The organism is Pseudomonas sp. WS 5410 (genome assembly GCF_012985645.1).
Lineage (GTDB): Bacteria > Pseudomonadota > Gammaproteobacteria > Pseudomonadales > Pseudomonadaceae > Aquipseudomonas > Aquipseudomonas shahriarae.
In genome coordinates this window covers 114,200-225,342 of the sequence record NZ_JAAQWS010000005.1, presented here as the reverse complement: position 1 = coordinate 225,342, position 111,143 = coordinate 114,200, and the positions used below count along the sequence as shown (strand labels likewise).

119 protein-coding genes, 1 tRNA gene and 1 pseudogene (1 of these 121 cut by a window edge) are annotated in these 111,143 nt (G+C 59.6%); 79 read left to right on the top strand and 42 right to left on the bottom strand.

Annotated elements, in window-relative coordinates:
• Positions 1–68: 68 nt before the first annotated feature.
• The 12 genes from acpP (at position 69) to HBO24_RS10150 (ending at position 10,243) form a co-directional block, all read left to right on the top strand.
• Positions 69–308: an acyl carrier protein gene (acpP, locus tag HBO24_RS10205; RefSeq protein WP_057439601.1), complete on the top strand. Its 240-nt coding sequence runs from the start codon at positions 69–71 to the stop codon at positions 306–308.
• 107 nt (positions 309–415) lie between these two features.
• Positions 416–1,660, top strand: a complete 1,245-nt coding sequence (gene fabF / locus HBO24_RS10200) for a beta-ketoacyl-ACP synthase II (protein WP_057960393.1) — start codon at positions 416–418, stop codon at positions 1,658–1,660.
• Positions 1,660–2,475, top strand: coding sequence for an aminodeoxychorismate lyase (gene pabC / locus HBO24_RS10195; protein WP_170059648.1), 816 nt, complete (start codon positions 1,660–1,662; stop codon positions 2,473–2,475). The genes fabF and pabC overlap by 1 nt, the downstream gene beginning before the upstream one ends.
• Position 2,476: 1 nt before the next feature.
• Positions 2,477–3,568, top strand: a complete 1,092-nt coding sequence (gene mltG / locus HBO24_RS10190) for an endolytic transglycosylase MltG (protein WP_057960418.1) — start codon at positions 2,477–2,479, stop codon at positions 3,566–3,568.
• Positions 3,569–3,587: 19 nt separating this feature from the next.
• A complete protein-coding gene (gene tmk, locus HBO24_RS10185; protein ID WP_057960391.1) occupies positions 3,588–4,220 on the top strand; it encodes a dTMP kinase in 633 nt (210 codons plus the stop codon).
• Positions 4,213–5,199 carry a DNA polymerase III subunit delta' gene (locus HBO24_RS10180; RefSeq protein ID WP_170059647.1) on the top strand — a complete coding sequence of 329 codons (987 nt, stop codon included), beginning with the start codon at positions 4,213–4,215 and terminating at the stop codon, positions 5,197–5,199. The genes tmk and HBO24_RS10180 overlap by 8 nt, the downstream gene beginning before the upstream one ends.
• A 65-nt stretch (positions 5,200–5,264) precedes the next feature.
• Positions 5,265–6,047 carry a TatD family hydrolase gene (locus HBO24_RS10175; RefSeq protein ID WP_057960390.1) on the top strand — a complete coding sequence of 261 codons (783 nt, stop codon included), beginning with the start codon at positions 5,265–5,267 and terminating at the stop codon, positions 6,045–6,047.
• Positions 6,048–6,473: 426 nt separating this feature from the next.
• Positions 6,474–7,127: a TetR/AcrR family transcriptional regulator gene (locus tag HBO24_RS10170; RefSeq protein ID WP_057439597.1), complete on the top strand. Its 654-nt coding sequence runs from the start codon at positions 6,474–6,476 to the stop codon at positions 7,125–7,127.
• 139 nt (positions 7,128–7,266) lie between these two features.
• Positions 7,267–8,235, top strand: a complete 969-nt coding sequence (locus tag HBO24_RS10165; RefSeq protein ID WP_057439596.1) for a radical SAM protein — start codon at positions 7,267–7,269, stop codon at positions 8,233–8,235.
• 74 nt (positions 8,236–8,309) lie between these two features.
• Complete coding sequence (locus HBO24_RS10160) at positions 8,310–8,915, top strand: DUF4823 domain-containing protein (protein ID WP_057439595.1); 606 nt, start codon at positions 8,310–8,312, stop codon at positions 8,913–8,915.
• A 16-nt stretch (positions 8,916–8,931) separates the two neighbouring features.
• Positions 8,932–9,498: a DUF1285 domain-containing protein gene (locus tag HBO24_RS10155; protein WP_057439594.1), complete on the top strand. Its 567-nt coding sequence runs from the start codon at positions 8,932–8,934 to the stop codon at positions 9,496–9,498.
• Between the two features lie 7 nt (positions 9,499–9,505).
• The gene (locus HBO24_RS10150) at positions 9,506–10,243 is read left to right on the top strand and encodes a class I SAM-dependent methyltransferase (RefSeq protein ID WP_169960813.1); all 738 of its coding nucleotides are present in this window, start codon (positions 9,506–9,508) and stop codon (positions 10,241–10,243) included.
• A 65-nt stretch (positions 10,244–10,308) separates the two neighbouring features.
• Here the strand turns inward: HBO24_RS10150 and HBO24_RS10145 are convergent, their stop codons facing one another.
• The 3 genes from HBO24_RS10145 to HBO24_RS10135 all read right to left on the bottom strand — a co-directional run bounded on the left by HBO24_RS10145 (position 10,309) and on the right by HBO24_RS10135 (position 12,255).
• The gene (locus tag HBO24_RS10145; RefSeq protein WP_057960387.1) at positions 10,309–10,569 is read right to left on the bottom strand and encodes a hypothetical protein; all 261 of its coding nucleotides are present in this window, start codon (positions 10,567–10,569) and stop codon (positions 10,309–10,311) included.
• Between the two features lie 53 nt (positions 10,570–10,622).
• Positions 10,623–10,961 (bottom strand): hypothetical protein, encoded by a 339-nt coding sequence (locus HBO24_RS10140; RefSeq protein WP_057439593.1) that lies wholly within the window; start codon positions 10,959–10,961, stop codon positions 10,623–10,625.
• An 85-nt stretch (positions 10,962–11,046) separates the two neighbouring features.
• A complete protein-coding gene (locus HBO24_RS10135; RefSeq protein ID WP_115128746.1) occupies positions 11,047–12,255 on the bottom strand; it encodes an MFS transporter in 1,209 nt (402 codons plus the stop codon).
• A 184-nt stretch (positions 12,256–12,439) separates the two neighbouring features.
• Between HBO24_RS10135 and HBO24_RS10130 the strand changes: the two genes are divergently transcribed.
• Complete coding sequence (locus tag HBO24_RS10130) at positions 12,440–12,919, top strand: GNAT family N-acetyltransferase (protein ID WP_057439591.1); 480 nt, start codon at positions 12,440–12,442, stop codon at positions 12,917–12,919.
• Between the two features lie 71 nt (positions 12,920–12,990).
• Positions 12,991–13,794: an IclR family transcriptional regulator gene (locus tag HBO24_RS10125; RefSeq protein ID WP_057960385.1), complete on the top strand. Its 804-nt coding sequence runs from the start codon at positions 12,991–12,993 to the stop codon at positions 13,792–13,794.
• On the opposite strand, the gene HBO24_RS10120 is transcribed toward HBO24_RS10125, so the two are convergent.
• Complete coding sequence (locus tag HBO24_RS10120; RefSeq protein WP_170059646.1) at positions 13,795–14,847, bottom strand: NAD(P)-dependent alcohol dehydrogenase; 1,053 nt, start codon at positions 14,845–14,847, stop codon at positions 13,795–13,797.
• Positions 14,848–15,029: 182 nt separating this feature from the next.
• On the opposite strand from HBO24_RS10120, the gene HBO24_RS10115 reads away from it, so the two are divergent.
• Positions 15,030–15,923, top strand: coding sequence for an AraC family transcriptional regulator (locus tag HBO24_RS10115; protein ID WP_057439589.1), 894 nt, complete (start codon positions 15,030–15,032; stop codon positions 15,921–15,923).
• Positions 15,924–16,021: 98 nt separating this feature from the next.
• Here HBO24_RS10115 and HBO24_RS10110 read toward each other — a convergent pair whose 3' ends face one another.
• Positions 16,022–17,686 (bottom strand): electron transfer flavoprotein-ubiquinone oxidoreductase, encoded by a 1,665-nt coding sequence (locus tag HBO24_RS10110; protein ID WP_115128743.1) that lies wholly within the window; start codon positions 17,684–17,686, stop codon positions 16,022–16,024.
• 556 nt (positions 17,687–18,242) lie between these two features.
• Between HBO24_RS10110 and HBO24_RS10105 the strand changes: the two genes are divergently transcribed.
• From HBO24_RS10105 to HBO24_RS10035, 15 genes are all read left to right on the top strand, one after another.
• Positions 18,243–18,992: an electron transfer flavoprotein subunit beta/FixA family protein gene (locus HBO24_RS10105; RefSeq protein ID WP_057960382.1), complete on the top strand. Its 750-nt coding sequence runs from the start codon at positions 18,243–18,245 to the stop codon at positions 18,990–18,992.
• Positions 18,993–18,994: 2 nt separating this feature from the next.
• Positions 18,995–19,924, top strand: coding sequence for an FAD-binding protein (locus HBO24_RS10100; RefSeq protein ID WP_057960381.1), 930 nt, complete (start codon positions 18,995–18,997; stop codon positions 19,922–19,924).
• A gap of 80 nt (positions 19,925–20,004) precedes the next feature.
• Positions 20,005–20,820, top strand: a complete 816-nt coding sequence (locus HBO24_RS10095; protein ID WP_057960380.1) for a transporter substrate-binding domain-containing protein — start codon at positions 20,005–20,007, stop codon at positions 20,818–20,820.
• Positions 20,821–20,829: 9 nt separating this feature from the next.
• Positions 20,830–21,186 carry a DUF4398 domain-containing protein gene (locus HBO24_RS10090; protein WP_057439585.1) on the top strand — a complete coding sequence of 119 codons (357 nt, stop codon included), beginning with the start codon at positions 20,830–20,832 and terminating at the stop codon, positions 21,184–21,186.
• Entirely contained in the window at positions 21,183–21,986 is an 804-nt protein-coding gene (locus HBO24_RS10085) for an OmpA family protein (RefSeq protein ID WP_057960379.1), read from the top strand. The genes HBO24_RS10090 and HBO24_RS10085 overlap by 4 nt, the downstream gene beginning before the upstream one ends.
• A gap of 299 nt (positions 21,987–22,285) precedes the next feature.
• Positions 22,286–23,725 (top strand): PLP-dependent aminotransferase family protein, encoded by a 1,440-nt coding sequence (locus HBO24_RS10080; protein WP_170059645.1) that lies wholly within the window; start codon positions 22,286–22,288, stop codon positions 23,723–23,725.
• Positions 23,726–23,829: 104 nt separating this feature from the next.
• Positions 23,830–24,318 (top strand): hypothetical protein, encoded by a 489-nt coding sequence (locus tag HBO24_RS10075; protein WP_057439583.1) that lies wholly within the window; start codon positions 23,830–23,832, stop codon positions 24,316–24,318.
• Between the two features lie 160 nt (positions 24,319–24,478).
• Positions 24,479–24,733, top strand: a complete 255-nt coding sequence (locus tag HBO24_RS10070; protein ID WP_076961156.1) for a YkgJ family cysteine cluster protein — start codon at positions 24,479–24,481, stop codon at positions 24,731–24,733.
• 41 nt (positions 24,734–24,774) lie between these two features.
• Positions 24,775–25,383, top strand: a complete 609-nt coding sequence (locus HBO24_RS10065; protein ID WP_057439582.1) for an START domain-containing protein — start codon at positions 24,775–24,777, stop codon at positions 25,381–25,383.
• 103 nt (positions 25,384–25,486) lie between these two features.
• A complete protein-coding gene (locus HBO24_RS10060; RefSeq protein ID WP_225923814.1) occupies positions 25,487–25,723 on the top strand; it encodes a hypothetical protein in 237 nt (78 codons plus the stop codon).
• A 211-nt stretch (positions 25,724–25,934) separates the two neighbouring features.
• Positions 25,935–26,276: a ribonuclease E inhibitor RraB gene (locus tag HBO24_RS10055; protein WP_170059644.1), complete on the top strand. Its 342-nt coding sequence runs from the start codon at positions 25,935–25,937 to the stop codon at positions 26,274–26,276.
• 4 nt (positions 26,277–26,280) lie between these two features.
• The gene (locus HBO24_RS10050) at positions 26,281–26,667 is read left to right on the top strand and encodes a hypothetical protein (protein ID WP_170059643.1); all 387 of its coding nucleotides are present in this window, start codon (positions 26,281–26,283) and stop codon (positions 26,665–26,667) included.
• A 71-nt stretch (positions 26,668–26,738) separates the two neighbouring features.
• Positions 26,739–28,148, top strand: a complete 1,410-nt coding sequence (locus tag HBO24_RS10045; protein WP_057960374.1) for a circularly permuted type 2 ATP-grasp protein — start codon at positions 26,739–26,741, stop codon at positions 28,146–28,148.
• 4 nt (positions 28,149–28,152) lie between these two features.
• On the top strand, positions 28,153–29,103 hold the full coding sequence (locus HBO24_RS10040) for an alpha-E domain-containing protein (RefSeq protein ID WP_057439581.1): 951 nt from the start codon (positions 28,153–28,155) through the stop codon (positions 29,101–29,103).
• Positions 29,100–29,903, top strand: coding sequence for a transglutaminase family protein (locus HBO24_RS10035; protein WP_170059642.1), 804 nt, complete (start codon positions 29,100–29,102; stop codon positions 29,901–29,903). Before HBO24_RS10040 ends, HBO24_RS10035 begins: the two co-directional genes overlap by 4 nt.
• A gap of 39 nt (positions 29,904–29,942) precedes the next feature.
• Here HBO24_RS10035 and HBO24_RS10030 read toward each other — a convergent pair whose 3' ends face one another.
• Positions 29,943–30,752 carry a cytochrome c gene (locus HBO24_RS10030; protein ID WP_233092127.1) on the bottom strand — a complete coding sequence of 270 codons (810 nt, stop codon included), beginning with the start codon at positions 30,750–30,752 and terminating at the stop codon, positions 29,943–29,945.
• Between the two features lie 157 nt (positions 30,753–30,909).
• Positions 30,910–31,119 carry a hypothetical protein gene (locus HBO24_RS10025; RefSeq protein ID WP_169960798.1) on the bottom strand — a complete coding sequence of 70 codons (210 nt, stop codon included), beginning with the start codon at positions 31,117–31,119 and terminating at the stop codon, positions 30,910–30,912.
• 303 nt (positions 31,120–31,422) lie between these two features.
• Here HBO24_RS10025 and HBO24_RS10020 point away from each other — a divergent pair, with 303 nt between their 5' ends.
• The 3 genes from HBO24_RS10020 to HBO24_RS10010 all read left to right on the top strand — a co-directional run bounded on the left by HBO24_RS10020 (position 31,423) and on the right by HBO24_RS10010 (position 35,609).
• Positions 31,423–32,628, top strand: coding sequence for an acetyl-CoA C-acetyltransferase (locus HBO24_RS10020; protein WP_170059640.1), 1,206 nt, complete (start codon positions 31,423–31,425; stop codon positions 32,626–32,628).
• Positions 32,629–32,644: 16 nt separating this feature from the next.
• Entirely contained in the window at positions 32,645–34,789 is a 2,145-nt protein-coding gene (locus tag HBO24_RS10015) for a 3-hydroxyacyl-CoA dehydrogenase NAD-binding domain-containing protein (RefSeq protein WP_170059639.1), read from the top strand.
• Positions 34,790–34,886: 97 nt separating this feature from the next.
• A complete protein-coding gene (locus HBO24_RS10010) occupies positions 34,887–35,609 on the top strand; it encodes an amidotransferase (protein ID WP_057439578.1) in 723 nt (240 codons plus the stop codon).
• Positions 35,610–35,633: 24 nt separating this feature from the next.
• Here HBO24_RS10010 and HBO24_RS10005 read toward each other — a convergent pair whose 3' ends face one another.
• The 3 genes from HBO24_RS10005 to HBO24_RS09995 form a co-directional block, all read right to left on the bottom strand.
• Positions 35,634–36,605, bottom strand: coding sequence for a magnesium and cobalt transport protein CorA (locus tag HBO24_RS10005; protein ID WP_115128735.1), 972 nt, complete (start codon positions 36,603–36,605; stop codon positions 35,634–35,636).
• A gap of 80 nt (positions 36,606–36,685) precedes the next feature.
• Positions 36,686–37,408, bottom strand: a complete 723-nt coding sequence (locus HBO24_RS10000) for a 1-acylglycerol-3-phosphate O-acyltransferase (RefSeq protein WP_057439577.1) — start codon at positions 37,406–37,408, stop codon at positions 36,686–36,688.
• Positions 37,409–37,724: 316 nt separating this feature from the next.
• Positions 37,725–38,414 (bottom strand): crotonase/enoyl-CoA hydratase family protein, encoded by a 690-nt coding sequence (locus HBO24_RS09995; protein WP_057960362.1) that lies wholly within the window; start codon positions 38,412–38,414, stop codon positions 37,725–37,727.
• Between the two features lie 333 nt (positions 38,415–38,747).
• Between HBO24_RS09995 and HBO24_RS09990 the strand changes: the two genes are divergently transcribed.
• Positions 38,748–38,837 (top strand) — tRNA-Ser (locus HBO24_RS09990).
• Positions 38,838–38,968: 131 nt separating this feature from the next.
• On the opposite strand, the gene HBO24_RS09985 is transcribed toward HBO24_RS09990, so the two are convergent.
• The gene (locus HBO24_RS09985) at positions 38,969–39,151 is read right to left on the bottom strand and encodes a hypothetical protein (RefSeq protein WP_170059638.1); all 183 of its coding nucleotides are present in this window, start codon (positions 39,149–39,151) and stop codon (positions 38,969–38,971) included.
• A 242-nt stretch (positions 39,152–39,393) separates the two neighbouring features.
• Here HBO24_RS09985 and HBO24_RS09980 point away from each other — a divergent pair, with 242 nt between their 5' ends.
• Entirely contained in the window at positions 39,394–39,693 is a 300-nt protein-coding gene (locus tag HBO24_RS09980) for a hypothetical protein (RefSeq protein WP_170059637.1), read from the top strand.
• Positions 39,694–39,793: 100 nt separating this feature from the next.
• On the opposite strand, the gene HBO24_RS09975 is transcribed toward HBO24_RS09980, so the two are convergent.
• From HBO24_RS09975 to HBO24_RS09940, 8 genes are all read right to left on the bottom strand, one after another.
• Complete coding sequence (locus tag HBO24_RS09975; RefSeq protein ID WP_170059636.1) at positions 39,794–40,978, bottom strand: DUF3596 domain-containing protein; 1,185 nt, start codon at positions 40,976–40,978, stop codon at positions 39,794–39,796.
• Between the two features lie 269 nt (positions 40,979–41,247).
• Complete coding sequence (locus tag HBO24_RS09970) at positions 41,248–41,496, bottom strand: hypothetical protein (RefSeq protein ID WP_170059635.1); 249 nt, start codon at positions 41,494–41,496, stop codon at positions 41,248–41,250.
• A 66-nt stretch (positions 41,497–41,562) separates the two neighbouring features.
• On the bottom strand, positions 41,563–41,856 hold the full coding sequence (locus HBO24_RS09965; protein ID WP_169867016.1) for a hypothetical protein: 294 nt from the start codon (positions 41,854–41,856) through the stop codon (positions 41,563–41,565).
• Between the two features lie 15 nt (positions 41,857–41,871).
• A complete protein-coding gene (locus tag HBO24_RS09960) occupies positions 41,872–44,670 on the bottom strand; it encodes a toprim domain-containing protein (RefSeq protein ID WP_170059634.1) in 2,799 nt (932 codons plus the stop codon).
• A gap of 3 nt (positions 44,671–44,673) precedes the next feature.
• Positions 44,674–44,907 (bottom strand): hypothetical protein, encoded by a 234-nt coding sequence (locus HBO24_RS09955; RefSeq protein ID WP_170059633.1) that lies wholly within the window; start codon positions 44,905–44,907, stop codon positions 44,674–44,676.
• A gap of 75 nt (positions 44,908–44,982) precedes the next feature.
• Complete coding sequence (locus tag HBO24_RS09950; protein ID WP_170059632.1) at positions 44,983–45,348, bottom strand: hypothetical protein; 366 nt, start codon at positions 45,346–45,348, stop codon at positions 44,983–44,985.
• Positions 45,345–45,824: a YmfL family putative regulatory protein gene (locus HBO24_RS09945; protein WP_262152985.1), complete on the bottom strand. Its 480-nt coding sequence runs from the start codon at positions 45,822–45,824 to the stop codon at positions 45,345–45,347. The genes HBO24_RS09950 and HBO24_RS09945 overlap by 4 nt, the downstream gene beginning before the upstream one ends.
• A 29-nt stretch (positions 45,825–45,853) precedes the next feature.
• Positions 45,854–46,054: a DNA-binding protein gene (locus HBO24_RS09940; RefSeq protein ID WP_038448017.1), complete on the bottom strand. Its 201-nt coding sequence runs from the start codon at positions 46,052–46,054 to the stop codon at positions 45,854–45,856.
• A 92-nt stretch (positions 46,055–46,146) separates the two neighbouring features.
• Between HBO24_RS09940 and HBO24_RS29510 the strand changes: the two genes are divergently transcribed.
• Together HBO24_RS29510 and HBO24_RS09935 are read left to right on the top strand one after the other, a co-directional pair.
• On the top strand, positions 46,147–46,494 hold the full coding sequence (locus HBO24_RS29510; protein WP_262153000.1) for a helix-turn-helix transcriptional regulator: 348 nt from the start codon (positions 46,147–46,149) through the stop codon (positions 46,492–46,494).
• Between the two features lie 101 nt (positions 46,495–46,595).
• On the top strand, positions 46,596–46,772 hold the full coding sequence (locus HBO24_RS09935) for a hypothetical protein (protein WP_170059630.1): 177 nt from the start codon (positions 46,596–46,598) through the stop codon (positions 46,770–46,772).
• Between the two features lie 61 nt (positions 46,773–46,833).
• Here HBO24_RS09935 and HBO24_RS09930 read toward each other — a convergent pair whose 3' ends face one another.
• From HBO24_RS09930 to HBO24_RS09920, 3 genes are all read right to left on the bottom strand, one after another.
• The gene (locus HBO24_RS09930) at positions 46,834–47,082 is read right to left on the bottom strand and encodes an ogr/Delta-like zinc finger family protein (protein WP_080727692.1); all 249 of its coding nucleotides are present in this window, start codon (positions 47,080–47,082) and stop codon (positions 46,834–46,836) included.
• A gap of 65 nt (positions 47,083–47,147) precedes the next feature.
• Entirely contained in the window at positions 47,148–47,999 is an 852-nt protein-coding gene (locus HBO24_RS09925; protein WP_262152986.1) for a phage portal protein, read from the bottom strand.
• On the bottom strand, positions 47,938–49,989 hold the full coding sequence (locus HBO24_RS09920) for a terminase family protein (protein WP_170059629.1): 2,052 nt from the start codon (positions 49,987–49,989) through the stop codon (positions 47,938–47,940). Before HBO24_RS09920 ends, HBO24_RS09925 begins: the two co-directional genes overlap by 62 nt.
• Before the next feature lie 162 nt (positions 49,990–50,151).
• Between HBO24_RS09920 and HBO24_RS09915 the strand changes: the two genes are divergently transcribed.
• From HBO24_RS09915 to HBO24_RS09805, 23 genes are all read left to right on the top strand, one after another.
• Positions 50,152–51,069 (top strand): GPO family capsid scaffolding protein, encoded by a 918-nt coding sequence (locus tag HBO24_RS09915; protein WP_170059628.1) that lies wholly within the window; start codon positions 50,152–50,154, stop codon positions 51,067–51,069.
• Position 51,070: 1 nt separating this feature from the next.
• Positions 51,071–52,093: a phage major capsid protein, P2 family gene (locus HBO24_RS09910; protein ID WP_169871837.1), complete on the top strand. Its 1,023-nt coding sequence runs from the start codon at positions 51,071–51,073 to the stop codon at positions 52,091–52,093.
• A complete protein-coding gene (gpM, locus tag HBO24_RS09905; RefSeq protein WP_170059627.1) occupies positions 52,090–52,818 on the top strand; it encodes a phage terminase small subunit in 729 nt (242 codons plus the stop codon). Before HBO24_RS09910 ends, gpM begins: the two co-directional genes overlap by 4 nt.
• A 98-nt stretch (positions 52,819–52,916) precedes the next feature.
• Positions 52,917–53,378 carry a head completion/stabilization protein gene (locus HBO24_RS09900; RefSeq protein ID WP_170059672.1) on the top strand — a complete coding sequence of 154 codons (462 nt, stop codon included), beginning with the start codon at positions 52,917–52,919 and terminating at the stop codon, positions 53,376–53,378.
• Positions 53,375–53,821, top strand: coding sequence for a phage tail protein (locus tag HBO24_RS09895; RefSeq protein WP_170059626.1), 447 nt, complete (start codon positions 53,375–53,377; stop codon positions 53,819–53,821). The genes HBO24_RS09900 and HBO24_RS09895 overlap by 4 nt, the downstream gene beginning before the upstream one ends.
• Positions 53,811–54,491, top strand: coding sequence for a phage virion morphogenesis protein (locus HBO24_RS09890; RefSeq protein ID WP_128593225.1), 681 nt, complete (start codon positions 53,811–53,813; stop codon positions 54,489–54,491). Before HBO24_RS09895 ends, HBO24_RS09890 begins: the two co-directional genes overlap by 11 nt.
• 11 nt (positions 54,492–54,502) lie before the next feature.
• Positions 54,503–55,618, top strand: a complete 1,116-nt coding sequence (locus HBO24_RS09885; protein ID WP_170059625.1) for a DUF2586 domain-containing protein — start codon at positions 54,503–54,505, stop codon at positions 55,616–55,618.
• A gap of 6 nt (positions 55,619–55,624) precedes the next feature.
• Positions 55,625–56,074 carry a phage protein gene (locus HBO24_RS09880; RefSeq protein ID WP_169871832.1) on the top strand — a complete coding sequence of 150 codons (450 nt, stop codon included), beginning with the start codon at positions 55,625–55,627 and terminating at the stop codon, positions 56,072–56,074.
• A complete protein-coding gene (locus tag HBO24_RS09875; RefSeq protein ID WP_170059624.1) occupies positions 56,074–56,286 on the top strand; it encodes a TraR/DksA C4-type zinc finger protein in 213 nt (70 codons plus the stop codon). The genes HBO24_RS09880 and HBO24_RS09875 overlap by 1 nt, the downstream gene beginning before the upstream one ends.
• Entirely contained in the window at positions 56,283–56,489 is a 207-nt protein-coding gene (locus HBO24_RS09870) for a hypothetical protein (RefSeq protein WP_128593228.1), read from the top strand. Before HBO24_RS09875 ends, HBO24_RS09870 begins: the two co-directional genes overlap by 4 nt.
• A complete protein-coding gene (locus HBO24_RS09865) occupies positions 56,486–57,019 on the top strand; it encodes a lysozyme (protein ID WP_170059623.1) in 534 nt (177 codons plus the stop codon). The genes HBO24_RS09870 and HBO24_RS09865 overlap by 4 nt, the downstream gene beginning before the upstream one ends.
• Positions 57,019–57,474, top strand: a complete 456-nt coding sequence (locus tag HBO24_RS09860; RefSeq protein WP_170059622.1) for a lysis system i-spanin subunit Rz — start codon at positions 57,019–57,021, stop codon at positions 57,472–57,474. Before HBO24_RS09865 ends, HBO24_RS09860 begins: the two co-directional genes overlap by 1 nt.
• A gap of 33 nt (positions 57,475–57,507) precedes the next feature.
• Positions 57,508–57,795, top strand: a complete 288-nt coding sequence (locus HBO24_RS09855) for a putative phage tail assembly chaperone (protein WP_170059621.1) — start codon at positions 57,508–57,510, stop codon at positions 57,793–57,795.
• Between the two features lie 170 nt (positions 57,796–57,965).
• Positions 57,966–60,197, top strand: coding sequence for a phage tail tape measure protein (locus HBO24_RS09850; protein ID WP_170059620.1), 2,232 nt, complete (start codon positions 57,966–57,968; stop codon positions 60,195–60,197).
• Positions 60,194–60,511, top strand: coding sequence for a DUF2590 family protein (locus HBO24_RS09845; RefSeq protein WP_169870746.1), 318 nt, complete (start codon positions 60,194–60,196; stop codon positions 60,509–60,511). Before HBO24_RS09850 ends, HBO24_RS09845 begins: the two co-directional genes overlap by 4 nt.
• The gene (locus HBO24_RS09840; RefSeq protein WP_170059619.1) at positions 60,508–61,680 is read left to right on the top strand and encodes a baseplate J/gp47 family protein; all 1,173 of its coding nucleotides are present in this window, start codon (positions 60,508–60,510) and stop codon (positions 61,678–61,680) included. Before HBO24_RS09845 ends, HBO24_RS09840 begins: the two co-directional genes overlap by 4 nt.
• The gene (locus HBO24_RS09835) at positions 61,677–62,201 is read left to right on the top strand and encodes a phage tail protein (RefSeq protein WP_038442366.1); all 525 of its coding nucleotides are present in this window, start codon (positions 61,677–61,679) and stop codon (positions 62,199–62,201) included. The genes HBO24_RS09840 and HBO24_RS09835 overlap by 4 nt, the downstream gene beginning before the upstream one ends.
• Before the next feature lie 10 nt (positions 62,202–62,211).
• A complete protein-coding gene (locus tag HBO24_RS29505) occupies positions 62,212–64,563 on the top strand; it encodes a phage tail protein (RefSeq protein WP_178124537.1) in 2,352 nt (783 codons plus the stop codon).
• Positions 64,564–64,574: 11 nt separating this feature from the next.
• Positions 64,575–65,153: a hypothetical protein gene (locus HBO24_RS09825; RefSeq protein WP_170059618.1), complete on the top strand. Its 579-nt coding sequence runs from the start codon at positions 64,575–64,577 to the stop codon at positions 65,151–65,153.
• On the top strand, positions 65,150–66,073 hold the full coding sequence (locus HBO24_RS09820) for a hypothetical protein (protein ID WP_170059617.1): 924 nt from the start codon (positions 65,150–65,152) through the stop codon (positions 66,071–66,073). Before HBO24_RS09825 ends, HBO24_RS09820 begins: the two co-directional genes overlap by 4 nt.
• Positions 66,070–66,621, top strand: a complete 552-nt coding sequence (locus HBO24_RS09815; protein ID WP_170059616.1) for a DNA-binding protein — start codon at positions 66,070–66,072, stop codon at positions 66,619–66,621. Before HBO24_RS09820 ends, HBO24_RS09815 begins: the two co-directional genes overlap by 4 nt.
• The gene (locus HBO24_RS09810; protein ID WP_170059615.1) at positions 66,618–67,322 is read left to right on the top strand and encodes a hypothetical protein; all 705 of its coding nucleotides are present in this window, start codon (positions 66,618–66,620) and stop codon (positions 67,320–67,322) included. The genes HBO24_RS09815 and HBO24_RS09810 overlap by 4 nt, the downstream gene beginning before the upstream one ends.
• Complete coding sequence (locus HBO24_RS09805; RefSeq protein WP_170059614.1) at positions 67,295–68,266, top strand: hypothetical protein; 972 nt, start codon at positions 67,295–67,297, stop codon at positions 68,264–68,266. Before HBO24_RS09810 ends, HBO24_RS09805 begins: the two co-directional genes overlap by 28 nt.
• 134 nt (positions 68,267–68,400) lie before the next feature.
• Here the strand turns inward: HBO24_RS09805 and HBO24_RS09800 are convergent, their stop codons facing one another.
• The 3 genes from HBO24_RS09800 to HBO24_RS09790 all read right to left on the bottom strand — a co-directional run bounded on the left by HBO24_RS09800 (position 68,401) and on the right by HBO24_RS09790 (position 71,697).
• A complete protein-coding gene (locus HBO24_RS09800; protein ID WP_170059613.1) occupies positions 68,401–69,810 on the bottom strand; it encodes a hypothetical protein in 1,410 nt (469 codons plus the stop codon).
• 161 nt (positions 69,811–69,971) lie between these two features.
• A complete protein-coding gene (locus HBO24_RS09795; protein ID WP_170059612.1) occupies positions 69,972–70,721 on the bottom strand; it encodes a hypothetical protein in 750 nt (249 codons plus the stop codon).
• The gene (locus HBO24_RS09790; RefSeq protein WP_170059611.1) at positions 70,714–71,697 is read right to left on the bottom strand and encodes a HipA domain-containing protein; all 984 of its coding nucleotides are present in this window, start codon (positions 71,695–71,697) and stop codon (positions 70,714–70,716) included. The genes HBO24_RS09795 and HBO24_RS09790 overlap by 8 nt, the downstream gene beginning before the upstream one ends.
• A 1,217-nt stretch (positions 71,698–72,914) precedes the next feature.
• Here HBO24_RS09790 and HBO24_RS09785 point away from each other — a divergent pair.
• Entirely contained in the window at positions 72,915–73,937 is a 1,023-nt protein-coding gene (locus tag HBO24_RS09785; protein ID WP_170059610.1) for an alpha/beta fold hydrolase, read from the top strand.
• Positions 73,938–73,947: 10 nt separating this feature from the next.
• Here HBO24_RS09785 and HBO24_RS09780 read toward each other — a convergent pair whose 3' ends face one another.
• Positions 73,948–74,319, bottom strand: a complete 372-nt coding sequence (locus HBO24_RS09780; RefSeq protein ID WP_057439546.1) for a DUF2784 domain-containing protein — start codon at positions 74,317–74,319, stop codon at positions 73,948–73,950.
• A 143-nt stretch (positions 74,320–74,462) separates the two neighbouring features.
• On the opposite strand from HBO24_RS09780, the gene HBO24_RS09775 reads away from it, so the two are divergent.
• Positions 74,463–75,152 carry an HAD-IA family hydrolase gene (locus HBO24_RS09775; RefSeq protein WP_057439545.1) on the top strand — a complete coding sequence of 230 codons (690 nt, stop codon included), beginning with the start codon at positions 74,463–74,465 and terminating at the stop codon, positions 75,150–75,152.
• A gap of 38 nt (positions 75,153–75,190) precedes the next feature.
• On the opposite strand, the gene HBO24_RS09770 is transcribed toward HBO24_RS09775, so the two are convergent.
• Complete coding sequence (locus HBO24_RS09770) at positions 75,191–75,937, bottom strand: 3-oxoacyl-ACP reductase family protein (protein WP_169960548.1); 747 nt, start codon at positions 75,935–75,937, stop codon at positions 75,191–75,193.
• A 127-nt stretch (positions 75,938–76,064) separates the two neighbouring features.
• On the opposite strand from HBO24_RS09770, the gene HBO24_RS09765 reads away from it, so the two are divergent.
• Together HBO24_RS09765 and HBO24_RS09760 are read left to right on the top strand one after the other, a co-directional pair.
• Entirely contained in the window at positions 76,065–76,988 is a 924-nt protein-coding gene (locus tag HBO24_RS09765) for a LysR family transcriptional regulator (RefSeq protein WP_057960359.1), read from the top strand.
• Positions 76,989–77,067: 79 nt separating this feature from the next.
• Positions 77,068–77,526 carry an anti-virulence regulator CigR family protein gene (locus HBO24_RS09760; RefSeq protein WP_170059609.1) on the top strand — a complete coding sequence of 153 codons (459 nt, stop codon included), beginning with the start codon at positions 77,068–77,070 and terminating at the stop codon, positions 77,524–77,526.
• 14 nt (positions 77,527–77,540) lie between these two features.
• On the opposite strand, the gene HBO24_RS09755 is transcribed toward HBO24_RS09760, so the two are convergent.
• The 3 genes from HBO24_RS09755 to HBO24_RS09745 form a co-directional block, all read right to left on the bottom strand.
• Entirely contained in the window at positions 77,541–78,269 is a 729-nt protein-coding gene (locus tag HBO24_RS09755) for an aspartate/glutamate racemase family protein (RefSeq protein WP_057960357.1), read from the bottom strand.
• 15 nt (positions 78,270–78,284) lie between these two features.
• Positions 78,285–79,814: an NCS1 family nucleobase:cation symporter-1 gene (locus tag HBO24_RS09750; protein ID WP_120733879.1), complete on the bottom strand. Its 1,530-nt coding sequence runs from the start codon at positions 79,812–79,814 to the stop codon at positions 78,285–78,287.
• A gap of 500 nt (positions 79,815–80,314) precedes the next feature.
• Positions 80,315–81,049 (bottom strand): phosphoadenylyl-sulfate reductase, encoded by a 735-nt coding sequence (locus HBO24_RS09745; protein WP_057960355.1) that lies wholly within the window; start codon positions 81,047–81,049, stop codon positions 80,315–80,317.
• A 153-nt stretch (positions 81,050–81,202) separates the two neighbouring features.
• Between HBO24_RS09745 and thrH the strand changes: the two genes are divergently transcribed.
• The gene (gene thrH, locus HBO24_RS09740) at positions 81,203–81,820 is read left to right on the top strand and encodes a bifunctional phosphoserine phosphatase/homoserine phosphotransferase ThrH (RefSeq protein WP_057439541.1); all 618 of its coding nucleotides are present in this window, start codon (positions 81,203–81,205) and stop codon (positions 81,818–81,820) included.
• Between the two features lie 131 nt (positions 81,821–81,951).
• Here thrH and HBO24_RS09735 read toward each other — a convergent pair whose 3' ends face one another.
• The 6 genes and pseudogenes from HBO24_RS09735 to HBO24_RS09710 all read right to left on the bottom strand — a co-directional run bounded on the left by HBO24_RS09735 (position 81,952) and on the right by HBO24_RS09710 (position 87,236).
• The gene (locus HBO24_RS09735; protein WP_115128727.1) at positions 81,952–82,170 is read right to left on the bottom strand and encodes a hypothetical protein; all 219 of its coding nucleotides are present in this window, start codon (positions 82,168–82,170) and stop codon (positions 81,952–81,954) included.
• Positions 82,170–82,470, bottom strand: a pseudogene (locus HBO24_RS09730) (type II toxin-antitoxin system HigB family toxin). The gene HBO24_RS09735 and the pseudogene HBO24_RS09730 overlap by 1 nt, the downstream one beginning before the upstream one ends.
• Before the next feature lie 251 nt (positions 82,471–82,721).
• A complete protein-coding gene (gene pabB / locus HBO24_RS09725) occupies positions 82,722–84,065 on the bottom strand; it encodes an aminodeoxychorismate synthase component I (RefSeq protein ID WP_170059608.1) in 1,344 nt (447 codons plus the stop codon).
• A 110-nt stretch (positions 84,066–84,175) separates the two neighbouring features.
• Positions 84,176–85,162 (bottom strand): alpha-L-glutamate ligase-like protein, encoded by a 987-nt coding sequence (locus HBO24_RS09720; protein ID WP_057960353.1) that lies wholly within the window; start codon positions 85,160–85,162, stop codon positions 84,176–84,178.
• The gene (locus HBO24_RS09715) at positions 85,162–86,694 is read right to left on the bottom strand and encodes an inactive transglutaminase family protein (protein WP_038442341.1); all 1,533 of its coding nucleotides are present in this window, start codon (positions 86,692–86,694) and stop codon (positions 85,162–85,164) included. The genes HBO24_RS09720 and HBO24_RS09715 overlap by 1 nt, the downstream gene beginning before the upstream one ends.
• Before the next feature lie 5 nt (positions 86,695–86,699).
• Entirely contained in the window at positions 86,700–87,236 is a 537-nt protein-coding gene (locus HBO24_RS09710) for an ATP-dependent zinc protease (protein ID WP_057960351.1), read from the bottom strand.
• 273 nt (positions 87,237–87,509) lie between these two features.
• Here HBO24_RS09710 and HBO24_RS09705 point away from each other — a divergent pair, with 273 nt between their 5' ends.
• The 7 genes from HBO24_RS09705 (at position 87,510) to HBO24_RS09675 (ending at position 97,087) form a co-directional block, all read left to right on the top strand.
• Positions 87,510–88,220: a GntR family transcriptional regulator gene (locus HBO24_RS09705; protein WP_057439536.1), complete on the top strand. Its 711-nt coding sequence runs from the start codon at positions 87,510–87,512 to the stop codon at positions 88,218–88,220.
• Positions 88,217–89,110, top strand: a complete 894-nt coding sequence (prpB, locus tag HBO24_RS09700; RefSeq protein WP_029298299.1) for a methylisocitrate lyase — start codon at positions 88,217–88,219, stop codon at positions 89,108–89,110. The genes HBO24_RS09705 and prpB overlap by 4 nt, the downstream gene beginning before the upstream one ends.
• 41 nt (positions 89,111–89,151) lie before the next feature.
• Positions 89,152–90,279 (top strand): 2-methylcitrate synthase, encoded by a 1,128-nt coding sequence (prpC, locus tag HBO24_RS09695; protein ID WP_170059607.1) that lies wholly within the window; start codon positions 89,152–89,154, stop codon positions 90,277–90,279.
• A 202-nt stretch (positions 90,280–90,481) separates the two neighbouring features.
• Positions 90,482–93,076 (top strand): Fe/S-dependent 2-methylisocitrate dehydratase AcnD, encoded by a 2,595-nt coding sequence (gene acnD, locus HBO24_RS09690; RefSeq protein ID WP_057960350.1) that lies wholly within the window; start codon positions 90,482–90,484, stop codon positions 93,074–93,076.
• Positions 93,077–93,087: 11 nt separating this feature from the next.
• On the top strand, positions 93,088–94,278 hold the full coding sequence (gene prpF, locus HBO24_RS09685) for a 2-methylaconitate cis-trans isomerase PrpF (RefSeq protein ID WP_115128720.1): 1,191 nt from the start codon (positions 93,088–93,090) through the stop codon (positions 94,276–94,278).
• Between the two features lie 236 nt (positions 94,279–94,514).
• Complete coding sequence (prpD, locus tag HBO24_RS09680) at positions 94,515–95,999, top strand: 2-methylcitrate dehydratase (protein WP_170044418.1); 1,485 nt, start codon at positions 94,515–94,517, stop codon at positions 95,997–95,999.
• Positions 96,000–96,238: 239 nt separating this feature from the next.
• Entirely contained in the window at positions 96,239–97,087 is an 849-nt protein-coding gene (locus HBO24_RS09675) for a hypothetical protein (protein ID WP_170059606.1), read from the top strand.
• 53 nt (positions 97,088–97,140) lie between these two features.
• Here HBO24_RS09675 and HBO24_RS09670 read toward each other — a convergent pair whose 3' ends face one another.
• The 5 genes from HBO24_RS09670 to HBO24_RS09650 are packed head-to-tail and all read right to left on the bottom strand — an operon-like array spanning position 97,141 to position 102,610.
• Positions 97,141–97,869, bottom strand: coding sequence for an alanyl-tRNA editing protein (locus HBO24_RS09670; RefSeq protein ID WP_170044416.1), 729 nt, complete (start codon positions 97,867–97,869; stop codon positions 97,141–97,143).
• Between the two features lie 2 nt (positions 97,870–97,871).
• Positions 97,872–98,864: a serine O-acetyltransferase gene (locus HBO24_RS09665; RefSeq protein ID WP_057960345.1), complete on the bottom strand. Its 993-nt coding sequence runs from the start codon at positions 98,862–98,864 to the stop codon at positions 97,872–97,874.
• A 23-nt stretch (positions 98,865–98,887) separates the two neighbouring features.
• Positions 98,888–99,802, bottom strand: a complete 915-nt coding sequence (locus tag HBO24_RS09660) for a PLP-dependent cysteine synthase family protein (RefSeq protein ID WP_057439531.1) — start codon at positions 99,800–99,802, stop codon at positions 98,888–98,890.
• Positions 99,803–99,827: 25 nt separating this feature from the next.
• Positions 99,828–101,690: a molybdopterin-synthase adenylyltransferase MoeB gene (moeB, locus tag HBO24_RS09655; protein WP_057439530.1), complete on the bottom strand. Its 1,863-nt coding sequence runs from the start codon at positions 101,688–101,690 to the stop codon at positions 99,828–99,830.
• A 26-nt stretch (positions 101,691–101,716) separates the two neighbouring features.
• A complete protein-coding gene (locus HBO24_RS09650) occupies positions 101,717–102,610 on the bottom strand; it encodes an EamA family transporter (protein ID WP_162947804.1) in 894 nt (297 codons plus the stop codon).
• Between the two features lie 196 nt (positions 102,611–102,806).
• Between HBO24_RS09650 and HBO24_RS09645 the strand changes: the two genes are divergently transcribed.
• Positions 102,807–104,195: a PLP-dependent aminotransferase family protein gene (locus HBO24_RS09645; RefSeq protein ID WP_269835577.1), complete on the top strand. Its 1,389-nt coding sequence runs from the start codon at positions 102,807–102,809 to the stop codon at positions 104,193–104,195.
• Between the two features lie 140 nt (positions 104,196–104,335).
• On the opposite strand, the gene HBO24_RS09640 is transcribed toward HBO24_RS09645, so the two are convergent.
• On the bottom strand, positions 104,336–105,154 hold the full coding sequence (locus tag HBO24_RS09640; RefSeq protein WP_032863389.1) for a pyruvate, water dikinase regulatory protein: 819 nt from the start codon (positions 105,152–105,154) through the stop codon (positions 104,336–104,338).
• A 178-nt stretch (positions 105,155–105,332) separates the two neighbouring features.
• On the opposite strand from HBO24_RS09640, the gene ppsA reads away from it, so the two are divergent.
• The 6 genes from ppsA to HBO24_RS09610 all read left to right on the top strand — a co-directional run.
• Positions 105,333–107,708, top strand: coding sequence for a phosphoenolpyruvate synthase (gene ppsA, locus HBO24_RS09635; protein ID WP_029298284.1), 2,376 nt, complete (start codon positions 105,333–105,335; stop codon positions 107,706–107,708).
• A 99-nt stretch (positions 107,709–107,807) separates the two neighbouring features.
• The gene (locus tag HBO24_RS09630) at positions 107,808–108,797 is read left to right on the top strand and encodes an alpha/beta fold hydrolase (protein ID WP_057960344.1); all 990 of its coding nucleotides are present in this window, start codon (positions 107,808–107,810) and stop codon (positions 108,795–108,797) included.
• Positions 108,798–109,026: 229 nt separating this feature from the next.
• Complete coding sequence (gene rraA / locus HBO24_RS09625; protein ID WP_170059605.1) at positions 109,027–109,518, top strand: ribonuclease E activity regulator RraA; 492 nt, start codon at positions 109,027–109,029, stop codon at positions 109,516–109,518.
• 23 nt (positions 109,519–109,541) lie between these two features.
• Positions 109,542–110,537 carry a zinc transporter ZntB gene (locus tag HBO24_RS09620; RefSeq protein WP_170044415.1) on the top strand — a complete coding sequence of 332 codons (996 nt, stop codon included), beginning with the start codon at positions 109,542–109,544 and terminating at the stop codon, positions 110,535–110,537.
• Between the two features lie 85 nt (positions 110,538–110,622).
• Positions 110,623–110,868, top strand: coding sequence for a hypothetical protein (locus tag HBO24_RS09615; protein WP_038442312.1), 246 nt, complete (start codon positions 110,623–110,625; stop codon positions 110,866–110,868).
• A 2-nt stretch (positions 110,869–110,870) separates the two neighbouring features.
• On the top strand, positions 110,871–111,143 hold the 5' end (the start) of the coding sequence (locus HBO24_RS09610) for a mechanosensitive ion channel domain-containing protein (RefSeq protein WP_057439525.1). 552 nt of this gene lie beyond the right edge of the window; the window shows 273 of its 825 coding nt (coding positions 1–273); its start codon is at positions 110,871–110,873; its stop codon lies beyond the right edge, outside the window.

Genomic DNA, 111,143 nt, shown 5'->3' with positions numbered 1-111,143 from the left:
AAAGCCTTTCTATACACTTACCCACTGGCCAGCTGCCTGAATTTGTCCATTAGGAGTGAAAACAAGGTATGAGCACCATCGAAGAGCGCGTCAAGAAAATCGTTGCCGAGCAACTGGGCGTTAAAGAAGATGAAGTGAAAAACACTTCTTCCTTCGTTGAAGACCTGGGTGCCGACTCCCTTGACACCGTTGAGCTGGTGATGGCTCTGGAAGAGGAATTCGAGACCGAAATCCCGGACGAAGAAGCTGAAAAAATCACTACTGTTCAAGCTGCTATCGACTACGTTACTGCTCACAACGACAAGTAATTTGTAGTCGTCGCTTGCTGTTGGGAAAAACCGCACTGCTATAACGGCGTGCGGTTTTTTCTTTAGGTTTGATGCAAAGTGTCGTCATCAAGAAAAAGGAGAGTGCTGTGTCGCGTAGACGCGTCGTAGTCACCGGTATGGGTATGTTGTCGCCACTGGGCACGGATGTGCCGAGCAGTTGGCAGGGCATTCTGGCTGGCCACAGTGGTATTGGTCTGATTGAGCATACGGACCTTTCTGCCTATTCCACCCGTTTTGGCGGCTCGGTAAAGGGCTTCAATGTCGAGGAATATCTCTCGATCAAGGAATCCCGCAAACTCGACCTGTTCATTCAATACGGCCTGGCAGCCGGTTTTCAGGCAGTGCGTAATGCTGGCCTGGAAGTCACCGATGCCAACCGTGAGCGCATCGGCGTGGCCATGGGTTCGGGTATTGGTGGTTTGACCAATATCGAAGAAACCAGCCGCACGCTGCACGAATCCGGCCCTCGTCGAATTTCACCGTTCTTCGTTCCGGGCTCGATCATCAATATGATTTCCGGTTTCCTGTCCATCCATCTGGGTGCCCAGGGGCCTAACTACGCCATTTCCACGGCGTGCACCACGGGCACTCACTGCATCGGCATGGCGGCGCGCAATATCGCCTATGACGAGGCGGACGTGATGATTGCCGGTGGCGCCGAAATGGCCGCCTGTGGCCTGGGCATGGGCGGCTTCGGCGCGTCCCGTGCGCTGTCGACGCGCAATGACGAGCCAACCCGCGCCAGTCGTCCGTGGGACAAGGGCCGTGATGGCTTTGTACTGTCCGACGGTGCCGGTGCCCTGGTCCTCGAAGAGCTGGAGCACGCCAAAGCGCGCGGCGCAACGATCTATGCCGAGTTGATCGGTTTTGGCATGAGTGGTGACGCGTATCACATGACGTCGCCACCCGCCGACGGCGCAGGTGCTGCGCGCTGCATCAGCAATGCGTTGCGCGATGCGAAGATCAATGGCGATCAAGTGCAGTACATCAATGCCCACGGCACCTCGACACCCACTGGCGATCTGGCGGAAGCGCAGGCCATCAAGTCGGTGTTCGGCGAGCACGCCTACAAGCTGGCGGTCAGTTCCACCAAGTCCATGACCGGTCACCTGCTGGGTGCGGCAGGTGCGGTTGAGGCGATCTTCAGCGTGCTGGCGATCAAGGACCAGGTCGCACCGCCGACCATCAACCTGGATGAGCCGGATGAAGGCTGCGACCTGAACTTCGTACCTCACGAGGCGCAGAAAATGCCGATCGACGTGGTGCTGTCCAACTCGTTCGGCTTTGGCGGTACCAACGGTTCCCTGGTGTTCCGCCGGTTCGCCGAGTAATGCGCAGCTGGGTCGACGGTCAGCCAGCGGACGCAGTGCCGCTCAAAGATCGCGGCCTGGCCTACGGCGATGGTTTGTTTGAAACCCTCGCGGTCAAGGCCGGGCAGCTCGTGCTGCTCGACCGCCACCTGCAACGCCTCGACGAGGGTTGCAGGCGCCTGGCGCTCGTTGCGGATCAGGCACTGATCCGCGACGAGTTACTGGCCTATGCGGCGGCCCTCGGTGACGGCGTGCTCAAGTTGATCCTGACCCGGGGCGATAGCCTGCGGGGGTATGGCATCAACGCAGGCGCACCCGTGCGCCGTATCCTGCAAGGCAGCCCGCCGGCTACCTATCCCCCGGCCCACGGTTCATCAGGTGTACGCCTGTTCCCATGCGCCACGCGTTTGTCCGAGCAACCCTTGCTCGCCGGCCTCAAACACCTCAATCGCCTTGAACAGGTGCTGGCTCGCGCCGAGTGGCAGGATGCCGATCACGCGGAAGGATTGATGCTGGATATGTCCGGGCGCGTCATCGAAGGCGTGTTCAGCAACCTGTTCCTGGTGGATAACGGCCAGTTGCTGACTGCCGACCTGAGCCGCTGTGGTGTGGCTGGCGTCATGCGGGCCGAGCTGTTGGCCCGTGCCGAGGCGTTGGGGGTCGTCACGACCGTGACCGATATCAGTCTTGCGCAGCTGCAGCGGGCTGACGAAGTGTTTGTCTGCAATAGCGTATATGGCATTTGGCCGGTGCTTGGATGTGGGCCAATGAGCTGGTCGGCCGGGCCGCTCACCCGTAAACTGCAAGGCATTGTTCGCGCGCTATTGGGTGTTTGATTTGAGACGTAAAATTGTATTGCTGCTGGAGATCGGTCTGGTCCTGGCGGGTTTGCTATTGGGTTTTTCCGCCTGGAAGCTGAACTCGGCCTTGAAGCAACCGCTGAATCTGCCCCAGGAGCAATTGCTGGATGTAGCTGCTGGCGCGACCCCTACGGGTACTTTCAATCGTCTGGAAAGTGACGGTGTGCTGGAGGATGCCTTTTGGCTGCGTCTCTACTGGCGCTTCAACCTTGACGGCCAACCGCTGCACAGTGGCGAATACCGCATGACGCCAGGCCTGACGGCCCAGGGCCTGATTGGCCTGTGGCAGCGTGGCGAAGTGGTGCAGTACAGCCTGACCCTGGTGGAGGGCTGGAACTTCCGCCAGGTACGCAGTGCCTTGGCCAAGCATGAAAAGATCGAGCAGACCCTGTCGGGCTTGAGTGACACTGAGGTGATGGAAAAAATCGGCCATCCCGACGTGTTCCCCGAAGGGCGGTTCTTCCCCGATACCTACCGTTTCGTGCGCGGCATGACCGATGTCGAATTCCTGAAGAAAGCCTATAACCGCCTGGACGACGTACTGGCCCAGGAATGGCAGCGACGTGCCCCGGATGCGCCCTATACCGACCCCTACCAGGCGCTGATCATGGCGTCTCTGGTCGAGAAGGAAACCGGCGTGCCTGAAGAGCGTGGGCAGATTGCCGGGGTGTTTGTGCGGCGCCTGAAGATTGGCATGCTGCTGCAAACCGATCCCACGGTGATCTACGGCATGGGCGAGCGCTACAACGGCAAGTTGACGCGCGCGCACCTGAAAGAAGCCACACCCTATAACACCTACATGATCAGCGGCCTGCCGCCGACGCCGATTGCCATGGTTGGCCGCGAGGCGATTCATGCCGCGTTGAATCCGGTACCGGGCAGCAGCCTGTATTTCGTGGCCCGGGGCGATGGCAGCCATATTTTTTCCGATAGCCTGGACGCCCATAACGCGGCGGTGCGCGAGTACCAACTCAAGCGCCGCGCCGATTACCGCTCCAGCCCGGCACCCGCGCCGACCACCGTTGAGCCTGCCGCGCCTGACGCTGCGCCCGCGCAAAGCCCGCAATGACTCTGACTAAGGACTGCCTGTGACTGGCTTGTTTATTACCCTGGAAGGCCCGGAAGGCGCTGGCAAGAGTACCAACCGTGAATACCTGGCCGAGCGCTTGCGGGCTGAAGGTATCGAGGTGCTGCTGACCCGCGAGCCTGGCGGCACGCCCCTGGCCGAGAAGATCCGTGAGGTGTTGCTGGCCACTGGCGACGAGGTCATGCACCCGGACACCGAGCTGTTGCTGGTGTTTGCCGCCCGTGCCCAGCACTTGGCCGAAGTGATTCGCCCGGCGCTGGCCCGGGGCGCGGTGGTGATCTGCGACCGCTTCACCGATTCCACCTACGCCTATCAGGGCGCTGGCCGCGGCCTGTCCCTGGAGCGCATTGCGACCCTGGAGACCTTCGTCCAAGGCGACCTGCGCCCGCACTTGACCCTGGTCTTCGACCTGCCGGTAGACATCGGCCTGGCCCGGGCCAGCGCCCGTGGTCGCCTGGATCGTTTCGAGCTGGAAGGCCGAGCCTTTTTCGAGGCGGTGCGTGCGGCCTATCTCAAGCGTGCCGAAGCCGCGCCGTCGCGCTACTGCCTGCTGGATGCCGCTCAGCCCCTGGAACAGGTGCAGCGGGCCATCGATGAGCTGCTCCCCAAACTGTTGGAGCTGTACCGTGGCTGAAGCCTATCCGTGGCAGGACAGCCTCTGGCAGCAATTGGCCGGGCGTGCCCAGCACGCCCATGCCTATCTGCTCCATGGGCCGGTAGGCATCGGCAAGCGTGCCCTGGCCGAGCGCTTGATGGCCCGCCTGCTCTGCCAGCAGCCGGCAGGGCTGGAGGCGTGCGGGCACTGTAAGTCGTGCCTGCTACTCAAGGCCGGCAGCCATCCGGACAACTACGTGCTGGAACCGGAGGAGGCGGACAAGGCGATCAAGGTCGACCAGGTGCGCGACCTGGTGAGCTTCGTGGTGCAGACCGCGCAGATGGGCGGGCGCAAGGTGGTATTGATCGAGCCGGTGGAGTCGATGAATATCAACGCCGCCAACGCCTTGCTCAAGAGCCTTGAGGAGCCTTCTGGCGATACGGTGTTGTTGCTGGTGAGTCACCAGTCCAGTCGTCTGCTGCCGACCATTCGCAGTCGCTGCGTGCAACAGGCCTGCCCACTGCCAAGCGAGGCCATGAGCTTGCAGTGGCTGGGCCAGGCCTTGCCCGAATGCACTGAGCAGGAGCGGGTCGAATTGCTGACCCTGGCAGCCGGCTCGCCCTTGGCAGCGGTCAGCCTGCAGGCCCAGGGCGTACGCGAGCAGCGTGCGCTGGTGGTCGACGGGGTGAAGAAGCTGCTCAAGCAGGAGCAGTCTGCCACGCAGTTGGCCGAAGGCTGGAAAGACGTGCCGCTGTTGCTGCTATTTGACTGGTTCTGCGACTGGTCCAGCCTGATCCTGCGCTACCAATTGACCCAGGACGAAAACGGCCTGGGCTTGATGGACATGCGCAAGGTGGTGCAATACCTGGCGCAGAAAAGTGCCCAGGACAAGGTATTGAACATCCAGGACTGGATCCTCGCCCAACGCCAGAAGGTGCTGGGCAAGGCCAACCTGAACCGGGTGCTGCTGCTTGAGGCCCTGCTGGTGCAGTGGGGCGGGCTGCTCGGTCGACGTTGATATTTTCGGGGCCGAAGGATGTTTTGTCGGCCAGACACTTCCTGTGACGCAAGTTGTAACTTCTTATGCTCGTAGATTCCCATTGCCACCTTGATCGCCTCGACCTCGCCGCCCACAACGGCTCCCTGGACGCTGCCCTCGACGCTGCGCGTCAGCGTGGCGTCGGGCACTTCCTGTGCATTGGCGTCAGCGCCGAGAACGCCGCCGACGTCAAGGCCCTGGCCGAACGCTATGCCGATGTGGATTGCTCTGTGGGCATCCACCCCCTGGACCTCAAGCCCGGTGAAGCCCCGGCACTTGAGTGGCTGCTGGACGAACTCAATCACTCGCGGGTGGTGGCTATTGGCGAGACCGGCCTGGACTACCACTACGAGCCGGAAGCCGCCGAGTTGCAGCAAGCCTCGTTCCGCCTGCACCTGCAAGCGGCGCAGCAGACCGGCAAGCCGGTGATCGTGCATACCCGTGGCGCCCGCGCCGACACCCTGGCCTTGCTGCGTGAAGCGGCGCTGCCCCAGGCGGGTGTGTTGCACTGTTTTACCGAGGACTGGGAGATGGCCAAGGCGGCCCTCGACCTGGGGTTCTATATTTCCTTGTCGGGCATCGTCACCTTCCGCAACGCCGAGGCCCTGCGGGACGTGGCGCGCCAGGTGCCGGCCGATCGCTTGCTGGTCGAGACCGATTCACCCTATCTGGCGCCGATCCCCCATCGCGGCAAACCCAACCTGCCGGAATATGTGCGGGATGTGGCGGATTACCTGGCAATGCTGCGCGGCGAGTCGGTGGAGCGTTTTGCCGAGCAGACCACCGCCAACTTCAAGCGTCTGTTCCCACTGGCCCACGTTCGCTGAATCCCAGGCAAAAAAAACCCGGGTTCTGGGGGGTGAATCCGGGCTAAGACCATTAGGAGTAAACAAGGATACGCGGTCCGTTGGTACCCATATCGGTGTGTCACTTGGGGGAGATGTCACACCGACAGATGAAGTATTGATCAGTATCCCGTGCAGTCCAGCCGCTTCTGGTCGTTTTTTAAACAGATTTGGAATACATCCGCTTCGCTTGAGTTCTCATGGGGCGGCAGTACATCGTGCGAATCTATGCTTTATTTCTGACCGATAGCGCCTGATTCGTTGGCGTGCTGTAAGTTTAGTGTATGGGTTGTTCATATAGACGTTGCCCAACGACCGTGCAGTCGGGATAATCCCTCGCACCGGGTAAAACGTTCCGTCATCGGCACGCTCATCCCTTCCAATACTGACCTCTGCAGACCTCTTTCTATGCACAAAGAACCCCGTAAGGTCCGTGAGTTTCGCCGCCGTGAGCAGGAAATTCTCGACACCGCGCTCAAATTGTTCCTCGAACAGGGTGAAGACAGCGTCACCGTCGAGATGATTGCGGATGCCGTGGGTATCGGCAAAGGCACGATCTATAAGCACTTCAAATCCAAGGCCGAGATTTACTTGCGCCTGATGCTCGACTACGAGCGCGATTTGAACGAGTTGCTGCATTCGGCCGATGTCGACAAGGACAAGGAAGCCCTGTCCCGGGCGTACTTTGAGTTCCGCATGCGGGACCCGCAGCGTTACCGCCTGTTTGACCGCCTGGAAGAAAAAGTGGTCAAGGGCCACCAGGTGCCGGAAATGGTCGAGGAACTGCACAAGATCCGCGCCTCGAACTTCGAACGCCTGACCCTGCTGATCAAAGGCCGGATCAGCGAAGGCAAGCTGGAAGATGTGCCGCCTTATTTCCATTACTGCGCCGCGTGGGCGTTGGTGCATGGCGCCGTGGCGCTGTACCACTCGCCATTCTGGAGCAATGTGCTGGAAGATCAGGAAGGCTTCTTCCAATTCCTGATGGACATCGGCGTGCGCATGGGCAACAAGCGCAAGCACAGCAGCGACCAGCCTAACCCCGAGACGCCTGCCACCTAAGGCATTCATCCGGGCAATGGCCGGCTGATTTACTGCCGTATGTGATAACCCAGGAATATACTCAGGCAAGGACCTTGCTAAAATCTGATTTATGAGTCAGGTTTTAGCGCGCCCGAATTATCCTCTGCCGGAGTGATCCATGATCGTTGATCGTCAAGGCAGGCGTTTTCGCAATTTGCGGATCAGCCTGACCTCAGCCTGCAATTATGCCTGTACCTACTGCGTGCCCAACGGCAAGCGGCTGGTGGCTGCGCAGGACGAACTCTCGGCCGAGGCCATGGCGCGTGGCGTGGCCTACCTGATCGAGGCAGCGGGCATTGATCGCCTGCGGATCACCGGCGGCGAGCCGCTGGTCAGCCCCAAGCTCGAAACCTTTATGCAGGCCGTCGGGCAGATGGGCTTGAGTGATATCAGCCTGACCACCAATGGCCAGTTACTGGCGCGCAAGTTGCCACTGCTGGTGGATGCCGGCATTCGTCGTATCAATGTGTCCCTCGACACCCTGGATGCCGATGCCTTTCGCGGGATTGCCCGGGGCGGCGACCTGGCCACGGTGCTCGATGGCATGGACCAGGCGCGTGCGGCGGGGATCAAGATCAAGGTCAATATGGTGCCGCTGCGCGGGCAGAACCTCGACCAGGTGATGCCGCTGCTGGAGTATTGCCTGGCGCGCGGTTATGAATTGCGTTTTATCGAGTTGATGCGCATGGGCCACCTGGCCAGCGACTCCAACGCCTTCCTGCAGCAATTTGTCAGCCTGCAACAACTGTTGAGCCTGATTGGCGAACATCACGAATACCTGCAGGCCGACGCCCCGGTGGATGCCACGGCCGTGCGCTATGAAATTCCCGGCCAGGGCTACTTCGGCGTGATCGCCAATGAAAGCGTGCCGTTTTGCCGAACCTGTTCACGCCTGCGTCTGTCTTCCACAGGTTGGCTGCACGGCTGTCTGTCTTCGAGCAACCGCCACTATGTCGGCGACTTGTTGGACAAGCCGCGTCATCAGGCCTTGCCGGCGTTACAGGGCTTGCTGGTCAAGGCCTTGGGCGATAAGCAGGAAGTGGCGTTTTCGGGCGGGGCGACGGTGATGAAGATCATTGGCGGCTAGCCAGGCAAGCTGGCGCAAAATCTGCATCTCGTGCCCATTCGCCGGTTTTCCGTCACCGGCTTCTGGAGGATAGGATGCGTAGTCTGGTTTTGTTGCTGGCGTCGTTTGCGCTGGGTGGCTGCATGACAGTCAGCGATATGGCCGAAGGCACTCGCTATCAGATGAGCGATGCCGGTTTGCTGGACCACAGCGACACACGTCGTTCCAACTCGGTTCGCATTCAGCCCGATTCCTTTGTGTTTATCGCCCAGGGTGCGTTCACGCCGCCGGGCAGTGCCTACCCGCGACCCAATGTGGTGGCCGAAGAGGCCTTCAACGGTTTTATCGAATACTTCCCCATGGTCCGCCGCGCCCGCGCCCCGGAAGGTTTGGAGCAGGCCATGGCCGAAGCCCGTGAAGCAGGTGCCCATTACCTGTTGTACACGCGGTTCGCCAAGGCTGATGATCGCATTGGCAATGCAGATGAATGGGCCGACCAGGAAGCCCTGGACCGGCTGGGTGTCGACAGTGGCGTGATCCAGATTATGTTGATCGAGACCAGCACCCAATATTTGATTGATACTGCACGGATTCGCAGTCGTGGCGGTTTACTGACGTTCCACGACAATAAACCCGAAGATTTGCTTGGCCCACCGTTGCGGCAATACGCCCGCAGCCTGCTGGGCATGAGCGACCAGTAATTCAAAGGAGAACAGCATGACGGGTTCGGCCAAGGCCAATGATTTGTTGGCACAGTTGCCCAAGGGCAAGGGACCGGCTCCGGTTCATCTGTGGAACCCGGATTTCTGTGGCGATATCGACATGCGTATCGCCCGCGACGGCACCTGGTACTACCTGGGCACCCCCATCGGGCGTAAACCGATGGTCAAGCTGTTCTCCAATATCATCCGCCGCGATGGCGATGATTACTTTTTGATCACTCCGGTGGAAAAGGTCGGGATCAAGGTAGATGACGCGCCATTTGTGGCGGTGTCGATGGAGGTCGAGGGGCAGGGCGAAAGCCAACTCCTGCGGTTTACCTCCAATGTCGAAGACGTCATCGAAGCCGGCCCCGAACACCCGTTGCGGGTGGTGATTGATCCGCAGACCCAGGAACCGTCGCCCTATGTGCGGGTGCGCAACAACCTTGAAGCACTGGTTCATCGCAACGTGTTCTACCAGATGGTGGAGCTGGCGGTGACGCGCCTGATCGACGGCGAGAGTTGGCTGGGCATCTGGAGTGGCGGGGTGTTCTTTCCGATAGGCCTGGAACCCAGGGATTGATACCGCCGTGACGCAGAATATCTACGATACCCCAGCCTTTTTCGCGGGCTACAGTCAAATGGGCCGCTCCCTGCAAGGGTTGGCAGGTGCGCCGGAATGGCCCGCGTTGCAGGCGTTGTTGCCGCTGATGCAGGGATTGAAGGTGGTGGACCTGGGCTGTGGTTATGGCTGGTTCAGCCGCTGGGCCCAGGAACAGGGCGCCGAACAGGTGCTGGGGCTGGACGTCTCACAGAAGATGCTGGCGCGGGCGAAGGAAATGACTTCATCCTCGGCCATTACTTATGCCATTGCCGACCTCGAGCAGCTTGATCTGCCCGATGCGGCTTATGACCTGGCCTACAGCTCGCTGGCCTTTCACTACATCGCCGATCTACCCGGGCTGTTTGCCCGAATTCATAAAGCCCTGAAGCCGGGAGGACGGCTGGTTTTCTCCATCGAGCACCCGATCTTCATGGCGCCCCGGCAACCGGGCTGGCAGGTCGATGAGCAAGGGCGTAAAAGCTGGCCGCTGGACAGTTATCAACTGGAAGGGCCACGGGTCACCGACTGGCTGGCCAAGGGTGTGATCAAGCAGCACCGTACCCTGGGCACGCTGCTCAACATGTTGATCAAAGCAGGCTTGAGCCTGAGCCATATTGAAGAATGGGGCCCGAGTGCCGCGGACCTTGTGGCCCGGCCTGAGTTGGCGGAGGAGCTGGAGCGGCCGATGATGTTGCTGGTGGCTGCGCAACGCCCAACGCTGTAGGTGATGCCTGGCGAAAGGGCGAGCACTGCGCACTCAAGCGCAGCCTCGCCAGGGCTCGACAGCCGCTACGGCTGGCTTTCCAGCTTGCGGGCGGCGTCCACGCCAGAGGCCGTCAGTTTGATCGGCAGGTGCAGCGCGTGTTCGCCGGCCTCGTTGCAGGTCACGTGGCCTTCCTTGATCAGTCCACGCTCCTGAAGAGTGGCCAGGGTGCTGGCCACGATTTTTTCGCCCCGGTAGTTATCCAGCACCTCCTTACCCAAACCGTTCGGGTGCGCGTGCAGCAGGCGGGTGAGGACTTCTTTCTCCAGGTTTTTATCGACGTTCATGCATACCTCTTCAGGGTCAGTGGTGGGGTAGTGTTCGTCTGTCGGTCAAGGGGTCAAGGTTGTTTCGGTGCGCCGGGCAGGTTGTCATCGTTGCCGCTCGGAGCGGCGTTCTTGCCGGGGCCGATCTTGCCGTTCTCCACATCGGTACCCAGGCCCTGGCGGTTGCCGTCATTGCCTTGGGTGCGTGGGTCGGCACCGTTCTGGATGATGGCTCCGCCATTGGTATCCAGGCCGGTGCCCATGGAGTCTTTGCTCTCTTGGGTGGCAGGGTTGGGCGGGCTGCCAATCGGGTCGGTCTTGCCGGTGGAAGGGTCGGACGCGGCGAAGCTGCCCAGGGAAACCGCAGACAGCAAACCGGCGAGGGCGAGGGCAGTCACTTTGGAAGTATTCATGGTGGAGCCTCCATAGGAATAAAGTCCTTACCTTAGGTTGGTCCGCCCGCCCATATTGTTGGTGCCTGGATCACGACGAACGGTGTCAGCTCACCTGTAAGATTTTGTGTTTGGCAACCCGGCGCCAGATCAGGCGCGCCAGCGTAATCAGCCAGTTGAGCAAGGCGATGCCCAGTACGCTCGCCAGTAGGGTCGGTACGCCTTGCTCGACGATCAGCTTGCCGGCCAGCAGCGGGAAGCCGAAGACCCCTATAAAGTACGACAGGCTGAACAGCAGCAAGGCCTGAGACGTGCTGGCGCTCGGCGCTTCATTGGCGGCCAGGCCGTTGATCACCGAATAGGTCAGGCCGTAACCGACCCCCAAGGTAGCGGCCGCCAGCAAGTAGCTGAAGCTGTCATGCACGCCGAAGCTCAACAGCAGGATCGACACCACCATCAACCCAGACAACACACAGGCCGACCAGTACGCATCGCGCCTGACCACAAAGCTGGCAATCAACAAACGACTGGTGATTGCCGCCCCCATGAAGCCCAGAAAGAACAGCGAATAATCCAGCCCATGGCTTGCCGCGTAGCTGGTCTGGAAACTCGACAGGCCGCCAAATACACAGCCGCCCAGGCCGACCATGATGATCGCGAATACCGCCTTGGAGCCCAGCACACGGCGGGTGCTGGCCCAGGAGATTTTCGAGACGGCGCCGGCGCCCAGCGAGTTGGGTTGTTGCTGGAGATGGCTGCCCAGGCGCCAGAAGATCAGCACGCCCACGAGGCTTGCGAGGGCCGCGATATAAAACGCGGTTTCCAGGGGCAGGCCCAGGGCGCTGGCCGCCCGTCCCAACAAGGGGCCCGAACCGATGCCGGTCATCATGCTGCCCGACAGCCAGGCGAAATATTTGGCTCTTTGGCTGGGCTGCACCAGCATCGCCACGATGATCGGGCCCAGGGTATAGAACACACCCCAGCCCAGCCCGAGGGCCAGGCCGAACAGCATCAGGCCCTGGCCAAAACCCGGCGTCAGGGCAAAACCCAGGCAGGCGGCCACCAGCAGGCTCCCCAGGCAGGCAATCGCGCGCGCGGCACCCAGGGCGTCGGCCAGGTGCCCGGACACAATCACCGCGATAAACGTACTGAGCATCGCCATGGAGATCACGCTGCCGGCGTCATGCTCGTTGCCGCCTCTGGAATCAATCAGCAGCGATAACAAAAACGTCGAACCGTACGACAATGACAGCAGGTAGCTGGCAAGGCACAACAAGGCGAAGAGCTTTCCGCCAACCGGAGCAGTGGGGTGCATGGGCAAACCTGGGCGTCTGTTGGATTTATGGCGGACTTTTTACCATGCGCTACCGCCCGGTTTGTTCTGTGGTTACCGGTGCCAACATTGCTACAGGACGGAGTAATCACCTGCATAAAACCCTGCAAGCGGTCATCAAAGGGCCTTAGTATGTGTCCTTTCTTTTTTAGCCGCAGGCCTGTTCATGACCATCGAGATTCGTCCCGCCGTGCCCAGCGATGCTGCGCAGATCCTGACCTTCATCACTGAACTGGCCGAGTACGAAAAAGCCCGCCACGAAGTGATCGCCAGCGTGGTGGACATCGAGCGCAGCCTGTTCAGCGAAGGCGCTACTGCCCATGGCCTGATCTGCCTGCGTGATGGCTTGCCGATTGGTTTTGCGGTGTTTTTCTTCAGCTATTCCACCTGGCTGGGCAGCAACTGCCTGTACCTGGAAGACCTGTATATCAACCCGGAGCAGCGCGGCGGCGGGGCGGGCAAGAAGTTGCTGCGCCACCTGGCCAAGATCGCCTATGACAATGGGTGTGGGCGCTTTGAATGGAGCGTGCTGGACTGGAACGAGCCGGCCATTGCCTTCTATAAGTCCATCGGTGCCCAACCCCAGGAAGAATGGGTGCGGTACCGCATGGAAGGCGACGCATTGCGCGACTTTGCCCAGGGCTGAGATCGGCCCTGTCTTGGGGCCTGGCATTTGCCATAATGGCCGCCGCTTTCGCATTTCTAGATAGGCCCTACATGCAGGAAAACCCACCCATTCCCGCCAAAGACCCCGCGCCCACGGGCACCCAGACCCTGTTGCGCGGCCTGGGCGTGGTGCAGGCGGTGGCGGCCGGCGCGCGTGACCTCAAGGAAATCGCCCGGCGCATCGGCACCACCCGCAGCACCACCCACCGCCTGGCCAGTTGCCTGGTGGATGAGCGCTACCTGCGAGTGGTGCCGCAAGTCGGTTACCTGTTGGGGCCGAAGCTGATCGAACTGGGCTTCCAGGCGCGGGAAGAGCTGCCGCTGGTGACACTGGCGATACCCTATCTGGACGAGCTGTCGGCGCTGACCGGCGACACCATCCACCTGGCGATCCGCGAGTTCGACGATGTGCTGTACCTGCACAAGAACCCCGGGCGCAATGGTCCGGAAATGCGTTCGCGGGTCGGTCACCGCATGCCCCTGGCACGTACCGGGATCGGCAAGGCCTTGTTGCTCGATGACTCGCAAGAGGAGTGGCAGCGCCTGTATCAGGTCAGCTTGCCGGTAGGCGGGAAAAACCTGCACTGGCCGCAGCACCCGGAGCAATCCTGGGAGCAGTTTGAGCAGCGTATGCGTGAATACGTGGCGGGTGGCTATGCATTCGACCTGGAAGACAACGAGCCGTCGATCCGCTGCGTCGCCGCACCGGTGCGCGATGCCAGCCGGCGGATTGTCGCCGGCATCAGCATCGCCAGTACGGTGCCCTACATGCCGCTGGAAAAAATGGCCGAGCTGATCCCCCTGGTCAAGCAGGTCGCAGCGCGGCTGTCCGCGGAGTTGGGCGCGAAGGCCTGATCAGGCTTTCAAGGTGGCCATGTCGATCACGAAGCGGTACTTCACGTCGCCCGCAATCATGCGCGCATAGGCTTCGTTGATCTGGCGGATATCGAGCATTTCGATGTCGCAGGTAATGCCGTGCTCGGCGCAGAAATCCAGGACTTCCTGGGTTTCGGCAATGCCGCCGATCAGCGAGCCGGCCAGGACTCTACGGCCCAATACCAGCTTGGCGGCATTGACCGGCGGGTCGACCGGTTCGATCAAACCTACCAGGATATGCACGCCGTCAAAGCGCAGGACGTCGAGGTAGGGGTTCAGATCGTGCTGCACCGGAATGGTGTCCAGCAGGAAGTCGAAGCTGCCGGCGGCGGCTTTCATCTGCTCGGCATCGGTGGACACGATCACATGATCGGCACCCTGGCGTCGGCCTTCTTCTGCCTTGTTCGCCGAGCGGGTGAACAGCGTCACTTCGGCGCCCATGGCCTTGGCGAACTTGATGCCCATATGGCCCAGGCCGCCCATGCCGAGAACCCCCACCTTGTCGCCGGCCTTGACCCCGTAGTGCTTGAGTGGCGAGTAAGTGGTGATGCCCGCGCAGAGGATCGGCGCGGCGCTGGCCAGGTCGAGCTTGGTCGGGATCTTCACCACAAAGTGCTCGCTGACCACGATGCTGTCGGAGTAGCCGCCCATGGTGTTGCTGCCGTCTACCCGGTCCGGGGTGGCGTAGGTCATGGTCGGGCCTTCGAGGCAGTATTGCTCCAGGTCCGATTTGCACGCTTCGCAGTGGCGGCACGAATCCACCATGCAGCCCACGCCGACCAGGTCGCCAACCTTATGGGCGGTGACGCTGGCGCCGACGGCAGTGACCTTGCCGACAATCTCGTGGCCCGGCATCAATGGGTACACGGCGATGCCCCATTCGTTGCGTGCCTGGTGGATGTCGGAGTGGCAGACGCCGCAGTACAGGATTTCGATCGCCACGTCATCGGCGCGTGGGCTACGGCGCTCGAAGGACATGGGGGCGAGGGGAGTGGTGGCCGACTGGGCGGCATAACCGATGGCAGTGTACATGGTGCAAACCTCGCAAAAGCGTGGACGGGAGAGGTGGCGAATTCTGCGCGTCGACCCTGTGGGCGAACATGGCAAATGCTCCGAGTCTCATGCCTATTCGTCCGGGAGTGCCCGTGGATTGGATTCATTGGCCGCCAGACCTGCGATGATGTTCCTATCCCTTTTTCGCGAAGTTTTTTGCCATGTTGTTGACCCGCCATCTTGATGCCAACGCCACGCTGGTTTCCTTGATTGAGGGGCTTACGCCCTGCGACGGTTTCTCCCCGACCCACCTGGCAGGCGTGCAGGTGCTGCGCGCCAGTTGCGACGTGGCGCGCGGGCCGCAGATCTACGAACCGAGCCTGATGTTCGTGGCCCAGGGCAGCAAGCTCGCCTACCTGGGCCCGCGCACCCTGGAGTATGGCGCCGGGCATTACCTGATCCAGGCGATGCCGGTGCCGTTCGAATGCGAGACGTTTGCCATGGCCGCCGATGCCCCGCTGTATGGCGTGACCGTAGGCATTGATCGGGTGGTGCTGGGCGAATTGGTGATGGCTATGGGCATGCAAGCCGGCCCGCCGCCGGCGGCGCAGACCTTGGAGTCGATGAGCTCGGTGGTGCTCGATGACGCGATGCGCGGTTGCGTCGAGCGGCTGTTGCAGTGCCTGCACGATCCACTGGAAGCCCGGATCATGGGACCGGCGAGGGTGCGGGAATTACTGTTCACCGCCTTGCGCGGGCCACAGGCCGATGTGCTGCGGGCGCTGGTGGAACAGCAGGGGCAGTTCTCGCGGATTGCCACCTCATTGAATCACCTGCATGCCCATTACGCCGAACCGCTGAACATCGAGACCCTGGCCGGTTATGCGCATATGAGTGCGTCGACGTTTCATGAGCATTTCAAGCGCTGCACCCTGTTGTCGCCGGTGCAGTACCTCAAGCGCTTGCGCCTGCTCAAGGCCCAGCAGTTGTTACTGGCAGAAGGCATGGGTGTGGCGCAGGCGGCGCATAACGTGGGGTATCAGAGTACGTCGCAGTTCAGTCGGGAATATAAGCGCTATTTCCTGCGCAACCCGGGTGAAGAGCGAGCGGCATAGATGATCGTTCCCACGCGGAGCGGGGGAACGAGCAGGCAAGCCCACATTGACTCGAGTCGCCCATAAAAAAAGGCTCCCATTTGGGAGCCTCAGTTGGCTTACATATTCGGGTAAGTCGGCCCACCCGCGCCTTCCGGCGTCACCCAGGTGATGTTCTGCGAAGGGTCCTTGATGTCACAGGTCTTGCAGTGCACACAGTTCTGGGCGTTGATCTGGAAGCGCTTCTCGCCGTCTTCCTGGGTGATCACTTCGTACACGCCAGCCGGGCAGTAGCGTTGCGCCGGTTCATCGTAGAGCGGCAGGTTGGTGCCGATCGGGATGCTCGGGTCCTTGAGTTTCAAGTGGCACGGCTGTTCTTCTTCATGGTTGGTGCTGGAGAGGAACACCGAGCTCAGCTTGTCGAAGCTCAGCTTGCCGTCGGGTTTGGGGTAGTCGATCTTCTGGCTGTCCTTGGCCAGCTTGAGGCAGGCATAGTCCGGCTTGGTGTCATGCAGGGTGAACGGCATTTTGCCGCCGAGGATGTTCTGGTCGAACCAGTTGAAGCCGGCACCGATGATCGGGCCGAACTTGTGCATCGCCGGGCCGAAGTTACGGGTGGCGAACAGTTCCTCATAGAGCCAACTGGCTTTGAAGCTGTCGACGTAGGCCGTCAGTTCATCACCGCCTTCGGATTCGGCGAACAGACGGTCAGCCACGGCGTCTGCGGCGAGCATGCCGGACTTCATGGCGGTGTGGCTGCCCTTGATCTTGGCCACGTTCATGGTGCCCAGGTCGCAACCGATCAGGGCGCCGCCCTTGAATACCATCTTCGGCAGCGAGTTGATGCCGCCCTTGGCCAGGGCGCGGGCGCCGTAGCTGATGCGCTTGCCGCCTTCCAGGTACTGGGCCAGCACCGGGTGATGCTTGAGGCGCTGGAACTCATCGAACGGCGACAGGAAGGTGTTGCTGTAGGACAGGTCGACGATCAGGCCTACGACCACCTGGTTGTTTTCCAGGTGATAGAGGAACGAACCACCGGTGTTCTCGTTGCGCATGATGTCCAGCGGCCAGCCGGCGGTGTGGACCACCAGGCCTGGTTGGTGCTTGGCCGGGTCGATTTCCCAGATTTCCTTGAGGCCGATGCCGTAGTGCTGTACGTCGGCATCGCTGTCCAGGTTGAAGCGCTGGATCAGTTGCTTGCCCAGGTGCCCACGGCAGCCTTCGGCGAACAGCGTGTACTTGCCGCGCAGTTCCATGCCTGGGGTATACAGGCCTTCTTTGGGATGACCTTCACGGTCGACGCCGAGGTCGCCTGTGATGATCCCGCGCACAACGCCGTTTTCGTCGAACAGTACTTCCTGGGCCGCGAAACCTGGGTAGATTTCCACGCCCAGGTTCTCGGCCTGCTGGGCCAGCCAGCGGCACAGGTTGCCCAGGGAGATGATGTAGTTGCCTTCGTTGTGCATGGTCTTGGGCACAAAGAAGTCAGGCACCTTGGTGGAGGTGTCGCTGCTGCGCAGTACATAGATGTCGTCGCGCACCACCGGGGTGTTGAGTGGAGCGCCCAGTTCTTTCCAGTCCGGGAACAATTCGTTCAGGGCGCGTGGTTCAAACACGGCGCCGGACAGGATATGTGCGCCGACTTCCGAGCCTTTTTCGACCACGCAGACGCTGATTTCCTTACCGGCTTCGGCGGCCTTCTGCTTCAGTCGGCAGGCGGCAGACAGGCCCGACGGCCCTGCGCCGACGATGACCACGTCGAATTCCATGTATTCGCGTTCCACAGGCTATCTCCTACTCAAGGCTCAACAGTTTTTTTTCTAATGGGTGGAGGTTCGGTGTTTTATCTGTCGTCTTCTGCGCCAATTTCTTACAAAAGGGCAGGGGACGACCCACCTTTCTCTCTAGGTGGCGCATTATATCTACACCACTCTCAGCGTCCAATACAAACGTTTGTTTGAATTGCCCGCGAGCTAGGTAAATCAAAGCAACGCGGCTTATATCTGACCATTTTGCTGTATTGACCGGAAAAGGTGTTCCGGTCAATATACGGTCGGTTTTGCGCTTCTCGTAGGCGGACTGCCGGTTTCAAGGCCACGTCCAAAGACAAGGCACTGCTCATGCAGGTTGACGCGCACGTAATGCTGGCGCGCAGTTTACACGTTGCAACGATGAATGACTTGTCAGTCACCCCTGACGAACGGTCTTTATTATTGAGTACGTGCAACGTTACCTGTCATGAAGGCCTGCGTTTTTAGAGGTGCCCTTGTGCGCCGTTGAGCATCTACCGCCAGGTTTATCCGGGCGGCTTCCTTTTCACCGGAGAGTAACGAGGAATCCATGAAGGTTCTTGTAGCTGTCAAACGCGTTGTCGATTACAACGTGAAAGTTCGCGTCAAGGCGGACAATTCCGGCGTCGATCTGGCTAACGTCAAAATGTCGATGAACCCCTTCTGCGAAATCGCCGTGGAAGAAGCCGTACGCCTGAAAGAAAAAGGTGTCGTGACTGAAATCGTCGTCGTTTCCATCGGTCCGACCACTGCTCAAGAGCAGCTGCGTACCGCCCTGGCCCTGGGTGCCGATCGCGCGGTTCTCGTCGAATCCGCTGAAGAGCTGACCTCGCTGGCCGTGGCCAAGCTGTTGAAAGCCGTTGTCGACAAGGAACAGCCGCAACTGGTGATCCTCGGCAAACAGGCCATCGACAGCGACAACAACCAGACTGGCCAGATGCTGGCTGCACTGACCGGTTACGGCCAGGGTACCTTTGCCTCGAAAGTCGAAGTCAGTGGCGACAGCGTTGCCGTGACCCGCGAAATCGACGGCGGCGCGCAGACCGTTTCCCTGAAACTGCCGGCCATCGTCACCACCGACCTGCGTTTGAACGAGCCGCGTTATGCGTCCCTGCCAAACATCATGAAAGCCAAGAAGAAGCCGCTTGAAGTGCTGACTCCGGATGCTTTGGGCGTTTCCACCGCCTCTACCAACAAGACCGTCAAAGTCGAAGCGCCAGCTGCACGCAGCGCGGGTATCAAGGTCAAGTCGGTGGCTGAACTGGTCGAGAAACTGAAAAACGAAGCGAAGGTGATCTGATCATGACTATCCTCGTAATCGCCGAACACGATAACAAGGTGCTGGCCCCGGCCACCCTGAACACCGTGGCTGCCGCTGCGAAAATCGGTGGTGATATCCACGTGCTGGTCGCTGGCCAGAATGTGGGTGCCGTGGCTGAAGCCGCCGCGAAAATCGCGGGCGTGAGCAAAGTACTGGCCGCCGACAACGCTGCCTACGCTCACCAGTTGCCGGAAAACGTTGCCCCTCTGGTTGCAGAGCTGGGCGCTGGCTACAGCCACATCCTGGCTGCCGCCACTTCCAACGGCAAAAACATCCTGCCGCGCGTTGCTGCGCAACTGGACGTTGACCAGATCTCCGAGATCGTTTCGGTCGAAAGCGCCGACACGTTCAAGCGCCCGATCTACGCCGGTAACGCCATTGCCACCGTGCAGTCCACTGCTGCGGTCAAAGTGATCACCGTCCGTGCCACCGGTTTCGACCCGGTTGCCGCTGAAGGTGGTTCGGCTGCCGTTGAAGCGGTGGCTGCCGCGCACGACGCTGGTACTTCCAGCTTTGTTGGCGAAGAGCTGGCCAAGTCCGATCGTCCTGAACTGACCGCTGCCAAGATCGTCGTTTCCGGCGGGCGTGGCATGCAGAACGGTGACAACTTCAAACACCTGTACGCCCTGGCCGACAAGCTGGGCGCTGCGGTCGGCGCTTCCCGCGCGGCCGTTGACGCAGGTTTCGTACCCAACGACATGCAGGTCGGCCAGACCGGCAAGATCGTTGCGCCACAGCTGTACATCGCGGTCGGTATCTCCGGCGCGATCCAGCACTTGGCCGGTATGAAAGACTCCAAGGTGATCGTTGCGATCAACAAGGACGAAGAAGCACCGATCTTCCAGGTGGCGGATTACGGCCTGGTTGCGGACTTGTTCGAAGCCGTACCTGAGTTGGAGAAGCTGGTCTAAACCAGCCGCTTCACTTATAAAGAGCCCGGTCTTATGACCGGGTTTTTTTTTGCACGCCACTCTTGATCGGGAAACACGCCATGGAACTGCGTCGCTGGACTGTACTGCTGGGCCTGTCACTGCTGCCGACCGTGTCTATCGCGGCTGGCAAATGCGAGCGCCTGGTGGTGACCGGCAGCCCGGATGCGCCGCCCTACCTGTGGCGTGACCCCCAAGCCCCCACCCACCTGATCGGCGCGAATGCCGATGTGTTGCAACAAGTGGCCAAGGAACTGGGGCTGAAAATCGACCTGCTGTACGGCGGCAAGCGTTCCCTGGCCCTTGAAGAAGTGCGCAGCGGGCGCATGGACATGCTGCTCGACGCGCCGCTGAACGTCAGCGAACTGGAGACCCTGGACTACATCCACCCGGCGCTGATGCAGGCCGATTACCGGGTGTGGACCCGCGTCGACTCGCCCCTGGTCTACGCCAGCGCGGCCGATTTGCATGGCCACAAAGGTGCGGTCTCGGAGCGGGTGCGCCTGTCCCCTGAGTTTGAAACCTTTGCCAGCGAGCACCTGACCCTGGAACGCGTGCCAACCTTGACCCCGGCCTTGCAGAAACTGTTGCTGGGTGAAGTGGACTACGTGCTGGCGGGACGTTACTCCGGCATGGCCATGGCCCAGACCCTGGGGATGAGCAAAGACTTGCTGGCCCGTGAGCTGCCGATTGATCAGCCGGGGCTGTTCCTGGCGATTTCCCACAACTCTGCCTGCAATGATCCGTGGTTGCGCGGACAGCTCGCGAAAAAGATGACAGAATTGGCCGCGTCCGGTCTGACGGAAGCCGCGTTGCAGCGCAATATCGAACGCTGGAAGACGCAGTTGCAGCAACCCGTCGGTACCCCAACAAAGTAGGGATTTTTAGTGACTATTCGACCTCTTTTCGCCGCCCTCGCCGTAGTAACGCTGGCGGGCTGTGCCGCAGATCCTGCGCCGAATGAGCAAATGCGCCTGACCCAGCAAGCCCTGGAGCAAGCCGCCGCCGTGGGGGCCGTTGCTGACGACGTGCCCGAGTTGAAACTCGCCGAAACGAAGCTGGCCCAGGCCAAGGCCGATATGGCGGATGAATCCTACAAGGATGCCCGCATGCTGGCTGAACAGGCCGAACTGGATGCCCGCCTGGCAGAGGCACGGGTGCTGACGCAAAAAAGCCAGGAACAGTTGAATGTCCTCGACACCCGTATCACCCGCCTGCGCAAACAGCTGGGAGATGCCCAATGAACCGTCTGACCTGTGGGCTGCTATTGAGCAGCTTGGTGCTCGGCGGCTGTGCCAGCCACCCCAATAGCGACACTGCGTTGCAACAGGCCGGCAGCGACTTCCAGAAGGTCAAGGAAGACTCCAATGTATTGCGCATCGCGCCCAAGGACGTGATCCGCGCCGGTGAGTCCCTGGCCCGTGCCGACCGTCTGTCCAGCTACTGGGGCAGTGGTGGCGACGTGGTGCATTACGCTTACCTGAGTCAGCGCTACAGCGCGATTGCCCGGGAACATACGCAATTGGTGCTCAACGAAGAACGTGCCGCCAAACGCGAACTGGAGCGCCAACGCCTGCAACTGGCGCTGCGCGAGGCCAAATTGCTGAGCGTGCAACAACAGGGCAAGTGGCTCGAAGAGCAAATCGCCAGCCTGACCACCACCCAGACCGATCGTGGCCTGGTGATGACCCTGGGCGACGTACTGTTCGACACCGGCCAGGCCGAACTGAAAAACTCCGCCAACCGTACAGTGCTGAAGATCGTGCAATTCCTGCAACTGAACCCCAAGCGCGTAGTGCGGATCGAGGGCTATACCGACAGTACCGGCGGCGAGCAGGAAAACCTCAAACTGTCCCGTGACCGGGCACAGGCCGTGGCGGACGTACTGGTTGACCTGGGCATTGATGACAAACGCATCCAGGTGGAAGGTTATGGCGATCAGTACCCGGTGGAAGTGAATGCTTCCGAACGGGGGCGGGCGCAGAACCGGCGTGTGGAGATTGTCTTCTCCGATGACAAGGGCCAGCTCGGCGCCGCGCGCTGAACCTCAGTTCTTGTGGGCGCCGACTTGCCTGCGATACAGGCGACGCGGACTTTCAACTGAACCGCAGCGATGCCATTGCAGGCAAGCCAGCTCCCACAGGGAATAGGCTGTGTGTCTCGCCCCGTAACCCGATCCTCGATCGGGTTTTTCATGCCCGCCATTGCGTGCTCAACCCCTACAGTTTTTTCTATCACTGCCGCCCGTCCTCGACTATTGTGGCAACTGTCCCCGTACACTTCTAAACTGTGCCGGTATGTTTCACACAAAAATAAAATACCCGTGAAATCGAGTGCTGCGTCATGACCAATCTCTTGCTTTACCAACGTATCGCCCAGCAATTGGCTGAGGATATCCGGCGCGGTGTCTATCAACCGGGTGAGCGCGTGCCTTCGGTGCGCAAGATGAGCTCCCAGCTCAATGTCAGTCATGCCACGGTGTTGCAGGCCTACGCCAATCTCGAGGATCAGGGGTTGATCCGCGCGCGGCCGCAGTCCGGGTATTACGTGCACCAGACCCCGGCCCTGACCGCACCGACGCCGGATATTGCGCGGGTCGAGCGCCCGGGCCTGGTCACACGCAGCAGTATCATTCAACAGGTCTTGGTCGAGTCCCGTCGTGAAGGGGTGTTCCCGCTGGGGGCCGCCGTGCCCAGTGTCGATTACCTGCCGGTACGTGCGCTGCACCAGCAACTGGCCAAGGTCACGCGCTTTCAGAGCCCACGGGCGTTCAGCTATATGTTCAGCCCGGGCTTTGAGCCGTTGCGGCGCCAGGTCGCGATTCGCATGCGCGATGCCGGCGTGGTGGTCGACCCGTCTGAAGTGGTGATCACCCACGGGTGTGTCGATGCGTTGCAGATGTCCTTGCGCGTGCTGACCCGTCCCGGCGACCTGATCGCTGCCGAGTCCCCCACCTATTACGGCCTGTTGCAACTGGCGGACTTGCTCGGCCTCAAGGTCATCGAGATCCCCAGCGACCCGGCCACCGGCATGAGCCTGGAGGCTCTGCAACTGGCGGCCAACCAATGGTCGATCAAGGCCCTGGTTCTGACCACGCGCCTGAGCAATCCCCTGGGCGGCACCATGCCCGAAGAGCGGCAGAAACAGTTGCTGCGCCTGGCCTCGGATTTCGATATCCAGATTGTTGAAGATGATATCTACGGCGAATTGATGTTTGAATTGGGCCGCACCAAGGCCCTCAAGGCATATGACCGCCTGGACCGGGTGATCTACTGCTCGAGTTTTTCCAAGACCCTGTCCCCCGGCGTGCGCATCGGCTGGATGGTTGCCGGCAAATACCAGCAGGAGATCCAGCGCCTGCAGATGTTCAGCACCCACTCGGCGTGCAGCGTCACGCAGATGGGGGTGGCGGCGTACCTGGAGAACGGCGGTTACGACCGGCACCTGCGCTACATTCGCCAGGAATACCGCAAGAACCTCAGCGCCTTCCAGTTGGCGGTGCAGCAGTATTTCCCCGAAGGCACGCAGATGAGCCGACCGACCGGCGGTTTTATCCTGTGGGTCAGCCTGCCGGGCAGGGTCAACACCCAGGAACTGCACGTGCGCGCCCTGCAGCAGGGCATCAGCATTGCGCCGGGGCTGATCTTCAGCAATACAGAACAGTTCAACCACTGTATCCGGCTTAATTGCGGTACCCCGTGGAACCGTGAAGCCGAGCGCGCCTTGATGACTCTGGGCATGCTGGCCAACCAGTTGTGCCAGGAGGCGGCGAGCGGGTTTTGAAGGGCCAAAGACGGGCATGAACGGTAGGTGGCTAATCACCGCGCTTGTCATGCCGCGCTCAACAAGCGAGCATATGGCCTTCTGCCGTTAATGCTGTAGGCGATATGACTTATATTTTTCCTGCCGCGCTGTTGATCTGTCTGGCGGGCCTGTGCAACGCCACGCCTGTACTGGCAGCACCTGCCAGTGCGCCGATCGTGCTGGCAGCCGCTGAACAAAAGCCGGCCCCGGCTAAAAAAACGGTCCAGGCGAAAAAGCCCGCCCCGGTTAAAAAAACCGCCAAGGTGAAAAAGCGCGCACCTACCGCCAGCAAATCCAAGTCGGCCCGTGAAGTGGCCCAGACCAAGCTGGCGCCTGCACAACTGGACCTCAGTCTGCCCCAGGAAATGGTCCGCCATCTGCAGCCCCTTGGCACCATGCCGCAACCTAGAAACGTACCGTTGTTACCGCCGATGTTTGATGAGAAGCCGGTCGATAACAGTGCATTCCAGATCAACGGGCGCTTGCTCAGCAATGAAATGCAGTTGCAAATGCGCAATGAAGAGCGGCGCGACGTTGAAGGCGCGGCTCTGGATTTTGAATTCAAGAATTAATCTTCCCCGCAAAGTGACCTGATCCACTGACCTTCTGTCGCAGACTGGTCGGTCACTTTTGTTTTCTGCGAAAAACCCCTGTTAGACCATTTTAAAACGGATGTTTTAGGGCGTACTCTAGCCCGGCCATCAACACTATGTCGTCGAGGACCTGTTGGTCATGAAATGCCGTGAAGGCTGTGGCGCCTGCTGTATAGCCCCCTCCATCAGTTCGCCGTTGCCCGGTATGCCTAATGGCAAACCCGCAGGCGAACGCTGCCTGCATCTGTCGGTCGAACAGCTGTGCCAATTGTTTGGCCAGCCGGAGCGGCCTGCGGTGTGCGGTGCCTTTGCGGCAGATCTTGAGGTCTGTGGTAGTAGCCAGGAAGAAGCGATCAGGTTGATCGGCTGGTGGGAGCAGATGACGGCGGCTTAGTGGGCTTTAATGTCAGAACTTCAACAATAAGGAATACACCAATGGGTTCGCTGAAACGAATGGCTGTGTTGTGCGGTTTTACGGTGTTGTTTGCGGCTGCTGCACAGGCAGAAGAGTGGCAGGTTGCCAAGGATGAAGAAGGGATCAAAGTTGCCTTGAGTGAAGTGGCTGGCTCCAAGTACAAGGCTTATCGCGGCGTTACTGTGATCAAGGCGCCATTGGCCAAGGTCCAGGCCCTGCAGGACGATGTCGTCGGTGCCTGTAAGTGGATTCACGAATGCAAGTCGCAGAAGTTGCTCAAGAAGGAAGGCGACAAGAGCTGGACCTACACCCAGTTCAAGGCGCCGTTCCCGGTGACCGATCGTGACTCGATCCTGGAAATCACCACCACCCAGGCTGCCGATGGCAGCGTGACCCGCAAGCTGCTGGAAGTACCCACCTATCTGCCGGAAGAGAAGGGTTATGTGCGTGTGGCCCAGGTAGAAGGCTTCTGGAAACTGGTGCCCAAAGGTGCCGACCAGACCGAAGTGACCTACCAGGTCCACACCGAGCCAGGCGGCAGCGTGCCTTCCTGGTTGGCCAACAAGTTTGTGGTTGAAGCCCCCTTCAACACCTTGAAAGCCCTCAAGGCAGCGGCCGAGAAGCCGTAAGCCCAACCGATCAGGTGCCTCCTGCCTTGAGTGGAACGATCGCCGCGCCCTCAAGGTCCAGATAGGTATAAGCCCATCCATGGGCTTTATCGAGGAGGCACTGATGCAAAACTGGCAAGTTACCTTCGTTGATGATCACGGCGTGCAGTCCGTGGAGCAGTTCAGCTGCGCGCAAAAGCCCAGTCTCGAAGTCGCCGCACAGATGATTCGCGCCAAATTACTGCCCATCCCCGCCAAACTGGACCTCAATGACCTGGACGGTCGCATCGCCGAACCGACGGTGAAAAGCCTGAAGGATCAGAACAGTATCCAGATCCTCGACATCTCTCCCGCCCCCTGAATATTCCCTGTACGTTGTTAAAGCGCTGCTGGTGGAGCTGATAGCTTCGCGCTACTCTGCAAGGGAGATCAGCGAATGAATCGCTAAGGTCTGGTCTTGTCAGCTACATGCTTGTTTTCCTGCGGTGATGTCATTGCCGTCTACCTGCGCTGTTCACGCGCAGGCCCTGGGAAGCACGGAAAGTCTATCCATCGGTTCAGGAGGACGTTTCATGAGCACAGCCTATCAAGAAGACATCAGCACCCACGTGTTACGCCGCATGAAAGAGGGCGGCTTTGACTTTTCACGTTTCCACCCCATCGAGTTCTACGCCATTTTCCCGGACGAGGAACGTGCGCGCCGGGCTGCGGGTCGGTTTCGTGGCGAGTCGATCAATGCCCAGGTCAGTCCGCGGGATGATGGCGCCTGGTTCCTGGAATTAAGCAAAGTCATGTTCGCCACCTATGACGGTATAGGTGATTTCGAGCAGGACTTTGAGGCGGTAGTCGAGCCCTTGGGCGGGATTATCGAAGGATGGGGTGTGAAGCACGAGGTTCGTGGGTTACCCATGTAGTCGCATGATCAATAAAGCAGCGTATCGGCTGACCCTTGGGTCGGCCGATTTTGTTTGTGGCGCGGCAAAGTACTGGGAACTTATTGCGAAAAATCCTCCACAAAAAAAAGGCCACCCGAGCAGGGTGGCCAAAAGGGAAGACCGGAAAGAAGGGGAACCGGTCGGTACTTGCACGAGCAAATTACCGGCGGTGCTGTGGGGATGCTGTAGGACGAATCCTGTTCAGCGAATGTGGGTGATTATCCGCAGGCTTTCCCGGGCAGTGAAATCAACTCTGACTATGCTGGTGATAGGCAATGCCTGCGTCGCTTTGAAGCGCGCGTGGCAACGCTTGGGCGTTAACTGCACCAGGACGGTGCGTAGCAGCCTTTTACTGTATCCAACTGATTGATACTTAAGTGTTTATGCCGCTGGCACGGGCCTTGCGACAGTCCGTTGCGTCCGGGTGACAAGGAGTTCGGCATGATCCGCACTTATTACGATGAAATGTACGATGAGGTCGGCCAGGTCCGGCCTCACTATCGCGAGTTTGCCCGCTGGCTGGCTGAAACCCCGACCGAACTGCTGGCCCAGCGCCGCCGTGAAGCGGATCTGCTGTTTCACCGCGCCGGTATCACCTTCACCCTGTACGGCGACGAACAGGGCACCGAGCGCCTGATTCCCTTCGATACCATCCCGCGCAGCATTCCCGCCAGTGAGTGGCGGGTGGTCGAACGTGGCTGTATTCAGCGGGTCAAGGCATTGAACCTGTTCCTCGCCGACCTGTATCACGACCAACGCATTATCAAGGCCGGGATTATTCCTGCCGAGCAAGTGTTGGCCAATGAGCAATACCAACTGGCGATGCAGGGCCTGGACCTGCACCGTGGTCTCTATTCCCACGTCTCTGGGGTCGATCTGGTACGGGATGGCGACGGCACGTACTACGTGCTGGAAGACAACCTGCGCACCCCCAGCGGTGTGAGCTACATGCTCGAAGACCGTAAGATGATGATGCGCCTGTTCCCTGAACTGTTCGCCGCCCAACGCATCGCGCCGATCGACCATTACCCCAACCTGCTGCTCGACACCCTGAAAAGTTCCAGCCCGCTGGACAACCCCAGTGTGGTGGTACTGACGCCCGGGCGGTTCAACAGTGCGTTTTTCGAACATGCGTTTCTCGCCCGGGAAATGGGCGTGGAACTGGTGGAGGGCGCCGACCTGTTCGTGCGTGACGACCGGGTATTCATGCGCACCACCGACGGGCCCAAGGCGGTGGACGTGATCTACCGGCGTCTCGACGATGCCTACCTCGACCCGTTGGCCTTCAACCCGGAGTCGATGCTCGGCGTGCCGGGCCTGCTGGCCGCTTATCGCTCGGGTAATGTGGTGCTGGCCAATGCCATTGGCACCGGGGTGGCGGATGACAAATCGGTGTATCCCTTCGTCACCGACATGATCCGCTTTTACCTGGATGAAGAACCCATTCTGAAGAACGTTCCGACGTTCCAGTGCCGCAAGCCTGACGAGCTGTCCCATGTACTGGCCAATTTGCCAGAGCTGGTGGTCAAGGAAACCCAGGGCTCCGGTGGCTACGGCATGCTGGTCGGGCCAGCCGCCACGGCCGCCGAGATCGAAGCCTTTCGCGCACGGATCAAGGCCAAGCCCCATGCCTACATTGCCCAGCCGACCCTGTGCCTGTCGACGTGCCCGACCTTTGTCGAAAACGGCATCGCACCGCGGCATATCGACCTGCGGCCGTTCGTCCTGTCGGGCAAGGAAACCCGCGTGGTGCCGGGCGGGCTGACCCGTGTCGCGCTGCGTGAAGGCTCGCTGGTGGTCAACTCGTCCCAGGGCGGCGGCACCAAAGACACCTGGGTGGTGGAGGATTGAAGCCATGTTGAGCAGAACTGCCTCGGATTTATATTGGATGTCGCGCTATCTGGAGCGCGCGGAAAACCTCGCGCGCATGCTGGATGTCAGCTATTCGCTGTCGCTGATGCCCCAGGATGGACGCGGCGATGGCCTGCACGAACTGGCCATGCCCCTGCTGATCACCGGCACTCTGGACGACTATCACGCGCGTCACGGCGAATTGCATGCCGAGCGTTTGTTGCACTTCTTTGCCCTGGACGCCGCCAATCCGGCGAGCATCTACAGTTGCCTGGGTGCCGCCCGCGCCAGTGCCCATGCCGTGCGTGGGCGAATTACCGCCGACATGTGGGAAAACATCAACGCCACCTGGCTGGATATTCGCGTCATCGCCCAGGAAGGCCTGAGCCGTTATGGCATGAGCCGTTTCTGCGAATGGGTCAAGGAACGCTCCCACCTGTTTCGCGGCGCCACCTACGGCACCATCATGCGCAACGACGCTTTTCGCTTTATTCGCCTGGGCACCTTTATCGAACGGGCGGACAACACTTTGCGCCTGTTGGATGCCCGCTACGAGATGGCCGGTGACCAGGCCGAAGTGGTGATTGATGGCACCGCCCACGCCTACTACCAATGGAGTGCGCTATTGCGGGCCTTGTCGTCGTTCGAGGCCTATACCGAAATCTACCGTGATGCTCCCGGCGCTCGTCAGGTGGCCGAACTGTTGCTGCTGCGCGCCGATGTGCCGCGCTCTTTGCGCGCGTGCAGCGAAGAAATCGACCAGATCCTCGCCAGCCTGCCCGGCCTCAACGGCCGCCCGGCGCAGCGCCTGGCCGCCGAGATGGACGCGCGCCTGCGCTTTACCGCGATTGACGAAATCCTCGAGGAAGGCCTGCACGCCTGGCTGACCGACTTCATCCCCCTGGTGCGCCAGTTGGGTAACGCCATTCACCATTCCTACCTGGAGGCGGCATGAGACTTTCCATCAGCCACGAAACCACCTACCGCTATGAAGACCAGGTGCGCGCAAGCATCCAGTACCTGCGCCTGACCCCTCACGACAGCGAGCGCCAGCATGTGCTCAGTTGGCAGCTGGATCTGCCGCGTCCGGTACGGGCCCAGTTGGACCCGTTCGGCAATATCCTGCATGTGCTGACCCTGGATGAGCCCCATGAATCAATCATCATCGGCGCCCGGGGCCAGGTGGATATCGACGAGTGGCGCGAGGCCGAGCATGACAGCCAGTCGCCATTTCCTTTCCAGCGTTGCACGCGCCTGACCGAACCGGACGAGGCCCTGCGTGCCTTTGCCGAGCAGCACTGCGGCAAGCGCCGGGATCGCAATGCCCTGATTGACCTGATGCACGCCCTCAACCAGCACATCGCCTATGTGCCGGGCGCCACCCAAGTGGAGACCAGCGCGGCCGAGGCGTTCGCCGGGCGGGCCGGGGTTTGTCAGGATCATGCCCACGCCTTCCTGGCCTGCGCGCGCAGCCTGGGGATCGCCACGCGCTATGTGTCGGGGTATTTGTACAGCGAGGACAGTGAACACCTGGCCAGCCACGCCTGGGCCGAAGCCTGGCTGGATGACGCCTGGTACAGCTTCGATGTGACCAACCAGTTGGCGCGCCCGGAGCGGCATTTGAAACTGGCAGTGGGCCTGGATTACCTCGATGCATGCCCGGTGCGCGGCATGCGCCGTGGCGGCGGGCACGAGCAGATGCATGCCAGGGTATTTGTGGCACCGAGCCCGGTGATTCTGGTGCAGCAGCAATAATCCCCGCCGCATCCTGCTGAAGCCGGCTAGCCGGCTCTATCAGTGCGCGTCGGTTTTGCGCGTGGCCATATGCTTCAAATACCCTACCAGCAACTCCAGGTCGGCATCCGGCAACACGCTGGCGGCAAACGCTGGCATTTTGGCTTGCGGCCAATGCCTCAGGCTCTGGGGATCACGGATATAACGCTTGAGGAAGTCGCCGCCGAAATACTCGGTCGGGCTGTAGGGCAGATTCAGATCCGGCCCTACCTGCGCGTCACCCGCGCCGTTTAGACGATGACAGGCCAGGCAGTTTTTCTGAAACAGGGCAAACCCCTGGTTGATCGGGTCATTCACCGCCAGCGCCGGGTCCGGCAGCAGCGCCGGGAAGCGTTCGGCAACGGTTTTCAGCTGTTTGATCGTCGAGATCTGAAATGGCCATTGTTCCGGGCTGATCCCGCTCGCCTGGGGCCGGGTCCATACCAGATAGAACGGCCCGGCACTGGGTTTGCCAGTGGCCAGTGGCGGCCAAGGATGAACCGGATCTTCCACCGCCAGCCACGCCTGGGCGCCGCTTTGCTGAAGCAGCGGTGCGGCGGCCAGTTCGGCGGCAAAACCATCCAGCGCCACCGCCTGCACATGGTTATGCGCCAGCAGGCCCGGTAAGAGTGCGGCCAGCGGCACCGCGCGATAGGTCATAGTGCGCTTGTAGGAAACGTCATCGACGATCTGCACGGTCTGCGCAGCTGGGTGCTTGAGCAGGTCTGCGGTTTGCCACGTGGTGCGGCTGTGATCTAGCTCGATGGTCAACGAGGCGGCGCTGGCGGGGTAGGCCAGGATCAGCAGCAACAGAACGATAAGGTATTTCAAGGCAGGGCCCATCCGGCAATGGCGATAGGGTCTCAGGATACCGGACAACCACCACCAAACCGCAGGCAAAAAAGGCAGCCCCGGTTACGGGAACGCTCTAGGCGGTTTCCCGGACGGTGCTGCCAAAAGCTTGAGTATTCAGGTGTGATCGGCCCGCTCAACCAATGATCTTGGTCAGGTTGGGCAAAATCAGAATCAGTGTGGTGGCGAAGAGAATAAGCCCCGCCTGGCGAACTTTCGATTGTTTGAACATGGCTGACTGCCTTTTGTTGTTATTCCTGAGCCAAGCACCATCATTGGCTACATTAAGCCGGCTAGATGGCATTTTTCTTACAGCTGCTCCAGCAAGACCCGGCAGCAGCGTCATACACTTCTTACTGATTCAACCTTAGAGCCCTTGTCGGGCTTGACTTAGAACGCTTTCGTATCAAGTTATATTGAAAGCCGTTTAAAAAAGCATGAGGCATATAGCCATCTGCGCCCCAGCCCCTTGGCTAGACAGCTAAAACGATTAACCCGGTGTTTCCGATAGTCTCCTACCGTTCGTCTGAGCGTGGTCGTCAAGGTCAATGAGCGCATCGGTCATTGAATCTGCCCTCGCGGCGCTTAAGGTAAGGGCACGGTCGGCTCTCCCCTTGAGAGCTCCATTGCACAGTGGTTCGAGGACGTCATGACCCAAGCTTTGATCTTTGATGCGATACGTACGCCCCGGGGCAAAGGCAAGGCCGATGGCGCCTTGCACAGCGTCAAGCCGGTGAACCTGCTGGCCGGCTTGCTCACCGCCCTGCAACAGCGCAGCGACCTGGACACGCGCCAGGTGGATGACATCGTGCTCGGTTGCGTCACGCCAGTCGGGGATCAGGGCGCGGACATCGCCAAGACCGCCGCGCTGGTGGCCGACTGGGACGTCAGCGTCGCCGGTGTGCAGGTCAACCGTTTCTGCGCGTCGGGCCTGGAAGCGGTCAACCTCGGTGCGATGAAAGTACGGTCCGGCTTCGAGGACCTGGTGGTGGTGGGCGGTGTCGAGTCCATGTCCCGCGTGCCCATGGGCAGTGACGGCGGTGCCTGGGTGCTGGACCCGCAGACCAATATGCACAGCCACTTCACGCCCCAGGGGATTGGCGCCGACCTGATTGCCACCCTGGAAGGCTTCTCCCGCGAAGATGTCGATGCCTTCGCCTTACACTCCCAGCAGAAAGCAGCGCGGGCCAGGTCAGACGGTTCCTTCAAGAAATCCCTGATCCCGGTGCAGGACCAGAACGGGATCGTGTTGCTCGATCACGACGAATTTATCCGTGGCGACTCAACGCTCGAGGGCCTGGGCAAGCTCAAGCCGAGCTTCGAAATGATGGGGCAGATGGGCTTTGATGCCACGGCGTTGCGGGTCTACAGCCATGTCGAGCGCATCCAGCATGTGCACACACCGGGTAACAGCTCCGGGATTGTCGATGGCGCGGCCTTGATGCTGATCGGCTCCGAGGCCCGTGGTCGTGAACTGGGGCTGCATGCGCGTGCGCGCATCGTTGCCACGGCGGTGACCAGCACCGACCCGACCATCATGCTTACCGGCCCCGCGCCCGCCACTCGCAAGGCCCTGGCCAAGGCCGGCCTGCGGGTCGAGGACATCGACCTGTTCGAGGTCAACGAAGCCTTTGCCTCGGTGGTGCTCAAGTTCATCAAGGACATGGGCATCGACGCTGCCCGGGTCAACGTCAATGGCGGCTCGATTGCCATGGGCCACCCGCTGGGGGCCACGGGGTGCGCGATCCTCGGCACCTTGCTCGACGAACTGGAGGCGCGCCAGCAGCGCTACGGCCTGGCCACGCTCTGTGTGGGCGGCGGCATGGGTATCGCCACCATTATCGAACGCCTCTGAGCCTAAGGAATTTGTCATGACCGACGCCATTCGTTACGAAAAAGGCCAGGACCAGATCGTGGTGCTGACCCTCGACATGCCCGGCCAGAGTGCCAACACCATGAACGCAGCCTACCGCGAGGCCATGGCCGCCACCGTCGCGCGCCTGGACGCGGACAAGGACGCGATTGCCGGGGTCATTATTACCTCGGCGAAAAAAACCTTCTTTGCCGGCGGCGACCTCAATGAACTGATCAAAGTCGACAAGCCCCACGCCAAGGCGTTCTACGACATGGTCCTGGGCCTGAAGGCGCAACTGCGCAGCCTGGAAACCTTGGGTAAACCGGTGGTGGCCGCGATCAACGGCGCGGCCCTCGGCGGTGGCTGGGAGTTATGCCTGGCGTGCCAGCACCGTGTGGCGCTGGATCACCCGGCCGTGCAGGTCGGCTTGCCGGAAGTCACCCTCGGCCTGCTGCCGGGCGGCGGCGGGGTAGTGCGCATGGTGCGCATGCTGGGCCTGGAGAAGGCCTTGCCGTACCTGCTGGAAGGCAAGAAGATCAGCGCACAAAAGGCTCTGCAGGCCGGTTTGATCGACGAATTGGCGGCGGATCGCGACGAGCTGTTGGCCAAGTCCCGGGCCTGGATCCTGGCCAATCCAACGGCCAGGCAGCCTTGGGATATCAAGGGCCATCAGATCCCCGGTGGCACACCGTCCAACCCCAAAGTCGCGCAAATGCTCGCCATTGCGCCGTCGATCCTGCGCAGCAAAACCAATGGCTGCTTCCCCGCGCCGGAGAAAATCCTCTGTGCCGCGGTGGAAGGCGCCCAAGTGGACTTCGACACCGCACACCTGATCGAGACCCGCTATTTCACCGAGCTCACCACCGGCCAGGTGGCGAAGAACATGATCGGCACCTTCTGGTTCCAGCTCAACGAAATCAACGCCGGTGGCTCACGCCCTGGGGGATTTGCGCCGTATGTCACACGCAAGGTCGGCATCCTCGGCGCCGGCATGATGGGCGCGGGGATTGCCTATACCAGCGCATCGGCGGGCGTGGAGGTGGTGCTCAAGGACGTCACGCTGGCAGCGGCAGAGAAGGGCAAGGCCCACTCGGCAGCGTTGCTGGACAAGAAGGTCAGCCGTGGGCAACTGACCCCTGAGCAGCGCGAAAGCACCCTGGCGCGGATCCATCCTACCGATAGCGATGCCGACCTGGCCGGTTGCGACCTGATCATCGAAGCCGTATTCGAAGACCGCGACCTCAAGGCCAAGGTCTCGGCCGCCGCCCAGCAGGTGGTAGGCGCTGACGCCGTGATCGCTTCCAATACGTCCACCTTGCCCATCAGCGGCCTGGCGAGCGCGGTGCCTGATCAAGGCAAGTTTATTGGCCTGCACTTCTTCAGCCCGGTGGAAAAAATGCCCCTGGTGGAAATCATCAAGGGCGCCAACACCAGCGACGAAACCCTGGCTCGTGGTTTTGATTTCGTACTGCAAATCAAGAAGACCCCGATTGTGGTGAATGACAGTCGCGGCTTCTTCACCTCGCGGGTGTTCGGCACCTTCACCAATGAAGGCATTACCCTGCTCGGCGAAGGCGTGGCCGCGCCGATGATCGAGACCGAGGCGCGCAAGGCCGGGATGCCGATTGGCCCGCTGGCGATCTCTGACGAAGTTTCCCTCAACCTGATGAGCCATATCCGCCAGCAGACAGCCAAGGATCTGCATGCCGAAGGCAAGGCACTGCCCGAGCATCCGGCGTTTGCAGTGATTGACCTGCTGCTCAATGAGTACAAGCGCCCAGGCAAGGCGGCGGGCGGTGGTTTCTACGAGTACCCCAATGGTGGCCAGAAATACCTGTGGCCAGAACTCAAGGTGCGCTTTGAAAAGCCGGGCCAACAGATTTGCGCCCAGGACGTGCGCGACCGCCTGCTGTTTATCCAGGCCATCGAAACGGTACGGTGTGTGGAGGAGGGCGTGTTGATGTCCACTGCCGATGCCAATATCGGCTCGATCTTCGGCATCGGCTTTGCGGCCTGGACCGGCGGGGCGCTGCAGTTTATCAACCAGTATGGGCTGAACGACTTTGTGGCCCAGGCGCGTTACCTGGCCGAGCAGTATGGCGAGCGCTTCAGCCCGCCAGCGCTGTTGCTGGAAAAAGCCGCCCAGGGCACGACGTTCTAACCTCCCGACCGGGCCTGGGTGGGGCTTGCCTTGAAAGGGTATTTCAAGGCAGGCTGGTGGGTGTGCGTTATTCCCATCACCGTGTCAGGTATTTTTTATGTCGCTACGCGTCTGCATTCTGGAAACCGATATCCTGCGTCCGGAACTGGTCGATCAATATCAAGGTTACGGGCAGATGTTCCAGCGCCTGTTTTCGCAGCAGCCGATTGCCGCCGAATTCGTCGTCTACAACGTCATGGAAGGTCACTATCCGGCGGACAGCGAAGTGTTCGACGCCTACCTGGTCACGGGTAGCAAAGCGGACTCCTTCGCGACCGACCCGTGGATCGAAACCCTCAAGGCCTACCTGTTGAACCGCTATGAGCGGGGCGACAAGCTGCTTGGCATCTGTTTCGGCCATCAACTGCTGGCGCTGCTGCTGGGCGGCAAGAGCGAGCGTGCGAGCCAGGGCTGGGGCGTGGGCACCCACAACTATCAATTGGCCGCCAAGGCACCGTGGATGAGCCCGGTGGTGGAAGAACTGACCCTGTTGATCAGCCATCAGGATCAGGTCACGGCATTGCCGGAAAATGCCACGGTGATCGCCTCCAGCGACTTTTGCCCGTTTGCTGCCTACCACATCAATGACCAGGTGCTGTGCTTCCAGGGCCACCCGGAATTTATCCACGACTACTCCCGGGCCTTGCTCGATATCCGCCAGCTCAACCTGGGCGAGCAGATCTATCAGCAAGGTGTCGCCAGCCTTGCACGCGACCACCACGGCGTGACCGTGGCGGAATGGATGATGCGTTTTGTGGCCCACAAGCCGCAGGTCGCCTGACTGTGAGCGGTCGGGGTGGGCAGGTTACAGCCACCCCGAGCGCTTGAAGCTGGCCCACAACCCCGTGCACCCCGTCGCGATAAACCCCAGCACCGCAAAATAGCCGTAGTGCCATTGCAGCTCCGGCATATTCTGGAAGTTCATCCCGTAGATCCCGGCCACCGCTGTGGGGAAGGCGAGGATCGCCGCCCAGGCTGCAAACTTGCGCTGCACCACGCTCTGGCGCGAGGCTTCCAGCAGTACACCGATCTCGATGGTCTGGCTGGCGATGTCGCGCAGGGTCGAAAGGTCTTCCATCTGCCGCGTGACGTGGATCTCCACATCGCGGAAGTACGGGCGCATGTTCTTGTCGATAAACGGGAAGTCCAGCTTCTGCAGTTCCTCGCTGATTTCCACCATCGGCGCTACATGCCGGCGCAGCCGCAGTACGTCGCGGCGCAGGCCATGCAGGTTCTGGATATCGCGCTCATTCAGGGAGTTGCACAACACGTTGTGCTCCAGCGCGTCGATCTCGGCATGAATCGCCTCGCTCACCGGCTGGTAGTTTTCGGTGACAAAATCCAGCAGCGCATAGAGTACGAAATCCTCCCCGTGTTCCAGCAACAGCGGCCGCGCTTCACAGCGCTGGCGCACATAGCCGTAGGACGCCGAGTGGCCGTTGCGCGCGGTGATGATATAGCCTTTGCCGGCGAAGATATGGGTCTCGATAAACTCCAGCTTGCCCTCATGGCGCACCGGCGAGTAGGTCACGATAAACAGTGCGTCGCCAAAGGTTTCCAGCTTGGGGCGGCTGTGTTTTTCCAGGGCGTCTTCGATGGCCAGTTCATGCAGGTTGAACTGGCGTTGCAGGTTGGCCAGCTCCTGGGCGTCGGGCTCTTCCAGGCCGATCCACACAAAGTGACCGGGCTTGGCTGCCCAGGCGGCGCCTTCATCGAGGGTGATATTCTGGATTTTTTTCCCGGCGCTATAGACGGCCGCCGCAACAACTCTACCCATAATGCTGATCGCTTCTTTGACAAGTGGCAGTAACCGGCCAGCTTAGCCTGAAACGCCACCTTGTAGGAGCCGGCTGGCCTTCAGGGTTGTTGCAGTGCTTGATCCATGGCTTCAATACACTCGACCATCTGCCCCCGGCATTTCTCCATCAACTCGGGCATGTCATCCATCGTCAATCCTGCTGTAGGAATTGGCGCTAATGACCGGATCAAAATATCGCCACTGTTCCAGCGATTGAGCTTCATATGGGTCACATAGGTACTGACGCACACCGGCACAATCGGCACCCCGGCGGCAATCGCCATCTGGAACGCGCCCTTCTTGAACGGCAACAACGATTCGCCCAGGTTGCGCGTGCCTTCCGGAAACACCCAGATCGAAGTTTCTTCGTGTTGCAGGGTATGGGTGGTGGTCAACATCGAGCGCCGAGCCTTCTGCGCATTGCCCCGGTCAATCAGCACATTGCCCGCCAGCCAGAACAACTGGCCGAACAGCGGCACCCACTTCAGGCTTTTCTTACCGATGCATACGGTGCGATAGGGCACTACGTTGCCGAATACGAACAAATCATAGTTGGACTGGTGATTGGCAATAATCACGCAACTGTTCGGCTTGTCGCGCAGCGAGTCCACTTGTGCCTTGACCTGCAGGCGTAGGATCCACATGGCGGGCAGGGCATACAGGCGTGCGCACAGGCGACTGTTATCCGGGTTGAACGGCCGGCACACACCCAGCAATACTCCGAGCACACCGGCGATCAGAAAATGCAGGCCCATCAATAACATGCGTAAACAGTAAAGCATCGACACGGCCCATCGGGACAAAAGGTGGCGCAGTGTACGGACGTGCACTGTATTCGGCAATTACCCCAGTAGAGGTAGGAGATGGGCGATGTTTAAGGACATGTTTCAGCAGATGGAGACAGATGCCATCTAGAGCGGCTGCAAGGCGATTAACACTAGGCCGTAAGAAGAATCCCTGTGGCGAGCGGGCTTGCCCGCGTAGGGCTGCGAAGCAGCCCAAAACTTGCCTGTAGGATCTGACTGGATAATTGCGGTGGCTTTAAAGGGGGCTGCTCTGCAGCCCTACGCGGGCTTTGATTGAGGCCGGTGTGGGTGATTAGCCCAGATGTTCCTGGTCCTGGATGATCGCGTTATCCAGCAACTCCAGCAGGGCCTTCCGCACCTTCAGCTTGGTGTGCTTGTGGGCATTCATATTGATCTTCTTCAACTGCCGCGCCGCTTCCAGGGCCGCGGCTTGCAGCTCTTCGGGTGCCACCACCTTATCGAGGAAACCGGCGCTCAGGGCGTCCTGCGGGGTGAACATCTCGGCATTGATCACCGAACGATGAAACGCCGACTTGCGCAAGCGATCCCGCGCCAGTTCAATCCCGGCATGGTGCATGGTCATGCCGATCATCACTTCATTCAGGCCAATGCTAAAGGGCCCCTCGACACCAATCCGGTAATCGGCCGACAACAACAGGAACGCCCCCTTGGCCACCGCATGCCCGGGGCACGCCACAATCACCGGGAACGGGTGCGACAACAGCCGGCGCGCCAGGGTCGAACCCGACGTCACCAGGCTGACCGCCTCTTTAGGGCCAGCCGTCATCACTTTCAAATCATAACCACCCGACAGAATCCCCGGCGTACCGGTGATAATCACCACCGCACGATCCTTCTCGGCCTGGTCCAGCGCTTCATTAAACGCACTGACCACGGCAGGGGAAATGGCATTGACCTTACCGTTGCTCAAGGTCAGGGTCGCGATACCGTCTTCGAGGTGGTAGGCAATCAACTCACTCATGACGCGATTCCTTGTAATACGTTTAATAGAAGGGCAGGCCGCAGACGTTACCCAGCATGACCGCCCCGGTAAAGCGCCATGACTGACTGGCCAGTCAGACTTTCCCCAACCACCGGGCCTGCAGCAGCCTACGACAGCGCTCGCCAGCCCCTGCGCACGCCTGCCGACAAGCCTTGAAAATGGCACAATCGCCACCCTTCACCCCGCGCCGCAGAGAAGGGAGCCGAGATAACCGTCTAAGCGCATGAAAATTCTGAAAAAAACCTTTGCCATCGGAAAAGCTTTCGACTACATTAGCGCGCCTCGACAGACTGAATCAGTTTGACGAGATACGGTGAAGTGTCCGAGTGGCTTAAGGAGCACGCCTGGAAAGTGTGTATACAGGAAACTGTATCGAGAGTTCGAATCTCTCCTTCACCGCCACATTATGAAAACGCAAACCCCTGATTTTCCTAGAGAAAATCGGGGGTTTGTGGTTTTTGGTGTCTGAAAAATGGCCATATGGGACAGATCTGGGACAGATTGGTCGTTTTTCTATCTAGAAAAGAATCCCTTTATCTGCGGTGATGGCCGTTCTTGTCGAGCATCCGGCGCGGTAAAAAAATCCCATAGAATTTCTCAGGTTCAGATTCAGGCGTCGGTGGAAAGGGTATGGTGGCCAAGAGACGCACAGGCCGGTTGTGGTGAGCGTCCTGGGCAGTTTCGAAGTCAAAAGCCAACTGTTGGGTTACTTGCATATGTTTCTCCTAGCATGTTTTTTGGTTTGGTGCAATCGTATTGTACCATGCCGGAAAGTGCGATTAATTCGCAACGGCGGCGCGGCCTTGGAGTGCAAATAACGTGTGTAGTTAAATCTGGGGCAGACAGGGGCTGCTGGTTGAAAGTTGGGCCGCTATGGCGGTCGTGATCCCTACTTCTGGCGCACTAGCATGCTACCTTCAGGTTTAAGAGTTAACGCGATAAACACGAGGGGATAGCAATGGCGAGCATGGAAGAACTTTTTTTGCAGGAGCGCCTGACGGCGCTGCGCACCCAAGATCCACGCGCTGGGCAATTCACCGATGATCTGTTTGCCGCCCTGGACTTCAAAAAGATGGTGATGCGTGACCGAGACGTTGCGCGCGGCATGGTGTTTACCCTCTGTATGCCTCTGGCTAAGAGGCCAGCACAGGCCGGTAAACTGGAGGGTTGGCTCCGTCAGTTCGTTAAAGAAGGCTCGCTCAGCCAACTGCAGGCTGATGCGTTTTGGCAGCGGGCCAGAGAGCTGGTAAACGCTTAGGCATGAATAAAGCCGTTGGGGGTCCCTTGCAGGCCGAAGACAGCTGCTTTTTCTCGACTTTGAAGGCGTTTTACACCTTGATGCTGGGGGTAACCCGGGTTTACTGTGGAGATGTGGCCGGTGAGAGCTTCAGCGCCAACTGCAGCATCCCCACTACGTCAGGCCCGTCCTCGTTGATCCACGTTCCATAGTGCTGGCGGATCATGTTCCCGTTGGTATGTCCCATCTGTTCGGCGATCCAGTCGATCGAAGCTATCCCTGTCGTCAGCAACTGACTGGCGTACGTGTGCCGGCACTGACCAGGTCCACGATAGCGAACCCCGGCGGCGAGCAAATGAGCCTTAAAAAACCTGTCCCGAACCACGAAGTCACTGACGTGCGGTAGACCGCTTTTCGTATTCAGAAAGACGAAGTGCAGCTTATGTTGCCGCACGGTTTTGTTGTCACGCTCAACGATATCAACGGTTTCCGCCTTCTTTTTTCGATTCAATGCATCGATCTTCCGCAACGCATCCCACGCCGGGGCGAGCAGGCGAACTTTGCGCGTCGATCGCCGGGTTTTCGTCACTCGGTAAGCTCCGCGCACCTTAGACCGACGGAACATCACCGTGCCTTGCTTCAGGTCTACATCCTCCCAGGCCAAGGCGATGGTCTCGGAAACCCGGGGGCCAGCCCATATCATGAACTGAACCATCAATAGCTCTTGCGTGCGGTTGGTGTGGGTGTCCAGGATCTGTTTGATTTCCGCCCTGGTGAATGGGTCGGGTGCCTCGGGATCTGGCAGGCGCACCATTAAGCCCTCGGTCGGGTCGTGCGCCACTTTCATCCTGGTGCGATAGAGCCGGAACACCTGGCGTACGTTGCTGATGATGTCGCGTATGGTCTTGTTTTTGAGCGTTTTGGACAGGGTTACCTGTATCCATTCCTGCAGGTCCAGGTGGTCGATATTGTGGATCTGTACCTTTCCCCAGCGTGGCCGTACGTGAACCTCCGCCTTGTTGGCGTAGCCCCGATAGCTGGACGCCGCGACGCTGTTGGCTTTGATCTTTAGCCACAGGTCCAGGTAGTGGCCGAATGTGTTTTCCACCAGTTTGACCGAGTTGGGAAAGTGCCGTGCGTAGTCGAATGTGCCGGCCTGGATTTCGTACTCGATGATTTCGACCATGCGTTTAGCTTGGGCCACGTTGGCCGGTGTGTTGCCCCCCGGGATCGCTTCCCGGCATTTTTCCCCGTTGTATTGAAAATAAATTCTCACGGATTTCCCGCGAGCTTCGACCCCACTCATGTAAACCCCTAACGCTGTGCTCGTGTATCGACAGTCTGACGATCGGAAACAAAAAGGCCCGTTTCCGGGCCAAGTATCTGGTAGCGCATCTTCTGGTGGACGCGACTTACCGTTTCGGCTTGTGGTTACGTAAATGAGCATTCTGCAGCTGGCGTCGCCGGCTGCATTTCAGATGGTTGCCGTGGGCGCGCCACTTACCGCATTGGTCGCAAACGCTGGTGTAGTCAATGTTCCAGGGAAAGCGTCGTGATGACATGGCAGGGGGGCTGTTAGACATGGCGCGATTCTCCCCGGGTTGCGGGGTTGGCCAGCAGTTGAGCAATCATGGCTGCATCCGTTTCGCTCAGTTCGCCCAGGGTGCTGGCCATCTGGCTCAGGCTTTCGAGGCGGGTTCGTGATTCAGGGGATTTGTGTACCAAGTAGCCAATGACGGCCGCGCCAATAATCGCGGTGGCCACCAGGTGCCGCGCCGGTGTGGTAGCCTTCGTGCCGCTGCTGCTTTGGTTCTGTGCTTGCATGGTATAGCCCTCGGTGGTGGTTAGGTGTCGAGGAGCTGCAACTCCTCGGCACTGTTTCTTACAAGGTCAGTCCTTACGGGCCAGGTGAATCACCAGGTCGTCAAAATCTGGCTCATGTTCAACACATGACTGCCATTCCAATACCCTCAAAATCTGTTGTCTGCTGCAGTCGTCCACTAGGATTTCACGCTGGCCACCTGCTGCCCGGACTTCTAGGATCTCCAGCAAACCGTCCTCCCCATAAGCACCGGCCTGGATGACTGGCGCGCTTTGCCCTGTGAAGTCCAAACGGTCTTGCACTGACTGCAGCTTGCTTGTTTTGCCGTCGCCGGCACTGCCCATAAACACTTGGATTTGCATCGGTCTTGCTCTCCTTTACGCCTTGAATGTCCAGCACTTCACTGTCGTCGGCCGGGGTTGTGAACAGGGATTTCGGCTGTTGAACGCAGCACGTACAGCGCTGTGAACGGCCTTGTTGCTATCCAGAAATTTGCGGGAGCGTGATTCTTTGAGCAGGTCGCGCAACGTGGCCACGTCGGCCAATTTCTGTTTGTGTTCGGCGGCGCGCTCGCAGAACTCATTGAGGTTGATTGCGATCACCGCCGGATCGCTGCTGTGGTCAACCACCGGATCCTCACTCAAGGATTCGAGGTAGTCGTAAACCTCCCAAAACTCGGCCACGGCCGCATGGTCGGAGCTGATCGACGCCTGGCGCTCGATGGCCATCCGCACGATCTGGCGCTGGGTGGCAGCGACTTGGGGGTCACTCAATTTCAGTACCAGGCGAATGCCGTCCAGCAGCGAGAGCATTTGCGCGTGGTTTTTGCTGATGCGCTCCACGCGGATGTAGCCGCGCAGGTCATAGCCGCAACTGGTGCAATTGCCCTGGTCACTGGCATAGGCCGTGCTGCAGGCGAAGCAATGGGTGTGTAAACGGCGCAGCTTCGATTCGTGTTCGGGCATACGTTGGGCGAACAGCTCAAGCACCGCGGATTCCTTGCCCACGGCCCGCAATAGGAAGTGGCTGAGGGTGCCGCCGTCCAGGGCGTTGAGTTGATCAGCTGCAGCACGGCTTTCCGGTGTGACGGTTGGGCGCACAAAATGCAGCTTCACAATCCGCGTCATGATCGCTTCGTGGGCAACCACGGCCGCGTTCTGGCTGATAGCAATCGCTCCCCTGAATGGCGGCTCGTACGTCTCGTTGCCTGCCGTCTTGACGCCTTTCGTGGCCAGGGTGCCGCCGCCGAAGAAGTCTTTCAGCTCGTCCCATTCAAAGGTCTTAGCATGCGCTCGATCGTCGCCGTGGCGATCAGCTTCCAGGAATACCACCGGCATGCCGGAGACCTGGCCCATTAAGCGAGAACGCCCGGCCTTGGTAGATTTCATAGGGTCAAATCCTTCGTAGCCTTCGCGGCCGAGTAGTTTCCAGAGGAGGTTCAACAGGGTTGTTTTTCCGGCGCCGGCTTCACCAGTGGCTTCCAGGAATGGGAACGACTGGTAGCGAGCGCGGATCTGTTCGCAGAACAGCGAGCCGAAAAAGAACACCAGAGCGACGAATCCCTGGGCACCGAAGCAGGTCCACAGCAACTGCACCCACTTCTCGTCGAAGCCCTTTGCTTCGCGCTGCAGCTTGATGGGGACGCCTTTCTGCAGCGTCTTTAGGCGCAGCTTGCCGAACTCGAAATAGTCTTCGCTGTTGACCTTGTAGGTGGTGCCGTCCTTGATCGCGATATCGCCATAGACGTAGCAGGCGTATTCCTTGCTGTAGCCCACGTAGTCGATGGTCGAAACGGTTTTGATGCCGAACAGTTGATCTTTCATGAGCTTGTCGAGCTGCTGGCCACTGCCGGTAAACATGGCGCCCGCCGCCATGCCGAGCAGCCGCTTTTTGAATTCACTTGCGGCCGATAACTGGCCGCTGGTGAAGGTGTTTTTTACGCTTTCGGAGTCGTGGGGGAAGTCCACACGCATGTAGTACCAGGACTCGTCCGTTACCTCGTTACGCTGGAAGTACAGGGCTTGGGGATAACAGTTGGCAATCTCTACAACACTGCCCGACTGCTGCAGCGCCTTTTCGCGTTGTTGCGCCTGGTTGAGCAACTGGTCGTCGTGGTTCTCGCTGTCCTCGATGTCGGACATGGCTCGGTTGAACTTCTCCATGTCCAACTTGAACCAGTACAGACGGCTACCAAAGCCCAGGTGAAATTCACCTCGCTTGTTCCAGTCGTACATGAGCAACGCTTTTTCCGCTGCGCTCTCTGCCAGTAGCAAGGCTCCCTGGTGACGGGCTTGCTTGAGGTCGGTAGCGATCTGGTCGGCACGCTTGGTATCGTCCTGGATGAAGGTCCACCGCTGATGTAGGTCGTTCCAATCAGACTTGCGGCCGTCGCGTTGGGGGATTTGTGCAGACTCACAGACGAAACCTAGGGCTCGGGCTTCGCGCACCCAGCGCCGGGTGTATGCGTTGGCGCTGGGTTCGTTATCAAGCGCCCAAACCAGCTTGGGCAGCTTCAATCCCTCGCGGGCCTTAATCAGGGCCTTGAGCGAATCGCCAGGGAACGCATTGGAAGACATGGCCGAGACAGCTGCGATGTCGTTATGCACCAGGGCGATGGCGTCGAAGATCCCTTCGACAATCCAGATTTCCTTGGCCTCAAGAAGGTCTACGCAAGGCGGGCACCACCAGACGCCGCGATAACTGTCCTTGGATTTAAAGCGGGCTTTCATCTTGCCGAAGCGGTGGGGCTGATCAATCAGGCGTTCCCACCAGCCGCCTTTCTCCAGTGCGAAGCGCACAGTGGCGCTGCCGGCGTTGTGTTCAGCAGAGTAGAAGGTTTCCTGGGTGAACCAGCCTTGGATCAGCTCAAACCGAAAGCCCCGGGCGAACTCCAGGTAAGCGCGTGCCGTCGCGTTGGGGTGCTGGTCTGTTGCCGGCGCTCGCTTGCTCCAATCTTCAAACAGATCGTCGTACAGCTCTTTTACGTGCAGGGTGTGGCCACACTTCTCAGGGCGACCACAAATCACCATCCAGGGCGTATCAAACCGGGAATACAGCTCTTTCTTTTTGCACTTGGGGCAGGTGCCGCCGCGCATGTAGTCGGTGCCCACGCGGTGCTTGAGCCCGAAGTCAGATTGGAGGCGTTGCAGCACGTCGTGGCGAAGATCTTCTTTCATGGGTTACTTCACTGCTTTAAGGCTGTGGGACAGGGCTGCCATAAGGCGCTTTTGCGCAGCCATTACCGGGACGTGGGCGAGAATTTCGCCGTGGCGCTGGCCGTCTGCAACAAGGCGAAACTGGTCGGCGTACCAATGCTCGTTGAGGCTCAAGCGATACTGTTCGCGCAGGGCCGCCAATAACGCTTCGGCCTCTGCGGGGGGCAGTTGAGTGGTGACAATTACGGCGTTTGCCATCGTTAAACCTCGTTTTCGGGCGCAGCTCACCCATACCCACGGGATGTGGGACCGGCGATTGATTGGGGGCGGGTGTTACGGGTTCGTGGAGCGCAAACGCACGTTGTCAGGGGCGTTCAAGATGCGTTCGTAGATCAGGCTGACGGGTACGGACCAGCACAGTCCCTTGATCGGATCCTTGATCACCACAACGGTGTCACTGCTGTAATCCAGATCAAGGCGCTGGCGGAAGGCAATTTCCACCAACTCGATGTGGGCAAGCGAAGTCAATTTGATTGCAATCGATTCCGCCACGTCGAAGCTGCTCACCAGGTGATTGATGGTGCGGTTGTAAAGCGCAGACAGGTCGCCCAGGTGTTCAGCTTGATGGCGCTCAAGGAAGGCCAGTGCAGCGTTTTGCATGCATTCCTGATAGTCCAAGGTATTGGTCTGAGCGTTCATATGGTTTTCCCCGACTTGGCGCGGTAGAGGTCGATGGCGGCATAGACTTCGGCAGTCCGTGCAGCCAAGTGCAGGGTGTGAGCGTTCTGTATTGCCTGGGCTTCGGCCTCGGTGATCACGCCATCATCAAGCGCCTGAGCAATGATCTGATCGACCGTTCCCCGTTTTGCGGCACTCTGTATAGCTCGTGAGTACATCTCCACGTTATCCAGTTTCTCAGGGCTGGTGACAGGTACGAACATGCCGCCGTACATTGCCGCCACGTAGTTGGCCAAGTGCTGGGTGCCGGTAACTTGCTCCAGTTGGAAGATCTGGGCGTCTGTCAAAGGACGGCAGTTGTTGTTCTCATAGGCGTGGTTATCAAACTTTTTGAGTGGTAAACCGATTAGGGCGGCGGCGCATTCGCGGCCACCTTCAAAGGTGCAAATAATGGCACTGACAACTTCACGGCGTGTTTTTAGAACCTGGCTTTCCATCTTCTGCTGTTCCCTACGTGTGCTGACCATTACTGTGCAATTACGCCGTCTTTGATACCGAGTAACACGGCGGCGCGATGTGCCTCCCCCCGGCGACCTTTGATCCGACCGTTCAATAGGTCGCTGACTAAATTTTTGTTCAGTCCATGTTTTCGGCTGAACTCCGCGATGCTCACTCCCTTGTGATCAAGAGCGGCCCGGGCTTGCTCGGGTGTAACGGTGGCGGGCATCATGTCTACTCTGTTCGTTTGTGGTTGTTTCTGTTTGTCTGTGGCGATTCTTGGTCAAAAAATTGATCAGGTCAAGTGTGGTGAATAAAAAAATGCTCATAGCTGACGGAGTAGGTGGTCGCCTAAGGGAAGAGCGCGAGCGCTTAGGTTTGAATCAAACTGATTTTGGGACGTTGTTGGGGGTTAGCCGTGGAACTCAAAAAAATTATGAGTTAGGCGCCAATTCGCTGGACCTGCGCTACGTCTCTGCGTTGGTAGAACATAAGGTTGACGCGGGTTACGTGCTTTCTGGGCATCGATCTCCGCCGCCTGGCCAGGGGCTAGCTCCTGCAGAGGCGGATCTGGTCGAACAATTCAGGCGGCTACCGCCTGATGATCAAAAAACTGTGCGGCGTATCGTTAAGTCCATGGCTGCAGAGGCCGCTGACCCACTCGATTAACTTGTAACAAACTGCGTATCTCCAATGAAATCGCTGTGTCAGGGCAGGGATCACTGCCCAATACCGTCGATTCAGCAAATGCAAAAAACGGAGCAGTACGCATGTTGGATCGCAACAAATTGGAAAGTGGTTTTCGTGACTCGGCGGGATGTGAATGCCTGAAACTGACGGATTTAGAAATCCGGCTTATCAAGCTATACCGACAGATATCTGAAAAAGACCGTAAACAGGTTCAGCGCATTGCCGGCTATTTTGCTGAACCTTCTGACATCGAATAACCTTCCTGGCATAACACTGAAAGCATGCGCCGGCCTTCGCGGCTGGCGCTTTCTAATCGTCTTAAGCAACGCCAAGCTGATCGAACAGCTCCCGCTGTTTCGCCTTGGGCATATCCCTCAAACGATCGAACAACATTCTTTCGTATGACTGAGCGGAGGGGCTTAGCGTATGTGAGAACGTCAAGTTTGCTACCCAAGTGTGCCCGCACGTTGCATCGAGGCACTGGCAATACAGCTTCGCAAAATCCTGCGATAGCTCTTCTCTGGAAGCAATCCGGCCCTTGTTTCCGCATTTGCATACAACTCTCATTGTGTCCCTCCCCAGGGCAGCCAATAGCCACTATGTTGCCATAAATGTTAGTGGTAATCGCTGCTTTAGCCTTCTTGTGCAGTGTTACTGTCTGTTGAAATGGCTTTTTTCCAGCGAATACTCCTGTCTTTTCTCAGGGTGTCATTCAACTGATTGAACAACTGACAGATGGGCCGGATCTCGTTGCTGGTGTACACGCGATCGATCTTCTCAATGTCCCCAAACCCGCCGCTGTTTTCCGGGATGATTCCGGCCAGGGCAGGGTTCATACGCCACGCCGCGATCACGTCATTGCGCGTGATGTTCTTCACCTTCTCCAGTTCATCCTTGGCCTGGAAGTCCCCCACGGGGATGATCTGGATCGCGTTTTCCTTGCCATTGGGGATGTTGACGAACATCGAGCGGAAGTTGCCCACGCCCTTGCTGGCGCTGATCTGGGCGCGCAGGTTCTCTTCGTCTTCCTCGGTCAGGTCGGGGTCGTTGGTGTAGAAGATGTAGCCCGCGTGCGCGCCGTTGCTGTAGTAGCGCCGGCGGAACAGGGTTGCGGCTTCGTTGAGCAACAGCGCCTGCAGGCCGCCCAAGTAGTCGGGCACGCCGTAGATGTTCTGTTCCACGTCGTAGTCCAGGACGTGCTCGATTTCGTCCTGGTCGAAGTCCATGTACTTGTTGTCGGGTAGCAGCATCCTGAAACCGCCATCGACCTTCACCCGCATATTGATTGCCGGCAGGTGCTGCATCTCCAGGACATGGCCAAAGGCGTTGCTGTCGCGGTAGAAATACGCCTCCCCGAACACCATGTAATCCAGGCCCGCCCGACCCATGGTCTGCGTGCTACAGCCATCGGACGGGATGAATTCACGCAACAGCAAGTTGCGTTTGAACTTGGGGATTGCGCCGTGGTGTGCGTTGGCGCGCAACAGCTTGGCCAGGCCCGCCCGGGATACCGGCGGTTTGTAGATCTCGCCGTCGTCGCTGGGAAATACGCCCAGGTACTCGCCGATGTTGCCGGACAGGACTTGTTCCGGCTCTCCAAAGGTGAACGCCCGCATGGGTTGTGGCTGTCGTACCTGCTGGCTGACTTGGGGCTTTTTGTGTCGTGGCTTGGGCATGGTTTCCGCTCGTGACGTAGCGGCTACGGCGCCGCTTGTTGGTGTTCAGGGGTTCATTGGCCAGGGCGTGCATCACGGCCCAGGCGATATCGGCGTGGCCGGTAGCGTCGGTGCGCGAAGCGCTGTAGGTGACCTGGCCGCTGGTGGTAGTGCCGCGCTTGATGGTCAGGAACGCCTGGGCGATATCGGTCCAGCCGGCGTCCCACTCGATGCGACTGCCCTGGATCGTGTCCTGGGCCTTGAGGACCAAGGTGTTTTTGGTCTCCAGGCTGTAGTGGATCGGCGTGGCCTTCGCGTAGAAGTCGCGCACCAGGTCGAACACGCCATAGCCCACGCCGGTGATGTCGATCCCGATGTGTTGCACGTTGAAGCGCTCGGTAAGTTTCTTGACCTGGGCGGCCTGGTAGGTGAACGAATGCCCACGCCAGCTGTGCTTTTCCAGGATGCGGAATTTCGCCCCAGGTTCCAGTGGCGGGGCGACCACCACACAGGTGGCGTCGTCGCGGGTGCGGCTCGGATCGTAGCCAAGCCATACTGGGCTGTTGCCGAACGGCCGATCCAGTTCCGGGTCGTAGTCTTCCCACAACGACAGGTCGGAATAGCACCGCTCCAGATCCTTGAGACCGAACGCGCTTTGGCTGCTGTCTATGAACTTGCAGTAGAATAACTGCTGGAACTTGTCTTCGTCGTACTCCAGTTGCAGTTGCTCCAGGTCGAACAGATCGCAGCCGCCGGCGATGGCGTCGTCCAGGGTGATGGTCTTGCGCCATTGGCCATCGGGGCACAGCGCGCCCTGGGTGTAGGACGCCTCGGTAGGCCAGGTGCCGCCAGCTTTCTTGCCGCGTTTGCTGTTGCGGAATTCTTCACCAGACCAGAACGGGTACGCCTGGTGCGACACGGCGCTGGGCGTCGAAAAATAGGTTTTGCGCCATTTTTTGTGGGTGCCCATGGCGCTGGCCACGGTGCTGAGTTTGTCGAAGTCGCGGATCCAGAAGTATTCATCGACGTAGACGTGGCCGTGGTAGCCCTGGGCGGTGCTGCTGTTGGTACTGAGGAAGCGCAGTTCGGCGCCGTTGCTGAGTGTGATCGGGTTGCCGGTCAGCTCAATGTCAAACCACTGTTTAGCAAACTGGATGATGTAACTGCGGAAAATCTCCGACTGCGAGCGGCTGGCCGACAGGAACACCTGGTTGTCGCCAGTCAGCACGGCATCCATGAAGGCTTCGCCGGCGAAGTAGTAGGTGAGGCCCACCTGGCGGCTTTTCAGGATGTTGCGGATCCGGCACGTCAGCGGGTTTTGCTTGGCGGCGAACAGCTCCTGCTGATAGCGGTACATCTTGCTGATGAACTTATCCAGGAAATCGACTTCGGTCAGCCCGCTGATGTCGTTCTTGGCCTTCTTTTCGCGCTTCTTTCCGCTGCTCTCCCCACGGCCCGAACGTTCCCCACGCGCGCCCTGGCGGCGCTCTTGGGGCTCGCCGGCGGCTTCCCCGGCCGGTGCCGGCGCCGGTTTCACCGCTTGCTTCAACAGGCGTTCGCGAACGGTGGTCAGCCGGTCCAGTTCGTTTAGCTCGTCTTTGGTCAGGCTGCTGGCTTTGTCCAGGAGAAGGGTGATTCGCCGGCCGACGGCCGTCAGCGGTTCCTCGTCCGACAGCATGTCTTCCCACCCGCCCTGACGGATCCAGTAATAGACGATGCGGATGTTGGGCAGGTTTAGCTGCGCCTGAATTTCCTTGGCCTTACAGCGGCGTAGAAACAGGCGTTTGGCGGCTTCTTTAACTTCGGTCGAGTAGTACATGGGCCGCAGTCTATGCGGCGAAAACGCTAGAAACGCGGGGTTAAATTCCGTGATCCACCTGTATGTCGAATATAGGAGAAACGCGCAAACCAACCGTTTGTTTGAGACCCAGCAGCTCCCTATCGTGGCGGCTCATTCGACGATTGAGCGCAGTTATCGCCCATGCCCCGTTCCCTTGTTTCATTCTGGAAACGTGTCGCCACCAGCGGCATCACCGCCGATGGTCGCGAGATCCTTCCCCAGGAGCTGCGCGACATCGCTGAAACCTACAAACCTTCAAAATACACGGCCGTGATCTGGTGTGATCACAAACGTGCGGAAGGTTCTTTCGGCACTGTTTACGCGGTCCGCCTAGTTGAAGATGCCGATGACCTGGAGGAAGGGCAGATTGCCCTAGAGGCCCAGCTCAAGCCCAACGACCGCCTGCTGTACCTGAATGATCAGGGGCAGAAGCTGTTCACCAGCATTGAGATTTGGCCGAATTTCGCAGGTAGTGGCAAATCTTACCTTACCGGTCTTGCTGTCACCGACGAGCCGTCGAGCCTCGGCACTCAAGAGCTCTACTTCTCACGCCAAACCAACAAAGCTACGTATTACGCGGCGTCCGTTGAACTGGGCTCCTTTGAAACTGGGCCGCAGAGTGAGGTCGGTAAGTTGGTCGGCTTACTCACTGGTTTGTTCAAGCGCTTTTCCACGGATGCCGTGCCCTCCGAACCCACCACCCCAACCGAGAGCAAACCCCCAATGGATGAAGCTACCGCAACGGCCCTCAAAGCCCTGCTGGAGCAGCTGCTTGTCGTCGCTGCTGGCATTCAGGCTGTAATTGAGCCCGCCGCCGCAGACGCGCCAGAACCCGACCAGGCACCAATCGACGACGTAGCAGCAGCTGTCGACGATATTGTCACCACCGCCGAAGATGAACGCGAGTTCAGCAGAAAAGGTGGTGCCACCAACAAGGCATTGTTGGCGAGCATGGTCGCGCTGCAAAAGCAGTTCACCGCTCTGCAGAACAACTCCAATGGTCGCCAGTTGCCGCGCAATACCGGCCCAGTAGCCCCTGTTAAAAAGCGGGTGCTCTGACATGGCCCAGCCGTTAAGCGCCCGTGGCGCCAAACAATATGCCGAGCTGCAAGACGCGATGGCCGAAGCGTACGGCGTCGAGCGATCGAGCCGCATGTTCAGTGTGGACCCCACGATTGCTCAGGAACTGAACGACGCTATCACTGCGAAAGCTGACTTCCTGGAGCGAATCAACGTCACCCCAGTCAGCGAGATCAAGGGTGAAAAAGTCTTCATTGGTGTGAATGGCCCGGTCACTGGCCGCACCAACACCAAGACCACCGATCGCGAAGCCAAGGACGCTTCGGCGCTGGACAACACCCAATACGAACTGGCTGATACTCAGTCGGACGTGGGCCTTCCGTACGCCAAGATCGATGCCTGGGCGAAGTTTCCCGACTTCAAAGAGCGTTATTCCGCCGCAGTGCAGAAGCGCATCGCGCAGGACCGAATCGTTATCGGTTTCCATGGGACGCACGCAGCTACCCAGACCGACCTGGAGAAGTTTCCCAAGCTGCAGGACGTGAACAAAGGCTGGCTGCAGCAGCTGCGCGAGCAGGCCCCGCAGCAGGTTCTGAAAGAGGGAACCACCGCCGGTAAGGTCACGCTTGGCGCCGGTGGTGACTACGCCAACCTCGATGCCCTGGTGCATGACACCAAGCAAATGGTGGACGAGATCCTGCGCGAAGACGGCGACCTGGTTGCAATCATCGGTACCGATTTGCTTGCTGCTGACAAGGCCAAGTTGTACACCAAGCAGGGCGACACTCCGACCGAAAAGGAGCGTATCGAAAACGCCCAGGTCATCGCGACCTATGGTGGCCTGCCGGCATTCAGCGTTCCGAACTTCCCGGTTAACGCAGTGCTGGTCACCAGTTGGGACAACCTCTCGATCTACTACCAGGACACCAGCTGGCGTAAGCAGACGATCGAGAACCCGAAACGCTCCCGTGTCGAGGACTACAACAGCCGTAACGAAGGCTACGTGATCGAGCAACTGGAAAAGATCGCGTTCACTGAAAACGTCGAGCTGGTGGTCGCGTGAGCCTGGCCCTGGCGCACAAGCGCCGCACCCTGGCCTTGGGCAGCACTGCAGTAGCGGCGCTCGCCGCTGCTGCAAGCTTGGCCTACTCGCCGGCCGATGCCCTGAGCAGTCCCGCCAATGCGCGCAAGCACTTGCTGTTGCAGGAAGCGGCATTGGACCAGGATCTGGAGCGCCTAAGCGCGATGAAAGGAGCTTTGGCAGGACGCCAGTTGCTCAAGCGCGACGAGCTGCTGCCCAAGTACCAGGAATACGTCCAGCGCTACTGCGAATCGGGGCTGAACTTCCCCAATCGCGTTGCGGTGCAGGTGATGGTGTGGCTGTTCGATACCGCCCAGTTCGAAGACGCGCTGGAGCTGGCCGACTTCCTGATGGAGCAGGGCCAGAAGATGCCGGAGCGTTTCATGCGCCGCGACATCCAGACCTTTGTCGCTGATGCGGTAGCCGAGTGGGCCTATGACGAATACAACGCGGGCCGCAGCCCTGAGCCCTACCTATCCGACCTGTTGCCCCGCGTTGACGGCGAATGGGACCTGCCTGAGCAGATCCCGAGCAAGTACCACAAGTTGATTGGCATGCGCGCTATGGAGGCCGAGCAGTGGGAAACCGCGCTCAAGCATTTGGAGCGCTCCACCGAGCTTTACCCGAAAGCCGGCAATGACACCCGCATCAAAAAGGTCCGCAGGGCCTTGGAAAAACAAGCGGCCACTACCCCGGCCACCGAATAACCGACTACCCCCCCCAGCGGGGACCTGTGGAAGTGAGGCGCCCATTTATGGACCGTCCCACTAAAAACAGGCTCCCCGCCCTATTTGAGCGGCCAGCAATGAGCTTTTCCGGGAAACCCACCACCTTTGTGGAGCAGAAAATAGAGAACGACGGCTTTTGGCCCGACCTCTCTGTTACCGAGTTCCAGAAAGAACAACGCCTGCCGGCGGAGTACCTGGTAGAGCTGCTGGCCGACGCAATTTACACGGCCATGGTCGAGGTCAATTACGACCTTGTGCGGTGTAAAGAACGATGGAAAGGCGCAGGCGTGCGCAGTGTTGAGTCCGCGGACTCTACCGTGCTGCCGGAACGCACTTTCCAGATCAAACTGTACAAACGCGCCGTGTACTGCCGCGCAAAGGCGAGCGCATTAACGCAGTTCGCCACCGTTACACGCCGTGAAAGCGCCGAAAACACCGGCAAAGAAGCCCCGGAACGGGCGGAAACCTTTCTTGCTTTCAGCCAGCAGGCCGTTCGTGCGCTGCAGGGCCGTGGCCGCATCACGGCGGCTCTGCTGTGATCCAGCTCAAGGCATTGACTGCCTACCTGATGGCCCGCGACCTGGTGGCGCCTGAGCAGTTCGACAGCTGGACCGAACAGGTCAGCCTAGAACTGATCTGGAAGCCCGATCGCGAAGGCCTGCACATGTCCGATATGCGCTATCGCGCCGTGTTCGCCCTGGAGCGTTTCACCGACCACCCGGCCAGGCTGATGGCCCTGGTCGCCAGTTGGCTGGAAACCCACGACCCCGATCGGCACCGCCACGATCTGCCGGCGCCGCTGTTCGCTGTTGAGCCCCTGGACGCCGACACCTTCGACGTGGAGTTGTCCCTGGAATTCATCGAGCCGCAATACCTGGCCGAAGATCCCACCGGCGAGATCGAGGCGTTCGGCAAGACCTGGGCGTTTATCCCGTTCGATCTTTGGACCGCTGAACAGGGCGAGGTCGATCATGGCGCGTAGCACCCTGGAGCTGGACGCACGGGGCTATTTGGGCGTGCGCGAGCAACTGGCGCTGCTGAGTCTGCCGCCGCAGTTGCGCCGGCGCTTGCTCAACAACGTGACCAAGCGCGTGCGGACCATGAGCCGCAAGCGGGTTCGCGATCAGCAGAATCTGGACGGCTCGCCTTTCGAGGCCCGCAAGGGATCGAGCAAGGGCAAAAAGAAGATGGAAGCCGGCCTGGCCAAGCTGCTGCAGGTCACCCGTGTGAGTGCCGACGAGGCCGAACTGGGCTGGCGTAACGCGCTGACCCGGTGGGTAGCCGCCCAGCAACACAACGGCGTTTCAGAGCGGCGCACGGCCGCGCAGATGCGCCGCTGGAACAAGGTTCCACCAGGCACCGCCTGCACCGACAAGCAGGCCAAGCGTCTGCGCCGCCTGGGCTTTCGTACCCGGCAGAAGGGAAAAAAGAGCCTGACCCGCCCGTCAGTGGCGTGGATTCAAGAGCATGTGAATTACGCCCAGGCCGGCCTGTTGATCCGCATTTTGAACGACGAACGAACCGAATCTACCGGCGCGCAGAGCTGGGATATCACCTTGCCCAAGCGCCAGTTCCTCGGCGCGAGCAGCGAACGTGACACCAGCGTGCTGGTTAACCAGGTGCTGCAGCAAATCCTAAATTCACCCCGCTAACGAGGCACAGCATGGCACTTGGCAAAGTCAGCGTTAACAATCTCAATCTGGGCCAAGGCGCCGTGACTGAGATCGAGCGCTATTTTCTGTTCATCGGGGCCGGCCCGAAAAACACCGGCAAATTGCTCGCCCTCAACACCGACAGCGATCTGGACAACGAGCTGGGCATTCCGGCAAGCGATCTGAAAACCCAGATCACTGCAGCACGCTTGAACGGCGGCGATCGTTGGGCGTGCCTGGCGGCGCCGATCGGCACTGAAGGCGATTGGAAAACGGCACTGGATATCGCGCAGCAACAGGGTTTTTCCGTTGAAGCCGTGGTGATCACCAAGCCCGTGGCGAAGGGCGACGAACTGTCCGCCATGCACGATGCGGCCATTGGCGTGAGCAACGTCTACGGGCGCCGCGTCTTCTTCATGGCCGCGACTGCCGGCATCGCGGCGCAACTCACCTGGGCGCAGTACCTGGTCGAGCAAAAGGCAATCACTGCCGGCGTGGCCGCGCCGCGTGTGCTGGTGGTTCCGCAGCTCCACGGTAATGACCAGGGCGTGCTGGCCGGTCGCCTGGCGAATGCCGCTGTCAGCATTGCCGACAGCCCCATGCGTGTGGCCACCGGTGCGGTACTGGGCTTGGGTCCGGTGCCGATCGACAGCGAGGGCAAACCGCTGCCGTCTGCCATCCGCGCCGAGCTGGACAAAGCTCGCTTCTCGGTCTCGCAGACCTATCCCGACTACCAGGGCGTGTACTGGGGCGACGGCAACATGTTGGACACCCCGGCCAGCGACTACCAGGTGATCGAATATTTGCGCCTGGCCGACAAGGCGGCGCGCCTGGTGCGTCCGCTGTTGATCCGCCGCGTGGCCGATCGGCGCCTGAACAACACGGCCAACAGCATGGCGGTGAACGTCAACGCGCTGATGGCGCCCCTGCGCCAGATGGCCAAGTCGGTCAAGTTCGCCGGCCAGGTGTTCCCGGGCGAGATCGAATCGCCAAAAGACGGCGACATCGTGCTGGTCTGGAAAAGCAAAACCGCCGTCGAGGCGTTTATCAAGCTCAAGCCCCACAACTGCCCGAAAGACCTGACGGCGAACATCGCCCTGGACCTTTCCACCGACGATTCGGAGTAACCCCCCATGTCACGTATTGGCGGCAAGAACTTTGACGTGAACCTGGGCGACCTCCTGGTCCACGTCGAAAGCTGCACCCTGGATATCACCGACAACAGCAAGACCGCGCAGACCCGTGGCGTGCCTGACGGCTACGTCGATGGCGATGTGTCGGCCGCTGGCGAGCTTGAATTGGACTCGATCAACTTCGGCTTGCTGATCGACGCGGCCCGTACTGCCGGCAGTTTTCGCAAGCTGGGCGCGTTCGACTCGGTGTTTTTTGCCAAGGCCGGCGACGACGAACTGCGCATCGAAGCGTTCGGCTGCAAGTTGAAGGTTTCCAGCCTGTTGAGCATTGATCCGAAGGGCGGCGAGAAGACCAAGCACAAGGTGCCGTTTGAGGTCACCAGCCCGGACTTTATCCGCATCAACGGCGTGCCGTACCTGGATGCCACTGAAATCGAGGGCTTGAGCTGATGGGTGATTGGCTCGACCACGCCAAGGTGATCGAGGAGCTGGAGCGCGAGCGGTGCATTCAGGCCCAGCTCGCCCGCCCGCGCCCCTCGGGGCCGAGCCGTAGCCACTGTCTGGACTGTGACGACGAGATTCCTGCTTCGCGCCAGGCGCTCGGAGGCAAGACCCGTTGCGTCCCTTGCCAGTCTTTTTTCGAAAAAGGAGTTCAGCGATGAGTGCAAATCAGGCCGCCCAGGACACTGCCATCGCCTTGGTCAAGGTCTCGCCTGCGATCGGCGTTGCAGCCACTGGCGTGACCGGGGCCGTCGACTGGTCGGCTGTGGCCTACATGCTGACTGCCCTGTACATGGTGTTGCAGATCCTGCTGCTGGTTCCGAAGTACCGCCAGATGTTGCGCGACTGGAAGGTGAAGCCATGAGTCTGCGCGGCAAGATCGCCGTCGGCGCCATTGTCCTGTGCAGCTCAACGCTGGGGGTGTTTCTGGGCACTTGGGAAGGCAACGGCCAGAACACCGTGTATGCGGACAAGCTGGCCCAGGACCTGCCGACTGTGTGCAAGGGCATCACCCGACACACCAGCCCTTACCCGGTTGTGGTCGGTGACTACTGGTCAGATGCCCGGTGCAATGAGGTGGAGCAGTTGGTGGTCAGCAAAGGCCAACTGCAGCTTGCCGACTGCATCACCAACCAGGACGTGGGCCAGGACACTTTCGATGCCCTGAGCAGCCATGGCCACAACTTCGGCACACCCAGCACCTGCGCCAGCCGCGCCGTGGGTCTGATCAATGCCGGCCGCATCGAGGACGGCTGTGAGGCCCTGGCCTGGGCGCCTGACGGCAAAACACCGGTCTGGGCATTCATCACCACCGCCCAGGGCAAAAAGGTGTTTGTCCCGGGCCTGCACGCGCGCCGCCTGGCCGAGGTCAAGCTATGCAAGGCGGGCTTGTGATGCTGCGCGAAGCCCTTTTCCCGATGGCGCTGTGCCTGGTGGCCTGGTTCGGTTTTAGCCTGTTGGAAGGCCAGCGCGACGACGCCCGCCGCGAGCGTGACAGTGCCTTGTCCGAAGTGGCCGGGCTGCGCGAAGCCGCACGGATCAGCGGCGAGATGCTGGCCGACCGTGACGCCATCGACCTTCAACGAACCCAGGAACTGAACCATGAACGCGCTGAAAACGATGCTTTGCGCCTTGATGTTGGCACTGGCCGTAAGCGGTTGCCAGTCAAGGCTACCTGTACCGCCCCAACCGCCGGCAAAACCGGCGCCGGCGGCCTGGCTGATGCAGGAGCCGCCGAACTCACTGCAGACGCTCGACAAGATTATTTCACCCTCAGAGATCAGCTCGCCCTTAGTCGGCAAATGATCCTGGGCCTGCAAGACCACGTGCGCCGGATCTGCCTGCGCTGAACCTTACTTTTACCCCTGAACGGAGCAACACCCATGAACGATAAACGCGAGATCACCCTGGAAGTAGGCGACAAGGAATTCACCTTTGAGCTGACTCCCCAGGACGTGACCAAGTACTTCAACGCGGTGACCCAAAACAACAAGGTCTCGCCGGCGAACAACCTGTTGGTGACCACCGTCAAGCAGGAAGAGCGCGCCACCCTCAAGGCCCAGTTGGGCAACCCGGTGTTGGTCATGCAATTGGCCGGTGCGCTCCTGGACGAGTACGGCCCGGACGTTGAAATCATCGTAAAAAAGCCCTCGACCACGCCGAACGACTGACCGAAAACGGCCTTGGCCAACTGGTAGCCCTGGCCAACCACTGGCTACCAGGTGCCGAACTCACCGCCGAGGTAATGGGCACGGCCCATTGGCTGGAAAACGAGCACTGGCGCCGGATGGAAATCGCCATCGCTAACGGCATCGCCTACGCACTGAACGGATAACCCTAGATGGCTGACCAAAGCGCCCGCCTGGCCTTTATTCTGAGCCTGACCGATAAGGTCACCGCGCCCCTGGGCAAGGTGAAAATGGGCTTTTCTGACCTGGCCGAACAGAGCGAAAAGAACATCAAGACCATGGGCTTTGGCCTGGCGGGTCTGCTGGGCGCGGGTGCGGCCATCAATCAGTCGTTGCAACCGGCCCTGGAGATGAATCGCGCCCTGGGCGAGGTTCGATCGTTGGGCGTGGCCGAAGATGCGTTGAGCGCGCTGAACCGCAAGTCGCTGGAGTTTTCGGTGGCCTACGGCGAGAACGCCAGGGACTTTGTGGCCTCGGCGTACAGCATCGACGGCGCAATGAAGGGGTTAACGGGCAGCCAGTTGGCGATGGTGACCAATGCCAGCAACGTGCTGGCCAAGGCCACTAAATCCGACGCGGACACCATGGGCCAGTACGTCGGCACCATGTACAGCCTGTTCAAAGGCCAGGCCGATACCATGGGCAAAAGCGAATGGGTTGAAACCCTGGCCGGCCAGACGGCGACGGCGGTAAAGCTGTTCCGTACCAGCGGCGCGCAGATTGGCGAGGCGTTCAAGGCCGCCGGCGGCCTGGCCAGCACTGCCGGCGTGAGCCTGGCGGAACAGATGGCAGTCCTGGGCACCCTGGGCAGCAGCATGGAAGGCGGCGAGGCGGGCGGTCTGTACAAGGCGTTTTTCGAGAACGTCAGCGGTGCCTCGGAAAAGCTCGGTATGTCCTTTGTGGACCAGCAGGGCAAGTTGCTGCCGATGATGGACATCCTGGACAAGCTCAAGGGCAAGTTCGGGGATCTGTCGATCGAGGCCAACGGCAAGAAGCTGCGCGATGCCTTCGGCGGCGAAGCGGCGCGCCTGATCACCAGCCTGATGGGCGACACCGGCCGGCTGAAAAACGGCATGGAACAGCTGGGCAACGTGCGCGGCCTGGAGAACGCCAAGAGCATGGCCAAGGACATGGTAGACCCGTGGCAGCAGTTCGCCGCTGCCGTGCAGGCGTTGCGCATTGCCTTCGGTCAATCGCTGATGCCGATCCTGGAGCCGCTTATGGCCAGGCTGACGGGCGTGGCCACCACCCTGACACGCTGGTCGCAACTGTTCCCCAATATCACCCGGGTGATCAGCATCGCCGTGTTGGTGGTGTTCGGCATCATCGCCGCGTTGTCGTTACTCACCCTGACCGTCGGAATGTCGAAGATGGTCTGGCTTGGCCTGGTCACGGTCTGGAAAGTCCTCACCATGGTGGGCCTGCGCAGCATCGCCATGTTCCTTTACCACACCGTGATGGCGGTCGCGTTTGTCGCCGGCCTGGTGCTGATGGTGGCGTGGATGGGCCTGGTCAAGGGCGCCATGCTGCTGTGGCAAGGGGCTATCTGGCTGGTCAACACCGCGTTGCTGGCCAACCCGGTGGCGTGGATCGTGATCGGCATCGTTGCCCTGGTCGCGGCCGTGGCGGCGGCGATCATCTATTGGGACCAATGGACCAGTGCGCTACTCAACAGCGAGGCGTTCCAGTGGGTCAGCGGGCAACTGACCGCGTTGTCTGACTGGTTTGGCTCTATGGGCGGCTGGGCGGGCATGGCCAGCGCGGCGTGGGACGGCATCGTCAACATCTTTAAACAGGCCATCAATGGCTTGATCGAGATGCTGAACAAGATCCCGGGCGTGCAGATCGACGCCGCGTTCGGGGATATGCCGGCACCGCCGCAAATGCCGGGTATCAGTGCGCCCCAGGTCGAGGCGCCGTTGCTGCCCCAGCTGGTGGGCGCCGCCCAGCAGCCAATCCAGGCGCCGCCCCTGGTGATGGCGGCCACGTCGAAAGTGCCGGCACAACCTGCGCCGATGCTCAATGCCCTGCAGCCCCAGGCACAAGCACCAGCCTTGGTCCTGGCCCCAGTGCCGAAAGGCCCGGCGCCGATCGCGCAGCCACTCGCCGCCCTGGAGCCGCCGCGTCAACCGCCGGCCCTGGTACTGGCGCCGCCACCTATGCAGCAGGCCGAGCAAAGCCAGCAGCGTATCAACGGCTCTGTGGCCAGCCTGTCACCGAGGCGGCCAGACGCTGTGCCCCGGGGCGGTCTGCTGGCAAGCATCCAGAACAACAACCAAACCCAGAACAAGGGCACCCATGTGGAGAACGTGAACATTCACACCGGCAAGCAGATGAACCCGCTGGAGCTGGAAGGCATGTTGGCCATGGCGGTGGGGGGATGAGCGAGTACATCGATCTGTTGATCATCGACAACGACCTGGCGCTGGACCCGTCCCGTCAGCCGCTGCTGATTGATGACCGGGCCAGCATCGCCCAGGACATTGCGCACATGATCCGCGAAAGCGGCCTGCTGGTAACGCTGGTGGCCGAGCGCAGCAAGTTGCGTCAGCGCGACTGCATCCAGCAACTGGAGCTGCTGGTGGAGGCCGATCAACGCCTGGTGCCCGGTACCGCCCTGATTAACCAGGTGCAAATCGGGCAGTACCTGGTCACGGCTAAAACCCTGAAATTTGGCGACATCGAGGTGACCCTGTGAGCGACGTTGATTTTAAACAGGCGCTGGCAGAGTCCGGTATTCCGGTAACCGAGGAAGGTTTGCGCAAAGCCTGGGAAAAGGAAGTCGCCGCCCAGGGGAGCAAGATGAGCAACACCAGCGCCTATTCACCGTTCTGGCGGGTGATCACGGCCCTGGTGACCAAGCCGGTCATGTGGCTAATCACTTTCGTCAGCGACACGGTGCTGCCTAACTTCTTTGTCAAAACCGCCGTCCGTAAGTGGCTGGACATGTTGGCCTGGGCGGTCAACGTGGAGCGCAAAGGCGCGACCAAGGCCAAAGGCGTGTTGCTGTTTACCCGCGACGTTGCCGGCGGCGCCCTGGAGCTGCCCGCCGGCATCCTGGTGCAGTCGGCCGCGATCAATGGCCATATCTACCAGTTGGTGACCACCCAGGCGGCGACCTTTGCTGATGGGCTGATGCAGCTGGAAGTGCCGGTGGAGGCCCAGGACGTGGGCAGCGGCTACAACCTGGCCCCTGGTTACTACGCCATCCTACCGGTGCCGATCGCCGGTATCGCCCAGGTGGTCAACGCTGACGGCTGGTTGATTGCACCAGGTGCAGATCCTGAGCCTGACGAGCAGCTGCGTTTACGGGTGCGCAACCAGTTTTCGGCGGTCAACCAGTGGCACACCGATGCGGTATACCGGGCGATGATCGCCGGCTTCCCGGGCGTGCGGCCCGACGGCGTGTACTTTCTGCACGGTGCCCCACGGGGCCCAGGCAGTGCCAATGCCTATGTGCTGTTCGACGCGGACGTGCCGGCGGCGACGTACCTGGAGCAAATCAACGCGCATATCCGCGACCAGGGCAACCATGGCCATGGTGACGATCTGCTGGTCATGGTGATGCCTGAGACCCAGCACGCGCTGAAGTTGACCCTGTGGCCACGTAGCCTGCTGACCGTCGAGCAGCGCACCAAGCTGCAGGCCGAAGTCGATCTATTCATCCGTGCAGCCTTTCGCGAGAGCGGCACCGGCGACTACCAACCGACGCTGACCTATCCACAGTCGCGGTTCTCCTTTAGCCGACTGGGCGAGGAACTCCACCAGCAGTTCGCCGGCATCGAGTCGTTGCGCTTCGATAACGCCGACATCGTGTCAGAGCTGACGATTCCCCGGATCAGCAGCCTGCAGGTGGTGTTCGCATGATCAAGCTCAATTTGCCGTTCTGGTTGGATGGCCCGCAACTGACCAAGCTCAAAGCCGCCAGCCAAAAGTGGTGGGAAACGGTCGAGGGCTGGTTGCAATGGCCGCTGCTGCAGATGGATGCCGATACCTGCCATTTGACCGTGCTCGATCTGCTGGCCTGGCAGCGGGATATCAGCCGCTTCAAGGACGAACCCGAAAGCCTGTACCGCCTGCGGGTCAAATTCGCCTTCATCAACGCGGTTGATGCCGGCAGCACGGCCGGGCTTAAACGCATCCTGCAGCGCCTCGGCGTGGGGTACGTCGAGATCGACGAGCGTATGCCCGATCGGGACTGGGACGTGGTGCTTCTGCGCCTTTCCGACTCCCAACTGTCGCAGAACCCCGAGCTGTTGCGGGTACTGATCCAGCAATACGGCCGCACCTGCCGGCGTTATGACTTCGTGACCATCACCCCCGTGTCACTGCGCATCGTCGCGGTGGACTTCAACGACGATCAGCAAACGCTGGTCGCCAGCCTGTAGGAGCCCCCCAATGGGAGCCAGCATTACCCTTGCAGGTGAAAGCCTGATCGCGCAAAAACAAGGCGCACAACAGCCCCTGATCGTTTCCCGGTTTGTCCTGGCCAACGTGCCCGGGCTGGACCCGAACGGCCAGGTAGATCGAGCAGCACCGAAGCCGGCCGCGCACCTGGTGGCGAGCTATGACGTCACGCAAAAAGGCTTTGTGAACCCCAACCAGATTGTTTACAGCCTGATGCTGGGCAGCGATATCGGGGATTTCGATTGGAACTGGATCGGCCTAGAGACCGCCGAAGGCGTGTTGCTGGCCGTGGCCTATGTGCCGCTGCAGCAGAAGCGCAAGAACATCCCGCCGCTGCAGCTGGGCAACAACGTTACCCGCAACTTCCTGGTGGTGTTCGACGGCGCCCAGGCGCTGACCGGAATCACCATCGACGCCAAGACCTGGCAGCACGACTTCACCGTGCGCCTGCATGGCATCGACGAGCGCGAGCGCCTGAGCAACCGCGATACCTTCGGCCGGGCCTGCTTTTTCAGCGACGGGCTGAAGCTGGCCAAGGTCGGCAATAGTTACCAGGTGCAGCCCGGGACCGCCTACATCGAGGGCGTGCGCGTGTTGGTGGCTGCTGCCGTCGCCGTGGCACCGCCGGGGTTTCCTGCCAAAGCCTGGCTGGATGTGAGCCTGGAGCGCCAGTTAAGTGATGTAGTGGCCCGCTGGGAGGTGCGTTTCGGCGCCGCCCTGGCCGACTTCACCGACAGCGCAGGCGTGCGCCATTTCTGCGTGCAGCTGGCGGATCTGCCCGATTCCAACACCGTGGCGGATTTGCGTCAGGCCGAGCCGATCAGTGATTCCCTGGTGAAGCACTTTGCGGGGAAAGAGTGGGTTAAGGGAGAGTTGGCCAAGAAGGCGAACAAAGGCACGAAACTCGCTGACTACGAGATCGATGACGCCATTCCCAATCGCAATCCATTGGGCGACGACAGCCTGGATATTCACGGCGGCTCCTATGGCTTTTTGACCGCGCTCAATGAAACGCACCTGTGCCAGAACTGCTACTGGAACGGCGCCGACTGGGTACGTCATGACGAAAAACGGGCAGCGGTGTCATTGATTGCCGGCTCTGGCACAGTTCGGGTGCAGCGGGTTGGCCCAGGCAAAAACCCGATCGTCTGGGCGTCAGCGTTCGACGTGCGCGACAGTGGCGACACCTACAGCTCCGACAAGATCGATCAGTTGATTAAGACCATTGACGAGGCGATCGCCAAGAAGGCGAACAAAGGTACAAAACTCGCTGATTACGGGATCGATGATGCCATCCCGAACGTGAACCCGCTGCCCGGGAACAGTCTGGATATTCACGGCGGAACCTATGCTTTTCTCACCTCGGTGGTTGAGACCAACCTGGCCCAAAATTGTTACTGGGACGGCCACTACTGGGTGCGCCATGACGAATCAAAACCGTGCGTTACGGTGTTTGCCAACGCCGGTAACGTGTATGTGCGTAAAGCCGAAGCAGGCCTGAACCCGATCAACTGGAGCTACAGCGAGAAGCTACGGGACAGTGGCGACACGTACGATAAAACGAGCATCAATAGCTTTTTGGATCAACTGCGCCAGTCGTTGAACCAGCACCACCAGTGGTTGATCCAGATCGATGCCGAGCTAAAGAAGAAAGCCGACAAGGGCACCAAGCTGGCCCACTACGGGATCGATGACGCCATCCCGAACTTGAACCCACTGCCCGGGAACAGTCTGGATATTCACGGTGGTTCCTTCGGCTTTTTGACGGCGCTGGAAGAAACCCACTTGGCGCAAAACTGTTATTGGAACGGCGCCCACTGGATGCGCCACGATGAATCCCGCTCAGCGGTCGTGCTGATTGCCGGCGGCGGCGCTATGCGTGTGCAGCGAGTCGCACCTGGACCAAATCCTATTGTGTTTACGGGATCGTCCGAGGTGATCGACAGCAGCAAAAAGGCCCTTCCTGGTGTGCCCGGCATCGCGCCGATCGCCAGCCTGGAACAACTGGACGCCGGGGCCGATGAAACCAGCATCGTGACGCCGCGCACCCTGCGTTGGGGCTTTTCGATCAGCCTGGCCGACAACGGCTATATCGCGTTTCCGCGCTGGCTGGGCGGGCTGATCATCCAGTGGGGCAATGCCTACATCGCAAACAACGGCAGCCAGTTCCTGTTCCCGATCGGGTTCCCCAACAAATGTTTTGTACTCAACATGGGCACGGGCGAGGACACATCCGGCCAGGCCGAGGTGATGAACATTGTGGCCGGCTCCCGCACTCGTACCGGTTTTATCGCCAACGCCACAGCGGTATCCACCTACGGCTATATCGCGATAGGTCACTAAGGGAATCCCCTATGAGCAAGTATTTTTACAGCCCATCACTTCACACCTTTCTGGTGGATGGCATTCACCCAAAACGCCCACGCGACAGCGTGCCGATCAGCTACCAGGATTACTCCTATTTGCTGGCCAAGCAGTCCGAAGGCTTGCAGATCGTGTTCGACATCGAAACCAAACAGCCTGTGGCGCGCCTGGCGCCCGGGACCAGCAAGCCCGAGCAACTGCAGAGTCTGTACAGGCAGAAGAGCAGCGAGATTAATACCGCGTGTGAAACCGCGATCACCGGCGGCTTCTGGTCGCCGGCGTTGGATGTGCCGCACCAGTACCCCAGCAAACTGGATGATCAACTGAACCTGACCAGCGTGATTCTGCAGGGCTTCGACAGCCCCTACGGCTGCCGCGACGAGGCGGGCGTCAAAGAGCTGCGCCTGCACACGGCCAAGCAACTGCGCCAAGTCAGCGAAGACTTCACCACCTTCAAAATGGAGCTGCTGCAGCGGGCCAATGTGCTTAAACAGCGGCTGGACCAGGCCCTGGCACATGGCGACTTGAACGCCATGGAGGTAGTGACCTGGGAGAGCTTGCTGCCATGAACTGGGCGCCGGTGACCATGCGCTGGCCAAGTCAGGCCACCCAATGGATGGGCCAGCTGTCAGCGGCCAAGGATCTGGCCAGCACCGAGCAGGCCAGCACAGCCAAGCGCCTGTCAGACCTGGGCGGTAAGACCAGCACCAACCCGGGGCCGGTCGGTGATGCCGCCCAGGGTGCGATCACTGCAGGCCGCGACGCGCTCGCCACACAGATGGGCGAAGCGCCGGCGTGCCTGGTGGTGACGCCGTTTCAAAGCGGTATCGGCCAGGGCCGCGGATATCAGCGTTTCCTGTCGGCGCCAAACTTGCTGCAGCAGCTGGCCGGCAAGCTGGTGGACGTGAGCGACACCGGCCGGCCCGATGGCCCCCAGTTCGCCCTGTGTCTGATGTTCCTGGCCACGCGCTTTGATCAGTTGGCCGAGAGCCTGGCGCGCTTCAATGCGTTGTTGCCGATGCCTGACCTGGTGCGAGCCGAACGCCGAGCGCGGCACCTGTCGAAACTGGAAACGGAAAAGTGGGAGATCCCCACCGCCGGCGCGTTGCCCCGTTGGCAGACACTGCCCCTGGAGCGCTGCACGGTGGTCAAGGCTGCCCAGCAATCTATGGCCGGCCAGCTTTCTGTCCTGGAGAGCTACGCGGCCGACAGCTCGCCCATGGCGGATCTTTCGGCCCTGGCCACGCGCAAGGCTGCCCAGCAACAGAGCCGCGACAAACAACTGGATGACCTGAAAGCCCTACTGGCCAACGGCAACCCAGACAGCAGCATGCGCGCGCGCCTGATCGGCCCCGGCAACGCCACTGAGCTGCGCCAGGCGCTGTTGCAAGGCGAGGCCCCGGGGCATGAGTGGGTGTTGTGTGCCGGCGCGCTGCTGGTGGGATCTGAGCAGGGCCTGAGCTTTGTTCGCGAGCTGGTGGGCCTATGACGTTATTACTCGACGGGCAAGAGGTACGCGGGAAGAACCTCAAGGTCACCGGCAATCTGCGCATTGAGAGCGACGACCTGTCAGGCCAAACCAGCAACACCGACAAGGGGCACAAGGGCTTCAAGCCCAAGACCCTGACGGTCACGCTGATGATTCCATTTGTTGACCAGGTGCAACTGCGCGACCTGATGCGCCTGGTGGAAGCGACCGCCGGCGGTGGCCAGCTCAAGACGTACCGCATCGTCAACGACACGGCGGCCGCGTTCGGCATGCGCCAGGTGACCTTCACCGAAGGCGTGAGCGCCCGGGAAGACGACAACCTGCGCGGTTGGCTGATCCAGTTCACCCTGACCGAAAAGCTGTCCAATCCCGAGAAAGTCGAAGGCCGGCGCCCAGGTAACAAGGTGACAGCCCAGTCAGGCCCCGGCGGGGCGGTGGGCGGTACCGGCGACGGTGGAGGCTCCAGCGAAGGCTCCGAGGAACTGACGGGCTTTGAAGCTACGCTGAAAAAAGTGGATGGCTGGCTGGGCGGGAGTAACACCCCATGAAGCTGCATAAGGTGTTGGCCATCGGTGGCGTGCCCTATGTCCTGGTCAAAAACGAAGTGCGATTGGACGCCAAGAGTCCCGGCCGGGCGACCTTCACCATCCAGGCCACAGCGCCGGTCAAAGGGTTGGTGACACTCGATATCGGCTACAACGACAGCACGCTGCAGCGTCACTTCATTGGCTACGTCGAACGCTCCACCACGGCCAGCGGCACACAGCAGGTGCTGTTCTGCCGCGAACTGGCGGCGATCCTGGCCAACCCACTGCCGCTGAACCTGCGCCACGTCGATCTGCGCGCCGTCCTGGTCGAGATCAGTCAGCACACCGGCTTGCGTTTTCGCGTACCGGACAAGCCCTACGCTGGGGTCAAGGCGCCATTCTTCTACAGCCTGGCCGCTGGCTACCAAGCGATGGACAGTCTGTCCCGAGTGTTCAACATCCCCGACTTTATCTGGCAGCAGCAGGGTGATGGGGAGGTGTTTGTGGGCAGTTGGGCTGACAGCTTCTTCGGCGTTCGCCCGCCGCTGCAACTGCCGGCGGAACTGTTCGACGACTACCAGGGCAACCAAAGCGCGATGATTGCGGCCCTTCCCGGGTTGCGACCAGGTGCAACGATCAACCACGGCGAGCGCATCACCAGTGTGGCCCTCGTCGATAACCAGATGGCCATCCGATGGACGACGCAATCCGCCGCAGCGTAGAACGACAATTCCCCGAACTCACCGGCGGTTACCACCTGCCACGCTTCGCCCGGGTTGTCGGCGTGGCCGACGCCCCGGCCGGCGCCGGGATCTGTGACGACTTCCGGCCGCGCTATGCGGTTGATATCGAAGTCCTGGGACCGGATGGCGAGCCAGACAGCAAACTGCCGATCCTGGCCGGCGTACCGTTGCCACTGCCCACTGGTGGCGAGGAAATGGGCATCTACGCCTTTCCCGAGGAAGGCACCCAGGTAGTGGTGTGCTTTGCCTATGGCCTGCCGCATAAGCCCTATATCCAAACCATCCTGCCCCACGGTCTGAGCATGCCAAGTGTGCCGAAGGGTGACCAGGTGTGGCAGCACAGCGAGGCGTGCCAGCAGCGTGTGGACGCCGACGGCAACTGGCTGCGCCAGACTGATGGCAAGATCCTGGACAAGGCGATCGAGCGGGAAGTGGAGGCCATGGGCAACACGGAGCGCTACCAGAACCACACCAGGACTGTGGATGATCATTCAAAGGAGTCAGTAGGGGGTATCAAGACAATCGAGGCCCTGGGCGCGCTCAAGCTGCTGTCGGGTGGGTCGGCCAGCCTGGCGGCCGTGGACGATCTGCACCAGGCAACCGGGCGTGATTTGAACCTGGTGGTGGGGCAGAAGCACAACGCCATGGTGGGTGGCGATATGGAGGAAAGGATTGAGGGGCTGCGTAGGAGTGTGGCGGCGGTCAGTCAGCGTCTAGTTGCCCCCCAAACTTGGCTTGGATCCGAAGCTGTAAATGTGCTGCAGGTGGTATGTGACTTACTTGATTTAGTAAAAAACATGAACACACAATTGGCCAACCATACACATGGGGCGAGTCCTTTACCTCAGATGTCCGGAGAATTTTTGAGCAATGCGCTGATATCGTTAGAGCTAGCAGCTAAATTGAAAGGGATAACTTATTAGTGTTTGATTTTTTAATTTGTATTCAAATGGCCGGGCGAGTCAAGTGAGATGCTATAAGCTTGGTTTAGCCGCTCAAGAATTGAGCGGCTAATTTTTATGTGCTATAAGAAGAAAATATTTAGACGGATGTTTAGCTAGAACGCAATGTTTGCTATATCTGCATATGCGTTAAGTCCGCCTCTATGGTCGCTGCCAGTTTTAGGCAAAACATATGTATAGCGCTCATCTTCAAAATACGTAAGCTTCCAATGTTTTCCTTCGGCTTTAATATTAAACCCAAGATCTTGAAGAGTGTCTTTGATGTTTTTAGACATTTCGCGATAGCTGCGTAGAGACTCTTTAAGTATTTTCGATTTTTGTTCGTGGAGGTCTATGTAGTTGTTGCTATTCACAACTGATCTTAATACGTGTTCTTTTCGTGAATTTGCATAGGTGTTTTTATCAATATAATCCTTTAGAGCGGATAAAACGAAAACAAAAATTTCGGAGTCGAAGAAGTCTTCCTCATCGCCGGTGTTAATTATAATTCCCCCTTGGACCGGGGTTTTTGATTCTAAGTGACGTACTATAGTGTTGAGTCTTTCTATTTCTCTATTTAATATGTCAATGTTGTCACGATTTTGTGCAATTTCTTTTTCATATAGTGAAACTATTTGATTGGCTTCGTCAGCACTGACGCCCTCGCGCTTCATCAATTCAATTGCATTGCGATTTTTTACATGAGTAACTTCATCCCAACTACATTCTTTAGCTGGAATCAGAAGAGATAGTGCCTCACAAATCGTAGAAAAAACTTCCTGCTCGAAAGTCTTTACTTCTTTATCTCCCCTTCTGAAAACAGTAACGCCTGACCCTTTAGGCCAATATATTCCTACTACGCCCCCATAAACATTTCGTGAACCTACATCTCGTCTTAGAATATGAGAAAATGTTCGACTAGGCTCTACTACTATATGCGCCATGCCACATAGTTTCCTGGCTAGGCGTTCTGGGATCACCGAATGTTTACTAGCCGCATTGGCACTTATGTAAACAATTGGCAGGGTGCAGCTACTATCTCCGTTGATAACAGCTTTTGCAATGTTTAAACTAAGGGGGCTTTCGTCTAAAGTGATGGGGACTAATGAGATAGGTATATCTCCATCGTGGCCGCCACCAAATCTATCAATAAGCCTTATAACGATTAGGGGCTTTTTAACTTCGAGCGTTGCATCTGATGCGGTGCTCGTTACTATACTCGCCTTAACACTTATCCAATGCTGATCCGGCTCAATTCGCGTTGAGATTTCAGTAATCCAACTAGTATTGGCAGTGTGTTTTGTATATCTAAATGAAGAGACGAAAAAACTTGGCGTTTCTGAACGAGAAAATTCAACAACTTCCTGATTTGACGAGTGTTTGAAATCTTCCTCATTGTTTAGCTTTCTAAGATCTTCCTCAGCAAACTCCGTAAAAGGCGAATCTAAAATCCAATTCACACATTCTTGAAAAACGTCTTTACTTGAGGTGCAGCTGTTGAGCGGAAAACTTACGTGTATGGTCATCGCCTGAACTCCATTGCAGGAGTCTGCAGGCTATCATTTTGATATCGCTGGATCTACTAGTCTTTTAATCATGGACTTGCCAGTGGATAGTTTTGCTCTATCCACTTTGGTGATCTGGCTATGTAAAAACTATCGGTCGGATTGGAGTGTTCCAATCAGAATTAGTTAACTTGGTCGACTAAAAGTTTGTAACTATCCGATTGAAATGGTGAAAAGCCATCAGGCCATGATGTTACAGATTCGCAGAAAACCCGATACTGTTCAGGAGCACTCAGGTTCACCTTAAGTACCCGGATTTTTGTAAGTAACTCACTGCCGGTTACTCCCAGCATACGATTTACTCGAATCAAGTCTTCATTTAGATATCGTGGGTAATACCCTAGGCGCCTTCCGGTCTTAGGATTAATGATGGCTACCGCATTAGAATCTACTTGGTTCTTGTCTTCATTCATGCATGGAAGAAAAACCGTATTATCTAAATTAAGAAGGTCATGTTTTGCTTCGTCTGAAATATAGGCAATGCCACTGATAAAAAACTTTAAACGATATTCATTTTTTGCAGACTTTTGAGGTACCTTCACAATTCTAAAGTTATCGGTTTTTCGAGCTCCACCTGAGGCACTTAAAATTTCAAAAGGATCGTTAGGGCCTGGAGCCATGTCGAGCCAAGAAAGCATAATGTAATATTCGGGTCTGCGTTCAGGGATTAGCCGATTTTGAAAGAATGGTAATAGTTCATGAGATACATACTCTTTTTCAAGAATACCCATTCGTGGGAAAGGAATGAATTTTTTATTAAGAGCGCCGCGAGTATAAGAAAAAGTATAAATTCCGTCTAGTTCTGTCAGTTTTGCAACTGGTTGCCACATTGTGGTGATAGGGTCTCGCCAAATGACGAATGCACTATTCATATGTTTTAATCTGCCGCTTTCTATACAATGGATCCAAGTTTTCCTTAAAAAAAGATACCAGATCCATCATATTCGATTTGTTGCACACCAGCATTTCGAGGGCAAATATTTTAGATACATCGCTCATAATTTCCGTAGGGACTGAGTCGATAATAGCTCGCATTATCTCTTCAGTCAATCCGTCTAGCTCTTCAAGCCAACTTAATGCGGCCCTTGGGTTGAGTATTCCGAAATATTCAAACGCTTTGAAAGTTCTAAGTCTGCGTTCCTTTAAGTAAAAATATGACTTGGCTCTTCTCACATATGTTGAGACGTGTTGTCCGTTATCTTGCGAGTTGAGTCGTTTGCTTTTTGTTTCATCGGACTCATTTCTACCTAGTCCAGCTGCATGGTCGAAGGTTGGAGCGAGATGAAATCGCCCTTTGCCAGTTACAATCAGCCCCCAATTTTCACTATGACGGTCTTGGTTCGATAGAAGAGCGTCAAGCATCAGATAGCCAGTGAAAAAATCTGCAGCTGTTTTAATTCCGGGACGACTTTTAAAGCTGAGTGGTTTGTTTCTAATTATTCTTCTTAAGATAATGTAGACGTGCATGATATTTTGTTTTTCGGTTTTTTTTACATTCTCATTATTGATCGGGGCGCTATAGTTTTTTAAGATTTCATTTGCGGTTACTAAGTAAGTGTTGGATCCGGTTATAAAGCTTCTAGTTATTACTCCTCGTGTTTCTTTGTTGAAGGCGAGCTCGTATTGTGCGCATGGGATGCGTAATTTTTTTGCGATTTCGCAGGAGACTTTTTCAGACCAGTCTTCACCATCTCTTGATATGACGTTATTTTGTGAGTCATGTGTTTCTATTGACTTAAATAAATAGTCCTTTCCTTCTTTGTCTGAGCACCAATATTTCGCTTTGGTGCCTAATGGTTCAAATTCTTCATGTTTGAATTCTGAAATATCAAAAACTTGATACGCCATAGATTTTTTGAACTCGCCGGAAATGTTTTGTTATATGGTTGTGAGAGTGGACTAACCTCGTGTTTCGGAACTTAACGCGGCTTACCGTCGCTGAAGATATGCCTTAAATCTTTTTTTTTGAAGAAAAATATCGTTCGGAAAGCACTTATCCCCCTCCCGCCGACGGGCTTTGTGTCCCTTTTTTGTGCAAACGGGTAGTGGGGTGCAAACGGTGCCCCAGCTCAAGCCCGCTGCGGGCTCAGGGGGAGGTTTCGCAATTGCACAGAGTGCAAGGCTTTGCAAAAAAGTGCAGTGGCCTTGCACATACGCCACAAGGCGGTAGGGGAGTGGTCACGCAGACGAGGTGCCCGGTTTACGGGGGCTATGGCTGTGAAAACCTACTGCAGGCGGTGTTTTCGTTTTCGGAACCGTTCATATCAGGGCTCAACCAGTCGCTGTCGGACCCTACGCAAAAACGACTGTGAGGCCCAGCCTGTCGGGGTTTCCAGCATTCTGCGGCATTGCACAGCATCACCATCAAGTTCAGGCTGTCAGTACCAATCCAGAGCGTGTGGAAAAACAACGCCGAAACGATGGGCGCATGGCCTTTTTCCAGGCGAGGGGTGGGAAAAGGGTAATTTTAGTAATTGGCAAGTCAGAATTGGCTGTAGCCCTTATAGAACGTGGCTTTCAGCTATTACCTCGGAGGGTAATATAAGGTAACGAGGGAGGTAATATTTTGATCAGCCCCCCATTTTACTGGGTTTGGCAGCTCACTGGTATTACTGTCTCTGAAAGTAATTTTCTAACCATTTACTTACCTTATTATTACCTCTATAAAATATATCAACTATCTGATTTTATTAGACTTTATCCGGTTTTTGACAGTTCATTACCAAAATTACCTTTTTCCCATGGCTCAACATAAATCGTTCAAAATGCCTGTTGTGACCGTTTTCTGCAACCTGGTGCATTTAAGCCATGGGACTGCCATGGGACAGATCCTGTGCGCACCACCGGGCTGCAGCCCTTATAAACCGGGGGCCTTGGTTTCGAAAATCGCGAACGGGTAGTTTCGAATCTCTCCTTCACCGCCACACTCTACAAACACAACCCCCAGTTTTCCTATAGAAAGCCGGGGGTTTGTGATTTCTGCTGCATGGAAAACAGCAATATGGGAATAATGTGGAAACACGCAGAGCCCCTGCGTGTACTCGCTCCCCTCAAGGAAGATCCCATTGAAAGCAGCCCTAGTCGCTCTGCTCCTCACCTGTGCCGCCACCACCGCCCTTGCCACTAACAACCCTGTCGGCTTCCAAACCTCGACCCTGGCAGACCCAAACAAAGAGCGCCCGCTGGAGATGGTGGTCTGGTACCCCAGCTCCACCACTGCCACGCCAAAGGTGATTGACGACAACCCGGTGTTTTTCAGTGCCCTGGCTGTGCGTGATGCGCCTGCTGCGGTGGGTGAGTACCCGTTGGTGGTGCTTTCCCATGGTTTCGGCGGCAGTTGGGGCAACCAGGTGTGGTTGGCCAGTGCGATGGCCCAGCGGGGGTTTATCGTGGCGGCGGTCAATCATCCTGGCACTACCAGTAAGGACCGCAGTGCTCAAGCCGCCGCGCAGTTATGGCAGCGGCCGGTGGATATTCGTCGCGCTATCGACGCGGTGCTGGCGCAGCCAAAGCAATTTGGCAAGGTACAGCCCGGCCGAATTGCGGTGGTGGGTCATTCGCTGGGCGGTTGGACGGCGCTGGAAGTTGCCGGTGCCCGTTTCGACCCCGAGCGTTTTGCCCAGGACTGCAAGGTTCACCTGCAGTTGGCCCCTTGCGCGGTCTACCAGCAGATGAACCCAGTGCAGGCGCCGTTGGCAGCGGATTTGAGTGACAAGCGGGTCACTGCAATTGTTTCACTGGACCTGGGTCTGTCCCGTGGCTTTACCGATCAAAGCCTGGCGGCGTTGCCGGTGCCGACGTTGGTGATTGCTGCGGGCGTGCCCTCAACGGAGCTTCCCGCCGAGTTGGAATCCGCTGACTTGGCCAAGCGCCTGCCAGCGGCAGCGACGCGCTATGTCGAAATCAGCGACGCCACTCACTTCAGCTTTATGGCCGTGTGCAAGCCGGGTGGAGAGGCGTTGATTGAAAAAAGCTCACCAGGCGACGGCATGATCTGCCGCGATGGCGAAGGTGCCCGCCCGCGTGAGGTGATCCAGCAGCAGGTCACGTCATTGATTGTTGAGTTTCTGGCGCAGCCAAAAGGCTAGGCCAACACGTTCAGTTCCCCGCCCGTGGCCCTCGCCTGATCAGGCGTGCGTACACCGCAATATTAATCAGCAAGACCAGGGCGCCCAGGCCCAGTTGGATCTGTGGCGTCAGCCCCGCGGGGTAGATCAGGGCAATGATGTAGTGCTCGATAAATCCTGCGCCATAACCCTCTTGCCCGGCGAGGTGGCGCAGCAGGTTTTCCCAGCGGGTAAGGGGGCAGGGCAGGTGGAAGACTTCTACGGCAACGCCCCAGGCCGCAGCGGGCAGGTGCAGCCACATGACCGGTCGCCACTTGAGGGCAAGCAGGCCGCCGAACAACACGAACAGGATGAAGCCAAGGTGAAACAACACCAGGGAGTCGGCAGCGAGTCGCAAGAGCATAGAAGGGGTCGCGTCAGGTGAGGCTGCCAAGTGTGCTGGATAGAGCCGCTTGAAACCAGAGGCGGGCGGTTGCGGTTGCTTGTAGGCCCGAGGCCCCGTTATTGTGCTGAATCCTTTTAGTCATCTGCCACGGATCTGTTGTGATGAACGCACCGCGTACTGCTGTTGGCCCGATCAAAGCCGTGATTTTCGATATGGACGGGTTGTTGCTGGATACCGAGGGTATCTACACCGAAGTCACGCAGATCATCGCCGAGCGCTATGGCCGTACCTACGATTGGGGCATCAAGCAGCACATCATTGGCCGTGGCGCCCAGGACCTGGCCGAGTACGTGGTCAAGGCGCTGGACTTGCCGATCACGCCTGAGGAGTTCCTGCGTATCCGTGAGCCCTTGATGAGCGAGCGTTTTCCCAAGGCGTTGGGCATGCCGGGCGCCGAGGCGTTGGTGCGGCATTTAAGTGCGCACAATATCCCGATAGCCGTGGGCACCAGTTCGTCGCGCAATTCGTTTGGGCACAAGACCACGTTGCACCGCGAATGGTTTGGCTTGTTCGGTACGATTGTCACCGCCGACGACCCGGAAGTCGGCGCAGCCAAGCCTGCGCCGGACATCTTCCTTACCGCTGCCCGCCGCCTGGGCGTTGCGCCCGAGGATTGCCTGGTGTTTGAAGACTCACCGTTTGGCGTGACCGCTGCCAAGGCCGCGAACATGACTGCCATCGCGGTGCCCGACGAGGCCATGGCCGACAGCAAGTACGCTCACGCTGACCAGATCATCCGCAAGCTCGCGGAGTTCGATCTGGCTGCGTATGGCCTGCCACCGATGCGCTGAGCGTTGCAAGAGCCGGCAAGCCGGCTCTTATAGGGTGTTCAGGCGCTGAAACCGCCATCAATGGTCAGGCTGGCGCCGGTGATGTAACCGGCTTCCGGCCCTACCAGATAGGCGACAAAGCTGGCCACTTCCTCGACGCGCCCATAACGACCCACCGCCATAAAGCCAATCAGGCTCTCGGCAAATTCACTGTCGGCCGGGTTCATATCGGTGTCCACCGGGCCCGGTTGTACGTTGTTGATGGTAATCCCCCGTGGCCCCAGGTCGCGCGCCAGGCCTTTGGTCAAACCCACCAGCGCGGCTTTGCTCATTGCATAGGGGCCGCCACCGGCGAAAGGCATGCGCTCGGCGTTGGTGCTGCCGATATTGATGATGCGACCCCCTTCGCCCATGTGCCGGGCAGCTTCCTGCGTGGCGATAAACACGCTGCGCACGTTAATGGCCAGGGTCTGGTCAAAGTCTTCCAGTTTGAAATCCTCCAGCGGGCCGACCGCCAGCACCCCGGCGTTGTTCACCAGGATATCCAGGCGCCCGAACGCGTCGACAGTGGCATTGACCGCATTGCGAATGGCCACGGCATCGGCGCTGTCGGCGTGAATCGCCAGGGCCTTGCCGCCTTCGTTGATCACGCTGTTCTGCAGGGCTTCGGCCTTGGCCGCAGAGTTGACGTAGGTAAAGGCAACGGCTGCACCTTGCGCGGCCAGGCGCTTGACGATGGCGGCGCCGATGCCGCGGGAACCGCCCTGGATCAAGGCAACTTTGCCGCTGAGGTTTTGCGTGGTCATGTCGATCTCCCAATGATGCAAGGCGCAGGTGCCTTGTTGTTGGCGCCGAGTATCGCCCTCGCAGACATCCCTCGGTAGACCGTGATTGCTATAGTCTGTGTAAACCAAAAGTTTAGAGTGATGCGATATGGAAAGCTTCGGCAGTATCGAATGCTTCGTGCGCAGTGCCGAAGGCGGCAGCTTTGCCGAAGCGGCCCGGCACCTGAGCCTGACGCCGGCCGCCGTCGGCAAAAGCGTGGCCAAGCTTGAAGCGCGCCTGGGGGTGCGGCTGTTCCAGCGCAGCACCCGGCGCCTCACATTGACCGAAGCCGGCAAGCTGTTTCTGGAGCAGGTCAGCGCCAGCCTCACCACCATCCAGAATGCCGTGGCCAACCTGGCCAGCGCCGAAGGCCGGCCGGTGGGCACGCTCAAGGTGAGTATGGGCACGGTGTTCGGCAACCGTTATGTGGTGCCGTTGCTGGCGGAGTTTCTGCGACGTTTTCCCGATATCAGTCCGGATTGGCATTTTGATAATCGCCAGGTCGACCTGATCGGCCAGGGCTTTGACGCGGCCATTGGCGGCGGGTTCGAGCTGCCCCAGGGTGTGGTCGCCCGCAAGTTGACCCCGGCCCACCGGATTCTGGTGGCCTCGCCCGATTACCTGGCCAAGCGCCTGCCCGTACGCGTCCCCGAAGATTTGGGGTTGTGCAATGGGATCCTGATCCGCTCGCCGCAAACCGGCCGCGTGCGCACCTGGCAACTGACCAACCGCGCCCGCGAACAGCGGCCGTTGATGCTCAAGCCGCGCATGACCATGGGCGACTCCGAAGCCGCGTGCTGCGCCTGCACTCAAGGTTTGGGTATTGCCCTGGTCAGCATGCCGATGGCCGTGCCGTTCCTCGACAGTGGCGCGGTGGTGCGGGTGCTGCCGGACTGGTACGTCGATGATGGCAACATCTCTCTGTATTACGCCGAACACAAGTTGCTGCCGGGCAAGACCCGGGTATTTGTCGACTTCATCCTCGAGCAGTTTGCCGAGCAGCGCCTGGCGCAGCGGTTCAGCGCGGTATAGCACTCACTGCTGAACTTGCTGCTCGCTAGTGTTCTAAGCTGATACGGGCCAATGGGGCTTGCGACTGTCGAGACCGATCATGTCCATATCACGCGCTTTACTCGTGTTTACCAGCCTGGCGTTGATTGCAGGCTCCCCGGCGCTGCTGGCCGATCCCGGCAATGGCAACGGCAAGGACAAAGGCAGTGCTCATGGCAATAAGGGTGGCGCCCAGGGTAATCAGGGCCAGGGTGGTGGCAAGAAGGGTGCAGGCGCCCATTACAGCGGCCCGCAAATTGATATCGGGGGTGTGCGGGTAATCCTTGGTGACAACCGCGACTACTGGCGCGGTGGTTCGTCCCTGCCGCCGGGCATCCAGAAAAACCTGGCCCGTGGCAAACCCCTGCCACCGGGAATCGCCAAGAAACTCGATGGGCGCCTGTTGGGGCGGCTGCCCCATTACGACGGCTACGAATGGCAACAGGCTGGCACCGACCTGATCCTGGTGACGATTGCCACCGGGATCATTTATGAAGTGCTCAATGACGTCTTGAACTGATCGAGATCGGCGATTCAGCGTGCGAACCTGCCCGGCCAACCGATGATGTTCTTTGGCCGGGGTGTCCCATAGGTGCGCACCTTCGACGTCGACAACCCTAGCCTCACCAAGGATTCGGCCAGGGTTACCGCTGCAGTCACGCCATCCACCACCGGCACGCCGGTGCGTTGGCGGATCTGTTCATCCAGCCCGGCCATGCCGCCGCAACCCAGGCAGATCACTTCAGCCTTGTCTTCGCTGATGGCCAGTTCGGCTTGGCGCACAATCGCTTCCATGGCCCGCAGCGGGTGCTCCTCCAACTCCAGTACCGCCATGCCGCTGGCCCGTACGGAGGCACAGCGTTCATACAGCCCGGAGAGCTTGAGCCGGTCTTCGATCAGCGGCACCGTGCGATCCAGGGTGGTGACCACTGAGTAAGCATGGCCGAGGAACATCGCGGTGCTGGCCGCGGCATCGGTGATATCCACCACTGGCACGTCCAGCAACTCCTGCAGGCCTTCGCGGCCATGCTCGCCATAACCTGCCTGGATCACCGCATCGAACGGCTGATCGTAGGCCATTACTCGGTCCATCACCGCAATGGCCGCCAGATAACTTTCGAAATTGCCTTCCACTGATTCGGCACCAAAAAACGGCGTCAGCCCGACAATTTCGGTGCCCGCCGCTGCCACGCTGCGAGCCTGTTGGGCAATGGCTTGGGTAATGGATTCGGTGGTGTTGACGTTGACGACGAGAATGCGCATGGGATGACCTCCTGATCAATGACTGACGTTGTCGACAGCGATGCTCTCGCCGCTGATATCGGCATAAAACGGCTGACGCTTGGCGATCAGCAGATACAGCACCCCGGCAATGCCAGCGCCAAACAGCCAGGAGAACGGCGAGACGCTGGCAAACCCCGGCAACAGCGCCAGGACAATGGCAATCACCGCAGCCGGGACAAACGCCGCCACCGCCCGCAGGTTCACCCCGTGGCTGTAGTAGTAAGCGCCGTTGGGGTCTTCGCTATACAACTGCGGCACGTCGATCCGGCCCTTACGGATCAGCCAGTAATCCACCATGATCACGCCATACAGTGGGCCCAGCAGCGCGCCCAGGCCGGAGAGGAAATACACAATCACCAGCGGGCTGTTGTAGAGGTTCCACGGCAGGATGAGCACCGCGAGGAACGCGCTGATCAGCCCGGCGCGCCGGAAGTTCAGGTACTTGGGGGCCAGGTTGCTCAGCACAAAGGCCGGGGCAACGAAGTTGGCCATGATGTTCACCGCCACGGTGACGATCAGGAATGCCAGGCAACCCAGCACCAGGAACAAGGTATTGGGAATGGCCGCGATGATCTGCGTGGGGCTTTCGATTACCTGGCCATTGAGTTGGAACTGCCCGCCGCACAGCAGCACGGTGATGATTGCGAACACCAGGATGTTCACCGGCAGGCCCCAGAAGTTGCCGACCTTGATGGTCTTGCGGCAAGGCGATGAGCGGGCGAAGTCGCAGAAATTGAGGATCAGGGTGCCGTAGATCGCCAGCCACAAGGCGCCGCCGGCAAAGATATTGCGCCACATCTCGCCACCGCTCAGGGGCTCGCGGATCGACCAGGCGATTTGGCCGTCGGCCTGGAAGTACATCCAGCCGGCCAGCGCCGCGACGGTCAGCAGGATAACGGGGCCGGCAAAGCCTTCGTAGCGTCGGACCATTTCCATGCCGTAGGCCAGAATCACCAGTTGCACAAACCAGATCATCACAAAACACGCCCAGCCCAAGGTGGACAGGCCGAGGATCGTGTTGTGGTCGTAGTCGGCAAATCCTGGATTAATCGCCACCAGCAGTACGCGAAAGACGACGGATGCGAGGTAGGTTTGAATCCCGAACCAGGCGATGGCAATCACGGCGCGGATCAACGCAGGAATTTGCGCGCCATGTATACCGAAACTTATCCGGCTGATCACCGGAAACGGCACACCGGTTTTCTGGCCCATGTAGCCGGACAGGTTCATAAAGAAATACACCAACGCCGCGCCGATCCCTAGCGACAACAGAATCTGCCAGGCACCGAGGCCCAGGGCGTACAAGCCGATGGCAAAGGAGTAGTTGGCGATGTTGTGCACATCGTTGGTCCACAGGGCGAAGATGCTGTAGCCACCCCAGCGTCGACCTTCGACTTTGGTGGGCGCCAGGTCCTTGTTGTGCAGGCGTGGGCTCAGCACCAGCGGGCCGGAGTTTGCCGCCGCGGGGTTGGCTGTGGAGGAGGGCAGATCCAGTGCAAGGTTATTGGAGAGGCTTGTAGGCATGCCGGCAGGCTCCTGGCATCTGCAGCGAGCGCGAGGGTTAGGCGCGGCTAGCGTGCGGACACGAAGTGTATGTGGGTTGTTGTTTAAGTTGTATACAAAAACTCCAACTCCATAAGCCACTTGTGTGCCAGGTTTATATCTAACAAAACTGTCGCTAATTTCGTTTTTATAGATCGATTGAGTAACCGGCTGAATTTGAAGAAATATAAATTGACCGATTGAACAGGAATTTATTTTTTGGCGGGGATATGGGAATCAAGAATGTAGGAAGTTAGCCGAAATGGGGTGTAACGTTTCGGTGCGTAATGATTAAAGTGCACACAAAAATGGCACTGTTGGTTACGTTTGTGTGTACAAGTTTAATGGTCGCTGGAAACAAATGTGGGAGCTGGCTGGCCTGTGATGGCATCACCCCGGTATTCAATTACACCGAGGTGATGCCATTGCAAGCCAGCCAGCTCCCACACGCGCTTGTTACGAGATTTTTCGCAGGTCAGGCTTCAGGCCTTGCTGATGATATTTCCCGCGTGCAGCCCACATTCCTTCTGGGTTGCTTCTTCCCACCACCAGCGGCCTTCACGCTCGTGCTGGTTTGGCAATACCGGCCGGGTGCAGGGTTCGCAGCCGATGCTGATAAAGCCGCGCTCATGCAGGCTGTTGTACGGCAACTCGAGCATGCGGATATAACCCCAGATCTCTTCACTGGTCATTTGCGCCAGCGGGTTGAACTTGTAGAGGGTGCGCTCGGGGGTGGAGAAGGCGCTATCGACTTCCAGGGCCGCCACCTGGCTACGGGTGCCGGGGCTCTGGTCGCGGCGCTGGCCGGTGGCCCAGGCACGTACGCCGGAGAGTTTGCGGCGCAGCGGTTCGATCTTGCGCACGCCGCAGCATTCGCCATGGCCGTCCTTGTAGAAGCTGAACAGGCCCTTTTCCTTGACGAAGGGTTCCAGCTTGCTCTGGTCCGGCGAGATCAATTCGATATCGATCTTGTAGAAGTCCCGTACCTGCTCGATAAACCGGTAGGTCTCCGGGTGCAGGCGGCCGGTGTCGAGGCTGAAGACCTTGACGTTTTTGTTCAGCTTCCAGGCCATATCCACCAGCACCACATCCTCGGCACCGCTGAAGGAAATCCACAGGTCATCGCCGAACTGGCTGAACGCCAGCTTGAGGATGTCCTGGGCGGACTTGTTGGCATAGGTCGCGGCGAGTTCAGCGACGTCGAAGGCTTGGTTCATCAGGACGGTTCCTACAGGTCAGTGGCGCTGAGCGCTCTATAGGAGTGGGATGTTAACAAAATCCGCTCTGCGTTGCGGTGGCCAGCGCGAATCGCTAGAGTTCGGCAGTCCTTTTGCTCGCTCAACTGAAAAAAATCCAAATGGGAGTGTCTTGTGGAAATTGCCTGTCTCGACCTGGAAGGGGTGCTGGTTCCGGAAATCTGGATCGCCTTCGCTGAAAAAACCGGTATTGAATCCTTGCGGGCCACCACCCGGGACATTCCCGACTACGACGTCCTGATGAAGCAACGCCTGCGCATTCTCGACGAGCACGGCTTGAAGCTGTCGGACATCCAGGAAGTGATTGCCACCCTCAAACCGCTGGAAGGTGCGATCGAGTTCGTCGACTGGCTGCGCGAGCGCTTCCAGGTGGTGATCCTGTCGGACACCTTCTATGAATTTTCCCAGCCGTTGATGCGTCAACTGGGCTTCCCGACCCTGCTTTGCCACCGTTTGATCACCGATGAAAATGACCGGGTGGTGAGCTATCAACTGCGCCAGAAAGACCCTAAGCGTCAGTCGGTGCTGGCCTTCAAGACCCTGTACTACCGGGTAATTGCTGCAGGCGATTCCTACAACGACACCACCATGTTGGGTGAGGCGGATCGTGGGATTCTGTTCCATGCACCGGAAAATGTGATTCGCGAGTTCCCGCAATTCCCGGCGGTGCATACTTTTGAGGACTTGAAGAAAGAGTTCATCAAGGCGTCGAACCGTTCGTTGAGCCTGTAAGTTATTGAGCGAGGCTGGTTGCCTCATCGCGAGCAAGCCCACTCCCACATTCGACCGCGTTTATCCTTTGGGAGCACGGTCGAATGAGGGAGCGGGCTTGTTTGCGATGAGGCCCTCGAAAACGCCAAAGATCAAACTCCCGCAAGCAACTGCTCATAAGGAATGCGCAAACCCTCGTGCAGGCGCTTGATCATGGCCAGGCTCAATTTGCGTTTGTGGTTCAGCACTTCCGACACGCGTCCGCTGGAGCCGATAAAGGGTTCCAGGTCACGGGCCGTCAGGCCCAGTTGGTCCACGCGCGCCAGCGCAGCGGCCAGGTCTTCGGGGGTACGAATAGGTTTGATGTTCATCACACAGTCTCCGCGTTGATCTGGTCGTACTGGGCGTGGGTGCCTACAAATTGTATGAAACCCAGTTGCCGCGGGTAGTCGATCGCCATGATCACTCGATATTTATTGCCACCGATGTTGAACACCACCCTTGCACCTTTGAGGATACTCGCGGTGCGAAGCTCCGCCTTCAGGTCTTGCGGCGTGTAAAAGGTGGACTTCTCCCTATGGCGATACCCTTCAACCAGGGGTGTTTGGGAGTCGGTGTAAGCCGGATGATTCCCAGAACTCCCTTAAGGCGGCTCTTGCGATTAGTCGCATAAATCAAGCCTTCCAATTTGGGAGAAATTAGGTGTCGCTTCCTGGATTTGTAACTCTTCACAGGGAGCGCGATGTGTAGGAAAAGGGCTTTGTTTTAACGGTGCAAACGATAAAGCGACAGAAGCAATAAGCAGTCGACCCATGTGATCCCTCACAGACGGCCAGGTGGAATGCCAGAGTCAGACGCTATCCCTGCGCCCTGATACTGTCCACGGTGGTTCTGATTCAGGCTCTTTCCCTGGGAGGTTGGCTTACAGCCCTTCCAGTGTTTCCAGCAACACCCGCACCTTGGTCATCGACTCCTGGTACTCCGCCTGCCACTCGGAATCGGCGACGATCCCGCCGCCGCCCCAGCAACAGACCTGGCCATCCTTGACCAGCAGGCTGCGAATGGCGATGGAGCTGTCCATCTCGCCACGCACGTCCAGGTACAACAATGAACCGCAGTACAAGCTGCGTCGGGTCGGTTCCAGTTCGTCGATGATCTGCATCGCACGGATCTTCGGGGCGCCGGTGATCGAGCCGCCGGGGAAGCTGCCGGCGATCAGGTCCAGGGCGTCTTTGTCGTCGGCCAGTTCGCCGGTGACACTGCTGACCAGGTGATGCACGTTGGGGTAGCTTTCCAGGCTGAACAGCTCCGGGACCTTGACCGAGCCGGTGCGGCAGGTGCGGCCCAGGTCATTGCGCAGCAGATCGACGATCATCAGGTTCTCTGCACGATCCTTGGGGCTCGCCAGGAGTTCGGCGGCGTTGGCCGCATCCTCTTGCGGAGTCAGCCCGCGGGGGCGGGTGCCCTTGATCGGACGGGTTTCCACCTGGCGCTGGTTGACCCGCACGAAACGCTCCGGTGACAGGCTGACTACCGCGCCATCATCCGGCAGGCTCTGAAAGCCCGAGAACGGCGTCGGGCAGGCGGCGCGCAAGGCGCAGTAGGCGACCCATGGATCGCCGTTGCAGGCCGCGCGAAAGCGTTGGGCGAAGTTGACCTGGTAGCAGTCGCCGGCCTGGATGTAATCCTGGATCCGCGCCAGGGCCTGTTCATAGGCTGCGGCGCTCAGGTCTGGAGTCATCCGGGTATGCAGCTTGAAGCTGGCCGGGGTGTCGGCGGCCGGTTGGCTGAACAGGGCCAGCAGGCGCAGGCGTTCGCTTTCCGGAAGTTTGGGGTGGAACACCAATTGGCTGGTGCGCGCCTGATGGTCGCTGACCAACGCCCAGGCGTACAGGCCAAAGCGGGCATCGGGCAGGCCGATATCGTCGATAGCCTGATGCGGCAGTTGCTCCAGGTGGCGGCCAAAATCGTAGCTCAGGTAGCCGATCAAGCCGCCGGCGAACGGCAGTTCATAGGGCGCGGGCAGGCTGGCCTTACCCAGCATCGTCAGATTTTCCCGCAGCCGTTGTAAGAAATCGCTACCGCTTTCGTCCGGCCATACCGCCAGGGTTGCTTCCGGCCAGGCGCTGAGCAAGTCATAGCGACCACGCTCGGCTGCCGGTCGGCCGCTGTCCAGCAGCACGGCGCCGGGTGCATGGCGGATCGCCGCAAAATACTCGGCGGGGTTTGCCCGATAGGGCAGGGGATGTACAGAGCAGGTCGACATGCGGGGTGAATCAGCCATGGGGCGGGGAGGGGATTGTAGTCCCCTGTAGGATTTGCTCCTAGAGGGGATGTCGGGGATGGTTGGATAGAGGGCGCAGCCGCGGGGCGCTGTCAGCCTTCTACGGGTGGAATATGCCCAAACATTTCCTGGGCAAACTTCACCCGTTCTTCCGCCGTTTCTGTCACGCCCGCCGCCTTCAGCTCTTCCAGTCGAGCTTCTACGGCATGGGTACGCAAGGTCAGGCCGCAATCGTTGGCAATCTGGATATTCAACCCGGGGCGCGCATTGAGTTCGAGGATCAGCGGGCCTTTTTCCTGGTCCAGCACCATGTCTACACCGATGTAACCCAGCCCGCACAGCTCGTAGCAGCCGGCGGCGAGTTTCATGAACCCGTCCCAGTTGGGCAGTTGCACACCGTCCACCGCGTTGGTGGTGTCGGGGTGCTTGGTAATGATGTTGTTCAGCCAGGTGCCACGCAGGGTCAGGCCGGTGGCCAGGTCCACGCCCACGCCAATCGCGCCCTGGTGCAGGTTGGCCTTGCCGCCGGACTGACGGGTCGGCAAGCGCAGCATGGCCATCACCGGGTAGCCCATCAACACGATGATGCGGATATCCGGCACGCCTTCGTAGCTGATGCTCTTGAAGATCTGGTCGGGCACCACCCGGTATTCGATCAATGCGCGGTCACGGTGACCGCCCAGGGAATACAGGCCGGTGAGGATGCTGGAAATCTGGTGCTCGATTTCCTCGTGGCTGATGATCTTGCCGGACACCGTGCGATAGCGTCCTTCAAAACGGTCGGCGATCACCAGGATGCCGTCGCCGCCGGCGCCCTGGGCCGGCTTGATCACGAAGTCGCTACGGCCACCGATGATTTCGTCGAGCTTGTCGATTTCTTTCTCGGTGGAAATGATCCCGTACATCTCCGGCACATGGATGCCGGCCTGGATCGCCCGTTCCTTGGTGATGATTTTGTCATCGACAATCGGATACAGGCTGCGCTTGTTGTACTTGAGCACGTAGTCGGCATTACGCCGGTTGATGCCCATGATGCCCCGCGCTTCCAGGGCCTTCCAGGTCTTCCAGAACCCGAACATTACGAATCAGCCTTGAGGAAGGCTTTGAAACGCACCAGCTCGGTCAGGCGGTAGCCACGGTAGCGACCCATGGCCAGCATGAAGCCCACCAGGATCAACAGGATCGCCGGGAAGGTGAACACGAAGTAGATCAACTCCGGCACGCTCATGATCAGGTGGGCCAGGGAGGCAGCGAACAGGGTGCCAATCGCGACTTTCATCGCATGGCCGCCGCCGCGCTCTTCCCAGGTAATGGACAGGCGTTCGATGGTCATGGTCAGGATCACCATCGGGAACAGCGCCACCGACAGGCCGCGCTCCAGGCCCAGCTTGTGGCTGAACAGGCTGATGGCCGCAATCAACACCACGACAAAGGTCAGTACCACCGAGAGCCTCGGCAGCATCTGCAGCTTCAAATGCTCTAGGTACGACCGCAGGGACAGCCCCAGCGCCGTAATCACCGTAAACAGCACGATGCCAAAGCCCAACTGGGTCTCGCGGAACGCCAGGGCGATCAGCACCGGGGTGAAGGTACCCAGGGTCTGCAGGCCGATCAGGTTACGCAGGATCAGGATCACCAGCACGCCAATCGGGATCATCACCATGATCATGAAGGTCTGCTGGGTTTGCAGCGGCAGGCCGTAGAGCGAGTATTCGAGGAAGTTGGCGTCGGTGTTCTCGTCCGTCAGCTTGGCCAGGCGGATCGCGTTCATCTCGCTGTTGTTCAGGCTGAAGGTCACGGCGGCTTTCTTGCCGCCGTCGACGGTGATCAGGTTTTCATCGCCGGTCCACCACAGCAGGCGGTCGGAGGGCAGGCCCTGTTCGCCGGTTTCCGGGTTGAAGTACAGCCAGTCGTTGCCATTGAAGCTGCGCAGCCACAGTTCCGGGGTTTGCGGTTGGTCGGCTACCAGGCGGATGGTGTGGACCTTTTCCACCGGCACGTGGGCGATGGACAGCAGCAACTCGACGATCTTGGCCTTGTGCGGCGTCGACGGATCGCCCGCCAGCAGTAGCTTGACGTTGTCGTCGTTGAGGTTGTTGGTGCGCTTGATGGCTTCGCTGATAAAGGTCTCGACATCGGCCGAGTGCTGGCGGATCGGTGCCAGCAGGGCCTCGGCGGCGATTTTTTCCGGGCCTTCCACGGCGATGCTGTCGCGGAAGGTCGGGCCCTTGACCTTGACCTTTTCGCCGCTGTAGCGCTTGGTCAGCACCAGGCGGTAGTAGAGGGTCTGGTTGCCCTTGGCGCGCCGGGCCGACCAGGTGACCTTGCGGTTGCCGTCGATGCGGTTGACGCTCACCCCATAGTTGTTGGAGATGAAGCTCTCATTGAGGCTGACGAAGTCGCGGCTCAGGGGCGGCACGAACATCTGGACCTTGACCGGATCCTTGGCGTTGGCCACGAACTCGACCTTGGCGTCGATGTTCCACAGGTCGTCAGTGGCGTCCTCGGTCACCGGGATGCCGAGGACCAGGATCTGATAGGCCGTGACCGAAATGCCCAGTACCACCAGGACGGCGATCAGAATCTTCAGGTGCATAGTAAGAGAGCGCATTGGAATTACTCGGCGGTATGAGCGTCGGCGGCGCAGGCAGGTTTGCCTGCTGCGTATTTAAGACTGGGGTCGACCAGCGCATCAAAGCGTTTCAAGGCTTCGGAGCCGATCAGCAGCGGGTATTGGAAGGCGCTGCGGTCAGTCAAGTTCACTTCGATGCTGCGTAAAGCGGTGCCCATGCAGATATCCAGGGCAATCACCGGACGGGCGGTGTAGTTCTTGTCCTCATCGGGGTCGTAGTCGCCGGCGCGGCGCTTGATCTTGCTGACGCGGGCCAGGGGGCGCTCGATGGGGTGCGAATGGGCGGTGTCGATGGCCAGGTAGAAGCGGACCCAGGACTCACCGTTGCGCTTGAAGCGCTTGATATCCCGGGCACTCAACGACGCAGTCTTGGCGCCGGTGTCGAGCTTGGCGGCGACTTCCAGGTCAATGCCCGCCAGCTTGGCGTATTCATTGAGGCCATAGACGGTCTTCTCGGCAGCGATGCCAAGGCCCGGAAACATCAGTAGGCAAAACAATAGGGGGAAGGGCTTGAGTCTCATAGATCCTGAGGCGGTGCAGTGCGATGTTTGATTCAAGGCGACTGGCATTGCTGCGCAAGCTCCCTCGTGCGCCTTTTCATCCGGGGATGTCAGGCAAATGCGGCGGGCATTCTAACATGAAGGTTTTCTGGCGCCAGCGCTGGCAGCCGGCCATGCCCTTATAGGGTGCAAGGCGGGTTATTAGACGATTGTCGACAATATGCATTTATTCTTTGACTATCAGGGGCTGATTGGCTAGTTTTTGCGACATTGCTTTTAAAGGTGTCGACAATCATGCTGGATCAGCTGGAAATTCCGGTAGTAGGGCAGGACGATTCCCAAACGATGTCTGAGAACGTCTTCCGTCGCATCCAGGCCGCCATCGTCAAGGGCGAGATTGCCCCCGGCAGCAAGATCTCCGAGCCCGAGCTGGCGCGCACCTACGGCATCAGCCGTGGCCCGCTGCGCGAGGCGATCCACCGCCTGGAGGGCCAGCGCCTGCTGGTGCGCGTGCCCCATGTCGGCGCTCGGGTGGTGTCCCTGAGCGAGGCTGAGCTGGTGGAACTCTACGAAATCCGCGAATCCCTCGAAGGCATGGCCTGCCGCCTGGCCGCCGAGCGCATGACCGACGAAGAAATCGAGGAACTGCGCCAAGTCCTGCATACCCACGAGCGCGATGCCGCATTCCAGGCCGGTGTGGGCTACTACCAGCAGGAAGGCGACTTCGACTTTCATTACCGGATCATTCAAGGCGCGCGCAACCGCACCCTGACCCAAATGTTGTGCGGCGAGCTGTATCAACTGGTGCGCATGTACCGCATCCAGTTCTCCGCCACCCCCAATCGTCCACGCCAGGCATTTGCCGAGCATCACCGCATTCTTGACGCGATTGCCGATCGCGACGGTGAACTGGCCGAGTTGTTGATGCGCCGCCATATCGGCGCCTCCAAACGCAATATCGCCCGTCACTTCCCCGACGGCGCCCCCTCGAGAGGTGAGTCATGAGTTCCTATAAAAACAGCACCCCCGGCCAGCGTTTCCGTGATGCGGTCGCCAGCGAACACCCCCTGCAAGTGGTGGGCGCGATCAATGCCAACCACGCGTTGCTGGCCAAGCGCGCCGGTTTCAAGGCCATTTACCTGTCCGGTGGCGGGGTCGCCGCGGGCTCCCTGGGCGTGCCGGACCTGGGCATCACCGGCCTGGATGATGTGCTGACCGATGTGCGCCGTATCACCGATGTCTGCGACCTGCCGCTGCTGGTCGACGTGGACACCGGTTTCGGCTCCTCGGCGTTCAACGTGGCGCGCACCGTCAAGTCGATGATCAAGTTCGGCGCCGCCGCGATCCATATCGAGGACCAGGTGGGGGCCAAGCGTTGCGGCCATCGCCCGAACAAAGAGATCGTGTCCCAGCAGGAAATGGTCGACCGTATCAAGGCCGCCGTGGATGCCCGGACTGATGACAGCTTCGTGATCATGGCGCGCACCGACGCCCTGGCCGTGGAAGGCCTGGAGTCCGCCCTGGAACGTGCTGCCGCGTGCATCGAGGCCGGCGCCGACATGGTGTTCCCGGAAGCCATCACCGAGCTTGAGATGTACAAGCTGTTCGCTTCACGGGTCAAAGCCCCGATCCTGGCCAACATCACGGAATTCGGCGCGACCCCGCTGTACACCACCGAACAGTTGAAATCTGCCGATGTTTCTATCGTGCTGTACCCGCTGTCGGCTTTCCGCGCCATGAACAAGGCCGCCGAGAACGTCTACACCGCGATCCGTCGCGACGGCACCCAACAGAACGTGATCGACACCATGCAAACCCGCATGGAGCTTTACGATCGCATCGACTACCACACCTTCGAGCAGAAGCTCGACGCGCTGTTCGCCGCCAAGAAGTAAGCGCAGCGCCTCCCAGATAACTACAAAATTGGAGAAGAACCATGGCTGAAGCAAAAGTACTGAGTGGCGCCGGCCTGCGTGGCCAGGTGGCCGGGCAGACGGCACTGTCCACCGTGGGCCAGGCCGGTGCCGGCCTGACCTATCGCGGCTACGACGTGCGTGAACTGGCCGCCGACGCGCAGTTTGAAGAAGTCGCCTACCTGCTGTTGTACGGCGAATTGCCGAGCAAGGCCGAGCTGGCGGCCTACAGCGCCAAGCTGAGCAAGCTGCGTGACCTGCCCCAGGCGCTCAAGGAAGTGCTGGAACGCATCCCTGCCGACGCCCACCCGATGGACGTGATGCGCACCGGTTGCTCGTTCCTCGGCAATATCGAACCGGAAAAAGACTTCAGCGTGCAGCGCGATGTCACTGACCGCCTGCTGGCCGCGTTCCCGGCGATCATGTGCTACTGGTACCGCTTCAGCCACGACGGCAAGCGCATCGACTGCGTGACCGACGAGCCGAGCATCGGCGGGCATTTCCTGCACCTGCTGCATGGCAAGAAGCCGAGCGAGCTGCATGAAAAAGTCATGAACGTGTCGCTGATCCTCTACGCCGAGCACGAATTCAACGCCTCGACCTTCACCGCTCGTGTGTGTGCCTCGACCCTGTCCGACCTGTATTCCTGCGTCACCTCCGCCATCGGTTCCCTGCGCGGCCCGCTGCATGGCGGTGCCAACGAAGCGGCGATGGAAATGATCGAGCGTTTCTCCTCGGCCGAAGACGCCGTGAAAGGCACCCTCGGCATGCTGGAACGCAAGGACAAGATCATGGGCTTTGGCCACGCGATCTATAAAGACAACGACCCGCGCAATGAGGTGATCAAGGGCTGGTCGAAAAAACTCGCCGATGAAGTGGGCGACAAGGTGCTGTTCCCGGTCTCCGAAGCCATCGACAAGACCATGTGGGAACAGAAGAAACTGTTCCCCAACGCCGACTTCTACCATGCCTCGGCGTACCACTTCATGGGCATCCCGACCAAGCTGTTCACCCCGATCTTCGTCTGCTCACGCCTGACCGGCTGGGCGGCGCATGTGTTTGAGCAGCGCGCCAACAACCGCATCATCCGTCCAAGCGCCGAGTACATCGGCGTCGAGCAGCGCAAGTTCGTGCCAATCGAACGTCGCTGAGTGGGGAGACCGACAATCCGGAATTGGTAACCGAATCAAAAGCGTGGGAGCGGGCTTGCTCGCGAATACGGGGTAACAGTCACTGAATGTGTTGAATGACACACCACATTCGCGAGCAAGCCCGCTCCCACATTTTGACCTCATTCCAATTCTGGGGCGGCACAGGTCTTCCTTTTGTAACTACCGTGACCGAGTCCTGACGATGAACACTGAATTTCGCAAACCGCTCCCCGGCAGCCGCCTGGATTACTTCGACGCCCGTGCGGCTGTCGAGGCCATCACCCCCGGTGCCTACGCCACGCTGCCTTACACCTCCCGCGTGCTCGCCGAAAACCTGGTGCGTCGCTGCGACCCGGCGACCCTTAACGCTTCCCTGAGCCAATTGATCGAGCGCAAGCGCGACCTCGACTTCCCCTGGTTCCCGGCCCGGGTGGTGTGCCATGACATCCTCGGCCAGACCGCCCTGGTAGACCTCGCCGGCCTGCGTGACGCCATTGCCCTGCAAGGCGGCGACCCAGCCCAGGTCAATCCGGTGGTGCCGACCCAGCTGATCGTCGACCACTCCCTGGCCGTCGAGGCCGGTGGTTTCGACCCGCAGGCCTTCGAGAAAAACCGCGCCATTGAAGACCGCCGCAACGAAGACCGTTTCCACTTTATCGAGTGGACCAAAAAGGCTTTCAAAAACGTCGATGTGATCCCGCCAGGCAACGGCATCATGCACCAGATCAACCTGGAGAAAATGTCCCCGGTGATCCAGGTGCGTGACGGCGTGGCCTTCCCGGATACCTGCGTCGGCACCGACAGCCACACCCCCCACGTCGACGCCCTGGGCGTGATCGCCATCGGCGTTGGCGGCCTGGAAGCCGAGAGCGTGATGCTTGGCCGTGCGTCGTGGATGCGCCTGCCGGAAAGCGTTGGCGTCGAACTGACGGGCAAGCTGCAACCGGGCATCACCGCCACCGACATGGTGCTGGCCCTGACCGAGTTCCTGCGCCAGCAGAAAGTTGTCGGTGCCTGGCTGGAGTTCTTCGGCGAAGGCGCCTCGGCCCTGACCCTGGGCGACCGCGCCACCATCTCCAACATGGCTCCGGAATACGGCGCCACGGCGGCGATGTTCTACATCGACGCGCAGACCATCGCTTACCTCAAACTCACCGGGCGTGAAGACGAACAAGTCGCCCTGGTCGAGCAGTATGCGCGGCATACCGGCCTGTGGGCCGATGACCTCAAGGGCGCGCAATATGAGCGTGGCCTGAGCTTCGACCTGTCCAGCGTCGTGCGCAATATGGCCGGCCCGAGCAACCCGCACGCCCGCGTGGCCACCAGCGACTTGGCGGCCAAGGGCATTTCGGGGCAATGGGATGACGTGCCGGGGCAAATGCCCGACGGCGCGGTGATCATCGCCGCCATCACCAGTTGCACCAATACCAGCAACCCACGCAACGTGATCGCCGCCGGCCTGCTGGCGCGCAATGCCAACAAGCTTGGGTTGGCCCGCAAGCCGTGGGTCAAGTCGTCCCTGGCGCCGGGTTCGAAAACCGTGGCCATGTACCTCGACGAAGCCGGGCTGACCAGCGAGCTGGAGCAGCTGGGTTTTGGCGTCGTGGCCTTCGCTTGCACCACTTGCAACGGCATGTCCGGTGCACTCGATCCGGTGATCCAGCAAGAAATCATCGACCGCGACCTGTACGCCACCGCCGTGCTCTCGGGTAACCGCAACTTCGACGGGCGCATCCACCCGTACGCCAAGCAGGCATTCCTGGCTTCGCCACCGCTGGTGGTGGCCTATGCGATTGCCGGCACCATCCGTTTCGATATCGAAAAAGACGTGCTGGGCCTGGACGCCACCGGCAAGGAAATCCGCCTGCAGGACATCTGGCCGAGCGATGAAGAAATCGACGCAGTGGTCAAGGCCTCGGTCAAGCCGGAGCAGTTCCGCCAGGTCTACATCCCGATGTTTGCGATCCACGAGGACACCGGCCCGAAAGTCACGCCGCTGTACGACTGGCGCCCGCAGAGCACCTACATCCGCCGCCCGCCGTACTGGGAAGGCGCCCTGGCCGGTGCGCGTCCGCTCAAGGGCATGCGCCCGCTGGCGGTGCTGCCGGACAACATCACCACTGACCACCTGTCGCCGTCCAACGCGATCATGCTCGACAGCGCCGCCGGCGAATACCTGGCGAAAATGGGCCTGCCGGAAGTCGACTTCAACTCGTATGCAACGCACCGCGGCGACCACCTGACCGCCCAGCGCGCGACCTTTGCCAACCCCAAGCTGTTCAATGAAATGGTCCAGGAAAACGGCAAGGTCAAGCAGGGTTCCCTGGCGCGCATCGAGCCGGAAGGCAAGGTCACACGGATGTGGGAAGCCATCGAAACCTACATGGAGCGCAAGCAGCCGCTGATCATCATTGCCGGCGCCGACTACGGCCAGGGTTCGTCCCGCGACTGGGCGGCCAAGGGCGTGCGCCTGGCGGGTGTGGAAGCGATTGCCGCCGAAGGCTTCGAACGCATCCACCGCACCAACCTGGTGGGCATGGGCGTGCTGCCCCTGGAATTTTTACCGGGTACCGACCGCAAGACCCTGCAGATTGATGGCAGCGAAACCTATGACGTGATTGGCGAGCGCACCCCGCGTGCGCAGTTGACCCTGGTGATCAACCGCAAGAATGGCGAGCGTGTCGAAGTGCCGGTGACCTGCCGCCTGGACACCGCTGAAGAAGTGTCGATCTACGAGGCGGGCGGCGTGTTGCAGCGTTTTGCCCAGGACTTCCTGGAATCGGCGGCGACCGCCTGAAGAGGATAACCATGACACACGTAGCGCAAATCAAGATCGCCGCCACCTACATGCGTGGCGGCACCAGCAAGGGCGTGTTTTTCAACCTCAAGGACCTGCCCGAATCGGCCCAGGTCCCGGGTGCGGCGCGCGATGCCTTGCTGCTACGGGTGATCGGCAGCCCCGATCCCTATGACAAACAGATCGACGGCATGGGCGGTGCCACCTCCAGCACCAGCAAAACCGTGATCCTCGCCAAGAGCACCCGCGCCGAGCATGACGTGGACTACCTGTTTGGCCAGGTCTCCATCGACAAGCCGTTCGTAGACTGGAGCGGCAACTGCGGCAACCTGTCAGCGGCGGTCGGCTCGTTTGCCATCAGCAGCGGTCTGGTGGATGCGGCCCGCATTCCCCACAACGGCGTGGCCGTGGTGCGTGTCTGGCAGGCGAATATCGGCAAGACCATCATCGCCCATGTGCCCATCACCAACGGCGCGGTGCAGGAAACCGGCGACTTCGAGCTGGATGGTGTGACCTTCCCCGCCGCGGAAGTGCAACTGGAGTTCATGGACCCGGCAGCGGAAGAAGAGGGCGGCGGCGGTTCGATGTTCCCCACCGGCAACCTGATCGACGACTTGGAAGTGCCGGGTGTCGGCACCTTCAAGGCGACGCTGATCAACGCCGGGATCCCGACGATTTTTATCAACGCCGAAGACCTCGGCTACACCGGCACCGAGCTGCAAGGCGCGATCAATAGCGATCCCAAAGCCCTGGCCATGTTCGAGCAGGTACGGGCCTATGGTGCATTGCGCATGGGCCTGATCAAGCACCTGGACGAAGCGGCCCAGCGCCAGCACACACCGAAGGTGGCGTTTGTGGCCAAGCCTGCGGATTACCTGGCCTCCAGTGGCAAGGCGATCAAGGCCGGTGATGTGGATCTGCTGGTGCGCGCGCTGTCCATGGGCAAGTTGCACCACGCGATGATGGGGACGGCGGCGGTGGCGATTGGCACGGCGGCGGCGATTTCCGGAACCCTGGTCAACCTCGCGGCGGGCGGTGTGGAACGCAACGCCGTGCGCTTCGGGCATCCGTCCGGCACCTTGCGCGTGGGCGCCGAAGCCAGCCAGGTCAACGGCGAATGGGTGGTAAAGAAAGCCATCATGAGCCGCAGTGCGCGGGTCTTGATGGAAGGCTACGTGCGCGTGCCCGGCGACGCATTCTAAAGCCCTGCGCCGGCCCCGATATGTGAGTGGGCTTGTGTGGGAGCGGGCTTGCCCGCGAGAGCGGCGTGTCAGTCACGCAGATACCAACTGATCCAGCGCTATCGCGGGCAAGCCCGCTCCCACAAGGGGGCGGCTGCCTCTGGATTTATGTACGAGAGCAGGCATTCAGACCTGCCACAAACCACCCACCCTGAGCCTGAGGAAGGAACACACCCAACCCATTTTGGAGTACTGCCATGAGCGCCAACGTCGACCAGAACAACCGCCCCGACTACGACCCGGTTTTGCAGGACATTGCCGACTACGTCCTCAACTACCGCATCGACTCCCCGGATGCCCTGGACACCGCCCGCAACTGCCTGATGGACACCCTCGGTTGTGGCCTGCTGGCCCTGCGTTTTCCCGAGTGCACCAAGCATTTGGGACCGATTGTCGAAGGCACAGTGGTGCCGTTCGGTGCGCGGGTGCCGGGTACGTCCTATCGCCTGGACCCGGTCAAGGCCGCGTGGGACATCGGCTGCATCGTGCGTTGGCTCGATTACAACGACACCTGGCTCGCCGCCGAATGGGGCCATCCTTCGGATAACCTCGGTGGCATTCTCGCCGTCGCTGATCACCTGTCGCAAAAACGCGTGGCCCATGGCGAGGCGCCGTTGACCGTGCGTGCGGTGCTGGAAGCGATGATCATGGCCCATGAAATCCAGGGTGTGATTGCCCTGGAAAACTCCTTCAACCGCGTCGGCCTTGACCATGTGCTGTTGGTGAAAGTGGCCTCCACTGCGGTCTGTGCCAAGTTGATGGGGGCCAACCGCGAACAGATGCTGTCGGCACTGTCTCATGCCTTTGTCGATGGTCAGGCCTTGCGGACCTACCGGCATGCGCCAAACGCCGGGTCACGCAAATCCTGGGCGGCGGGGGATGCATCCAGTCGTGGTGTACGTCTGGCGGATATCGCTCTGCGTGGCGAGATGGGCATCCCCGGCGTGCTGAGCGCACCGCAGTGGGGCTTTTACGACGTGTTGTTCAGTCACACCAACAAGGACCTGGCCCTCAAGCCTGAGGACAAGCGCGCATTCAGTTTGCCCCAGCCCTATGGCACTTATGTGATGGAAAACGTGCTGTTCAAGATCAGCTTTCCTGCAGAGTTCCACGCCCAGACCGCCTGTGAAGCTGCTGTCACCTTGCACCCGCAGGTCAAGCACCGCTTGCACGAGATCGAGCGCATCGTGATCACCACCCACGAGTCGGCCATTCGCATCATTTCCAAGGTCGGCCCACTGGCCAATGCGGCCGACCGCGACCATTGCCTGCAATACATGACAGCCGTGCCCCTGGCGTTTGGCACCCTGGTCGCCGAGCAGTACGAAGATGAGTTCCATACGGCGCACCCGATCATTGATGAGTTGCGCGGCAAAATGGAAATCGTCGAAGACCCACGCTACAGCCGCGAGTACCTGGAAGCGGACAAGCGTTCCATTGCCAACGCGGTGCAGGTGTTCTTCACCGATGGCTCGAGCACCGAGCAGGTCGCGGTGGAATACCCGATTGGCCATCGTCGGCGCCGGGCGGATGGCATTCCTTTGCTGGAAGACAAGTTCAAGGCCAACCTGGGGACACGCTTCACCGCGCAGCGCAGCGCCGAGATTTTTGCACTGTGCAAGGATCAGGCACGGTTTGAAGCGACGCCGGTGAACCGGTTTGTGGATTTGTGGGTGATATGAGGGCGTCGGGCGGCGAGTTGTGAAGTGGACATACTTTGCTATTCGTACGCCCGACATCGCCGGAACCTTATTCCGATACTGACCAATCAGATAGCCAGATGACCTGTTTTTGCCGGGGCATCCGGGATGCAATGCCCGTGAATCAACTACCTGAATCTGAGAGGTCCACTATGACGAGCGTAAGTCATTCGCAGTACGCACCCAGCCAGCCCTATGAAATGCCTCCCAAACCAGCGTCCGTGCAGAACGAAGGCCGTGCTGAAACGGATGCCCCGCCCGGCGCGCAAGCAGATTCAACTCCACCCCGCCCACCGATGACTGCGCAGCAGCGTGGGCAGTTTGCGGCACATAAAGGCCTGGTCAATGCACCGTCATCCAATGCCAGTACTAACTCGCCTCAACTGGCGCAGCTCTCCCAGGAAAACAACCAGCTGCGTGACAGTCTTAACCAGTTGGTTGCCCACTTCACGCCGATAATCACTGAGCTTGAACAGCAGATAGCAAACCTGGGGCAGCAAGCCGGCATGATGGAGAGCCCTGCAAAAGGGGGCGCCCCATCGAAACAAGATGCCAGTGGCCGCGCAGAAGCAGGGCAGGGCAAAGTGCCGCCTGAAGCCAGTGCTCGCGCAGACAACAACACGCCGGTGTCGGGGTCGGAGGCCCCTCGTAGCCTCGAGCAGCTGACTGCTGAAAATGACCAACTGCGCGAGACGATTGAGCGCCTGCAAACCCAGTTCACGGCGGTGGTGACTAAGCTGCAAAAGCAGATCCAGGCGTTGACCCAGAAAATGGGGGGGGCAGATGCCTCCGCAAATGAAGCCCCTGCCGCAGGTCCGAAGACTGACAGCAATGCCCCGTCGGCCCCCACATCGGCTGAGCAAGCGCCCGGTGCCAAGGACGCTCCAGCAGCGGCTCAGACCCATGAGCCAACGCCACCGGCGAACCGCAGCGCCGACGATCTCATGCGCGACAACCAGCAACTGCGCGCACGTATAGATCAAATGATGACTGAGTTCACCCAGGTGATTACCCAGCTGCAACAGCAAGTCCAGCAATTGAGTGCCCAGATCAAAGCCCAGGCGAAGTAAAGGCAAGCGTGCCAATAGGGGCGTTTACCCCCTCCCGTTGGCAGCTTGATGCTTCACTCGAACCGCAGGATCACCCGCCGGTTGTGCTTGCTTTTTTTCTCGATTTTCTCGCAGAACACCCGGCCGATTTCTTCGGTGTTGACCACATGGGTGCCGCCACACGGCTGGATATCAATGCCGGCAATTTCAATCACCCGCACCGCGCCCTGGATCACCGGGGGCGCAACCGCCTGGGTGCGGGTGATCTGCAACAGGGTGGAGTATTCGGACGCCGGCATCGACAGCGACTTGACCTCATGGGCCTGCTCGATCAAGGCATTGAGGTCGCGGGTGATGCTCTCCTTGTCCAGGGTCATTTCCGGTAGGTCGAAATCCAGGCGGCCCTTGTCGGCGCTGATGCTGCAACCGGTCACCGGCGCGTCGATGATCGAGCACAGCAGATGCAGGCAGGTGTGCATCTTCATGTGCTGGTAGCGCCGTTCCCAGTCCAGGCCGGCGTCTACCTGCGCGCCTGCGCGCAATGACTCGGGGCAGTGTTCCACTTGATGCCAGATGATCGAGCGCAGTACCGGGTCGCGCGCAGTCCCGGTCACGTTGACTCGGCTGCCGTCCGCCAGAGTGAAGTAACCGGTGTCTCCGGGCTGGCCACCCCCGGTGGGGTAGAACAGGGTGTGCTCCAGGGCCACGCCCTGTTCGCTGACGGCAATCACGCGGGCGCTGAAGGCGTTCTGGTAAGGCGCGCTGTCAAACAGCGCCAGGGTTTCCATAGTGTGTACGGACATGTTCATCCTCCAACGATCAGTGGGCTGGTTTGCAGCAGGCGCCGCACCATTGCGCTCAACCCGGGTGGGGAGAGCAGGGTGACTTCGAACTTCGCCCCGCACACCTTCAGGTTCAGGGGCAGGCGCGGGGGATAGGTGGGGGCCTGCAGCGTGCGCAGGCGAAACTGCAAGTGATGACGCTCCTTGACCGTGGGCTCCAGCACCACGCCGGACAATGGATGGAAGTCGGCATCCAGCAGCGTGACCCGGTGGCTGATGTCGACTTCACCGACCACATGCAGGCGCTCGTCGAGGGCAAAGGCTCCGAGGTAGTTGCTGGCGTCCGATTCGTCGTTTTTCTGCAACTGGATCTGGTTGACCACCTTGACCTTGGTGCCTGCGGGCACGTCCTGGGTGATGACACAGGAGGGGCTGATAAACACGTTGTCGCCGATCAGCACATACCCGAGCACCCTGGCGCCTGCGCCGACTTCCACGTTATTGCCCAGGCGCGGGTGACGCTTGCCGTCCGGGTTGTTGGCGATGCCCCGGGCGCCCAGGGTCACGCCACACAGGATGTAGCAGTCATTGCCGATCTCGCAGGTTTCGCCGATTACCGTGCCAAAGCCATGATCCAGCACAAAGCGCCGGCCAATGCGGGCGGCCGGGTGGATTTCGGCGCCGGACAGGAGCTTGCCCTGGTTGCTCAAAGTCAGCGCAATGGCGCAGAACTGGCCGTGGGCCGGGTCGGGAAGGTTCCAGACACAATGCGCCAGCCGGTAATACAGCACGGCCTTGAACGAGGCGTAGGACTCCAGGATCAGTTCACCCCGGCCGCGGGACGCGGGATCGCGCCAGGCGTAGGCGATCAGGTCCTCGGCCACTTCCTGCGCCGCTGGCTGGATCAACTCCGCCAGGTGTGGCTGCAACTGTGCCATCTGCGCTGGCGACAGGGTGGTGATGAGGTGGGTCAGCAACTCATCGTGCAGCTGTTGCATGTCGATAAAGCCTCCCATGGAAGGCACCCCCGTAATTGTCGTTATTCGAAACAGGGCAGATAACTGTCGGCGCTGTCGTACACCATGGTCAGGACGACGGTGTCGGTGGGCAGTTCCGGGGCGAGCTTGGCGATGGCCACCATATTGGCGGCCGACGACAGTCCCAGGCTGATGGCGTCGGTACGCATGATGCGCTTCATCATTTCCAGGCAGTCGAGGCGCGAGACCTTGAGCATGCCGTCCAGCACATTCAGGTTGAGAATGCTCGGGATCAAGCCGATGGACAGGCCCTGGATATGGTGCGGCGCATGGCGGTCGCTGAGCAGGTCGCACTCCTCGGGTTCTACACCCATCACGCGGATCTGCGGCCAGGCGGCCTTGAGGGTTTCACCGATCCCGGTGATATGGCCCCCGGTGCCGATACCGCTGACGAAGTAGTCGACCTGGCGCTCGCCAAAGGCGCGGATGATTTCCGGGGCGGTGGTGTCGCGATGGGTCTGGGGGTTGGCGCCGTTGCGTTGCTGGTTGAGCATGACGAAGCTGGGGTTTTCCAGCTGCAGCTCCATGCACTTTTCGCCATGGGAGTTATTGCCCAGGCGGCTGTCCGACAGCACCACCTTGGCCCCATACAGGCGCAGCAGCTTTTGCTTTTCGGGGCTGTAGTTGTCGGGAATCACCAGCACCACTTTGTAGCCCAGCACATTGCCGGCCATCACCAGGCCGATGCCAGTGTTGCCCCCGCTGGGTTCGATGATGGTTTGCCCTGAGTTACGAATCAGGATGCCCCGGCGCTCGGCGTCGAGGATCATGCCCAGGGCAATCCGTGCCTTGTGGCTACCGCCCGGGTTCAGGGATTCAAGCTTGGCGAAGACCTCGATGCCGAGGTCTTCGGAGAATTGTTCCAGGCGCACGATGGGCGTTTGGCCGATGGCGTCGAGTATGGAGTTGTGCAGCATCAGATAAGTACCCCCAGGCCTGTGATCAGTACAAAGGCATGTCGGGTTCGACGTCGCGCACCCAATGTTTCATGCCGCCTTCAAGCACCCGGGTGTTGGCAAAGCCAGCGGCCAGCAAGGTGCTGGCGGCCTGCTCGGCGCGGATGCCGGCGTAGCAGATCAGGTAATGGGTGTTGTCACGGCTGAGCGTGTCGAGGTGCTCGTCGAGCTGGGCCAGGGGGATGTGCACCACGCCGGGCAGCTGGCATACCTCCAGCTCGCTGGCATCGCGCACATCCAGCAGGATGTCGGCGCTGCTGCGCTGTTCCAGCAACTGCTTGAGCACCTGGGGCTTGATGTAGTGCTCTGCCGCCAGGCTTGGAGCGCTGCGGATGGCATCGGCACAGACGGTGGCTGCGGGCTGATGTTCTTCACGCAGGTCGGAGCAGCACGGGCAGTCGGCGCGGCGCTTGAAACGGATTTCACTGAATTTCATGGCCAGGGCATCAAAGCGCATCAATCGACCGGACAAGGACTCGCCTAGGCCAATCAACAGCTTGATCGCCTCGGTGGCCTGGATCATCCCGACCACGCCGGGCAGTACACCGATGACCCCGCCAGCACTGCAATTGGGCGCCAGTTCCGCCGGCGGGGCGTGGGGGTACAGGCAGCGGTAGCAGGGCCCGCCCTGGTAATTGAACACGCTGATCTGGCCGTCGAAACGGTAGATCGCGCCATACACCAGCGGCTTGCCCAATTGTACGCAGGCATCATTGACCCGGTAGCGGGTCTCGAAGTTGTCCGTGCCGTCGATCACCAGATCGTAGGCGCCGACCAGTTCCAGGGCATTGTCGGCGTTCAGCGCGGTGTCGTAGGTGTTGATCCGGATGTGCGCGTTGAGGTCCTGCAGCCGGCGCTTGGCGGATTCGACCTTGGGCAGGCCCAGGGTGCTGTTGCCATGCACCACCTGGCGTTGCAGGTTGCTGCTTTCCACCACATCGAAGTCCACCAGCCCCAGGGTGCCGATGCCGGCAGCGGCCAGGTACAGGCTGATGGGTGAGCCCAGGCCGCCGGTGCCGATGATCAGCACCCTGGCTTTCTTCAGGCTCAGCTGCCCTTCGCGGCCGACACCGGGCAGGGTGATATGGCGCACATAGCGCTGCACTTCCTCGTTGCTCAGGGACTCGATGTCCATGCCGCCGGAGGTGGCGAGCAATACTTCGATTTTTGCTTTTTCGGGCAGCGGCTCGTCGGGGCCGATCAGTTCTTCCCCGGCCGTGAACAGGAAGTGTTCCTTGAGCCGGCCGTTGTTCTCGTGGAACAGGTGCGCCCGCAGCTGCGGGTAGCGGGCACAGAGGCCTTCAATGACTTCGCGCAATGTCGATCCGGCACCCTCGAGGGTCGATTCTGGCAACTTGGCCACACGGGCCAGGATGTCGGGGAAAGAGACAGCGTTCATGTACAACTCCGTTTGCAGGTCGTTGAAGGGGTTGAGGGCGAAGTGCGTGCCATCCCAGGCAAACAGCTTCGACCCAAGGGCCTTGCCCTGGCGGACATCCACCACCAGGTAACTGACGGGGTAGATCGGTTCCCCCATGTAGAGGGCCTTGTCCTGATCCTCGTCGCTGAAGTAGGCACCGACATCCGGGTGGGAGTGGTAAATCACCACCACCGGGTTGTCCGTGCGAAAGGCCTTGTTCATCAGCAGCGTGTCGGTCACCGAGAAGGTGTAGCCGTTGGCCGCGCTGCGGGGGTAGGCCTCGGGGTTCTTGCGGTGCAACTCGTTCTGGATATTGCTGCCCAGGTACACGCTGCCGTCGGCAAAGACAAAGCCGCAGCACTCTTCGGGATAGGTGCTGCTGGCATGGGCGTAGATCTGCTCCAGGGCGGTTTGGCGGAGGACTTCCATGTTTCTCTCGCGTGGTGGGTAAAGGGTCAATTGGGTTTTGCCAGCAGCTTTTCGATCGGCAGCTTGGTGATTGCAAAGCCGGCCAGCAGGATCGCCGAATACAGCATCAGGTCCCGGGACAGTTCCAGGCCTTCGTACCAGGCACCGATGATCACGGCGAACACCGGGAAAATAATGAAGACGAACGACAGGATGATCGGGCTCAGGCGCTTGAGCAGCATGAAGTACACGATAAAACCGCCCACCGACGCTACCAGGCCCAGGTAGAACAGGGCGCTCCAGGACCGCAGGGTGATGGCCTCGAAGGTCGGCGATTCAAACCAGAGGCCGGCGACGAACAGCATCAGCCCGGCAATCCCGATGGGCAGGGTGTTGTAGGTGATCACGCTGATGGCGCTGCCTTTTTGCTTGGTAATGACATAGCACAAGGCATGCATGATCGCGGCGGTCAGAATCGCCAGTACGCCGAAGAACTCGGCATGGTCAAGGTGCAGTCCCTGACTCTTGAGGATCATGTACAGGCTGCCGAAACCGATGCCGATCCCGATGACCTGGGAAAAGTAGATGCGCTCGCGCAGGAACAATGCCGAGAAGATCAGGATAAACACTGGCATACAGCTGAACAGCAGGGCGGTCAGGCCGGACGAGACGTGCATCTCGCCGTAGTTGAGCAGGTAGTACGGCACGCTGAAATAGCACAGGGTCACGAACACAAAGAACCAGCGGCTCTCCCGTGGAAACAGGATTGGTTCGCGCCGCACCAGGGCAAAACACAGGAACAGCGGAAAGGCGATGAGGAAGCGCAGGCCCGCCGAGGTCAGTGGCGGCACGCTTTCCACCGCGATCTTGATCCCCAGCCAGGTGGTGCCCCAGCTCAGGCAGACAATCAGAAACATCACACTGGTGATCAGGCCAGCCAGCCATTGTTTGTGGTTTTTGGTTTTTTCGGCATTTTCGATGACGGCGGACATTGGCATTGTTTATTGCTTCCCTGAGCTGGAATTGAACTCTATATTGAACTTGTAATTAGAGGTTTCACCCGGTGAATGAACCCGTAAAAGCACACTATTAGGGCGAATGATGGCTGTCAAAACAAATATTGACATGGTGTCAATCATGCGAGAGGGACTGTCCAATGGGCAGGGTGTGAAGTACAAGCGCCTGTCAGATGTCATGGAGCGGGGCATCCTCGAAGGCTTGATCGAACCGGGGCGCAAACTGCCCCCTCATCGGGTGCTTTCCGACAATCTGGGGGTGACCATCGGGACCATCAGCCGTGCCTACGGTGAACTGGAACGCCTGGGCCTGGTGGTGGCACGGGTGGGCGACGGAACATTCGTGCGCAAGCGTGGGATGGAGCGCCAGCGTGACGAAGGCTTTCGCAACGTCAGCGAGGAGCCGCGGCAGTACTTCGATATGAGCCGCAATATGCATATCCCTGGGCAGGAGACCACGTTCCTGGCCCAGAGCTTTGAAACCCTGGCCACCAATGCCAAGTTCCTGCAGGACATCAGCGCCTACACCCCGGACGCCGGCTTGCCCCGCTACCGCGCGGCAGGTGCGCAATGGTTGGTGCAGCGCGACTTTCACCCGATTCCCGAGCAGGTCATCTGTGTCAATGGAGGCCAGCATGGGTTGCTGTGCGCCTTGATGGCGTTGGTGCGCGCGGGCGACACGGTGGTGACCGAGCAGTTGACCTACCCCGGCCTGATCACCGCCGCGCGGATGCTGGGCATTCGCCTGATCGGCCTGGAAATGGATGAGGAAGGCGTGTTGCCAGCAGCCCTGGAGGAAGTCTGTCGCAATCACCGGGTGGCCGCCCTGTACTGCACGCCGACCATCCAGAACCCGACGACGGCGGTGTTGTCGGTCGCCCGCCGTGAGGCACTGGTCAGGGTGTGTCGCGAGCACAACCTGCTGATCCTCGAAGACGAGGCCCACGGTGTGCTGGTGCAAGATCGCCCGCCACCCCTGAGTCACTTTGCCCCGGAGCGCACGATTCTGATCAGCAGCCTGAGCAAGGCCGTGTCGGCCGGCTTGCGGGTGGGGTATGTGCATGCGCCACCGGCGCTGGTCAGCCGTATTTCTGCGGCCCTGCGTTCAACCTGCTGGATGGCCACGCCGGTGACCCTGGAGCTGGCCACGCAGTGGATTGAAAATGGCACGGCAGAGCATCTGCTGCGTCAACAGGTCAGTGAAATCAGCCGCCGCAAGGCGTTGGTCGAAGACCTGCTGAGCGGCCTGGAGTACCGGACTCATCTCAACAGCCCGCACTTCTGGATTGAAGTCCCGGAGCCTTGGCGGGCGTCGGAAATCGAGGCTGAACTCAAGCAGAACAATTACCTGATCGCCACGGCAGAAGCGTTTGCCGTAGGGCAGACGGCGGTGCCGCAGTTTATTCGGGCGAGTATCTGCAATACGTCTGAGGATGATCAGTTGCTGAGGGCCGGATTTGATGCGCTGGCTACGGCGCTGGGGCAGGGGGGGGACCGGTTCCACCTGTAAATGTTGTGGCGAGCGGGCAAGCCCGCGTTGGGCTGCGCAGCAGCCCCAAAACCAGGCCCCGATGAGTGTCTGGTGTACCGTGTTCTTCTCTATTTAGGGCTGCTTCGCAGCCCAACGCGGGCAATCCCGCTCGCCACAGGTTATTTGAAGCGCCGCTCAACACCCTTTTCCACAAGGATCTTTGCCGAAATCTCTTCCACCGAAAAGTGCGTGGAATTGATGTGCGCAATGTTTTCCCGGCGGAACAGATTTTCCACTTCCCGCACCTCGAACTCGCACTGGGCATAGCTCGAATAACGGCTGTTGGGCTTGCGTTCGTTACGGATCGCCGTCAGCCGGTCCGGGTCGATGGTCAGGCCAAACAGCTTGTGCTGATGGGTGCGCAGCACCGCCGGCAGTTGCAGGCGTTCCATATCGTCTTCGGTCAGCGGGTAGTTGGCCGCACGGATGCCGAATTGCATGGCCATGTACAGGCAGGTCGGGGTCTTGCCGCAGCGCGACACGCCGACCAGGATCAGGTCGGCCTTGTCGTAGTAGTGGGTGCGGGCGCCGTCGTCGTTGTCCAGGGCGAAGTTGACCGCCTCGATCCGCTCCATGTAGTTGGAGTTATGGCCAATGGAATGGGACTTGCCCACGGAGTATGAGGAATGTTCACTCAGCTCCTGTTCCAGGGGCGCGAGGAAGGTCGAGAAGATGTCGATCATGAAACCATTGGAGGTCGCGAGGATCTCACGGATGTCCTGATTGACGATGGTGTCGAAAATGATCGGGCGCATACCGTCTTTTTCGGCGGCCAGATTGATTTGTTGTACCATGGCCCGCGCTTTATCCACGTTATCGATATAAGGCCGGGTGAATTTGGCGAAGGTGATGCTTTCGAACTGCGCGAGCAGGCTTTGACCCAGGGTTTCGGCGGTAATGCCGGTGCCGTCGGAGATAAAGAAAGCAGATCGTTTCATTTGAGCCTTGGGCCTTAAGCTGATGACGAATCTTGGATATGATAGGCGCGGTTTTGCCGCCCCACAGTGGGCTGCATTCTCACTTATTTTCCAGGTCCAGGCCACAAACGCCGGTAAATGCTCCTACTGAGCCACCGGCGCCCTGAGCTTTTCCAACACAGTTAGTGGAGAGATCACCTTGGTAGAGTACGTAGTTTCCCTCGATAAGCTCGGCGTCCATGATGTAGAGCATGTGGGGGGCAAGAACGCATCCCTCGGCGAGATGATCAGTAATCTTGCGGGCGCTGGTGTTTCGGTGCCCGGTGGTTTCGCCACCACCGCCCAGGCATACCGCGATTTCCTCGAACTGAGCGGCCTCAACGACCAGATCCACGCTGCCCTGGACGCGCTCGACGTCGATGACGTCAACGCCCTGGCCAAGACCGGCGCACAGATCCGTCAGTGGATCATGGAAGCCGAGTTCCCCGAGAAGCTCAACGCAGAAATTCGCACCGCCTTCGCCACCCTGTCGGCCGGCAACCCGGACATGGCTGTCGCCGTGCGCTCCTCGGCCACCGCCGAAGACTTGCCCGACGCCTCCTTCGCCGGCCAGCAGGAAACCTTCCTGAATATTCGTGGCGTGGAAAACGTCATCCGTGCAGCCAAGGAAGTATTTGCCTCGCTGTTCAACGACCGCGCCATTTCCTACCGTGTGCACCAGGGTTTCGACCACAAACTGGTGGCTCTGTCTGCCGGCGTGCAGCGCATGGTGCGTTCGGAAACCGGGACTGCCGGCGTGATGTTCACCCTGGACACCGAATCGGGCTTCCGTGACGTGGTATTTATTACCGGCGCCTACGGCCTGGGCGAAACCGTCGTACAAGGCGCGGTCAACCCGGACGAGTTCTACGTGCACAAGCACACCCTTGAAGCCGGCCGCCCGGCGATCCTGCGCCGCAACCTGGGCAGCAAGGCTATCAAGATGATCTACGGCGACGAGGCCAAGGCCGGTCGCTCGGTGAAAACCGTTGATGTCGACAAGGCCGAGCGCGCGCGTTTCTGCCTCAGCGATGCCGAAGTCAGCGAATTGGCCAAGCAGGCGATGATCATCGAGAAGCACTACAAGTGCCCGATGGACATCGAATGGGCCAAGGATGGCGACGACGGCAAGCTGTACATCGTCCAGGCCCGCCCGGAAACCGTGAAAAGCCGTACTTCGGCCAATGTCATGGAACGCTACCTGTTGAAAGAAACCGGCACTGTGCTGGTGGAAGGCCGTGCCATCGGCCAGCGCATCGGCGCGGGCAAGGTGCGGATCATCAAGGACGTGTCCGAGATGGACAAGGTCCAGCCAGGTGACGTGCTGGTCTCCGACATGACCGACCCGGACTGGGAGCCGGTGATGAAGCGCGCCAGCGCCATCGTCACCAACCGTGGCGGGCGTACCTGCCACGCGGCGATCATCGCCCGTGAACTGGGGATCCCAGCGGTTGTCGGTTGTGGCAACGCCACCCAATTGCTCAAGGACGGCCAGGGCGTTACCGTTTCCTGCGCCGAAGGCGATACCGGCTTCATCTTTGAAGGTGAGCTGGGCTTCGATATCAAGCAAAACTCCATCGACGCCATGCCCGACCTGCCGTTCAAGATCATGATGAACGTCGGCAACCCCGATCGCGCCTTTGATTTTGCGCAGTTGCCGAACGCCGGTGTGGGCCTGGCCCGCCTGGAATTCATCATCAACCGCATGATCGGCGTGCACCCCAAGGCCCTGTTGAACTACGACGGCCTGCCGGTGGAAATCAAGGACAGCGTCGACAAGCGCATTGCCGGCTACAACGATCCGGTAGGTTTCTACGTCGAGAAGCTGGTGGAAGGCATCAGCACCCTGGCGGCGGCGTTCTGGCCGAAGAAAGTCATCGTGCGCCTGTCGGACTTCAAGTCCAACGAATACGCGAACCTGATCGGCGGCAAGCTTTACGAGCCGGAAGAAGAGAACCCGATGCTGGGCTTCCGTGGCGCCTCGCGTTATATCAGCGAAGCATTCCGCGATTGCTTCGAGCTTGAGTGCCGCGCCCTCAAGCGTGTGCGCAACGAGATGGGCCTGACCAACGTCGAGATCATGGTGCCCTTTGTGCGCACCCTGGGCGAAGCGAGCCAGGTCGTTGACCTGCTGGCCGAGAACGGTCTGACCCGTGGTGAAAACGGCCTGCGCGTGATCATGATGTGCGAGCTGCCATCCAACGCCATCCTCGCCGAAGAGTTCCTGGAGTTCTTCGACGGTTTCTCCATCGGCTCCAATGACCTGACCCAGTTGACCCTGGGCCTGGATCGCGACTCCGGGATCATCGCGCACCTGTTTGACGAGCGTAACCCTGCGGTCAAGAAGCTGCTGGCCAACGCCATCCAGGCCTGTAACAAGGCCGGCAAGTACATCGGGATCTGCGGCCAAGGCCCTTCCGATCACCCGGACCTGGCCAAATGGCTGATGGAACAGGGCATCGAAAGCGTCTCGTTGAATCCCGATTCCGTGCTGGAAACCTGGTTCTTCCTGGCTGAAGGTCAAGCCTCGGCGTAATTGCCATTTGCCGGCCAGCCAGTTTGGCTGGCCGGCATTTCTCATTCTGTACAGGGCGGAACTCCTACCGGACGCCGCCCTTTTTTGTGCAAGAACATTATGCAAAGCAGCAGCAACCTGTTTCCCGTCGCCTTGATCAGCGCTGAGCGTCGTGGCGACCTGAGTGAAGATGTCTATCGCCTCAAGCCTGGCAACAGCCCGGATGGCACCGTAGAACTGGCGGTGACACGCCTGGGCCTGGCCGATGTCGCGCAAAGCCGTGGCATACCGGTGGTGTTGGTGCATGGCAGCTTTTCCAATCGGCGGTTCTGGTATTCGCCCAAAGGTATTGGCCTGGGGGCGTACCTGGCGCGCCAGGGCTTTGATGTGTGGATCCCGGAGATGCGCGGCCACGGGCTTTCCCGACGCAACCACGACTACGCCAAGAATCGCGTCGCCGACTATGCTCGTTACGACTTGCCAGCCATCGCCGCTTTTGTGCGTGAGCAAAGCGCGCAGATTCCGCACTGGATCGGCCACTCGCTGGGTGGTACGACCTTGGCGGCAGCCTTGGGTGGCCAGTATCTGGGCGCGCCGGCTGTCGCGTCGGTGGCGCTGTTTGGCTGCCAGGTCAGTCGTACTTACTGGCCGTTGAAAATTCCGCCGGTGGAGTGGGGCGGGCGCTTGATTCTGAAGCGTTTTGCCCAACTCTCCGGTTCGCGGCTCAAGCGCGGGCCGGAAGATGAGCCCATCGGCCTGGCCTTGGAAAGCATGCGCTGGCACGGTTTGTTCGGGCGTTTTGGCGATGCCGAGCGCGACTGGTGGAAAGGCCTGGCTGAGGTCGATGTGCCGCTGCTGGCCGTGAGTGCCGCAGGCGATCATCAAGACCCGGACTGGGCCTGCCGCAAGCTGTTTGACCAGGTCGGCAGCGAGCACCGCCAATACCTGTGCCTGGGGCGCAAGCAGGGGTTCAGCGGTGATTTCGGGCATGTCGAAATGCTGGTCAGCAAAGCAGCCCAGGCCGAAGTATGGCCACTGGTGCAGCGTTGGTTGAATGATCCACTGACACCTTTGGTCGGCTCGCAGGCGCCTGTGCTCGAGAGCGTCTGAGAAAAGGCTCTGCCAAGGGCGTTTCACTCGCGGTGGCTTGAGGCTAAGATATGACGCTTCGGGATGTTTTGGTCATATTCAGTCGCGCAGTGGCTATTGCGTTACGGTCTGGTGGGTCTGATCATGGTCGCCCGCGCAGTGGCAGGGCTTAAAGAATGCCCCTTGCGATGCGTTTTCCTGATGTAGCTGTGGATGTTCGACACCTTCTTTCACCGACAGGAGCTTCTCGATGAACCATTACGTTACCCCCGACCTGTGTGACGCCTACCCGGACCTGGTGCAGGTGCTGGAGCCGATGTTCGCCAACTTTGGTGGCCGGGACTCCTTCGGCGGCCAGATCGTGACCGTCAAGTGTTTTGAAGACAACTCCCGGGTCAAGGAACAGGCTGAGCTGGACGGCACCGGCAAAGTGCTGGTGGTCGACGGTGGTGGTTCGCTGCGTTGCGCCTTGCTGGGCGACATGATTGCTGAGCGAGCGGCGAAAAATGGCTGGGAAGGCTTGGTGATCTACGGTTGTGTGCGTGACGTTGACGTGTTGGCGCAGACCGACCTGGGCGTGCAGGCCCTGGCCAGCCACCCGAAAAAGAGTCATCGCCAGGGTGTGGGCGACCTGGGCGGGGCCGTGACTTTTGCTGGCGTGACATTCCGTCCGGGCGAATACGTCTACGCCGACAATAACGGCGTGATTGTTTCGCCCAGCCCGCTGAAAATGCCGGAATAACCGCAGTAGTCGATGGGGTGAGGATGTTCGAGGAAGAAAACGCGCAGTGGGGGCTGGTGCATGCCCTGGTGCTGGACGGTAAAGGTGGTGCGCGTTCGATTGCCCGGACCGAGCTTGACGACCTGCAACTGCAGCCCCAGGAAAGCCTGTGGCTGCATTGGGACCGCAGTCACCCCCAGACCCAGACCTGGTTGCGCAAATCCAGTGGCCTGAGCGAATTCGCCTGTGACCTGCTGCTGGAGGAGAACACCCGCCCGCGGCTGTTGCCGTTGCCGGACGACGAATTGCTGCTGTTTCTGCGCGGGATCAACCTCAATCCGGGGGCTGAGCCGGAAGACATGGTGTCGGTGCGTATCTTTGCCGCGGCTGATCGGGTCATCTCCTTGCGTCTGCGACCCTTGCGCGCCACCGACGAGTTGCTGGTGCAGTTGGCGGATGGAAAAGGCCCCAAGAGCGCTTCCGAGCTGATCTTGTACATGGCGCAGTACCTGACTCATAAAGTGCAGGATCTGGTCAGCGACCTGTCTGAAATTGTCGATATTGAAGAAGAAAAACTGGATGCCGACGAACGGTATACACCGGAACATGGCAACGTCCTGCAGATCCGTCGGCGTGCTGCTGCGCTCAAGCGTTTTCTGGCTCCGCAGCGGGATATTTTTGCGCAACTGACACGCATAAAATTGCCCTGGTTTGTCGATGACGATGCCGACTATTGGAATGAATTGAATAACAGCCTGACCCGTTACCTGGAAGAGCTGGAACTGAGCCGGGAGCGCGTGGGGCTGGTGCTGGAGGCCGAGGATCGGCGTTTGAGCGTGCGTATGAACCGCACCATGTACCGCTTCGGGATCATCACCGGGATCTTTTTGCCGATGAGTTTCCTGACCGGTTTGCTGGGGATCAACGTCGGGGGGATTCCGTTCTCCGAGAGTCCCTATGGATTCGTGGTGGCCTGCCTGTTGATGGTGTCAGTGGCCCTTGGACAGTGGTGGTTGTTTCGACGTTTACGCTGGGTTTGACCTGAACGTGACCTGAACGCTGGGAGAGGTCATGTGACCCGACGAATTTTGCCCTCGTCTTTTAATTCACTTGCGAGAGGTCCCTATGCACGATCCGTTTGAACAGTCTTTGCGTGACATGCTTAACGCTTCGCCGTCCAACCGTGACGACGATGCTTGCCTGGGCCGCGTGCTGAAAACCGCCAATCGCCAGGTAGGCGCGGGCGACCTGTTTGGTCTGCTCGGCCGCTGGGTGCCGGCACTGATGATGGCGCTGAACAATGGTTCGGCCCATGTATCACCTGTTTCTCGTCGTAAACCTATTGCTCGCACTGCTGATAAGGCTGATTGAATATGGAACTTGATCTCTGGACACAGAGTCTGGTCACTGCAATGACTGCGTTGTGGACCAAGGTGGCGAATTTCATTCCCAACCTGTTTGGTGCGCTGGTGCTGGTATTGCTGGGTTTTGTCGTGGCCAAGCTGCTCGACACCCTGCTCTCCAAATTACTCGCCAAGCTGGGCCTCGATCGCCTGATGGCTGGCACCGGGTTGACCAAGCTGCTGGGGCGCGCCGGGCTGCAAGTGCCGATCTCGACGCTGATCGGCAAGATCGTCTATTGGTTT

Excerpts from the sequence above, each read along its gene's own strand:
- HBO24_RS09860 (WP_170059622.1), top strand. The coding sequence starts at position 57,019 with ATGCTGCGCGAAGCCCTTTTCCCGATGGCGCTGTGCCTGGTGGCCTGG.
- HBO24_RS09920 (WP_170059629.1), bottom strand. The coding sequence starts at position 49,989 with ATGTACTACTCGACCGAAGTTAAAGAAGCCGCCAAACGCCTGTTTCTA.
- HBO24_RS09835 (WP_038442366.1), top strand. The coding sequence starts at position 61,677 with ATGATCAAGCTCAATTTGCCGTTCTGGTTGGATGGCCCGCAACTGACC.
- HBO24_RS09645 (WP_269835577.1), top strand. The coding sequence starts at position 102,807 with ATGCGAGAGGGACTGTCCAATGGGCAGGGTGTGAAGTACAAGCGCCTG.
- HBO24_RS10130 (WP_057439591.1), top strand. The coding sequence starts at position 12,440 with ATGACCATCGAGATTCGTCCCGCCGTGCCCAGCGATGCTGCGCAGATC.
- HBO24_RS10060 (WP_225923814.1), top strand. The coding sequence starts at position 25,487 with ATGCAAAACTGGCAAGTTACCTTCGTTGATGATCACGGCGTGCAGTCC.
- HBO24_RS10160 (WP_057439595.1), top strand. The coding sequence starts at position 8,310 with ATGCGTAGTCTGGTTTTGTTGCTGGCGTCGTTTGCGCTGGGTGGCTGC.
- HBO24_RS10045 (WP_057960374.1), top strand. The coding sequence starts at position 26,739 with ATGATCCGCACTTATTACGATGAAATGTACGATGAGGTCGGCCAGGTC.
- HBO24_RS29505 (WP_178124537.1), top strand. The coding sequence starts at position 62,212 with ATGGGAGCCAGCATTACCCTTGCAGGTGAAAGCCTGATCGCGCAAAAA.
- prpC (WP_170059607.1), top strand. The coding sequence starts at position 89,152 with ATGGCTGAAGCAAAAGTACTGAGTGGCGCCGGCCTGCGTGGCCAGGTG.
- HBO24_RS29510 (WP_262153000.1), top strand. The coding sequence starts at position 46,147 with ATGCTCATAGCTGACGGAGTAGGTGGTCGCCTAAGGGAAGAGCGCGAG.
- HBO24_RS10135 (WP_115128746.1), bottom strand. The coding sequence starts at position 12,255 with ATGCACCCCACTGCTCCGGTTGGCGGAAAGCTCTTCGCCTTGTTGTGC.
- HBO24_RS10025 (WP_169960798.1), bottom strand. The coding sequence starts at position 31,119 with ATGACGCTGCTGCCGGGTCTTGCTGGAGCAGCTGTAAGAAAAATGCCA.
- HBO24_RS09930 (WP_080727692.1), bottom strand. The coding sequence starts at position 47,082 with ATGAGAGTTGTATGCAAATGCGGAAACAAGGGCCGGATTGCTTCCAGA.
- HBO24_RS09945 (WP_262152985.1), bottom strand. The coding sequence starts at position 45,824 with ATGGAAAGCCAGGTTCTAAAAACACGCCGTGAAGTTGTCAGTGCCATT.
- HBO24_RS09775 (WP_057439545.1), top strand. The coding sequence starts at position 74,463 with ATGAACGCACCGCGTACTGCTGTTGGCCCGATCAAAGCCGTGATTTTC.
- HBO24_RS09780 (WP_057439546.1), bottom strand. The coding sequence starts at position 74,319 with ATGCTCTTGCGACTCGCTGCCGACTCCCTGGTGTTGTTTCACCTTGGC.
- moeB (WP_057439530.1), bottom strand. The coding sequence starts at position 101,690 with ATGGAAGTCCTCCGCCAAACCGCCCTGGAGCAGATCTACGCCCATGCC.
- HBO24_RS09995 (WP_057960362.1), bottom strand. The coding sequence starts at position 38,414 with ATGAGTGAGTTGATTGCCTACCACCTCGAAGACGGTATCGCGACCCTG.
- HBO24_RS09735 (WP_115128727.1), bottom strand. The coding sequence starts at position 82,170 with ATGAACATCAAACCTATTCGTACCCCCGAAGACCTGGCCGCTGCGCTG.
- HBO24_RS10010 (WP_057439578.1), top strand. The coding sequence starts at position 34,887 with ATGTCGCTACGCGTCTGCATTCTGGAAACCGATATCCTGCGTCCGGAA.
- HBO24_RS09850 (WP_170059620.1), top strand. The coding sequence starts at position 57,966 with ATGGCTGACCAAAGCGCCCGCCTGGCCTTTATTCTGAGCCTGACCGAT.
- HBO24_RS09715 (WP_038442341.1), bottom strand. The coding sequence starts at position 86,694 with ATGCGCTCTCTTACTATGCACCTGAAGATTCTGATCGCCGTCCTGGTG.
- HBO24_RS10035 (WP_170059642.1), top strand. The coding sequence starts at position 29,100 with ATGAGACTTTCCATCAGCCACGAAACCACCTACCGCTATGAAGACCAG.
- HBO24_RS10120 (WP_170059646.1), bottom strand. The coding sequence starts at position 14,847 with ATGTACACTGCCATCGGTTATGCCGCCCAGTCGGCCACCACTCCCCTC.
- HBO24_RS09795 (WP_170059612.1), bottom strand. The coding sequence starts at position 70,721 with ATGAATAGTGCATTCGTCATTTGGCGAGACCCTATCACCACAATGTGG.
- HBO24_RS09825 (WP_170059618.1), top strand. The coding sequence starts at position 64,575 with ATGAGCAAGTATTTTTACAGCCCATCACTTCACACCTTTCTGGTGGAT.
- HBO24_RS09615 (WP_038442312.1), top strand. The coding sequence starts at position 110,623 with ATGCACGATCCGTTTGAACAGTCTTTGCGTGACATGCTTAACGCTTCG.
- HBO24_RS09915 (WP_170059628.1), top strand. The coding sequence starts at position 50,152 with ATGCCCCGTTCCCTTGTTTCATTCTGGAAACGTGTCGCCACCAGCGGC.
- HBO24_RS09875 (WP_170059624.1), top strand. The coding sequence starts at position 56,074 with ATGGGTGATTGGCTCGACCACGCCAAGGTGATCGAGGAGCTGGAGCGC.
- HBO24_RS10055 (WP_170059644.1), top strand. The coding sequence starts at position 25,935 with ATGAGCACAGCCTATCAAGAAGACATCAGCACCCACGTGTTACGCCGC.
- rraA (WP_170059605.1), top strand. The coding sequence starts at position 109,027 with ATGAACCATTACGTTACCCCCGACCTGTGTGACGCCTACCCGGACCTG.
- HBO24_RS09705 (WP_057439536.1), top strand. The coding sequence starts at position 87,510 with ATGCTGGATCAGCTGGAAATTCCGGTAGTAGGGCAGGACGATTCCCAA.
- HBO24_RS10170 (WP_057439597.1), top strand. The coding sequence starts at position 6,474 with ATGCACAAAGAACCCCGTAAGGTCCGTGAGTTTCGCCGCCGTGAGCAG.
- HBO24_RS10080 (WP_170059645.1), top strand. The coding sequence starts at position 22,286 with ATGACCAATCTCTTGCTTTACCAACGTATCGCCCAGCAATTGGCTGAG.
- HBO24_RS09950 (WP_170059632.1), bottom strand. The coding sequence starts at position 45,348 with ATGAACGCTCAGACCAATACCTTGGACTATCAGGAATGCATGCAAAAC.
- HBO24_RS09755 (WP_057960357.1), bottom strand. The coding sequence starts at position 78,269 with ATGCGCATTCTCGTCGTCAACGTCAACACCACCGAATCCATTACCCAA.
- HBO24_RS10015 (WP_170059639.1), top strand. The coding sequence starts at position 32,645 with ATGACCGACGCCATTCGTTACGAAAAAGGCCAGGACCAGATCGTGGTG.
- HBO24_RS09760 (WP_170059609.1), top strand. The coding sequence starts at position 77,068 with ATGTCCATATCACGCGCTTTACTCGTGTTTACCAGCCTGGCGTTGATT.
- acpP (WP_057439601.1), top strand. The coding sequence starts at position 69 with ATGAGCACCATCGAAGAGCGCGTCAAGAAAATCGTTGCCGAGCAACTG.
- HBO24_RS09720 (WP_057960353.1), bottom strand. The coding sequence starts at position 85,162 with ATGTTCGGGTTCTGGAAGACCTGGAAGGCCCTGGAAGCGCGGGGCATC.
- HBO24_RS09965 (WP_169867016.1), bottom strand. The coding sequence starts at position 41,856 with ATGCAAATCCAAGTGTTTATGGGCAGTGCCGGCGACGGCAAAACAAGC.
- HBO24_RS09865 (WP_170059623.1), top strand. The coding sequence starts at position 56,486 with ATGAGTCTGCGCGGCAAGATCGCCGTCGGCGCCATTGTCCTGTGCAGC.
- HBO24_RS10165 (WP_057439596.1), top strand. The coding sequence starts at position 7,267 with ATGATCGTTGATCGTCAAGGCAGGCGTTTTCGCAATTTGCGGATCAGC.
- HBO24_RS09935 (WP_170059630.1), top strand. The coding sequence starts at position 46,596 with ATGTTGGATCGCAACAAATTGGAAAGTGGTTTTCGTGACTCGGCGGGA.
- HBO24_RS09710 (WP_057960351.1), bottom strand. The coding sequence starts at position 87,236 with ATGAGACTCAAGCCCTTCCCCCTATTGTTTTGCCTACTGATGTTTCCG.
- HBO24_RS09620 (WP_170044415.1), top strand. The coding sequence starts at position 109,542 with ATGTTCGAGGAAGAAAACGCGCAGTGGGGGCTGGTGCATGCCCTGGTG.
- HBO24_RS09640 (WP_032863389.1), bottom strand. The coding sequence starts at position 105,154 with ATGAAACGATCTGCTTTCTTTATCTCCGACGGCACCGGCATTACCGCC.
- HBO24_RS09855 (WP_170059621.1), top strand. The coding sequence starts at position 57,508 with ATGAACGATAAACGCGAGATCACCCTGGAAGTAGGCGACAAGGAATTC.
- HBO24_RS09765 (WP_057960359.1), top strand. The coding sequence starts at position 76,065 with ATGGAAAGCTTCGGCAGTATCGAATGCTTCGTGCGCAGTGCCGAAGGC.
- HBO24_RS09845 (WP_169870746.1), top strand. The coding sequence starts at position 60,194 with ATGAGCGAGTACATCGATCTGTTGATCATCGACAACGACCTGGCGCTG.
- HBO24_RS09960 (WP_170059634.1), bottom strand. The coding sequence starts at position 44,670 with ATGAAAGAAGATCTTCGCCACGACGTGCTGCAACGCCTCCAATCTGAC.
- HBO24_RS09890 (WP_128593225.1), top strand. The coding sequence starts at position 53,811 with ATGGCGCGTAGCACCCTGGAGCTGGACGCACGGGGCTATTTGGGCGTG.
- pabB (WP_170059608.1), bottom strand. The coding sequence starts at position 84,065 with ATGTCGACCTGCTCTGTACATCCCCTGCCCTATCGGGCAAACCCCGCC.
- HBO24_RS10125 (WP_057960385.1), top strand. The coding sequence starts at position 12,991 with ATGCAGGAAAACCCACCCATTCCCGCCAAAGACCCCGCGCCCACGGGC.
- HBO24_RS09885 (WP_170059625.1), top strand. The coding sequence starts at position 54,503 with ATGGCACTTGGCAAAGTCAGCGTTAACAATCTCAATCTGGGCCAAGGC.
- pabC (WP_170059648.1), top strand. The coding sequence starts at position 1,660 with ATGCGCAGCTGGGTCGACGGTCAGCCAGCGGACGCAGTGCCGCTCAAA.
- HBO24_RS10100 (WP_057960381.1), top strand. The coding sequence starts at position 18,995 with ATGACTATCCTCGTAATCGCCGAACACGATAACAAGGTGCTGGCCCCG.
- HBO24_RS09750 (WP_120733879.1), bottom strand. The coding sequence starts at position 79,814 with ATGCCTACAAGCCTCTCCAATAACCTTGCACTGGATCTGCCCTCCTCC.
- acnD (WP_057960350.1), top strand. The coding sequence starts at position 90,482 with ATGAACACTGAATTTCGCAAACCGCTCCCCGGCAGCCGCCTGGATTAC.
- HBO24_RS10095 (WP_057960380.1), top strand. The coding sequence starts at position 20,005 with ATGGAACTGCGTCGCTGGACTGTACTGCTGGGCCTGTCACTGCTGCCG.
- HBO24_RS09870 (WP_128593228.1), top strand. The coding sequence starts at position 56,283 with ATGAGTGCAAATCAGGCCGCCCAGGACACTGCCATCGCCTTGGTCAAG.
- HBO24_RS09670 (WP_170044416.1), bottom strand. The coding sequence starts at position 97,869 with ATGTCCGTACACACTATGGAAACCCTGGCGCTGTTTGACAGCGCGCCT.
- HBO24_RS09810 (WP_170059615.1), top strand. The coding sequence starts at position 66,618 with ATGAAGCTGCATAAGGTGTTGGCCATCGGTGGCGTGCCCTATGTCCTG.
- prpB (WP_029298299.1), top strand. The coding sequence starts at position 88,217 with ATGAGTTCCTATAAAAACAGCACCCCCGGCCAGCGTTTCCGTGATGCG.
- HBO24_RS09955 (WP_170059633.1), bottom strand. The coding sequence starts at position 44,907 with ATGGCAAACGCCGTAATTGTCACCACTCAACTGCCCCCCGCAGAGGCC.
- HBO24_RS10065 (WP_057439582.1), top strand. The coding sequence starts at position 24,775 with ATGGGTTCGCTGAAACGAATGGCTGTGTTGTGCGGTTTTACGGTGTTG.
- HBO24_RS10050 (WP_170059643.1), top strand. The coding sequence starts at position 26,281 with ATGATCAATAAAGCAGCGTATCGGCTGACCCTTGGGTCGGCCGATTTT.
- HBO24_RS10040 (WP_057439581.1), top strand. The coding sequence starts at position 28,153 with ATGTTGAGCAGAACTGCCTCGGATTTATATTGGATGTCGCGCTATCTG.
- prpD (WP_170044418.1), top strand. The coding sequence starts at position 94,515 with ATGAGCGCCAACGTCGACCAGAACAACCGCCCCGACTACGACCCGGTT.
- HBO24_RS09770 (WP_169960548.1), bottom strand. The coding sequence starts at position 75,937 with ATGACCACGCAAAACCTCAGCGGCAAAGTTGCCTTGATCCAGGGCGGT.
- HBO24_RS10140 (WP_057439593.1), bottom strand. The coding sequence starts at position 10,961 with ATGAATACTTCCAAAGTGACTGCCCTCGCCCTCGCCGGTTTGCTGTCT.
- HBO24_RS09980 (WP_170059637.1), top strand. The coding sequence starts at position 39,394 with ATGGCGAGCATGGAAGAACTTTTTTTGCAGGAGCGCCTGACGGCGCTG.
- HBO24_RS10075 (WP_057439583.1), top strand. The coding sequence starts at position 23,830 with ATGACTTATATTTTTCCTGCCGCGCTGTTGATCTGTCTGGCGGGCCTG.
- HBO24_RS09970 (WP_170059635.1), bottom strand. The coding sequence starts at position 41,496 with ATGCAAGCACAGAACCAAAGCAGCAGCGGCACGAAGGCTACCACACCG.
- HBO24_RS10145 (WP_057960387.1), bottom strand. The coding sequence starts at position 10,569 with ATGAACGTCGATAAAAACCTGGAGAAAGAAGTCCTCACCCGCCTGCTG.
- HBO24_RS09660 (WP_057439531.1), bottom strand. The coding sequence starts at position 99,802 with ATGCTGCACAACTCCATACTCGACGCCATCGGCCAAACGCCCATCGTG.
- HBO24_RS10085 (WP_057960379.1), top strand. The coding sequence starts at position 21,183 with ATGAACCGTCTGACCTGTGGGCTGCTATTGAGCAGCTTGGTGCTCGGC.
- prpF (WP_115128720.1), top strand. The coding sequence starts at position 93,088 with ATGACACACGTAGCGCAAATCAAGATCGCCGCCACCTACATGCGTGGC.
- HBO24_RS09940 (WP_038448017.1), bottom strand. The coding sequence starts at position 46,054 with ATGCCCGCCACCGTTACACCCGAGCAAGCCCGGGCCGCTCTTGATCAC.
- HBO24_RS09975 (WP_170059636.1), bottom strand. The coding sequence starts at position 40,978 with ATGAGTGGGGTCGAAGCTCGCGGGAAATCCGTGAGAATTTATTTTCAA.
- HBO24_RS10105 (WP_057960382.1), top strand. The coding sequence starts at position 18,243 with ATGAAGGTTCTTGTAGCTGTCAAACGCGTTGTCGATTACAACGTGAAA.
- HBO24_RS10000 (WP_057439577.1), bottom strand. The coding sequence starts at position 37,408 with ATGCTTTACTGTTTACGCATGTTATTGATGGGCCTGCATTTTCTGATC.
- HBO24_RS10115 (WP_057439589.1), top strand. The coding sequence starts at position 15,030 with ATGTTGTTGACCCGCCATCTTGATGCCAACGCCACGCTGGTTTCCTTG.
- HBO24_RS09815 (WP_170059616.1), top strand. The coding sequence starts at position 66,070 with ATGACGTTATTACTCGACGGGCAAGAGGTACGCGGGAAGAACCTCAAG.
- HBO24_RS09910 (WP_169871837.1), top strand. The coding sequence starts at position 51,071 with ATGGCCCAGCCGTTAAGCGCCCGTGGCGCCAAACAATATGCCGAGCTG.
- HBO24_RS09790 (WP_170059611.1), bottom strand. The coding sequence starts at position 71,697 with ATGGCGTATCAAGTTTTTGATATTTCAGAATTCAAACATGAAGAATTT.
- HBO24_RS09745 (WP_057960355.1), bottom strand. The coding sequence starts at position 81,049 with ATGAACCAAGCCTTCGACGTCGCTGAACTCGCCGCGACCTATGCCAAC.
- HBO24_RS10070 (WP_076961156.1), top strand. The coding sequence starts at position 24,479 with ATGAAATGCCGTGAAGGCTGTGGCGCCTGCTGTATAGCCCCCTCCATC.
- HBO24_RS10005 (WP_115128735.1), bottom strand. The coding sequence starts at position 36,605 with ATGGGTAGAGTTGTTGCGGCGGCCGTCTATAGCGCCGGGAAAAAAATC.
- HBO24_RS10020 (WP_170059640.1), top strand. The coding sequence starts at position 31,423 with ATGACCCAAGCTTTGATCTTTGATGCGATACGTACGCCCCGGGGCAAA.
- HBO24_RS09820 (WP_170059617.1), top strand. The coding sequence starts at position 65,150 with ATGAACTGGGCGCCGGTGACCATGCGCTGGCCAAGTCAGGCCACCCAA.
- HBO24_RS09665 (WP_057960345.1), bottom strand. The coding sequence starts at position 98,864 with ATGGGAGGCTTTATCGACATGCAACAGCTGCACGATGAGTTGCTGACC.
- HBO24_RS10175 (WP_057960390.1), top strand. The coding sequence starts at position 5,265 with ATGCTCGTAGATTCCCATTGCCACCTTGATCGCCTCGACCTCGCCGCC.
- HBO24_RS09800 (WP_170059613.1), bottom strand. The coding sequence starts at position 69,810 with ATGACCATACACGTAAGTTTTCCGCTCAACAGCTGCACCTCAAGTAAA.
- HBO24_RS09630 (WP_057960344.1), top strand. The coding sequence starts at position 107,808 with ATGCAAAGCAGCAGCAACCTGTTTCCCGTCGCCTTGATCAGCGCTGAG.
- HBO24_RS09805 (WP_170059614.1), top strand. The coding sequence starts at position 67,295 with ATGGACGACGCAATCCGCCGCAGCGTAGAACGACAATTCCCCGAACTC.
- HBO24_RS09900 (WP_170059672.1), top strand. The coding sequence starts at position 52,917 with ATGAGCTTTTCCGGGAAACCCACCACCTTTGTGGAGCAGAAAATAGAG.
- HBO24_RS09985 (WP_170059638.1), bottom strand. The coding sequence starts at position 39,151 with ATGCAAGTAACCCAACAGTTGGCTTTTGACTTCGAAACTGCCCAGGAC.
- HBO24_RS09880 (WP_169871832.1), top strand. The coding sequence starts at position 55,625 with ATGTCACGTATTGGCGGCAAGAACTTTGACGTGAACCTGGGCGACCTC.
- HBO24_RS10155 (WP_057439594.1), top strand. The coding sequence starts at position 8,932 with ATGACGGGTTCGGCCAAGGCCAATGATTTGTTGGCACAGTTGCCCAAG.